We start from the raw sequence: 113,229 nt of genomic DNA, 5'->3' as shown, positions 1-113,229 counted from the left end.
CCACCGGGCGATCTTCGAAGGCGCCGGCATCAAGGTCCACGACTACCCGTACTTCGATGCGGCGACCGGCGGCGTCGCCTTCGCGGCGATGTGCGACACGCTGCGCGCGCTGCCGGCGCAGAGCATCGTCGTGCTGCATCCGTGCTGCCACAATCCGACCGGTGTCGATCTGGACAAGGACCAGTGGCAGACGGTGATCGCCATCGTCGCCGAGCGCGGGCTGATCGCCTTCCTCGACATTGCCTACCAGGGCTTCGGCGACGGCCTTGCCGACGATGCCCACGTGATCCGCAGCATGGCCGACGCCGGGCTCAACTTCTTCGTCGCCAACTCGTTCTCGAAGAACCTCGCGCTGTACGGCGAGCGTTGCGGCGGCCTGTCGGTCGTCTGCGAGAGCGACGATGCCGCGGCGCGGGTGCTGAGCCAGCTGAAGCTGACCGTGCGGCGCAATTACTCGAGCCCGCCGACCTACGGCGCGCGGATTGCCGCCCGCGTGCTCGGCGACGACGCACTGTTCGACCTCTGGGCCGGCGAGGTCGCGACGATGCGCGAGCGGATCAAGGCGATGCGGCAGGCACTGTTCGCGCGGCTGTCGGCACGCTTCCCCGATCGCGACTTCGGCTACCTCGTCACCCAGCGCGGCATGTTCAGCTACACCGGGCTCAGCCCGGCGCAGGTGGGGCGGCTGATCGACGAGTTCGGCGTCTACCTGGTCCAGTCGGGGCGGATGTGCGTGGCGGGACTCAACGACGGCAACGTCGACTACGTCGCCGACGCGATCGCCGCCGTACTGGCGGACTGACGCCTCAGATTCCGTTCAGCAGCGCGCGGATCGGGGCGATCAGCTCGCTCGCGCACAGGCCGAGGCCGTTCGGGTGGCGTTCGCGCCATTCGTCCGCGGCCCGGCCGTGAACATAGGCGCCGAGCCGCGCTGCGGCGATCGGCGCCAGCCCCTGCACCCAGAGCGCGGCGATCAGCCCGGCAAGCAGGTCGCCCTGGCCGGCGGCGCCGAGCGCGCCGTTGCCGCTCGCGTTGATGCTGGTGCTCTCGCCATCGGCGCAGACCGTTCCCGAACCCTTGAGCAGCACGGTGCAGCCTAGCTGCACGACCAGCCGGTGCGCGGCCTCCAGCCGGTCACGCTGGACCTCGGCCGTCGTCACGCCGAGCAGGCGCGCCGCTTCGGCCGGATGCGGGGTGATCAGGCTCGGTGCGCCGCGCCCGCGCAGCTTGCCTTGCAGCGGCCCGGATGCGGCGATCAGGTTCAGTGCATCGGCGTCGAGCACGAGCGGCAGGTCGGCATCGAGCAGCGCCGCGAGCAGCGCTGCGGCGTCGCGGCTCTGGCCCAGACCGGGGCCGACCGCGACGACGTCGACCGCCTGCGAGAGCAGTTCGCCGGCCGGTCTCAGCATCAGCTCGGGCTGGAGCGGGTCGACGCTCAGTGCCGGGTCGAGCAGGCCGACGAAGACCTTGCCGGCGCCGGCCCTGGCGGCCATCCGGCCGGCGAGCAGTGCAGCCCCGGCCATGCCGGCGGCGCCGCCGACGATGGCCAGCGTGCCGTGGCTGCCCTTGTGGCTGGCATGGCGGCGGCGCAGCGACGGTTGCGACGGCGGTGCATCAACCAGCACGGCGTCGGCGGCCGGGGCGATGCCGGGCAGCAGTTCGAGCAGGTGGACCTTGCCGCAATGGTCGCGGCCGTCGGCGGTGTAGTAGCCGGGCTTGCGGGCCAGCATCGCCAGCGTGTGGTCGGCGTGCAGCGCATACGGGCGCGCGACGCCGCGATCGGCATCGAGACCGCTCGGCGCGTCGATCGCGACGATGACCTTGCCGAGCGCGTCGATCGCGCGCAGCCCGGCAACGAGGTCGGGGGCGAGGTCGCGGCTCAGGCCGAGGCCGAACAGCCCGTCGACGATGACGTCGCAGTCGGCCAGCCCGGCCGGTGGCGCCGGGCCGGCATCGGGCCCGTATGGCATCCAGATGCAGACCGTCTGTCCGGCATCGCGCAGGTGGCCGGCACAGTGCAGGGCGTCGGCGCCGTTGTTGCCCGGGCCGGCCAGCAGGCCGAAACGCCGGCCGCGGTACTGCGCCAGCAGCCAGTCGGCGATCGCCCGGCCCGCCAGTTCGATCAGTGGCGGACGATGCTGCGCGTGGGTTTGTTCCAGCCGCCGCAGCGTGCCGGACAGGTAGAGCGGGGTCATCGGATCGCGGCGAGCAGCTCGGCGTCGGCGATCAATTGCTGCAGCTGTTCGACCCGGATCCGCTCTTCGCCGCGCGCCCGCTCGTCGTTCCTTGGCCGGACCGACAGGCGGACCACGACGTGATCGTGCTCGAACTGCAGCGTCGGGTAATCGTCGTGGCGCGGGCCGGCGTCGGCATGACGATAGTCGATGCCGCGGTTGAGCAGGAAAAGCTCGACGCCCTTGGGGTCGTCGACATAGCCGATCAGGTTGATGTCCGAGTGCGGCCCCGCGACGCCCGACAGCACCGAGCCGGTCAGGTAGGGCGAGAACGGCGCCAGGAGCCGCATCACCGTCACCGCGGTCTTGCGCAGCGCCTGCAGGTGGCCGGCGTGCTGCGGCTGGTAGATCGCGCGGTAGCTGGCCAGCGCGGCTTCGATTTCCTGGTTCGACGGCAGCAGCGAGTGGTCGTCGAGCCCCAGTTGCCGCGCCGCCTTCTTCTTGGCCAGCGCGAAATCGTCCAGGTGATCTTCGGCGATCAGCTTGGCCGCGCGGTGGGCGATCTGCGCCCGGTGCGCGGCGGCATGACGTTCGGACAAGACGTTCTTTGCCATGGCAAGCCTCCTGGAACGGTGTCGCTGGAACGGGATTGCTGGAACGCGTTTGTTAGAACAGCAGGTCCTTGATCTCGTCGATCGGCTGGGCTGCAGCGCCACCGTCTCCACCGCCCAACCCGAGTTCCGGATTGGTCTGCGTGTACTCGTTGTAGAAGTACTCGGTCTGCGGGCCGCGGCTGGTGTCGATCGTCTGGGTGACGATGCCCTCGGGTACCGGATAATCGTACACCGGCACGTCGCGCAGCGCCTTGCTCATGAAGTTGATCCAGATCGGCAGCGCCAGCCGGCCGCCGTACTCGCCGCGGCCGAGCGTCTTGGGCTGGTCGAAGCCGACCCAGGTGATCGCGACCAGGTTCGGCTGGTAGCCGGCGAACCACGCGTCGCGCATGTCGTTGGTCGTCCCGGTCTTGCCGTACAGGTCGGGCCGGCCGAGCGCCTTGTTGGCGCGTGCCGCGGTGCCGTAGCGGATCACGTCGTGCAGCATGCTGCTCATGACGAAGGCATTGCGCGCGTCGAGCGTGCGCTTGGCGTTCTGGCCGGCGACTTCGGGCTGGGTCTGTGCCAGCACGCGGCCGCGGCTGTCCTCGATCCGGTCGACGAAGTACGAATGCACGCGGTAGCCGGTGTTGGCGAACACCGAATAACCCTCGGCCATCTGCAGCGGCGTGACGCTGCCGGCGCCGAGCGCCATCGTCAGGTAGGCCGGGTGGTCCTTCGGATTGAGGCCGAAGCGCGGCAGGAACTGCTGCGCGTACTGGGCGCCGACCGATTGCAGGATGCGGATCGACACGAGGTTGCGCGACAGCGTCAGCGCATTGCGCACCGTCATCATTCCCATGTACTTGCCGTCGTCGTTCTGCGGCTCCCACTTCTGGCCGCCGACCTGTTCGGGGTTGATCACCAGCGGTGCATCGTTGATCAGCGTCGCCGGCGTCACGCCGCGCTCGAGCGCGGCCGAATAGATGAAGGGCTTGAAGCTCGAACCCGGCTGGCGCATCGCCTGGGTCACATGGTTGAAGTGGCTGCGATTGAAGTCGAAGCCGCCGACGAGCGAACGGATCGCGCCGTTCTGCGGGTCCATCGCGACGAAGGCGCCCTCGACCTGCGGCAACTGGCTGATCTGCCAGCCCTTCGGCCCTTGCTTGACGCGGACGATCGCACCGGGGCGGATCCGTGCCGCCGGGGTGTTCTTGCTCGAGATCGCCGAACGGACGAAGGCCAGCCCGTCGCCGCCGATCTGCAGCTTTTCGCCGCCCTTGAGGAAAACGGTGACCGACTGCGGCGTCGCCGCGAGCACCACGGCAGCGCGCAGTTCGTCGTAATCGGACGTGTCGGACAGCGCGTCGTCGAGCGCCTCCTCGTCGCCGCTGGCCAGCAGTGCCGCATCGACGAAACCTTCCGGGCCGCGATAGCCGTGGCGGGCGTCGTAGCCGAACAGGCCTTCGCGCAAGGCCTGATAGCCGTCGTTCTGCTGCCGGCTGTCGAGCGTCGTGTAGACCGAAAAGCCCTGGGTGTACGCATCGTCCTTGTAGCGCTCGACCATCATCTGCCGGGCCATCTCGGCAATGTACTCGGCGTGCACCGCGTACTGCAGGCTGCCGCGCCGGAGTTCGAGCGGCGCCTGCTGCGCCTCCTGGTACTGCTGGTCGGTGATGAAGCGCAGTTCGTGCATTCTGCGCAACACATACTGCTGGCGCAGCGCCGCGCGTTTCGGGTTGACGACCGGGTTGTACGCCGACGGCGCCTTGGGCAGTCCGGCGAGCATCGCGTACTGGGCGATGCTGAGCGATTTCAAATCCTTGCCGAAATAAGTCTGGGCCGCCGTGGTGAAGCCGTAAGCTCGCTGTCCGAGATAAATCTGATTGATGTAAAGCTCGAGAATCTGGTCTTTGGACAGATTGTGTTCGATCTTGAACGACAACAAGGCTTCGTTGAATTTGCGGGTGAAAGTTTTCTCGTTCGACAGATAGAAGTTGCGCGCGACCTGCATCGTGATCGTGCTGGCGCCTGACTGCGAGTGCCCGGACACGATGTTGCCGACCATGGCGCGTGCGACGCCGATGTAGTCGATGCCGCCATGCTGGTAAAAGCGCTCGTCCTCGGCCGCCAGCAAGGCCTGTTTCATCAGTTGCGGCACCTGGTCGATCGGCGTGAACGCGCGGCGCTCTTCGCCGAATTCGCCAATGAGCACGCGATCTGCGGTATAAACCCGCAGCGGGATTTTCGGGCGATAGTCGGTCAGCGCATTGAGCGCCGGCAGTCGCGGGTAGGTGATCACCACGGCAAAAAAGACAAGGCCGGCCGTCACCAGAACCAAACCGATTAGGGCGCCGAGGGCGATCAGCAGAATTCGTTTTGTCATTGTCGTTTAATCGAAGAATTGACCCGGATTAATCTACGCTAAGGCGGCATTGTTGCAAAAATAAAGCGTCGTCTCACGGTAACTTTACAGTCGTCAGAATCGGCTGATAGCATCAATCCGCTAAATTATAACAATTACGCTAATTTCCTATTTTAAAAGGAAAAACACGTGTTATCTCTCGACTTTCTCAAGCCAAAGGCGCCGCCGCTGATCGGGGTGGACATCAGCTCGTCGGCCGTGAAGATGGTCGAACTCGGGATGGTGGGGCGCAACTACAGCCTCGAGCGCTACGTGATCGAGCCCCTGCCCAAGGATGCGGTCAGCGACGGCAACATCGCCAACATGGATGTGGTCGGCGAGGCGGTACGCCGCGCATGGCGTCATCTGGATTCCCGTATCAAGAATGTCGCGATCGCCCTGCCGGCGGCGTCGGTGATCAGCAAAAAAATCCTCGTTCCTGCCGGTCTGTCCGAGCGCGAGCTCGAAACCCAGGTCGAAATGGAGGCGAATCAGTATATTCCGTTCTCGCTCGACGAGGTGAACCTCGACTTCCAGGTGCTCGGGCCGTCGGCCGCGGTGCCGGAAGAGGAAGAGGTGCTGATCGCCGCGGCGAAGAAGGAAAAGGTCGACGAGCGCGTCGCCGTGATCGAGGCTGCCGCGCTCAAGGCGAGCGTGGTCGATGTCGAGTCGTACGCGACCCAGGCCGCGTTCGAGCTGATGCGGCCGCAACTGCCCGGCCAGGGCGAGAACCAGATTGTCGCCGTCGTCGACATCGGCTCGACGGCGATGCACGTCAACATCTTCAAGGACGGCCAGTCGATCTACAGCCGCGACCAGGCCTACGCCGGCAATCAGCTGACGCAGGAAATCCAGCGCAAGTTCGGTCTGTCGGCCGAAGAGGCCGAGCAAGCGAAGAAGTCGGGCGGCCTGCCCGACAACTACGAGCCCGAAGTGCTGCAGCCCTTTATCGATACGCTGGCGCTGGAAATCTCGCGCTCGCTGCAGTTCTTCTATACGTCGAGCAATTACAACTCGGTCGACCACATCCTGCTCGCCGGCGGCTGCAGCGCGATCCACGGTCTCGATGAGGCGGTGTCGAACCGCGCCCAGGTGCCGAGCACGATGCGGGCGAATCCATTTTTCGGCATGGCGACCGGCAAGATCCGCGGCAAGCAGATCCAGCTCGACGCGCCGTCGCTGCTGATCGCCTGCGGACTGGCGATGCGGAGGTTTGACCCGTCATGATCCGGATTAACCTGCTTCCCCACCGCGAGCAAAAGCGGCTGGCACGGCAGCGCCGTTACCTCGGCATGCTGGGGGCGAGTTTTCTCGCCGCTGTCGGCGTCGTCATCGCCGGCTACCTGTTCTACAACGCCCGCATCGAAACGCAGGAAGAGCGTAACCGCTTCATCACCGAAGAGAATGCCAAGCTCGACCGCGAGATCGCCGAGATCGAGAAGCTCAAGAGCGAGCGCCAGGCGCTGCTCGATCGCAAGACGGTCGTCGAGCGGCTGCAGTCGAACCGCGCCGAAACCGTCCACGTGATGGACCAGCTGGCGCGGCAGACGCCCGAAGGGATCTACCTGAAGGACGTGAAGCAGAGCGGCGACACGCTGGTGCTGCTCGGTTATGCGCAATCGAACGCCCGGGTTTCGACGCTGATGCGCAACCTCAACGATTCGGAGACGTTCGAGCAGCCCTTGCTGATCGAAGTGAAGTCGGCGCAGGTCGGCAACCAGCGTCTGTCCGAGTTCACGCTCAACATCAAGATCACCCGCAGTGGCGGTGACGAGCCGGCCGCGTCGAAGCCGGCCGCCGCGCCGCGTGCGTAAGGGGGCCGCATGACGCTGGACGAAATCCGCAATCTGGACCCGAAGAATGTCGGCGACTGGCCGGTCGGCGCGCAGCTGGGGCTGCTGGCGATCGTCTTTGCCGTCGTCATCGGTGTCGGCTACCTCTACGTCTGGAGCGACCAGATGCAGGTGCTCGACGAGGGGCGCGCCAGGGAAGAGCAACTGAAGACCGAGTTCCTCGACAAGAAGAAGAAGGCGGTCAATCTCGAAGCCTATCGGCAGCAGCTGCTGGAAATCCAGCAGTCGTTCGGCGCGCTGCTCAAGCAGTTGCCGAACAAGTCGGAAATGGAAACGCTGCTGACCGAGGTCAACCAGGCCGGCGTCGGCCGCGGCCTGCAGTTCGAGCTGTTCAAGCCCGGCGCCGAAATCAAGACTGCCGAGTTCGCCGAACTGCCGATCGACATCCGCATCGTCGGCAGCTATCACGATCTGTCCGCCTTCGTCAGCGACGTCGCACAGCTGTCGCGCATCGTCACGCTGAGCAATATCCAGCTGAACAGCGGCAAGGATCCCGAACTGCTGGTGATGCAGGCGGTCGCGAAGACCTACCGTTCGCTCGACGATGCCGAGTTGCAGGCGATTCGCCAGGCCGAAGCCGATGCGAAGAAGAAGAAGCGTTAGGAGCACGTGATGAAAAGAACAATCGTGCTGATGCTGGCGGCGCTCGGGCTGACCGGCTGCTTCGGGGAAGAGAACGGCGACCTCAAGGCGTGGATGAAGGAGCAGTCCGACGGATTGCGCGGCCGGGTCGAGCCCTTGCCCGAGGTCAAGCCGTACCAGCCCTTCACCTACGACGCGTTTTCGCTGGTCGATCCGTTCCGCGCCGCCAAGATGGAAGTCGCCAAGCGCTCGAGCAATTCCGCGCTGGCGCCGAACATGAACCGGCCGCGCGAGGTGCTGGAAAACTACGATCTCGAAAAGCTGCGCATGGTCGGGACGCTGCAGCAGGGCAAGGTGATCCAGGCGCTGATCCGGGCACCGGACGGCAACCTGTACCGGGTCAAGCAGGGAAGCTATCTGGGACAGAACTTCGGGATGGTCACCGGGATTTCCGAGAGCGAGGTCAAGCTCAAGGAAATCGTCGAGGATAGCGGGGGAGATTGGGTCGAGCGGGAAACCGCGCTGGCCCTGGATGACGCGGAGCAGAAAAAATGAAGAAATACACGATGCTGCAGCGGGTATGGGCGCTGTGCTGCGCGCTCGCGGCAACGGTGGCATTCGCCGCCGACAACAACATCACCAATGTCGAGGTCAGCAACCTCTCGGCCGAAAAGCAGGTGATCAAGCTGACCTTCAGCGGCCCGGCGCCGACGCCGACCAGCTTCTCGGTCAACACGCCGCCGCGTATCGCGCTGGATTTCGCCAACACCGGCAACCAGTTCGACAAGAGCACGATCCAGGTCAACGGCAGCGCGCTGCGGCTGATCAATATCGCCGAGGGCAACGGCCGGACCCGGCTGGTGCTGAACCTGCAGAAGCAGGCGTCATATCAGACCGAAGCCAGCGGCAATACCCTGCTGGTGACCGTCGATGGCGCACAGGGTGGCGCGGTCGCCAAGCAGAAGGCGACGCAATTCGCACCGGCCAAGGCCAGCAGTGGCGGCGACAGCATCCAGAATGTCGACTTCCGCCGCGGCAGCACCGGCGAGGGCAAGGTCGTCGTCGACCTGTCGAGCCCGAACGTCGGCATCGACATCCGCCAGCAGGGCCAGACGCTGGTCGTCGAGTTCAACAAGGCCGCGCTGCCGAAGAACCTCGAGCGCAGCATGGACGTCGCCGACTTCGGTACGCCGGTGCAGAAGGTCGATGTCTACACCCAGGGCAACCAGACCAAGATGGTCATCCAGCCCAAGGGCGTGTGGGAGTATTCGGCCTACCAGACCGAGAACCGCTTTACCGTCGAGGTCCGCGACACGAGCAACAGCAACAAGCTCGCCAACCTCAAGCCCAACTACAAGGGCGAGAAGCTGTCGCTGAATTTCCAGAGCGTCGAAATCCGCACGGTGCTGCAGGTGATCGCCGAATTCACCGGCCTGAACATCATCACCAGCGACACGGTCAGCGGCAACCTGACGCTGCGGCTGAAGGACGTTCCGTGGGACCAGGCGCTCGACATCATCCTGCAGGCCAAGGGGCTCGACCAGCGCCGCAGCGGCAACGTGCTGTGGATTGCACCGCGCGACGAACTGGCGGCGAAGGAAAAGCAGGAGCTTGAATCGAAGAAGCAGATCGCCGAGCTCGAGCCGACCCGCACCGAATACTTCAGCCTCAAGTACCACAAGGCCGAGGCGTTCGAGAAGATCCTCAAGGACGACAAGCAGAAGATCCTGTCGCCGCGCGGCAGCGCCGTGATCGATCCGCGCACCAACACGCTGATCATCCAGGACATTCCGTCCAAGCTCGACCAGATCCGCGAGCTGATCGGCAAGATCGACATCGCGGTCCGGCAGGTGATGATCGAGGCGCGCATCGTCGAAGCGTCGGACGGCTTCAGCCGCAACCTCGGCGTGAAGTTCCACGGCATCGGCTGGAAGGGTGACGTGATCGGCGGCGGGGCACTGACGACCAAGGAAGTCAAGGATTCGGATGGCGCGGTGATTCCCGCCATTGCCGGCAACGTCCCGTCGGTCAACCTGCCGGCGGCGGCGATCAACGGCTTCAGCGCCGGTTCGATCGCGATGCTGATCGCCGGCAACGACGGCCTGCTCGGGCTCGAACTGTCGGCGCTCGAAGCCGACGGCAAGGGCAAGATCATCTCCAGCCCGCGTCTGGTGACGGCCGATCAGGTCGAGGCGGTGATCGAGGACGGTCAGGAGATCCCGTATACCGAAACGGCGCCGAACGGTGCGACCTCGGTGTCGTTCAAGAAGGCGACGCTGTCGCTGAAGGTCACGCCGCAGATCACCCCGGACGGTAACGTGATCATGGACGTCAAGGTCAACAAGGACAGCCGCGGTCAGGACACGATCGCCGGTCCGGCAATCGACACCAAGCAGGTGCAGACCAAGGTGCTGGTCGAGAACGGCGGTACTGTCGTCATCGGCGGGATCTATACGCAGGAAACCGGCAAGGACGTGACCAAGGTGCCGCTGCTTGGCGACATCCCGGGCCTGGGCTACCTGTTCCGCAATACCGCAACCAAGGACCTGAAGCGCGAACTGCTGATCTTCATCACGCCGAAGGTCATCGATTCGAACCTGTCGTTGCGCTGAGGCGCACTACCCGCCGCAGCCGTGGGCTTGCGGCGGGGGTTTCGGTACAATGCCTGGCATGAAACTGCCAGGCAATTTTTTTCTGGTCGGCCTGATGGGCGCCGGCAAAACGACGGTGGGGCGCACGCTGGCGCGGGCGACCGACAAGACGTTTTACGATTCCGACCACGAGATCACCGCGCGCAGCGGTGCGCGCATCCCGGTGATTTTCGAGCTCGAGGGCGAGGACGGTTTCCGCAAGCGCGAGGCGGCGGTGATCGCCGAACTGACCACCTTGCAGGGCATCGTGCTCGCGACCGGCGGCGGTGCGGTACTCAACCCGGACAACCGCGACTGCCTGCGCCGCAACGGTTTTGTCATCTATCTGCGCGCCAGCGTCGACGATCTGTTCGCGCGCACTTCGCACGACAAGAACCGGCCGCTGCTGCAGACCGAAAACCCCAAGCAGAAGCTGCAGGAGCTGTTCGAGATCCGCGATCCGATCTACCGCGAGCTCGCCGACCTCGTCATCGATACCAGCAACCAGACCGTCCAATCGCTGACGCAGCGCCTGCTGCGCGAACTGGAAAAAAAGCTCAATGCGTAACGTCAGAGTCGAACTCGCCCACGCGCCCTACGACATCCGCATCGGCCGCGAGCTGCTCGCCGACGTTGCCGCCATCGTCGAACAACTGCCGCAAAAACGCGTGGCCATCGTCAGCAACGAAACGGTTGCACCGCTGTATCTGCCGAAGCTGCAGGCGGCACTCGAGGCGGCCGGCGTTCAGGTCCATACGATCGTGCTGCCCGACGGCGAGCGCTTCAAGACCTGGGAAACGCTGAACCTGATTTTCGACGGCCTGCTGTCGGCGCGCTGCGAGCGCAAGACCACCCTGATCGCACTCGGTGGCGGCGTGATCGGCGACATGACCGGTTTTGCCGCCGCGGTCTACCAGCGCGGCGTGCCCTTCATCCAGATTCCGACGACCCTGCTGGCGCAGGTCGACTCGTCGGTCGGCGGCAAGACCGCGATCAACCATCCGCTCGGCAAGAACATGATCGGCGCGTTCTACCAGCCGCGGCTGGTGCTGGCCGATCTGGCGACGCTCGACACGCTGCCGCCGCGCGAGTTTTCGGCCGGCATGGCCGAGGTGATCAAGTACGGCCTGATCGACGATCTGGCGTTCTTCGAATGGCTCGAGGCCAATATCGATGCGGTGATGGCGCGCGATGTCGATGCGCTGGGTTATCTGGTCGAGCGCTGCTGCCAGAACAAGGCCCGCATCGTCGCTGCCGACGAACGCGAAAACGGCCAGCGTGCGCTGCTGAATCTCGGCCACACCTTCGGTCATGCGATCGAAGCGGGGCTTGGCTATGGTGTCTGGCTGCACGGCGAAGCGGTCGCCGCCGGCATGGTGCTGGCGGCGCTGGCGTCGCGCGAGCTTGGCCAGATCAATGACGGCGAACTGGCGCGGATCAAGACGCTGATCGAAAAGGCCGGCCTGCCGGTGGTGTCGCCGGCACTCGGTGCCGAGCGCTATCTCGAGCTGATGGCGCAGGACAAGAAGGTCGACGCCGGCAAGATCAAGTTCATCCTGCTCGAAAGGCTCGGCCAGTCCTACATCGGCGAGCTGTCGACCGGGACGATCAAGCAGGCGCTGGCGGCCGGCTGCGCCGCCTGAGGTGCCCGTTGCCCGATCGGACAGGCCCCGCTCGGCGGGGCTTGTTCATTTCTGCTCGTCCAGCGTGTCGATGTAATCGGCGAGCGTCGCCGTTAGCGGCTGGCGCATTGCGGCAACCGTCGGCACCAGCCCGGCTTCGACGTCGGCGCTCAGCGGCGTGACGACCTGTTCGTAGATCTCCAGCAGGGTGATCCGTTCGATCGCGACGGCGATCAGCCATTCGCCGTCGCGGCTCGCCTCGACCCAGTTGCGCAGCGACATGCGTTCGAGCAGCGCCTGCGTCGCATCGAGCCCCAGGCCGACACGCCGGCGCAGCACGTCGATGTGCAGCACCTCGCCGTTGCCGTGCGCCTGCGCCAGCGTCAGCAGGATGCGCACCGCCTGTTCGAAGCGCGTGCCGTGGTGCCGGCCCCAGCGCCAGCCGTCGCCGTGCCAGTACGACAGCGATGCCGACAGGACCGCACCGCCGAGCACGATCACCCAGCACAGGTAGAGCCAGAGCAGGAAGATCGGGAACGCCGCAAACGCGCCGTAGAGCAGCTTGTACGCGCCGAACTGCTGGATGTAGAGGCCGAACAGCTTTTTCATCAGCTCGAGCAGCACCGTTGTCACCGCGGCGGCAGTCAGCGCATGCGCATGCGGTACGTAGCAGTTCGGCACGGCCATGTAGAGCAGTGCCAGCGAGACGAAGGTCAGCGCGACCGGTGCAATCGCGAACAGCGAGGTCGTGCCGAGCCCATGCGAAATCCACGACGTCAGCGACAGGCTGACCCCGAGCACCAGCGGCCCCAGGGTCAGCGCCGCCCAGTAGATCAGCGTGCGCGACAGCAGCCGGCGCGGTTTCTGCACGCCCCAGATCTGGTTCAGCGTTTTTTCGATCGTGAACACCAGCAGCAGCGCGGTGATCGCCAGCGCGACCATCCCGAGCGCCGTGAGCTTTTCGGCATTGTCGGAAAACTGCCGCATATAGGTGCCGACGATGCGGCCGCCGGTATCGGGTACCAGATTCGAGAGGATGAAGGCCCGGAATCGCCCGCTGTAGGCGCTGAACATCGGGAAGGCCGAGAACAGCGTCAGCGCGATCGTGAACAGCGGCACGATCGCCAGCATCGTCGTATACGCGAGGCTGCCGGCGGTCTGCATGCAGCGGTCGGCGACGAGGCGCTGGGCAACGAAGCGGGCAAAACCCGACAAGCGTCGCCAGTCGGTCAGTTCATTCAGGCGCGGAAAAGGTCGACGCATCGATCGGAGTCAGGGTTTCAATCGCTTTATAATACCGCACCCCCCAATCCGGAGCCGCCATGCGCGACGTGCTTGTCCTTTATTACTCGACCCATGGTGCGACGCGCCAGTTGGCCCAACTGATCGCGCGCGGCATCGAATCGGTGCCCGGTGCACGGGCGCGCGTGCGCACGGTGCCGAAGGTGTCGACCGTATGCGAAGCGGTCGAGACGGCGATTCCGGACCACGGCGCACCCTACGTCGAGCTCAAGGACCTGCACGAATGCATCGGCGTGGCGCTCGGCAGCCCGACGCGTTTCGGCAACATGGCCGCGCCGCTCAAGTACTTTCTCGACGGCACGATCAACGACTGGCTGGCCGGCACGCTCGCCGGCAAGCCGGCAAGCGTGTTCACCAGTACCGGTTCGATGCACGGCGGCAACGAGACGACGCTGCTGTCGATGATGCTGCCGCTGCTGCATCACGGCATGGTCATCGTCGGCACGCCGTACACCGAGCCGGCGCTGACGACGACGAGCTCGGGCGGCACGCCGTACGGCCCGAGCCATATCGCCGGCCCCGAAAGCCGCGCGCCGGTTTCGGAGGCCGAGAAGCGGCTGGCGATCGCCCAGGGCAAGCGTCTGGCCGAGATCGCGCTGAAACTGGCGGTGCCGCAATGAGCCCGCAAGCACGTCGCGATCTCGCACGTATGGTTGCCGTCGGCAGCGTGATCGCGCTGATCGCGCTGTGTCTGGCCTGGGAGCTGGTGCTGGCGCCGCTGCGTTCCGGCGGCTCGACACTGGCGCTGAAGGCGCTGCCGCTGTTGCTGCCGCTGCGCGGGCTGATCCACGGCCGGCGCTATACCTACCAGTGGACGTCGATGTTCATCCTGCTGTGGTGGGCCGAGGGGCTGATGCGGGTGTGGAGCGATGCCGGGCTGTCGCGCTGGCTGGCGGGGGGAGAGGTGCTGCTGGCGACGGTGTGTTTCGTCGCTGTGTCGTGCTACGCCAAGTGGACGCGGCCGAGCCTGCTGGCTGCGGAAAACGGCTAAGCAAGTCCTGTTGGCCGCGCTCGCTGCCTACTTGCCTGTGCTGTTGCGACCGTAGGAAGCCCCTGCAGGACGCTTCGGACCCCAAGGGGGCCTTGCCGGCACGGTTTCGCTTTCTTGCCGTTTTGGGAGATAAGAAAAGAAGCGGCCGGGCGCCTCGTCAAACGGCAAGCTTGTGGCTTGCGCTTGCGGGCGGATCGGGCTTCGTGGTGGGAAGCCCGCCGGACTCGCCTCGTGGGCAAGCCGGTTTCCGGCGCAGTATTTGGCCTGTTTCTTATTGCATGTCCGAACCGGCTTCACAGCCGTCCCAGCGTGGCGCCGGTCCGGAATGAGGGTTACACCGGTTGCGGATGGGTCCGTTCGGTCTTGCTGGCCAGCTTGTTGGCCGCCGAGATGTATGCCTTGGCGCTGGCAACGAGGATGTCGGTATCGGCGCCCTGACCGTTGACGATGCGGCCGTCGCGGCTCAGGCGCACGGTCACCTCGCCCTGGCTGTCGGTGCCCTGGGTAATGGCGTTGACCGAGTACAGCTGCAGTTCGGCGCCGGTGCCCACCAGCGATTCGATCGCCTTGAACACCGCATCGACCGGACCGTCGCCTTCGGCGTCGGCGCGGCGTTCCTGACCGGCTTCGGTCATCACCAGATTCGCCACCGGCGTCTCGCCGGTTTCCGACACGACCTTCAGCGACGTCAGCCGGTAGGTCTCCTGCTCGATCGAAATCAGCTCGTCCGACACCAGTGCGTGCAGGTCTTCGTCGAAGATCTCGCGCTTCTTGTCGGCCAGCACCTTGAAGCGGGCGAAGGCGGCGTTCAGCGCTTCCTCGCTGTCGAGCACGATGCCGAGCTCGCCCAACTTGGTCTTGAAGGCGTTGCGGCCCGAGAGCTTGCCCAGCGTCAGCCGGTTGGTCGCCCAGCCGACCGATTCGGCGCTCATGATCTCGTAGGTTTCGCGGTGCTTGAGCACGCCGTCCTGATGGATGCCCGATTCGTGCGAGAACGCGTTGGCGCCGACGATGGCCTTGTTCGGCTGCACCGGGTAGCCGGTCACGGTCGAGACGAGCTTGCTGGTCGGGACGATCTGCGTGGCGTCGACGCGGGTTTCGACGCCGAAGATGTCGTGGCGCGTCTTCACCGCCATGACGATTTCTTCGAGGCTGGCGTTGCCGGCGCGCTCGCCGAGGCCGTTGATCGTGCACTCGACCTGGCGTGCGCCGCCCATCACCGCGGCGAGCGAGTTGGCGACGGCCATGCCGAGGTCGTCGTGGCAGTGCGCTGACCAGATCACGCTGTCGCCGCCCGGCGTCTTGGCGATCAGCTCGCGGAAGAAACGCTCGGTCAGCTGCGGCACGGCGTAGCCGACGGTGTCGGGGACGTTGATCGTTCTGGCGCCGGCCTTGATCACTTCGCCGAAAATGCGCGCGAGGAAGTCGATGTCCGAGCGCAGTGCGTCCTCGGCCGAGAATTCGATGTCGGCGGTGTATTCGCCGGCGATCTTCACCGCCTTGACCGCTGCGGCGACGACCTCGTCCGGGCTCATCCGCAGCTTCTTCTCCATATGGATCGGGCTGGTCGCGATGAAGGTATGGATGCGGCCCTTGGCGGCGGGGCGGATGGCTTCGCCGGCGGCGCGCACATCACGCTCGTTCGCGCGGGCCAGCGAACAGACGGTCGACTCCTTCACGGCCTCGGCAATCGCACGGATCGATTCGGCGTCGCCGGGGCTGGCGGCGGCGAAGCCGGCCTCGATGATGTCGACACCGAGTTTTTCCAGCTGGCGGGCGACGCGGATCTTTTCTTCCCGCGTCATCGACGCGCCGGGCGACTGCTCGCCGTCGCGCAAGGTCGTGTCGAAAATGTACAAGCGCTCGCCCATTGCCGGTTCTCCCCAAGTGATCGACGCCGGCTGCGTGCCGGCCAGATAAGACTGGATATTGAATTGGTGCCCGCGGCTGGCCGCGATTTGCGCGAGCTTGTTGAGCTGGGAGAGCGGCAGCGTGCCGCGTTCGCGCCACTTGTAGATCGCTGCGCGTGACACCGGGTCGTCCGGAAAGGCGGTATTGAGCGCCTCCGCCAGCGGACCGGGGCCGCCGAATTCGGCGATTAGACGTTCGATGTCCAATTGCACGCTGTTCTCCTCAGGTTCGAGTTGCCAAATTACGATTTATTTGACGTTGTGTCAAACAATTTCCGGGGTTGGGCAAAAGAAAAGCGCCCAGAAGGGCGCTCTCCAGAAGTGTGTTGGACATTGTGTCTATTGTGGCGCTTGCAGCTTGTTCCGCCGCAGCAACTGCCACAGCCAGTACAGGTAACCGGAGACGCCATAGCCGACAAAGAACAGGAACAGTGCCAGCGCAGGCTTGGCGGCGAGCACGATCAGCACCAGCACCATGATCAGCATCGCGTAGAACGGCACCGTCTTGCGGACGTTGAATTCCTTGAAGCTCCAGAACCGCACGTTCACGACCATCGACAGCCCTGCGAACAGGGTGAACGCCATGGCGACCAGCGGCAGCAGATGGGTCAAGGGCTCGATCTCGTCGGCGAACTCGTGCACGTTCCAGACCAGGCCGGCGACGATGCCGGCGGCGGCCGGGCTGGCGAGCCCCTGGAACCAGCGCTTGTCGACGACACCGATATTGACGTTGAAGCGCGCCAGCCGCAGCGCCGCGCACGCGCAGTAGACGAAGGCGATGATCCAGCCGGTCTTGCCGTAGTCCTTGAGCATCCATTCATAGGCGACCAGCGCCGGCGCAACGCCGAAACTGACCATGTCCGAGAGGCTGTCGAGCTGGGCGCCGAACTCCGATTGCGTGTGCGTCAGCCGGGCAACGCGGCCGTCGAGGCCGTCGAGGATCATCGCGACGAAAATCGCCACCGCGGCATGCTCGAAGCGGTTGTTCATGGCCTGGACGATGGCGTAGAAACCGGCGAACAGCGCACCCAGCGTGAACAGGTTGGGCAGCAGGTAAATGCTCTGGCGGCGCAGGTTCATCGGGCTCTTGGTGTTCAAGGTCATGGTGTTCTCGGTTCGTGGCGGGGGGCCGCCGGTGAAGGGTGCAACAGGCAGAGTTTAATACGGTCGCGCTCCTCGGGCGAGGGCGCAGGCGGTTCGGCACTTGCGTTACAATCGCCGGTTTGACGAGAACCGGAGCGCCGCGTGCCCGAACGCCTGAAAGTCCTGCTGCAGTATGCCGTGCCCAAGCTGGCGCTGACCGTATTTGCCGGCTGGGTGGCGCAGCCTGCACGTGGCAAGGTGACGACGTGGATCGTCCGCCGCTTCGTCGCCAAGTATGGTGTGAACATGGCCGAGGCGGCCAATCCGGACATCGCGAGCTACGCCAGTTTCAACGATTTCTTCACCCGCGCGCTCAAGCCCGGCGCCCGCCCGCTGGCGAGCTCGCCGCTGGTCTGCCCGGTTGACGGTGCGATCAGCCAGTGCGGTGCGATCGCGCACGATCAGATCTTCCAGGCCAAGGGCCACCGCTATTCGACGACGGCCCTGGTCGGTGGCGATGCCGAACTGGCCAGCCGTTACGACAACGGCAGTTTTGCGACGATTTACCTGAGCCCGAAGGATTACCACCGCATCCACATGCCGTGCGACGGCCGGCTGCTGCAGATGATCTACGTGCCGGGCGAACTGTTCTCGGTCAACCCGGCGACCGCACGCCATGTGCCGGGGCTGTTTGCCCGCAACGAGCGCGTGGTTTGCGAGTTCGAAGGCGAGCACGGCCCGTTCGTACTGGTGCTGGTCGGTGCGACCATCGTCGGCAGCATGGCGACCGTCTGGCATGGTGTCGTCAACCCGCCGCGCGAGAAGACCGTGCGCCACTGGGACTACCGCGACCAGCAGATCACGCTGAAGCAAGGCGAGGAAATGGGCCGCTTCCTGCTCGGCTCGACCGTCGTGCTGCTGTTCCCGCAACCGGCACCGCGGTTTGCGCCGGGCTGGACGCCGGCCGCGGCAGTTCGTCTCGGCGAGGCGATGGCCGGTTACGGCGACTGAATGTCGCGCGGCCGCGTGTCCGGCCGGAGATGAATGCCAGACAACCCCGCAATCGCGGGGTTTTTTGTTGCCTTAACTCAGTTCTGAGACGCATTTGGCCGGTCAGGCTCAGTGGTTCAGGGCGGCCGCCTTCTTGCGAACCGCGGCCAGCCTCGTTCTCGCCGGTTCCGGCGGTATCCGCAGACGCCGGATCGGCGCGTTTTGGTGGCTGCCCGCGGTTTATCGTCAAAACATGTCTCACTTCTGATTCGTTCGGCGATTTTCGCTGCGGGTTTGAAATTGTGTTTGTGATTTAAATCAATGGGTTGAATCTCATTGGCACGGCGCCTGCATTGGAGTCGGCAAGCAAAAAGTACCGGAGCCGAACATGTGGCAAGCCAACTTCAAGTCTGTGCAACTCACCGCCGCGCTGTATGCAGCGTTACTGGCCGGTGGCTCGCAGCTTGCTCATGCCGAATCCGATGGCAGCGAGATTGTCATCACACGCAATGTGGCACCCCGTACGGCGTTCCGCCCCGACAGCCCGAAGTCGCCGAAAACCGTTGAAGTGCAGGTATCGCCGGCGGACCGGGTGACATCGCAAGTGGCGCGGACCTCGGCGATCGGCAGTGCGGACGATGCGCTGATGGGCAATATGCGCGCCGATCAGGCTCTGGACCGCGGCATGGCGAATGCGCCGCTGGGCAGTGGTGTCGCCCTGGGGGGCGCAGCGGCTGGCGGTGCGTCGGTTGGCGGCACGGGACGCTCGGCCGGCGGCGGCGGCATGGGGGCTGCGCTGGGTGTTGGCGGCACGGTCATCAACGCCATGTCGCCACTGCTGCCGCGCTGAGGAGTCTCAAGAATGAAACGACTTTTGCTGCCGTCGCTGATTGGCTGCCTTTGGGCCGGAACGTCCTGGTCCTTGGATACCGCAATCATCAGCAATTCGGGTATGGCGAGCCAGGGCGTGCTGTCGGTCAACGTGAGCGCCGGCAACGAAAATGCCGCGGCCAATATGCGGGCGATTGCGGTCAGTCCGGACGGTTCGGTGGCCGCGATGGCACACGGCTCGGTGGTGCAACGCGGCAAGGTGGGCCCGGCCAACGGCGCGGCGGTGGCGAGCATCGAAGGGCCTTCATTTGCCGGATTCCGGGGCGTGCTGGGCGTCAATCAGCAGGCTGGCCACGGCAATGTCAGCGCCAATCAGCTGGCCATTGCGCAAGGCATCGGCGGTGTCGCACACACCGGCTTCTCGGCCCTGACGATTCGTGCCGCCGATGACAGCCTGCTGGCGGGCAGTACCGCAGGTGTCGTCGAGCAGCTGGTGGGCGAGATCATCCCGACCCAGCAGACGAATATCGATCCCGCGGCCTTTTCGGGCGGCCGGGGGGTGTTCCAGATCAACCAGGTGGCGGGTAACGGCAATATCACGACCAATGCGTTGGCGGTGCAGTTCTCGCGGCCACCCGGTTCTTAACGGCCTGTAGACAGGTCGCTCGTGTAGTCCCTAGGCAGTTGTTTTGTTTTGTCCATGCAGCACTTTCTTAAGCATTGAGGAGAAGCAAAATGAAAACCCTGAAACTCACCGCAGTCGCCGCCGTTTTCGCCAGCATGTCGGGCGTTGCCTTTGCCGAGGCGGATGACCTCGATCTCGAGGCAGCCCTCAAGCTGTCGGTGATCGTCGATACCGCCGTGATCAGTAACGAACTGAGCTACACCAAGACCATGGTGGACAACGCGTCCAGCAACGTCGATGTGAACGCGCTCGTGTTGGGCGGCGCGCTGGTGCTGGGCTCCACGGCGGCCGATGCGACGGTGTTCACCGCACAAAAGAGCATCGACAACAACAGCCTGATCGTCGGCACCTCGGCTGCCGGGATCAACCTGTCCGGTATCGGTGTCGTCGGCAACCTGGGCATGAACTCGGCTGCCGGCAACGGCAACCAGCAGGCCAACTCGCTGGCTCTGGCCAGCACGACTTCGGCGCCGGTCATCGGCGGCCTGTTCGGGATCCCGGGGCTCTTTGGGACGGTTGCAGTTGGCGTCTCGACTGCTGTGGCCAACTACGAGCAAAACAGCGAGCTGAACGATTCCTTCGTGTTCAGCATCGTGCCGATCCTGCCGAGCACTGCCGCAGGCGTTAACGGCAGCCTTCTTGGCGTGGCTGGCAACATCGGCGCGAACGTGGCTGCAGGTGTCGGCAACCAGCAAGCCAATATCGCCTCGATCGCTGCGGTCAACCACGGCGCGCTGGCGGTGGCAACCGCCGGTGGCCTGCAGATCAGCGACCACAACGATACCGTCCAGGGCTTCTTCCTCGACAACCTTGCCGGCATCAACGCTTCTGTGATTGGCGCCGTCGGCAACATCGGGGTGAACTCGGCAGCCGGTATCGGCAACCAGCAAGCCAACAGCCTCGCGATCGCCGCGGCGTTCTAACCAACGACGCAGGAGGTGTGGATGCGAAGGGGCAACCCTTCGCATCCTGCTCATCATGAAACCGATCCTGACTCTTCTGCTGCTGGCGCTGGCGATTCCCGCCGGTGCCGCCGATATGCCGGTACCGGGTTTCACTGGTGCGATCCGGCCGCAACTCAAGGTAAAAAGCCTGCGCGAGGCGCGCTTTGCCAATGTCATTGAACAAAAAACCGATTTCAGCTGCGGTGCCGCCACCCTGGCGACGATCCTGCGCTACGCCTACGGGCTCGATGCGCCTGAAGAGGTCGTACTCAAGGGCATGATGGGCGAAGCAGACCAGGAGACCGTCCGCAAGCTCGGCTTCTCGATGCTCGACATGAAGCGCTATGTCGAAGCGCTGGGTTTCCGCAGCAAAGGATACAAATTGCCGCTGGAAGCGTTGCCGGCGCTGAAGATCCCGGCAATCACGCTGCTCGATACCAATGGCTACAAGCATTTCGTCGTGGTCCGCAAGGCCACGGCAGATACCGTCTACGTTGCTGATCCGTCGGTCGGGAACCGGGCGATCAGCATGGAAGAGTTCGCGTCGCAGTGGAGCGGCGTGCTGCTGGCGGTCGTGGGCCAGGGCTACCGCGTGGACAACCCGCTGGTCCGTGTCGCACCGGCGCTGTCGGCCCGGTCCGGGATCAATGCGGCGCAACCCGTTCCAACCGCCGAACTGATCGAGTACGGCTTCCTGCACAGCGATTTTTTCTGATTGCGATCGGAGAGCGAGGGGAATATGAACAAGCAATACTGGTTGGGTGTTGCGGCGGCGACGGTCATCGCACCCGCATTGGCCGTGCAGCCGACGACGAGTCCGCTGATGCTTTCCACGCTGGACGACCAGGCCCTGTCCCAGTTGCGCGGCCGTTATCTCAGCGCCGGCGAAGTCCTGCATTTCGGCGTGCAGCTGGCCTCGGTCTGGACCCGGCCGGATGGCGCCAAGGTGGGCGGTGCCGTCACGCTGAATATCGGTGCGGACCGGAGTGCAACCATCAGCCGTTACCAGTTGAACGATGCGTCGGGCGGCGTGGTCAGCAGTCTCCCCGGCGGCCAGGCAATCGACGTAAAGGGCGTAGCCCAGCTGAACCAGGTTGCCGGCAGCGGCAATGTGGCCCATAACGTGGCGCAGATTCAACTGACCGAAGGTGATCTCAAGGCCACACCGTCGATGGCCGAGGGCTGGCGGCTGGTCCCCACGCTCGTTCCGGAAAATGGTGACGCGCTGGCACTGACGGTCAATGGCGGCCTTGCCGGGGTTGCATCGCAGTCGATCGGCGGTGGCAAGCTGTCGCAGATGGCGAAGGTCAACGGTGATGGCTTCAAGGTCAGCAATGCAATGCAGATCGTGATCGGACTCAAGCCCGGTGCGATCGGACGCGCTGCGGTGGAGAACTGGATTCCGTCGCTGACGCAGGGGCTGCGCTGACCGGCAGGTGCCTCACGACGAGGCATCGTCACCGCTGGAACCGGCATTCTCGGCCGCGGTGCCCAGCGCTTCGCCGCCCTCCAGCGTCACGCCCAGGTGGCGCTGCATCAGCCGGTAAAAGGTCGCGCGCGAAACCCCCAGCTCCTGCGCGGCCTTGACGTTGCTGCCGTTGTGCAGCGCCAGCGCCATCCTGACCGCATCGCGCTCGGCCTCCTTGCGGGCCTTTTCCAGCGTCCGGCTTTCGAACGGTGCCCCCGGATTGAGCCCCATGTCCTGCGGTTTGATATGCCGGCCGCTGGCCATGACCAGACCCTGGCAGATGCGGTTGGTCAGCTCGCGAACATTGCCGGGCCATGAATAACCCACCATGGCACGACCGGTCTCGGTCGACAGCCGCTTGCGCGGCACGCCGAGGCGCCCGGCGTGAAAATCGAGCAGGTAATGGGCAATCGGCAGGATGTCGCTATGCCGTTCGCGCAGTGGCGGCAGGTGCAGGCGGCAGACGTTGAGCCGGTAGAACAGGTCTTCACGGAAACGACTCAGGGCAATCGCCTTGGGCAGGTCGACGTGGGTGGCCGAAATGACGCGCGCGTTGACGCGAATCGAAGTGTTGCCGCCAACCCGGTCGATGATCCCTTCCTGCAAAAAGCGCAGCAGGTTGATCTGGGTATCGAAGGTCATGTCGCCGATTTCGTCGAGAAACAGCGTGCCCTTGTCGGCGGCCTCGATCCGTCCGATGCGTTTTTCCGACGCGCCGGTGAAGGCGCCACGTTCGTGGCCGAACAGTTCGGACTGCACCAGGTTGGCCGGCAGGCTGCCGCAGTTGACGGCGATGAACGGTGCGTCGGCGCGCGGCGATTGCTGATGCAGCGCGCGGGCGATCAGTTCCTTGCCGGTGCCCGATTCGCCGCTGATCAGCACGTTGACGTCGGTCGGCGCAATCTTGCGGATATCGCGGCGGATGCGCTGGATGCTCGGATGCTCGCCGATGATCTCGCTCTGGTATTCGTTGTCGCTGGTCTGTTGCGTGCGGTGCAGCGTCACCATGCCGTGCGCGCGGCCGAGCGTGACGATCAGTACACCGGGATTGACCGGCAGGCTGTGGTAGTCGTAACAGAATTCGTCGATGAACCGGGCCACCGCAGGGCTGCCGACCAGACGCTGTTCGACCAGCAGGATCCAGGCGAGATCGTGCTTGGCGAACTGCGACGCCAGCTTGCCCAGCTTGGGCAGCAATGCTTCATCGGCGTAAATCAGCCCGACCGTGGCGTTGCCGACATGGCGCACGCCGGTCAGCCGCTGTGCGTCGGGGATGTGCATCATCTGCCAGCCCGACGCGCTGAGAACGGAATGCCACGGCTCCTTGACGTTGCCGCCAACCTGAAAAAGAAACTTGTCCGCAATGCTCATGCTCTATCTCCGCCCTCGATCCGGCGTATCGGATCTCAGAAGTTGTAGGGCATCTTGAGAGAAATGGCGTAGTTCGCCGCTTCAGGGGTAAGGCCTATCGCAAGGTTGGGGATGATGGATAGGTTCTTGCTGACGGCGTAGGTCATGCCGACGTTGAAGGTGGCGACATTGGCGTCGCTGCCGGTGACGTCGGACCAGGGCCCGCCCTCGCCGCGAACCCGGCTCTTGCGGACGAGCTGCTGCGAATACGACAGGCCGAGGCTGAGCTTTTCGTTCAGCGCGAAAGCCGTACCCGCGCCGAACTGCAGGCTGCTGCCTTGCTGGACGTCGCCGGGCTGGATGGTGTCGGCATTGGAGCTGATGTCGTCGTAGCTGTTCTTGAAATAATAGGTGTAGCCGATATTGCCGAAGATCACCGCCGGGTCGACCGTTTTCACCAGCGCGAGGCCGGTCGTGACCCCCCAGGCGCCGTTGCCGGTCGGCAGCTCGGTCGGGATCATCAGGTTGCCCTGGCTGTCGTCGACTTCCCGGAGCTTGATGCCGTAGGGCTCCTTGCCGGTCGGTGTGCGCACGTTCACGCTGACCGTCGTGTCCGGTATGTCGGTGGTTTCCTGCAGCAGCTTGTAGGCGACGCCGACGGTGACGTCGCCGAGCTTGGGCGAACGCGATACCGTGCCTTCCGAGAGCGATGTGCTGGCGCCGCCGGCACCGCCCGAGAAGTAATTGGCATGTCTGGCAACGATCGGCGCGCTGATCTCGAACTGCCAGCGCGGTGTCGGCGAATAGCGGCCGGTCAGGTCCAGCGTGTAGGTGTCCTGCTTGGTGCGGTCGAGATTGATATTGCCGAGGAAGATCGAGTCGAGCGCCAGAAAGCCGTTGAGCTTGAGCTCGCGGGTATCGTAGTGCGAGTAGGTCAGCCCGGCTTCGAACGAGTAACGGCTGCTCGAGAAGCCGCTGGCTGCCTGATAGATGTCTTCGACGCTCTTGGGCGCGTCGCCGGAGGTCTTGGTTTCCGGCTCGGCAGCCGGTGGCAGCGGCGGCAGCAACGGGCGGGGCGGGGCGACTGCAGCCTGCGGGGCCTGGTTGCTGGCGACGACGGTGGGCGCTGCCGCATTGCGGGTGACCTGCGCCGCAGCCGGCGCGGCGACGAGTGCGAACTTGCTGTTGAGCTCGCTGACCGTCTTCTGCAGTGACTGGATCTGCGCCTCGAGCGCGGCCAGCTTGGCGGCCTGCTGCTGGTTGGCTTGCCTGAGCTGTTCGATCTGCGTCTTGGGCTTGGGCTTGGCGGGCGGTGTCGTGGCAAAAGCGAACTGGCACGAGAGTGCCATGACCGTGAGCGGGACGGTGCAGATGCGTGGGTCCATGTACGTTCCTGAGCGGGGTTTCGACTGACCGGGACACGTCTGCATCCGTTAGCACCGGGCTTGTTGCGCTCAGTGGCTGGATGATGCATTTGATTGCATGAAATTGGCTGGTCCCTTTCGTTTCTCTATAGCAGTACTTTCCCAATAGAAAAACCATTGATTCTTTCTGTGGATGTAAAAAAGCCGCTCGTGAGCGGCTTTTGAGGGGCAATGTGCGTTTAGCGAGGGTGCAGCAGCGAGCGCCGGCGGGCGTAGGCGAAGTACACGACAAAGCCGATGCTCAGCCAGACGCCGAACGCCATCCAGGTGATGGATTGCAGATGCAGCATCAGGAAGACGCAGAAGCCGACCGCCAGCAGCGGTACGACCGGCACGCCCGGGCAGCGGAACGCGCGGTGCAGGTCCGGCTTGGTCTTGCGCAGTACCAGCACGGCGATCGAGATCAGCGAGAATGCCGCGAGCGTGCCGATATTGATCAGCTCGGCGAGCACGTTCAGCGGTACCAGCGCGGCGAACAGCGAAAACACGATGCCGATGACCCAGGTGGTGACGAACGGCGTCGAAAAGCGCGGGTGGACCTTTGACAGTACCGGCGGCAGCAGGCCGTCGCGGCTCATGGCGAAGATCACCCGGCTCTGGCCGTAGGCCATCACCAGAATCACCGTGGTCATGCCGAGGATGGCGCCGAGGTCGATGAAGCCGGCAACCCAGTTCTGCCCGGCGTACTGCAGCGCCAGCGATACCGGGTGGTCGATGCCGGCGAACTTCGGGTAGGGCACGATGCCGGTCATGATTGCCGAAACGATCACGTACAGGACGGTGCAGACGGCCAGCGAACCGATGATGCCGATCGGCAGGTCGCGTTTCGGATTCTTCACCTCCTCGGCGGCCGAGGTGACCGCGTCGAAGCCGATGAAGGCGAAGAACACCAGCGCCGCGGCGCTGAACACGCCGGAGAAGCCGAACGGCATGAACGGCGCCCAGTTCGCCGGCTTGACGTAGCCGGCGCCGACGACGATGAACAGCAGCACGATGCCGACCTTGATCGCCACCATCAGGTTGTTCAGCTTGGCAAAGCCCTGCACGCCGACCGACAGCAGCGCGGTGATCGCCAGCATGATGGCGAAGGCAGGTAGGTTGAACAGCGTGGTTTCGCCCGGGACTGCGCCCGGCGCGGCGGTCAGCAGCGTCGGCAGATGCAGGCCGAAACCGCCGATCAGCGACTGGAAGTAGCCCGACCAGCCGACCGAGACCGCCGATGCGGCCAGGCCGTATTCGAGCATCAGGTCCCAGCCGATCATCCAGGCGACGATTTCGCCGAGCGTGGCGTACGAATAGGTGTAGACCGAGCCCGAGACCGGGATGGCCGAGGCGAATTCGGCGTAGCACAGTGCGGCAAAGCCGCAGGCCATCGCCGCGACGACGAAGGACAGGGTCAGCGCCGGGCCGGCGGTCAGTGCTCCGGTGCCGGTGAGCACGAAGATGCCGGTGCCGATGATGGCGCCGATACCCATCAGGACGAGGTCGAGCGGGCCGAGCACGCGCTTGAGGCCGCCGGTGCTGCCGGCGGTGGATGCGATCAGTGCATCGATGTTTTTTGTACGGAAAAGACTCATGACGGGGCGACTTCTGCAAGGGCGACGGCCGCGGGCCGTGGCCCGGTGGACGGGATCACTTGGCAGAAACCCGATAGGGTCAGCTGGACCGGGGGGCGATGCTCCGCCGGGTAGGCGGGCGCAGCGGGACGGTCCGGGGAGGGATCGGCGGACTCTATGCCCGTGCCAGCAGCCCCGACATTGGTGATTTCCCGAGGGTGTTATGCCCGTTTCATTGCCGAACTGTTATGGTCGGCTTGTCGTCAGTTTGGTGAAGCGTTTGCCATGTTGCTCGCTCGATCTGGTAATGGATGACCACTTCATGATGCCGACCGCAAACGACAGCATGGGATTCGCCGACGCGGTCCATGCCGAGTTTCCGCTGCACGCGGCCGGACGCCGGATTGCGCTCCAGATGGCGCCCGACGAGCTGGTTGATCGGCAGACTGGCGAAGGCGAAATCGCACAGGGCGAGTGCGGCCTCGGTCGCATAGCCCCGACCCCAGAACGGCAGACCCAGCCAGAAACCGAGCTCGGGGACGCTATCGAGGCTTTGCAAGCCGATGGCGCCGAGCAGCAGCCCGTCGTCGCGCCGGCGGATGGCCAGCGGCAGCGCAAGCCCGGCGCGCCAGAACGTCGGATGCTGGGCGATCCATGCTGCGGCGGCACCGTCCGGGTAGGGATGCGGGATCGAGGCGGTGGTATCGGCGACCTCGAACATGCCGGCGAGCGACTGTACCCGCGACGCATCCTCGGGATTGAACGCGCCGAGCGACAGGCGCGGGGTGTCGAGCTGCGGATACATGCGGGGGCTCCGGACATAAAAAACCGGCCAGCGAATGCTGGCCGTTTCGGGTGATGCGTCGAATCCGGATCAGTTCTTCGACTGGTCGACGATCTTGTTGGCCTGGATCCACGGCATCATCGCGCGCAGCTTGGCGCCGACGACTTCGATGCCGTGCGCCGCGTTGTTGCGACGGGCAGCGGTCATCGACGCGTAGTTGGTCTGGCCTTCCAGGATGAACTGCTTGGCGTACTCGCCGGTCTGGATGTTCTTCAGCGCCTGGCGCATGGCCTTGCGCGATTCTTCGTTGATCACCTTCGGGCCGGTCACGTACTCGCCATACTCGGCGTTGTTCGAGATCGAGTAGTTCATGTTGGCGATGCCGCCTTCGAACATCAGGTCGACGATCAGCTTCAGCTCGTGCAGGCACTCGAAGTAGGCCATTTCCGGCTCGTAGCCGGCTTCGACCAGGGTTTCGTAACCCATCTTCACCAGCTCGACGGCGCCACCGCACAGCACGGCCTGTTCGCCGAACAGGTCGGTTTCGGTCTCGTCCTTGAAGGTGGTTTCGATGATGCCGGTCCGGCCGCCGCCCACGCCCGAAGCGTACGACAGGGCGGTCTGCTTGGCCTTGCCCGATGCGTCCTGGAAGATCGCGACCAGGTCGGGTACGCCGCCGCCACGGACGAACTCGGAGCGCACGGTGTGGCCCGGGGCCTTCGGTGCAACCATGATCACGTCCAGATCCTTGCGCGGCACGACCTGGTTGTAGTGGATCGCGAAGCCGTGTGCGAACGCCAGCGTGGCGCCCTGCTTGATGTTCGGCTCGATCTCGTTCTTGTACAGCTGCGACTGGAATTCGTCCGGGGTCAGGATCATCACCACGTCGGCGCCGGCAACGGCGGTCTTCACGTCGGTGACCTTCAGGCCGTGGGCTTCGGCTTTCTTGACGGTGGCCGAACCAGCGCGCAGGCCGACGGTGACGTCGACGCCCGAATCCTTCAGGTTGCAGGCGTGGGCGTGGCCTTGCGAGCCGTAGCCGATGATCGCGACCTTCTTGCCGCGGATGATCGAGATGTCACAATCTTTGTCGTAGAAAACGTTCAGTGCCATGAGATTAACTCCTATTGAAATGGGGGCGGGCAAGGCACGCAGTCCGGACCGCGTGCGCTGGCCGGTGTTCAGACTTTCAGAATGCGTTCACCGCGACCGATGCCCGAGGCACCGGTACGCACGGTTTCGAGGATCACCGCCGGGTCGATCGCCTTGATGAAGGCGTCGAGCTTGTCGCCGGCACCGGTCAGTTCGATCGTGTAGCTCTTTTCGGTGACGTCGATGATGCGGCCGCGGAAGATTTCCGCCATCCGCTTCATCTCGTCGCGGTCCTTGCCGGTCGCGCGCACCTTGATCAGCATCAGCTCGCGCTCGATGTGCTCGGCCTCGTTCAGGTCGATCACCTTGACCACTTCGATCAGCTTGTTGAGCTGCTTGGTGATCTGCTCGATCACGTCATCGGAACCGTGGGTGACGATCGTCATGCGCGAGAGCGTCGCGTCTTCGGTGGTTTGCACCGTCAGCGAGTCGATGTTGTAGCCGCGCGCCGAAAACAGCCCGGTGACGCGCGACAGCGCGCCGGCTTCGTTCTCGATCAGGATGGAAAGAATGTGTCGCATGTTCGTTCCTCCTTAGGCGAGATTGCCGTAATCACGGTTGTTGTCGAACGGCACCTGCTGCATGCCGCGCATGTGCGGTGGCAGGTCCATCTGGTTCAGGCCCTTGCCGTTCTGGATCATCGGGAACACGTTCTCGGTCTGGTCGGTGCGGAAGTCGATGAACACCAGCCGTTCCTTCAGCGACGGGCCGAAGGCTTCCTTCAGCACCGGCTCGACGTCGGCCGGGTTCTCGACCTTGAAGCCGACGTGGCCGTAGGCCTCGGCAACCTTGACGAAATCGGGCAGCGCGTCCATGTACGACTCGGAGTAGCGCGTGCCGTAGAAGAACTCCTGCCACTGGCGGACCATGCCGAGGTAGCGGTTGTTCAGGCTCAGCACCTTCACCGGCGTGTGGTACTGCTTGCAGGTCGACAGCTCCTGGATGTTCATCTGGATCGAGCCTTCGCCGGTGACGCAGGCGACCTGCGCATCCGGGTTGGCGAGCTGCGCGCCCATCGCGGCCGGCAGGCCGAAGCCCATGGTGCCGAGGCCGCCAGAGTTGATCCACTGCTTGGGCCGGCGGAACTTGTAGTACTGCGCCGCCCACATCTGGTGCTGGCCGACGTCGGAGGTGACGATGGCTTCGCCATTGGTCACGTTCCACAGCGTTTCGATCACGTGCTGCGGCTTGATCACCTCGGTCGACGGCGTGTACAGCAGGCTGTTCGGCTTGCGCCATTCGTCGATTTGCTTCCACCAGCCGGCGAGGGCGTCGGCGCCCGGCTTGAGGCCGGTTTCCTTCAGCACCGTGATCAGGTCGGTCAGCACGTGCTTGACGTCGCCGACGATGGGCACGTCGACCTTGACGCGCTTGGCGATCGAGCTCGGGTCGACGTCGATGTGGACGATCTTCTTCGGGTTCGACAGGAACTGGCTCGGCACCGAGATCACGCGGTCGTCGAAGCGTGCGCCGATCGCGATCAGTACGTCGCAGTACTGCATTGCCAGGTTGGCTTCGTAGGTGCCGTGCATGCCGAGCATGCCGACGAAGTTCGGATCGGTACCGTCGAGCGCACCGAGGCCCATCAGCGTGTTGGTGCACGGCACGTTCAGGTGCTTGACCAGTTCGGTGACGAGGTCACCGGCACCGCCCTGAACGGCGCCGCCGCCGACGTAGATGAACGGGCGCTTGGCCTCGCTCAGCAACTGGGCGGCCTTCTTGATCTGGCCCGGATGGCCCTTGGTCGGCGGGTTGTAGCTGCGGATCGACACCGACTTCGGGTACTCGAACACGCACTTGGCCTGCGTCACGTCCTTGGGAATGTCGATGACGACCGGGCCCGGGCGACCGGTGGCGGCGATGTAGAACGCTTTCTTGAAGGTGGCGGCGAGATCGCGCACGTCCTTCACGAGGAAGTTGTGTTTCACGATCGGGCGCGAACAGCCGACCATGTCGACTTCCTGGAACGCGTCCGAACCGATCACCGGCGTGCCGACCTGGCCGGACAGCACGACCATCGGGATCGAGTCCATGTAGGCGGTGGCGATGCCGGTGATGGCATTGGTGGCACCGGGGCCGGAAGTGACGAGCGCCACGCCGACCTTGTCGCTCGAGCGCGAGTAGGCGTCGGCGGCGTGCACCGCGGCCTGCTCGTGCCGGACGAGCACGTGCTTGAATTGTTCTTGCTTGAATATTGCGTCGTAGATTTCCAGAACCGCGCCGCCCGGATAGCCGAAGACGAATTCAACGCCTTCTTCCTGCAGACAGCGGGTGACGATCTCAGCGCCTGAGATTTCCATGGGATCACCCTCACAACGAAGTGAAATGTTTTAGATAGCTCCTGCCATCCAGGGTTGAACTTGCTGACACGCTTAGTCTTCGGACCGGGTGAATCGCTTGCTGGCGTGCAAGCGGTTCTGGGACGGCGCAGGTATGCGTCGTACCGTGGTCCTCGACAATCGGCCATGCCGCAAATCCGAGTTCTTTTACCGGGCGGGCCGCCTTCGATCGGGCTTGTGGCCCGAGTTGGGGACGACTGCGGTGTGTTGCGCGGGCGGTGCCATTCGGTGCGTCGATTGCCGCTTCGGCGAACGACGCTGATCTGGATTGGGTGAACGTGTGACGTTAGCGGATCGATCTTGCCTTGGCAAGTTTTTCTGGCCTCGTCAACTGTGCTTTGCTAGCATCGCCGCTGATTTTCAACCCGGTATCGAGGAGAGGGCTCTGGCGACGCAGGCTGAACTCGCCACCTTCCTGGCCGAGGTCGAAAAACGCGCCTTCAGGCAGGCGATGTTCGCGACGCAGAACGAGGATGTCGCGCTCGATCTGGTGCAGGACGCGATGCTGCGGCTGACCGAGCGCTACGCCGGCAAGCCGCCGGCCGAACTGCCGCTGCTGTTCCAGCGCATCCTGCAGAACGCGATCCGCGACCATTACCGGCGGCAGAAGACCCGCAGCTGGTGGACGGTGCTGCTGTCGAGCTTCCAGTCCGACGACGCGGATGCCGACGCGAACGATCCGCTCGACTGGCTGCCGAATCAGCCGACCTCGCCAAGCCCTGAAACGATCCACGATCAGGCGCGGGTGATGGCGCTGATCGAGGAAGGGATCGCCAAGCTGCCGCCGCGTCAACGCGAAGCGTTTCTGCTGCGTTACTGGGAAGAGTTCGACGTGGCCGAGACCGCCGCCGTGATGGGCTGCTCGGACGGCAGCGTCAAGACCCACTGCTCGCGTGCGACGCACGCGCTCGCCGCCTGGCTGGGCCAGCACGGCGTGCAGTGGCAGGCCGATTGAATGGAGGGTGCCCTCATGTCTGTCAGTCCTTCCAACAAGCGTGGCGATGCATCGCTGCTCCGGCAGCTCGCCGATGCGCCGGTGTCGCCGAAAGCGGCGCAACGCCTGGCCGAAGCCCGCCGGAATGCGCTGGCACATGCCCGCCACGGTACGCTGCGCGGCCGGATCACGTCGGCGGGTGCCTGGCTGGCCGGACACGGCCATGCGCGGACGGTGATTGCTGCCGGCGCACTGGGCGCGGCGCTGCTGGCCGGTTCGGGCTGGTACTGGCATCAGCGCGAAGCCGAATATGCGTTCGACAAACAACTGATGACCGACGAGATTCCGCTGGACATGCTCGTCAACGGAAACTTCGATACATGGCACGCCAAATCGCGCTGAGTCTGCTGCTGATTCTGACGGCATTGCCAGCCTGGGCGGCACCGAGCTGGCAGAGCCTGCCGCCGCAGTCGCAATCGCTGCTGGTGCCGTATGCCCAGGAATGGGCGAGCATGCCGGCTCATCGGCGCGACCGGCTGGCCAAGCTGGCCGAGCAGTACCCGGCGCTGCCGCCCGAACAGCAGGCGCGCCTGCGGGCCCGCCTGGGCGAATGGGCCAGACTGACCCCCGAACAGCGCGCCAAGGCGCGTGACAACTATCGCAAATGGCAAAGCCTGCCGCCGGCCGAGCGTGAACGGCTGGTTCAGGCACGCCGTTCCGCCAGCGCCGTGGCCTCGGCGCCAGCCTCCCTTCGACGCGGACACTGATCTTGAGCCTTTCTTCCCTGCAGACCGATGCCTTGCCGCTGGCAGGCTGGTGGCGACGCTGCTTCGCCTGGTGGTACGAGCTGTTGCTGTTGATCCCGGTCGTCCTGCTGGTGCAGGTGCTGTATCAGCTCGGATTCCAGCTGCTGACCGGCGCGCCGGTGACGGCGGTTTCGGCCAGTGCCGGCTTGCGGGCGCTGAATTTTGCGGTGCTGGTGACTGCGGTGTTCGGCTATTTCACGCTGTGCTGGCGCCGCGGCGGCCAGACGCTGGCGATGAAAACCTGGCGCTTGCGGCTCGATGGCGCAGCGGGTGGGCGGGCGCCGTGGCCGGCACTGGTCATGCGTTTTGTCGCTGCGGCCATCTGCTACCTGCCGTGTGCGCCGCTGTGGGCGCTGGCCTGGCACGATCGCGCCTGGCTGCCCTGGGCGTGGATGAGCTGCGCCTGGCTGATGGCGCCGTTCGTCTGGGCGTGGTTCGATCGCGACGGCCTGCTGCTGCAGGACCGCGTTGCCGGGACCCGCATCGTCCGCATCCCGCCACGCGCCCGAACCGCTTAATCTGGTGCTTGCACAGGAATGTCGATGTCGCTCGGAGCCAGGGTGTATCAATCTTGAAACATCCTGGCCCGGTGCTGCCGAATCCGGCGCGGTGCAAGGCCGGGCCTGGGTTTCGAGCCTGGGGCGCGTGCGGCGCCGGCGATGCACTGTTTCACGGCTGAGACAGCGCCATTAGCGAAAATCCGGCCGTGGTGCCGGTGGGTTTTACGAAAAACCCTGTTGATACAATGCATTAGGCGACATTTTCTAAGCTGGCATGGCTGTTGCAATGTCAAGACTGCGTCCGCTGGATTGGGCGCGCTCTTCCCGTAAGGGATCACTTGTCTGAGGAGATAATGTGATGAAGAAGCTAGCAATCATCGCCGGTCTGACCATGGCGTTCGGTACGTCTGCGGCTTGGGCCGTTATCGACAACAACTCGAACAACACGGCACAGGTGCCGGTGTTCGACAGTGCGGCGGCGGATGACGGTAGCGTGGCGATCTCGAACGATTCGCACGATCGCACCAACACCAATTCGAACAACAAGACCTACACGAAGACCGATTCGCACGACAAGACGTCTACGTCTACCAAGACCTACACCAAGACCTACACCAAGACATCGACCGACATCGATATCGACACTAGGACCAAGACCAACAGCGACAACTCGGCCAACAGCTCGGCCAAGAACGGCAGCGTGTCGGCAACCACCGGCGGCACCGCTGCGTCGTGGAAGGACGTCGGCAATACGTCGAACAAGGCGTACAACTCGTTCAACACGACCACGACCACCACGACCACCAACATCAACAAGAACCGGATCGATGCCGACCAGGGCGGTCTGGCGCTGGCCTTCCCGTTGATGGGCTCGAGCAACAGGAGCGGTGGCGGTGATGCCAACAGCAACGCAAACGGCGGCAGCGGCGGCAACGGTGGTGCAGGCGTGGGTGTCGGTCTTGGTGCACTGTTCGGCGCAGGGGTTGGCCTCGGTACCGGTGGCGCCGGTGGCAACGGTGCCGGCGCCGGCAGCGGCGCCGATGGCGGTGCGGGCACCGGCGTGTCGTTCGTGTCGCTGACCTCGGGTGCGGCGTCGATTGCCGGTGTGACGGTCAACGGTGTCGGTGCCTTGCAGAACAACGCCGGTCTGGGTTCGCTGCAACAGCAACAAAACAATGTGCAGATCAACGCCAGCATCCTGCCGTAAACGGGGATTGCTGAGTTGAGACGGGCTGACCGGGATTCGCAGTCGGGATCCCGGTTGCCCCAACCTGACTGCGCATCGGCATGCGTCGATGCGGCGGGCAATGCGGACGGGAGGGGTCAATGCTCAGAATTGCATTCGGTCTTGCGCTGGTTTCGGCATGGGCATTTGCCGAACAGCCGGTGGCCATGATCGAAAACAACCGGATCGACATCGATACGAATGCGATCAATGTCAATCAGCTCGGTACCGTCAGTGCATCGACCGGACTCCTCGGGCCTAGCCCGGTTGTGCCGGTGATGTCGTCCGGCAATACCGAGATCAACAACGTCAATATCAACGGCTTTGGCGTGGTGTCGGCCAATACCGGCAATAACGCGCTGATCCAGCAATCGATCAGTGTCGGGGCCAATGTGCAATCGCTGCGCTAGCGGCGGGCCGGATGGCATACTCGCGGTCGGATTATTGTGCGGTAGTGCAGAAGGTGCTGCCAGTGCAGAGCGGGGGGTGTGATGAAAGCAACGAAGGCAATCATGGTGACGCTGGTGTGGGGTATCGCCGGTGTCGTGCACGCCGTCGACCTGCCGGAGATCGGCGATCGTCTGGTGCTGCCGGCGGCTTCGGCGGCGGTGGATGACTTGTCCGCGCAGCAGGGAACCGCGGGGGTCGCCAGCACCAAGATCAAGGAAACCATGACGACCGCGAATATCGCGGCGCAGACCGGCAGCGTGATCAGCGCACTCGAGCATGTCGCGTCCGGTGCGAACACGATCGGCGCCGGCGCACTGGCCGGGATGAACGGCATCGGCACCATCATCCAGAACACCGGCAATTCGGTGATGATCCAGAACTCGACGATTTTGAATGTCGCCGTGCAGTAGCGCCGTGTACGGGAGGATGCATGCGTAATCAGGGGATGAAAATTGCCGCCATCGTGCTGTCCATGGTTGGCAACGCGGCTTGGAGCGCGCCGATCTCAGTGGCCACCGGGCCGTTCAACAGCTATCAGATCAATGTGACGACCTTCAAGGAAAAGGCCTTCACCAATACCGTTCGGCAAAAATACGACTTCAGCTGCGGTTCGGCCGCATTGGCGACCTTGCTGAATTATCACTATACGCATTCGACCGACGAGGCTCAGGTCTTCAAGGGCATGTATGCACATGGCAATCAGGGGTTGATCCAGAAGTACGGGTTTTCAATGGCCGATATGAAAACCTACGTGGAAAGCCTGGGTTTCGAGGCCAACGGCTTCAAGATTTCGTTGAACGATCTGGCGGATATTGGCGTGCCGGCGATCGTGGTGCTGGACTTGGGCGGCTATCGCCATTTTGTCGTGGTGAAGGGTATTTCGGATCAGTGGGTTCTGGTCGGAGATCCGGCGGTCGGGATCAAGTCGTATACCCGCCCGGCCTTCGAAAAGATGTGGGGGCAGGTCGCTTTCCTGATTCTCACCCACAAGAGCACCGGGCAAAAAGGCTTCAACAGCTCGGCCGATTGGGGGGGGGTGACCAAGGCGCCGGTGGCGTCCGGCGTCTTTGCCCCGAATCTGGCCAATTTCAGTGTGAATCTACCGGGGCCCAACGACTTCCGCTTCTAGACCGCGGGGATCGGGGATCTGTTGATTGAGGGCACAGCGGGGTGACTTATGAAACGCGTAGCGACCCGGGTCCATCTGACGACACTCTGCATCCTGGCCCTGACGACGCATTGCGCATGGGCAGACGTGCCGCCGGAGGCCGTTGAGGCTGGGGAAGTGCCGATTGCGCAAGCGATGCCGGGGGTATTGAACGAAAGTGCCCTGCCGGCATCTGCTCCTGACGGAGACCGGATCATTCTTGCCGAGGCCGGGCGGATCGATCATGCCGGTTTGACCGAGATCCGTGCTGGCGCCGATCTGGGCGGTGCGCTGTCGGTATCGTTTGCCATCGAGCGCAAGGTGTCGATCGACGGGCAAATCCTTGCGGCAACGGCTTTCAAGTGGAGCAACCAGCCCGCCGCCAATGGGGTCTCGGCATCGGTCGCAAGTTCGCTGGGGGCCGCTGCGCAGGCCGGCGCACTGGTGTCCGGGGCGGTTGGAGGGGGCGGAACTCAGGTCACGCTGATCAGCATTCCCAATAATGTGCTGCCGGTCCAGGTTATCCAGAACAATGTCGATAATCGCGTCATTCAGGCAAGCACGGTATTGAATGTATCAAGCAGTTCGTTTTCGCAGGCGTTGAATAATCGGGTGCTGGACTCCCTGAGAAACAGTGTCGTGCAGGGGATTCGGTAGGCAGGTCGTTTGGACGACGCAATGAATGACAATCGGGGGCTTGGCCCCCGATTTCGTTGGGCTTAAAGCTCGGCGGTCAGAAGGTGACCGGCAGTCGAAGGGTCATTTGCACATCGGGGGAGTAGTCGGTCGTGCCGATGCCCAGACTCAGATTCGCCGTAGTACTGGCGTTGATCCTGTAGGACAGGCCGAGTTGCAGTATCCCGACCTGCACAAAGGTTGAACCCTCCGGAATCGAGCCATTGATCTTGGTCTTGGTGATGATGCTGTGGTCGTATGACAAGCTGAACGAGCTGCGCTCATTGATACCGAAACCCATGCCGATGGCAATCTGATAGACGTCGCCAGGATCGACTTCACCAACATGTTCTTCCTTGACCGTGAACTGGTTGGGGACAAGGGCCGTCGTATCCGGCACGCGATAAGCAATCGTTTTGTCGACATCTTTCTTGATATTCCACATATAACTCAGGCTGCCGAAAAACACGGCCGGGTCGGAAGGTACGATCGCGGAAAGCGTCCCTTGCAGCCCCCAAAATCCGGAGCCGGTCGGCAACTCGGTCGCCAAGCCGGTTTTGATGTCGTACGGAACGTCGAAGGAGCCGGTGCCGGTGTCCGATTTGGCACGAATTGCCGCGACATAATAGGGATTTCCGGCTGGCGGTTGATTGAGCTGGTAACGCAATGCGAGTTCTACGTCGCTAATCCCTTGGCCGGTGGTGTTGAATACGGTCGGATCGATCGAGCCGTTCAGGAACGGACGATCCTGCGCTTCGTCCCTTGAGTAGATGTAGGGTATGCGAAGTTCGACTTCCGTCCGCTCGGTAATGCCGTAGCGGGCGGCAATGGCCGCAGTCAGGGTGGAGCGGTTCTCCTGGCGGATATCGATCAGGCCGACCGTCACAGCCGGAATGACCGTGTAACCAACCAGCGCCACCCGGCTGCCATTGGTGTACGAGTACTGGAGCGACGGGTCCAGCACTAGGGTGCCCTTGGGCGTCAGGACACCAGGGGCGAGAATGTCGGCCGCTTCCTGCAAGGTCATCGTCGGTTGTGATGACTTGAGCGTAGGGGGCTCCTCGCTAGGGGGCGCGGCGGTAGGGTCCGCCTGTGCCTGTTGGGGGGACGCTGCAACGGCTTCCGGCGGCTCGGACGGCGTTTCGGCCTGTGCCTGCTGGGGGACCGCGGCTTCGGCGACCGTGGCGGCAGGGGCTGCGTCGACGACGGGGACGGCCTCGATGACCGGTGCGGCCGCAAGCGGCGTTGATGTTACCGTGGCTTCGGGTTCCGGCTCGGCGGCGTAAGTGGCGCCCGCCAGGCTGACGGCGAGTCCGGCCAGCGCAAAGGGGTTGAGTCGATGACGCATCGTATTCTCCTCTCCAAAGGATCGAAGCGGTCAGACCCGGCCCCCGCAAGTCGGGAGCATTGCTGGCCGGCTTACTGTTTGAGTTCTAACTTGTTGATCAAACGGTAAAGCGTCGAGCGCGACAGCCCCAGCTGTCGGGCGGTTTCGGTGATGTTCTGTTTGTTGATCAGCAGTGCGTGCTCGATCAGGTCGCGCTCGGCCTGGTCGCGCGCCTGCCCGAGCGAGGCGCCGTTTGCGGCATCGCAAGCCGGGGCGTCGAGCAGCAGGTCTTCGGCCGAGATCAGCCGGTGCTCGCTCATGACCATGGCGCGGCGCACCCGGTTGATCAGTTCGCGGACATTGCCGGGCCAGCCGTAGCGCGACATCGCCTGCTTGGCGCGCAGGCTGAAGCCCTGGACATGGGCGTTCTTTTCGCTCGAGAACACCTCGAAGCACCAGTCGGCGAGCAGGTCGACATCGTCGAGGCGTTCGCGCAGCGGCGGCACGGTGACGCGCAGCACGTTGAGCCGGTAGAACAGGTCTTCGCGGAAGCTGCGTGCCGCCACGGCAAGTTCGAGGTTGACGTGGGTCGCGGCGATCACGCGGACGTCGACGTCGATCGGCGTGTGCCCGCCGACCCGCTCGATGCAGTGCTCCTGCAGAAAACGCAGCAGCATTACCTGCGACTCGAACGGCAGGTCGCCGATTTCGTCGAGGAAGACGCTGCCGCCGTTGGCCGACTCGATCAGGCCGATCTTGCGCTGGTTGGCACCAGTGAACGCGCCTTTCTCGTAGCCGAACAGCTCGGACTGGATCAGGTTGACCGGGATCGCGCCGCAATTGACGGCGATATACGGCTGCTGCGCCCGCGCCGAATGGCGGTGGATCGCCCGGGCGACAAGCTCCTTGCCGGTGCCGCTTTCGCCCTGGATCAGTACCGGTGCATCGCTGTTGCTGATCTTTTCCAGATTGCCGTACAGCCGCTGCATCGACGCGGACCCGCCGACCATGCCGAACTGCCCCGGCCGGGCCGTACCGCGGCAGCGTTCGCGCATCTGCGCGCGGCCCCAGGCGTGGCCGAGCGTCACCGCCAGCCTGTCGAGGTCGGCCGGCAGGGTGTGGTAGTCGAAGCAGGTGCCGGCGATGAAGCGGCCGACGTCGGCAGCGTCGAGCACGTCCGGCGGTGCGGCGACGATCCATTCGATCTGCGGGTGACTGGCGGTGAGGGTTTCGAGCTGGTCGAACGCGACCGGCACTTCGGGCTCCAGATGGATCACGCCGACCTGGATGTTGTGAGTGTGGATCTGCTGGTGGGCGCTGGCGGGGCTTGTCGCAATGGTCCATTGCCAGCCGGGGATGAGGTCGGGCAGCGGTGCCGGATTCGAACGGTCCGGCTCGCTGCTGTAGAGCAGCAGGGCACGCGAATTCACCGTGATCTCCCTATCCTGCAACGCATACGCAGTATGTAAAGTACGGTGCTGCCGGCGCGGGGCAAGGCGTGCCGCAATGCCGGAAAGGCGGCATGGCGATGCGCCGTCATTCCCGGCCAGGACTGCGATGCGACTTCAGGTGCTTATTGCCAACTGGATGTTCCCAAGAATGGGTGAGCAGTCCTGCTAAATCAAGGAAATGGCAGGTGGCGGGCGGGCATTTCCACGATGGCGCGACGAGCGGCAAGCAGGCGGGAGGCAGCCTGCCGCACGTCAGCCGGTTTGTGAAATACCCCCGGCCAGAGCGCGGCGGGGTGGCTACAAAGTACGTCCGTTGAGTAAGTAAAATTCTTTCTTTAATTGAAAGAACTTTGTCGCCGCTCGCAACGAATGCCCGTCCACACCAGCGCCAGCAAGCTCAGTAGCCAGGTCAGCAGGATCGGTGTGTTGTGCCAGCGCCCGTAAGGCGTCAGCCCGGTCCGGTTGACAGCCTGTCCTTCCAGCACCGCACGCTGCCGTTGCGGCAAGCGCGCCTGTACCCGGCCCCGGTGGTCGACGATTGCGGTGGCACCGGTATTGGTCGAGCGCAGCATGTAGCGGCCGGTCTCGAGCGCCCGGGCCTGCGACATCTGCAGCTGCTGTTCGGCGGCCCACGATCCGTCGAACCAGGCGAGGTTGCTGAAGTTCACCAGCATCGTTGCTTCCGGCAAGGCCTGGAGGATGTCGGTAGCGAATACGTCCTCGTAGCAGATGTTCGCCGCCAGCCGGGTCGGGCCGATGACGAACGGCGGCTGCTTGAACGCGCCGCGCGAGAAACCCGAGAGCGGCATGTCGAGGAAGCGGTACATCCAGCCGAACAGCCACGGCACCGGCACGAATTCGCCGAACGGCACCAGATGCTGCTTCTTGTACACCGGCTGGCGCGGGTCGGTCAGTACCATCGCGCCGTTGTAGTACTCGTCGGCCCCCTTGCCCTGCAGCGGCACGCCAAGCACCAAGGCGCGTTCGCCGACTGCCGACCGCAGCGTGTCGAGATACCAGTCGGGCACGTCGGTGAGAAAGGCCGGAATCGCCGTTTCCGGCAGCACGACAAGCTCGCCCCTGGCCTGCCGGGCTTGCTGCAGGTTGACGCGCAGGTTGTCGAGGTAATGGGCGCTGTTCCACTTCATGTCTTGCGCGATATTGCTTTGCGCCAGACTCACGCTGACGGGCTTGCCGACCGGCGTCGTCCACTCGACCTGCAGCAGGCCCCAGCCGGCGAGCCAGAGCGCCGCGACGCCGGCCCAGCGGCGCGGGTCGCGCCAGCGCGCCAGCACGATGCCGACGCCGAGCAGCAGCAGCCAGCCGACGCCCATGCTGCCGACGATCGGCGCGTAGCCGGCCAGCGGCCACGACGGAATCTGCGAGGTACCGGTTTCGGCCCATGGAAAACCGGTGAACAGCGTGCCGCGCAGCCACTCGCTCGCGCAGAACAGCGTCGGCAGCAGCAGCGGCAGGCGCAGCGGTTCGGGGCAGGGCAGGCGCCGGCCGAGCCCGGCGGCCAGCGCCGGGAACAGCGCCAGATAGGCGCCGAACAGCAAGGTGCAGCCGGCGGCCATCCAGCCGGGCATGCCGCCGAAGGTATGCAGGCTGATGTAGACCCAGTAGACGTTGGCGACGAAGTAGCCGAGCCCCCAGGCGTAGCCGGCCAGCATCGCGGCACGGACCGACGGCGCGCGGCCGACGCCCCACAGCCAGCCGGCCAGCGACAGCGGCATCAGCACGCCGAGATAGAGCGGCGCGAACGAAAACACACTGGCCGCCCCGCAGGCGGCCAGTGCAAGCAGACCGGCGAGTCTGTTCTTGAACATCAGCTGGATTCTTCCTCGGTCAGCACCGCGCGCTTCTCGATCAGTACCGAGTGGACGCGGCGGCTGTCGGCGCGGACGATCTGGAAGCGGAAGCCGTCGAATTCGACCGCTTCGCCACGCTTGGGCACATGGCCGAAATGGTGGGTGACGAGGCCGGCGACGGTATCGAACTCGGCGTCGGAGAAGCGGCTGCCGATTTCCTCGTTGAGATCGGCGATCTCGGTCAGCCCCTTGACGCGCCAGTAGCCGCGGCGGTCGACGACGATGTTGTCCTCGGTTTCGTCGTAGTCGTACTCGTCCTCGATGTCGCCGACGATCTGCTCCATCACGTCCTCGATCGTCACGAGGCCGGCGACGCCGCCGTATTCGTCGACGACGATGGCCATGTGGTTGCGGTTGTTGCGGAAATCCTTGAGCAGCACGTTGAGCCGCTTGGCCTCGGGGATGAACACCGCCGGGCGCAGCATGTCGCGAACGTCGAAGTCCTTGTCGCCGGCGTAGTAGCGCAGCAGGTCCTTGGCCAGCAGGATGCCGAGCACGTGGTCCTTGTTGCCGTCGATGACCGGGAAGCGCGAGTGCGCGGTCTCGATGACGAAGGGAATGAAGGCGGACGGCGGCTGGCTGATGTCGATCACGTCCATCTGGCTGCGCGGCACCATCACGTCGCGCACCTGCATGTCGCCGACGTTGAGCACGCCCTCGATCATGCCGAGCGCATCGGCGTCGAGCAGGTGGCGCTCGAAGGCCGAATGGAGAATTTCTACGAGTTCGCCGCGGTTTTCAGGCTCCCGCAGCAGGAAATGCGTCAGTCGTTCCAGCCACGACGGTTTGGGACTGGGGGACGAGGGATCGTCCATGCTTGCTGCTACTCCGTGTCGGTGCGATACGGGTCATCATACCCGAGCGTTGTGACGATTTGCGTCTCGAGCGCCTCCATTTCGTCGGCTTCGGCATCGACGATATGGTCGTAGCCCTGCAGGTGCAGCGTGCCGTGGACGATCAGGTGGCAGTAGTGCGCATCCAGCGTCTTGCCTTGATCAAAGGCTTCGCGCTCGACCACCGGCGCGCACAGCACCAGATCGCCGAAGAGCGGCAGGCCTTCGATCGCCGGCATGTCGTCGTCGAAGGTGAAGGTCAGCACATTGGTCGCGTAGTCCTTGCCGCGGTAGTCGCGGTTCAGCTGCCGCCCTTCGTCGGCATCGACGATGCGCACGGTGAGTTCGGCGGCTTTCACGCCGGGCCGCAGTGCCGCTTCGATCCAGCCCTTCAGCTGCGCCTTGCCGGGCAGACCGGCGGCGTCGGTGGCAAGCTGCAGCGCGAGTTTCAGCCGGCGGCTCATTCCTTGGCCTCCGGCGTGCGGCGGCTGCGCTGACCGGGTTCCTCGGCGGCGGCGCGGGTCTTGGCGGCGCGCTCGTAGGCGTCGACGATCTTCTGTACCAGCGGATGGCGGACGACGTCGGCGCTGGTGAAGTGATGGATGCCGATGCCGCGCACGCCCTTGAGGACGTCCTGCGCGTCGACGAGGCCGGACTTCTGGTTCTTCGGCAGGTCGGTCTGCGTCGGGTCGCCGGTGATCACCGCCTTCGAACCGAAGCCGATCCGGGTCAGGAACATCTTCATCTGTTCGGGCGAGCTGTTCTGCGCTTCGTCGAGGATCACGAACGAATGGTTGAGCGTGCGGCCGCGCATGAACGCCAGCGGGGCGATCTCGATCACGCCCTTCTCGAACATCCGCGTGACCTTGTCGAAACCCATCAGGTCGTAGAGTGCGTCGTACAGCGGCCGCAGATACGGGTCGACCTTCTGCACCAGATCGCCTGGCAGGAAACCGAGCTTCTCGCCGGCCTCGACCGCCGGCCGCACCAGCACCAGCCGCTTGACCGCGTCGCGCTCGAGCGCGTCGACGGCGCTGGCGACGGCGAGATAGGTCTTGCCGGTGCCGGCCGGGCCGATGCCGAAGGTGATGTCGTGTTCCTGGATCGCCTTCAGGTAGGCGTTCTGCCCCGGCGTGCGGCCCTTGAGGTCGGTGCGGCGGGTCTTCAGCTGCGGCGCGTCCGGGTCGGCCGGCAGGTCGGACGGCGTGCGGCTCATTTCGATCAGCCCGAGCTGCACCGTGTCGATGTCGAGCGCTTCGGTGGCCTGGAAGTAGAAGTACTCGAGCGCGTCGAGCGCGGTACGCACCTGCGGCGCTTCGCCCGAGACGCGGAAGTGCGCGTCGCGGCGGACGATGTTGACGTCGAGTGCGGTCTCGATCTGCTTGAGGTTCTCGTCGAGCACGCCGCACAGGTTGGCGAGGCGTGCATTGTCGACGGGCTGGAAGGAAATCTTGTCGGTATGCAAAACGGGATCCTGTTGATTCAATGCCGGCGGCGGCTGACGCGCGGTGCGGCAGCCTCGGCCCGCGCCAGCCAGAACGCCCGCAGCACCGGAACGATGTCCGGCAGCGCCGCGGCCAGTTCGTGCTCGAATTCGGCGAGGTTGTCGCCATCGGCTTCCATCGCCTCGCGCGCCTCGTCGTCGGCGCAGTCGAAGATCGGTGCCAGCAGCTGGGCGATTTCGTCATCGTCCATCGCCGGCTGCCACGCCTTCGGCGCCATCGCCGTGCCGAGCATGAAGCCGTAGCACCACTGCTGGGCGATGTCGGTGCCGGCCTCCTCGTCGACATAGACGAGTGGCGTGAATGCGGCGGGTTCGCCGACGAGTTCATCGCCGAGCTGGTTGTAGAAGCGCAGGATCAGGTCTTCGATCCGCTGTTGCGCCGCCGGCGACGCGAAGCGCGGCGTCTGGCCGGCCTCGCCCCAGACCTGCGCCAGCCATGCGGCCGGCTCCGGTTCGGCCGGGCCGACGCGGATCGCGGTAAGAAAGCCGTGCAGCATCGACAGGTCCATGCACTCGTCGCCTGTGGCGTCGGATTCGAGGAAGGCGGCGAGCTCGTCGAGTTCGGCGTCGGACAGCGGCGGTTCGGGTTTGAATTTCATGCGGGGCGGGGCTCGCTAAGAGGGAGGGTCATTGCCGGCTTGTTCGACCGGCAAGGTCTCGCAAAGTTTGAAGGCAATGGTAAAGCAACGACGCCGGCACGGGCGGCAGGCCAGAACGGTTGATCGAGTGCGCGGTTGCCGGTCATCGCCACCTGGCCGGCAGCACCGTCACCGGCAAGATGAACAGGGGGCGCCTGACGAGCGCATCGTGCGCAGCCGGACAAGCTGGACGATACGCCATCCGGGATGCCGTCTGCAGCATAGCCCGTGCCGACGCTGACTTCGATCAGACCACCGCGTCCTCGTGCGTGACGATCTCGCCCTTGAGGCTGTGCGAGAACGACTTGGTCACGTAGACCTCGGCAAACTGGCCGATCAGCCGCGGCTGGCCGACGAAGTTGACGATGCGGTTGTTGTCGGTGCGGCCGGCCAGTTCGTTCGGATCCTTCTTCGAAATCCCTTCGACCAGCACGCGCTGCACGGTGCCGACCATCGCCTGGTTCACTTCCTGTGCCAGCTCCTCGATCCGCGCCTGCAGGCGCATCAGGCGGCGGGTCTTCACGTCCTGTGGCACGTCGTCGGGCAGGTCGGCGGCTGGCGTGCCCGGGCGCATGCTGTAGATGAAGCTGAAGCTGGCGTCGAAGCGCACGTCCTCGATCAGCTTCATCGTGCGTTCGAAATCGTCGTCGGTCTCGCCGGGGAAGCCGACGATGAAGTCGCTCGACAGGCAGATGCCCGGCCGTGCTTCGCGCAGTTTGCGCACCAGGCTCTTGTATTCGAGCGTGGTGTAGCCGCGCTTCATGTTCACCAGCGTGCGGTCCGAACCGGCCTGTACCGGCAGGTGCAGGTGCGATACCAGCTTGGGCAGCGTGCGGTAGCAGTCGACGATGCGCTGGGTCATCTCGCGCGGGTGGCTGGTCGTGTAGCGGATGCGCTCGATGCCCGGTACTTCGTGCACGTATTCAAGCAGGGTGGCGAAATCGGCGATCTCGTTCTCGGTGCCGTCGAGGCCACTGTCAAGAATGGCGCCGCGGTAGGCGTTGACGTTCTGGCCCAGCAGGGTCACTTCCTTGACGCCCTGCTGCGCCAGCCCGGCGACTTCGGCGAGCACGTCCTCGAACGGCCGGCTGACTTCCTGGCCGCGCGTGTACGGCACGATGCAGAACGAACAGAACTTCGAACAGCCTTCCATGATCGACACGAAGGCCGTGGCGCCGTCGACGCGCGCGGGCGGCAGGTGGTCGAACTTTTCGATCTCGGGGAAGCTGATGTCGACCTGGCTGGTGCCGGTCGCGCGCTTCTGCGCGATCAGCTCGGGCAACCGGTGCAGCGTCTGCGGGCCGAACACCACGTCGACGTACGGGGCGCGCTTGACGATTTCCTCGCCTTCCTGCGACGCGACACAGCCGCCGACGCCGATGACGAGGTTCGGGTTCCTGAGCTTGAGTTCCTTGACGCGGCCGAGGTCGGAGAACACCTTTTCCTGCGCCTTTTCGCGCACGCTACAGGTGTTGAACAGGATGACGTCGGCGTCTTCCGGGCTGTCGGTCTTGATCAGGCCGTCGGTGGCGTTCAGCAGGTCGACCATCTTGTCCGAGTCGTACTCGTTCATCTGGCAGCCGAAGGTCTTGATGAATACTTTCTTGCTCATTCTGGCGTTCTTAACTGGGGTTCGGATGCGGTAACGAAGCCGGGCTTCACGTAGCGCTGCTTGAGGTTGGCGTACTCCTCGTCGCCGAGGAACCAGATGCGCCAGGCGAAGCCGGTGCTGCGCTCGATCTGGTACCAGATCTTGGCATCCTTGGGCATCCGCACGATCTGCTGCGGCGTCAGCAAGGCCCCGGCGGCGTTGTAGATGCGCAGGCCCGGCGCGGCACGATAGACCTCGCCGTCGATCTTGACGCTCTGCATCGGCGAATAGGCTTCGAGCTCGCCGAGCTTGCCGCTGGGCGGCAGGATGCGCTGGGCGAAGGCCGAACCGGCAACGGCGACGAGCAGCAGGGCAGCGAGGCGCATGGGGCAACCGAACGGGATTAAACCGGTTATGGTATCAAGTAAGTGCTTGATCCGAAAGCAGGTCGGGGCGTGGCGGCGCCGCGGGCCGGGCAGGTCCGCCCGGCGGGAATGTCAGTCGTGCTCGACGACCCGGACCTTGCAGGTGAATACCGATTCGTCGTCGGTGTAGTGCTCGTCGACGAAGGCGAGCGTGTAGTCCAGATCGGTCAGCTCGTCCTCGAGCGACGCCGCGTCCTGCGACGACGTCAGCTCGAGTTCGACCGTGATCTGGACCTTGAGCCGGTGACGCGGCTCGTGCCCGGGGAAGGACAGCACGTCACTCATTGCTGGCTCCGGCTGCGGCTATCTGAAAATGCCGACCAGCTTGAGCACCCAGATCAGCACCACGGCGCCGAGAATGCCGAACGCCAGCCCGGCCAGCGAGAAACCGCCGGCCGACTGGGCCGAGCCGATGCCGAGCAGGTCGCCGAAGACCCAGCGCCCCAGCGCCGAGCCGACGATGCCGACGATGATGTTGGCGATCGCGCCCTGCTGCGAATCGGTGCCCATGACCTTGCTGGCCAGCCAGCCGATCAGCGCGCCGACGATGATTGCAATGATCCAACCCATAATGACCTTCCGGAAGTGATGGCGGTGCTTTCAGCGTAGACCGTTGTCGGCCTGCAACCAAACGGAAGCGCCGGGCCGTCCCGGATCAGAACGTCAGCGTAATGCCGCCGTACGCGCCGTTGGCCAGCTCGGCCGACGGCCGGCCGTCCTTCGAGTCGATGTTGACGTACTTGTAGCCGACGTCGGCGCCGAGGTTCTTGGTGATCTTGAAGCGCACGCCGGCCTTGGCTTCGGTATACGACTCGACGCCGCTGGACAGCGAGTCCGGCGAATAGTAGCCCTCGCCGTAGACGACGAAACGCTCGCCGAGCGGCATGGTGATGCCGCCGCCGAGGGCGCCGGCATAGCCGGTGGTCGCATCCTTCGGATCGAGATACATCACCTTGCCGCCGAGGGTCAGCAGCGCCCGGCCCAGCGGCACGCCGACGCCAAGGCCGATCCCGGCCGCATCGCCCTTGTCGTCGTTGTGGGTCCAGTCCGCCGTGAGGCCCAGTCCGCCCGTGGTGATGTCGGCCGACATGGCCACGTAGTTTTCGCTGGCGATTGCCGACAGGCCGGCCGCCGAGGCGCCGGCGCTGAGGAGAATGGCGCCGATGGCGGTGGCGAAAAATGCGTTCTTCATGCGTGGTGCTCCCGGCTGGCCGACAAATTGGGCGGTCAGTGTAGCGAGCAGGTCAGCGCGCGCCGGCGGCAGGATTTACGCTTGGCAAAAATGTACATAAGTTGATGAAGGCAACTTGTTTGCCGGCGGCGTCCGGCATGCCCGAACGGACGCCGTTCCTTGGCTGGGCGCCATGCCTGGCCGCTCGGGCGGCGACCGTGCGCCGAGAACGGCGGACGCGGGGCGCAATCTACTGCCCGCCGGCGCGCTGCAGCATCGGATACGTGAACAGGAAAAAGTGCGTCGCGTTCAGGCCAAAATGGGCGAGTACCGCCGCCTGCAGCCCGCCGAACCGGTAAGCCAGTCCGTATCCGACCCCCGCGATGCTCGCCAGTGCGACCCATTGCCAGCCGCCTGCAATATGCGCCAGACCGAACAGGGCCGCTGCCGCACCGATCGCAAGCACCTCTCCGCAAGGCTGCGACTTGAGTAGCCGGCTCATGCCGCCCTGCAGGTAGCCGCGAAACAGGGCTTCCTCGGCAAAGGTCACCAGCAGCAGGTTGTTCAGCAGCCAGAGCCAGCTGGCGGCCGGCCATTTGGGCGCCCACGCGACGATCCCGAGCGCTGTTGCCGCGGCAAGGCAGGTCGCGGTCGTCACCAGCCAGGCGCCGGTACCGGCGAGCAGTGATGTCCGCAACCCGTACCGGGGGCGAACCCAGGGCAAGACCAGCAACAGCCAGAAGCCGATCAGCGGCTTGTCGAGGTTGAGGTGCATCGTGAACGGCACGGCGCCCGGGCCGAACTGCGCGGGACCGATGACCCGCGGATTATGAAAGCCGGGAAGCCAGTGCAGGCTCAGCCCGACGGCGAGCGCAATGAACAGCAGGTGCCCGATGCGCCGGACATGCGGCTTGCGGTCCGGCTGGACGGCATGGGCGGCCAGTACGAGCAGCGCGAGGGGAATCGCGGCCGGAAGGCCAAGCTGCCCGTTTGCCAGCGCTGCGGCGTAACCCAGGGCGAGCAGCCCCAGGCTCAGCCGGCGGACGGCAGGGAAGTACGTTGTCGGCGCGGCAAGAAAAATGGCCACCCACGGTAGTGCAATCATGGCGGTTGAACCGGTGTCGGGCGAGCAGAACGCAAAAAAGCCGCTGATTCCGAACTTTCATTCAAAATCAACGGCTTCTTTGCAGCGCTTTCGCGCATGTCTGGTGGCTATGGCGGGACTCGAACCTGCGACCCCAGCATTATGAGTGCTGTGCTCTAACCGACTGAGCTACATAGCCAAGAGGACGGCATATTGTCGGGATTTGGCCTGGCTGTCAAGCGCTATAGCTTGTGCGAGTCGTCCCGACCGCCGAAGCCCGGCAGCAGGGCGGGCAGTTCGATGGCCTTGCTGAAGGCGATGGCCTTGAACAGGTCGCCCATTTCGGCCGGGCTGGTGAGTTTTTGCACCGCAGCGACCTGGGCCAGATAGCCGGGATGGCCGGTGCCGAGTGCGGCGAGCTTGTCCAGCAGGCCGGCATCGAGCAGGTACTGCGCCTGCGGCGCGTAGCCTTCGAGCGCCAGGCCGGCGGCATCGGCCTCGCGGTAGACCGCCGAGAAATCGACGTGGCAGGTCAGGTCGGTCAGGCCGGGCCGGAAGAACGGGTCGTGCACGGTGTGGTGGCGGTAGTGGCCGATCAGCGTGCCCATATGCCGTTCCGGATGGTAGTACTCGGCGTGGGCGAAGCCGTAGTCGAGCCACAGCGCCGCGCCGCGCGTCAGCATGCCGGCAACGCTGGCGACATAGGCATGCATGTCGGGCTGGACTTCGGTGGTGTAGCCCTTGGGCAGCGCCAGCGCGGCGGCGAGGTCGTACAGCGGGCCCGCGGCCAGCGGCCGGTCCTGCCAGCCAAAGGCGCCATCGCGCCAGACGACGCCGCGCTCGTGCAAGCGGCCATCGTCATCGCGGTGGACGAGGGCGCACGGCATCGCGTCGAGCACCTCGTTGCCGACGACGAAGCCGCTGAACGTCTCGGGCAGCGCGTCGAGCCAGTCGACGCGGCCGAGCAGGTGCGGCGCGGCGGCGGCGATCGTTGCGCGCTGGCGTTCGCGCAGTTCGCCCGACAGGTCGACGATGCAGTAGCGTGCCGGCAGCCGGCCGAGGCGTTCGAGGCCGAGCAGCAGTTGCGCGGCGAGCCTGCCGGTGCCGGCGCCGAATTCCATGACCTCGCCATCGGGGCCGAGTGCGGCGAGCACCGCAGCGGCGGTGTCGGCGATGCAGGCGCCGAACAGCGGCGACAGCTCGGGGGCCGTGGTGAAATCGCCCTCGGCGCCGAACTTGGCTGCGCCGCCCGAGTAGTAGCCAAGGCCGGGGCTGTACAGTGCCAGCCGCATGTAGTCGGCGAACGGCAGCCATCCGCCGGCCTCCAGAATGGACTGGCGGATGCGTTCGACCAGCGCGGCGCTGGCGCTAACGGCATCCGCGCTCGGCGCGGGCAGTTGCGGTGTATTCATGACGACAGCAGAATTCCGGCAGGACAAACGATGATTGTAATGGCTGTGGCGGCGTCTCGTCGCCGTGCCCGGGGAGAGGCAATGAGTCAGGACAGGGTGGCGCTGGTCACCGGTGCGGCGAAGCGGGTCGGTGCCGGGCTGGTGCGCTATCTGCATGCACGCGGCTGGCGCGTGGTGATCCACTACCGTAGCAACGGCGATGCGGCACGGGCGCTGGCGGCCGGGCTGAATGCCGTCAGGCCGGGTTCGGCGGTGGTCGCCGGTCTGGACCTGCTCGATACGGGCCGGCTGCCCGAACTCGTCGACGCGGCGCTGAACGCCTTCGGCCGGCTCGATGCGCTGGTCAACAATGCGTCGGCGTTCTACCCGACGCCGGTCGGCGAATTCACCGAGGCGGCGTGGGACGAGCTCGTCGGCTCCAACCTGAAGGCGCCGCTGTTCCTCGCCCAGGCCGCCGCAAAGGCGCTTGCCGCAAGCGGGGGCAGCATCGTCAGCATTGCCGACATCCATGCCGACCGGCCCTACCCGGGGCTGATGCTGTACACGGTCGCCAAGGCCGGGCTGGTCGCAATGACCAGGGGGCTGGCGCGCGAGCTGGCGCCTGCGGTGCGCGTCAACGCGGTCGCGCCGGGCGCCAACCTCTGGCCCGACGACGGCGGGGTGTTCGACGCGGCCGAGCGCGAGCGCATCCTCGCGACGATTCCGCTTGGCCGTACCGGCACGCCCGACGATCTGGCGCAGGCGATCGCCTTCCTGCTCGATGCGCCCTACCTGACCGGCGTGGTGCTGCCGGTCGACGGCGGACGCAGCGTGGTGCTGTAAGACCGGCGTCGAATGCGCTAAAATCACCGCCAATTCAATCATCTACGACGGGGCGCGGCGCGCCCCGTCGGCATTCGGATCATGACCCAGCACACCAGCACCGAGGCCACCGCGGTGGCCGACGCCGACAAGAAGGCCCAGCTCAACGTCAACAAGCTGACCAAGTGGCTGCGCCACGCCGTCGGCGACGCGATCAACGACTTCAACATGATCGAGCCCGGCGACAGGATCATGGTGTGCCTGTCCGGCGGCAAGGACAGCTACACGATGCTCGACATCCTGCTCGGGCTGCAGAAATCGGCTCCGATCGACTTCTCGATCGTTGCGGTCAACCTCGACCAGAAGCAGCCGGGCTTTCCCGAGCACGTGCTGCCCGACTACCTGAAAAGCATCGGCGTCGATTACCGGATCATCGAGGAAGACACGTACAGCATCGTCAAGAAGCTGGTGCCCGAGGGCAAGACGACGTGCAGCCTGTGCTCGCGGCTGCGTCGCGGCATCCTCTACCGCGTGGCCGACGAACTCGGCGCGACCAAGATCGCGCTCGGCCACCATCGCGAGGACATTCTCGAAACGCTGTTCCTGAACATGTTCTACGGCGGCAAGCTCAAGGCGATGCCGCCCAAGCTCGTGTCCGACGACGGCAAGCACGTGGTGATCCGGCCGCTGGCGTACTGCCGCGAGAAGGACATCGTCCGCTATTCGGAAGCCAAGGGCTTCCCGATCATTCCGTGCAACCTCTGCGGCAGCCAGCCGAACCTGCAGCGGGCGGTCGTCGGCGAGATGATCGCCGACTGGGACAAGCGCTTCCCGGGCCGGATCGAGTCGATGTTCCGCGCCTTGCAGAACGTCGTGCCGAGCCATCTGGCCGACAACAAGCTCTACGACTTCGCCGGCGCCCGCGCCGACGGCGTCGCCCGTGCCGACGGCGACAAGGCCTTCGACCGCGAAACCTTCAGCGAACCGAACACGATCAACATCCTCGCCAGCAAGCCGGCGGACGCCGGCGGCTGCGGGGACGACTGATGCTGTTCCGCTCGAAGCGTTTTTCCAGCCGGCCCGACGACGACCTGGTGATCGACATTTCCGAAGAGTTCGGCATCCGCAAGCTGCACTTCGGCCATGACGACACCCAGAGCGCGATGCGCATCAACGATCCGCTCGAGCTCGTGCTGGCGTATTCGCGCTGCGTGTTCGGCGTGCTGCTGTTCGTGCCGCCGCCCAGGACGGTGCTACTGATCGGGCTGGGGGGCGGTTCGATTGCCAAGTGGGTGCATGCGAAGCTGCCGGGGACCCGGCTCACCTGTGTCGAACTGCATCGGCAGGTGATCAATGTCGCGCGCTCGATGTTCGCGCTGCCCGACGACGACGAACGCCTCGAGGTGATCGCCGGCGACGGTGCCGCGCATCTGGTGGCGACGGCCGAAGCGAGTTGCGACTTCATCGTCATGGACGCGTATTCGGCGACCGGCATCGCGCCGCCGCTGGCGACGACCGAGTTCTTCGAAGCCTGCCGCGACCGGCTGACCGACAACGGCGTGCTGGCGGTCAACCTGTGGGGCTCAGACAAGCGCTTTACCCAATACTGCGAACGGCTGTCGCAGGTCTTCGACGGCCGCCTCGTGCTGCTGCCGGCCAGGCAGAAGGGCAACGTGATCGCCTTCGGCTTCCGGAAGGCGCAGGGCGAGCCGCGCTGGGACCTGCTGGCCAGGCGCGCGGCCGAACTGACCGCGCAGTACGGGCTCGAATTCGACGAGTTCGTCGCCGATCTGGCGCGGATGAATCCGCACAACGACCGCAAGCTTTTCGTCTGAAACCGTCGCGACGGACTTGCGGCGGCGAGCAGGCGCAGACTTTGCTTGTCATACGCGCCTCCGGCCGCACGATGGGCGTTCCCAAGCTGCGCCGGATGTGGAAAAATCGGTGGTAACTGAAGTTTAAAAGGTAAGACTATGCTCGACCGTGACGGCTACCGCCCGAACGTCGGCATCATCATCGTCAACCGTCAAAACCAGGTGTTCTGGGGCAAGCGCGTGCGCGAACATTCCTGGCAGTTCCCGCAGGGCGGGATCAAGCAGGGCGAATCGCCCGAAGACGCCATGTTCCGCGAACTGATGGAGGAAACGGGCCTTGCGCCCGAGCATGTGCAGATCCTCGGCCGCACCCGCGACTGGTTGAAATACGATGTGCCGACCCACTGGGTTCGACGCGAATGGCGTGGAACCTACAAGGGCCAGAAGCAGATCTGGTTCCTGCTGCGGCTGGTGGGCCGCGATTCCGACGTGTGCCTGCGCAAGACCACGCATCCGGAGTTCGATGCCTGGCGCTGGAGCGACTACTGGTCGCCGCTGGAGGCCGTGATCGATTTCAAGCGCGGTGTCTACGAGGCCGCGCTGTCCGAACTGGTCCGCTTCATCGGCAGCGAAGCGGCCCGGCGGGCGTCGCACTGACGATGGCTTGCCGATCCTGCCGGCCGACGCCGCGGACCGCATGAGCGGCCGCGGCGTTTTTCCGTCCGAGGCGCACTGGCGCTCGCTGTCGCTGTTCAACGCCTTCCGGCTGATGGCTGCCCTCGGCCTGTTCGCCAGCATCGGCTGGCGCGCAAGGCTGGCGCAGGCCGACAGCAACAGCTACGACGCCTTCGTCATCCTGGCGCTGGCCGATGCGGCGCTGTCGGTGCTGTTCGCCATCGGCATCCACCGGCGCAGGCCGGCGTTCCAGACCCAGCTGTCGATCCAGGCGGTCACCGACATCGTCTTCCTTGTGACGCTGATGCACCTGATGGGCGGGATCAAGAGCGGCCTCGGCATTCTGCTGCTGCCGTATCTGGCCGCGGCCGGGCTGATCTCGCGCGGCCGGATGACGCTGTTCCACGCCGCCGTCGCCAGCCTGGCGCTGCTCGGCGAGCAGCTGTGGCAGGTGGTCGCCGGCCAGGCCGGTGCCGACGAGTTCCTCGTGCCGGCGATGCTGTGCACGGCGTGCTTCGCCTTCGCGTGGCTGGCGCACCGTCTGGCCGGATTCGCCCGCGAAAGCGAGGCGCTGGCCGAGCAGCGCGGCATCGACCTGGAAAACCTCGGCCAGCTCAACGCCCGCATCCTGCAGGACGTGTCCGACGGCGTGATCGTCGTCGACGGGCACGACCAGCTGCGCCAGTTCAACGCCCAGGCGCAGCGGCTGCTCGACGTGCCGCTGCTGGCGGGCCAGTCGCTGAGCGCGCTGCCGGTGCTGGCGCAGTCGCTGGCGACGTGGCGGCGCGATGTGTCGCAGCCGGCGGGCCTGCTGCAGCTCGACGGCGCATACAAGACATTGCGGCCGCGTTTCGTGCCGCTGGGGCCCGATCCGGACGGCAACGTGCTCGTCTACCTCGAGGACATGGACCGGTTGCGGCGCGAGGCCCAGCAGCTCAAGCTCGCCGCGCTCGGCCGGCTGACGGCGAACCTGGCGCACGAGATCCGCAATCCGCTCGGTGCGATCAGCCACGCCGGCCAGTTGCTGAAGGAGGAGGCCGGCGACAACCTGCTGATGCAGAAGCTGACGCGGATCATCGGCGACAATGCCCGGCGGCTCGAGCGGATGGTCAAGGAGGTGCTCGAACTGAACCGGCGCGACCGCGTCGACATGCGGCCGGTTGCGCTCGGACCGTGGCTGGCGGCCTTTGTCGACGAGTTCCGCCAGACCGAACGGATCGGCGGTGCCATCGTCGTCGTCTGCCCCGACGACGCGGGCATCCGCTTCGATCCGGGCCACCTGCACCAGGTCGTGTGGAACCTGTTGCGCAACGGCTGGCGCTACTGCCGCAAGACGCCGGACAGCCTGATCGTGACCGTGGTCAACGACGACGGCCGCTGGCAGCTCAACGTCGACAACGACGGCCCGCCGGTCGCGCGCGATGCGCTGACGCAACTGTTCGAGCCGTTTTTCACCACCGAATCCAAGGGCACCGGTCTCGGGCTGTATATTGCCCGCGAGATCTGCGCCGCCAACGCCGCACGGCTCGAGTATGTGCCGCTGCCGCCGGACTCCGGCGTGCGCTTTCGTATTGTGTTCGGAATGAATGATGGCCAGGAAACCGCGTAACCAACGCAGGGTGCTCGTCGTCGACGACGAAGTCGACCTCGCCGACCTGCTCGAACTGACCCTCGTCAAGCTGGGGCTCGACGTCGACAAGGCCAACAACGTCGCCGAGGCGCGGGCGCTGCTCGACACGCGCAACTACGATCTGCTGCTGACCGACATGCGCATGCCCGACGGCGAAGGGATCGAGCTGATCCGCCACGTCCAGTCGGCACGGCTCGACGTGCCGGCGGCGGTGATCACCGCCTACGGCAGCACCGACAACGCCGTCGCCGCGCTCAAGGCCGGTGCGTTCGACTATCTGGCCAAGCCGGTGTCGCTCGAGCAGCTGCGCACGCTGGTCAAGTCGGCGCTGCAGCTCGACGACGAGGCCGCACCGGTCCCTGCCGGCGAATCGCCGCTGCTTGGCGACTCGCCGGCGATCCGCCAGGTCCACGAGCTCGTCGCCAAGCTCGCCAGAAGCCAGGCGCCGGTCTACGTGACCGGCGAGTCGGGCAGCGGCAAGGAGCGCGCGGCGCGGCTGATCCATGCCCGCTCAAGCCGCGCCGACAAGCCTTTCGTCGCGGTCAACTGCGGCGCGATTCCGGAAAACCTCGTCGAAAGCGAGTTCTTTGGCTACCGCAAGGGCGCGTTCACCGGCGCCGACAGCGACCGCGACGGCTTCTTCCAGGCCGCCAGCGGCGGCACGCTGTTCCTCGACGAGGTCGCCGACCTGCCGCTGGCGATGCAGGTCAAGCTGCTGCGGGTGATCCAGGAGCGCAAGGTCCGCAAGGTCGGCAGCACGACCGAGGAGCCGGTCGACGTGCGGCTGATCTCGGCGACCCACCAGAATCTCGCCGATTGTGTCGATGCCGGCCGCTTCCGGCTCGACCTGTATTACCGGCTCAACGTGATCGAGCTGAAGATGCCGCCGCTGCGCGAGATGGGCGACGACATCGTCCTGCTGGCCCGGCACATCGTCGCCCGGCTTGCCGACTGCAACGGCATCGACGTGCCGGTGTTCGCGCCGGAGGCGCTGGCCGCGCTGGCGCGCTACCATTTTCCGGGCAATGTGCGCGAGCTCGAGAACATGCTCGAGCGCGCGCTGGCGCTGTCCGACGGCGAAACCGTAACGCCGTGCGACCTGCAGCTCGACCGCGAGGATCTCGAGCCCGGACATGCCGACGGCGGCGGCCTGCAGGACTACCTCGACCGGGTCGAGAAGCAGGCGATCCTCGAGGCGATCGACAAGACCGGCGGCAACCGGACCCAGGCCGCCAAGACGCTCGGCGTGACCTTCCGCAGCCTGCGCTACCGGATGGACCGGCTCGGCATTGCCGGCCGGGGCGACACATGAAATGGCAGGTCGACGACGCCGGCTGGTGCGACGCGGCGACCGTCGTGGCTAGCCCGAACTGCGACGCGCGGCCCGATGGCGCGGAGATCAGCCTGCTCGTCGTCCACAACATCAGCCTGCCGGCCGGCCGCTTCGGCGGGGACGACGTGTTGCGGCTGTTCACCAACCGGGTCGACCCGCAGGCCGCGCCCGGATACGACGTGCTGGCGCGGCTACGGGTGTCGGCGCATTTCTTCATCCGCCGCGACGGTACGGTGATGCAGTTCGTGCCGACGACGGCGCGTGCCTGGCATGCCGGCGCGTCGAGCTGGCGCGGCCGGCCCGGCTGCAACGACGTGTCGATCGGCATCGAACTCGAAGGCAGCGACCTCGTGCCGTACGAGGACATCCAGTACGATGCGCTGATCCGGCTGGCCGAGGCGCTGGCGGTGCGCCATCCTGTCAGGGAGCTCGTCGGCCATTGCGATATCGCGCCGCTGCGCAAGACCGACCCGGGGCCACATTTTCACTGGCAGCGAATCCATGCGGCCTTGCCACAGCTCAAGGCTGATCCGCTTGCCGCTTAAGCCGGCGGCGCTATAATCGGCGACCAATTTGCAGGGGTGTTCCATGGGTAGTGCATCGCAGGGCAACGAGCAGTCGAAAACGAGCGGGCTGATGCTGGCCGCGCTCGGCGTGGTGTACGGCGACATCGGTACCAGCCCGCTCTACACCTTGCGCGAGGGGCTGAACGGCCATATCCCGCTGGCGATCAACCCGGAAAACGTCCTCGGCATGCTGTCGATGATCTTCTGGGGGCTGATGCTGGTCGTCTCGCTCAAGTACGTGATCATCATCCTGCGCGCCGACAACCGCGGCGAAGGCGGCATTCTCGCGCTGCTGGCGCTGGCGCTGCGCCAGTTGAAAACGGGCAGCCGCAAGGCCAAGGTGCTGACGGCACTGGGGATTTTCGGTGCGGCGCTGTTCTACGGCGACAGCATGATTACCCCGGCGATTTCGGTGCTTTCGGCCCTCGAAGGCATCGGCGTCGTTTCGCATACCTTCGATCCCTACATCATTCCGATCACCATCGGCGTGCTGGTCGGCCTGTTCGCGATGCAGCGCCACGGTACCGCCTCGGTCGGCAAGCTGTTCGGCCCGGTGATGCTGTTGTGGTTCACGGTCCTCGGCGTCCTCGGCGCCTGGCACGTGTTCCTGAACCCGACGGTATTGCATGCGCTGAACCCGTATTACGCGTTCCAGTTCATTGTGGATAACCCCACGCAGGCATTCTTCCTGCTCGGCGCAGTCGTGCTGGCGCTGACCGGGGCCGAAGCGCTTTACGCCGACATGGGCCATTTCGGCCGCCCCATCATCAGCCGCGCATGGTTCTCCTTCGTGCTGCCGGCGCTGACGCTCAACTATTTCGGCCAGGGCGCCTTGCTGCTCTCCGACCCGGCGACGATCAAGAACCCCTTCTTCCTGCTGGCGCCGAGCTGGGGGCTGGTGCCGCTGGTGGTGCTGGCGACCTTTGCCACGGTGATCGCCTCGCAGGCGGTGATTTCGGGCGCGTACTCGATGACCAACCAGGCGGTGCACCTCGGCTTCTGCCCGCGCATGGACATCCTGCACACGTCTGAAACCGAGAAAGGGCAGATCTACATGCCCGGGATCAACTGGTTCCTGCTGATCGCGGTGATCCTGCTGGTGCTGGGCTTCCGCTCCTCCGGCAGCCTGGCCTCGGCCTACGGCTTTGCGGTGACCTGCACGATGCTGATCACCACGATCCTGGCCTTTGCCGTCGTGGGCCACATCTTCGGCGGCTGGCGCAAGTGGGTGGCCATCGGCTCGCTGATGGTGCTGCTGGTCGTCGATACGCTGCTGTTCTCGGCCAATGCGCTGAAGGTCTTCGAGGGCGGCTGGTTCCCGCTGATGGTCGGTCTTGCCGCGTTCACGCTGATGATGACCTGGAAGCGCGGGCGCAAGCTGCTGTACGAGCGCCTGCTTGCCGGCGAGCTGCCCCTTGAGGGCTTCGTCGAAAGCCTCGAGGCATCGCCGCCGACCCGGGTTGAAGGAGTTGCGGTCTTCATGACCGCCAGCGCCGATTCGGTGCCGCATGCACTGCTGCACAACCTCAAGCACAACAAGGTGTTGCACGACCAGGTGGTGTTCCTGACCATCAAGACCGCCGACATCCCCTTTGTGACCAAGCGCGAACGCGTGATCGTGCGCAGGCTCGGCGAGAGCTTCTTCCAGATCATCGCCACCTACGGTTTCAAGGAGGAGCAGAGCGTGCCCGAGGTGCTGGCTCAGGTCGAATCGCTGCAGGCCGAACTGCGTTTCGATCCGATGCAGACCTCGTTCTTCCTGTCGCGCGAAACCATCGTCGAAGCGAAGTACCCGGCGATGAGCTTCTGGCGCCGCAAGATCTTCTCGCTGATGAACCGCAACGCCACCCGGGCGACGCAGTTCTTCAAGATTCCGCCGAACCGCGTGGTCGAAATGGGGACGCAGGTCGAGCTTTGATCTGCTCGTTCGACATGCAACGGCGACCTTCGGGTCGCCGTTGTCGTTTCAGCGCCGGTGCGACCAGCGCCCGGCCAGTGCGGCGAGGTGCGGGACCTGCCAGTCGGCCCAGACGCTGCGGCGCGTGCCCTTGCGGATCAGCACCGTCGCGATGCCGAGCCGGCGTGCCGGCTTCAGGTTGGCGGCGGTGTCTTCGACCAGCACGCAGCGTCGCGGGTCCAGCTGCCATTGCCGCAACAGCGTCCGGTAGGCGCGTGCTTGCGGTTTGGGCGCATAGCGGGCCGATTCGATCGAGAACACGCCGGCAAAATGATGCGAAATCCCCAGCGCCGCCAGCATCGCCTCGGCGTAGTCGTGCGGGCCGTTGGTGAACAGGTATTTGCGGCCGGGCAGGCGCGCCAGCGTGCGTGCCAGCCCCGGCATCGGATGGACGCTGCGGGTCAGCACGTCGAGCGGGTGGCTGTGGGCAAGGAAGTGCCGCGGGTCGACATGCGGGTGGTGGCGGATCAGTCCGAGCAGGGTCGCGCCGTAACGGTGCCAGTACGCGACGCGCAGCGTCGATGCGTCGGCGTCGGGCAACTGCAGCGCGTCGGCGATAAAGCCGGTCATCGCCGCGTCGATGGTCGGGAAGGCATGACGGCTGGCGTCGTGCAGCGTGTTGTCGAGGTCGAACAGCCAGATCGGTTGACGGGGTAGCGGCATCGGTGGGGCGCCCGGCTGCCGCCGGCCGCGATCAGCGGTGGATGTAATGGACCAGCTGGTCGATCGTGAACTGCTGGTCGGCGATGGTTTCGCGCACCAGGTCGCCGATCGACAGCACGCCGAGCACCTTGTCGTCCTCGATCACCGGCAGGTGGCGGATGCGTTTTTCGGTGACCAGCGCCATGCATTCGTCGACGGTCGCCTTCGGCGTGACGCAGATCAGCTTGCGCGTCATGATCTCGGACACCGGCGTACCGGCCGAGGTCTTGCCCATCAGTACGACCTTGCGCGCGTAGTCGCGCTCGGAAAACATGCCGACGAGGCTGTCGCCGTCCATGACCAGCAGTGCGCCGATGTTCATTTCGGCGAGCAACTGCAGTGCCTGGTAGACGGTAGCGTCCGGTGCAATCGACAGCGTGCCGGAAATCTTTTTCTCGGCGAGTAGGTGGCGGGCGTTTTTCATCGTGGCTCCTGGATTCGAGTCGACCGCTGTGCCGCGGTCAATTCCAATCTAGTCAGCCCCGGCCCACTTGCAAGCCGCGACCCCGGCGTACCGGGGCCGCACGATGCGCTCAGCTGGCACGGATCATCGTGCCGACGCCCTGGCTCGTCAGCACTTCGAGCAGCAGCGCGTGCTTCACGCGGCCGTCGATGATGTGCACCGAGTTGACGCCGTTCTTGGCGGCGTCGAGTGCCGACGAGATCTTCGGCAGCATGCCGCCCGAAATCGTGCCGTCGGCGAACAGCGCGTCGATCCTGGTTGCGGTCAGCCCGGTCAGCAACTGGCCCTGCTTGTCGAGCACGCCCGGGGTGTTGGTCATCAGGATCAGCTTTTCGGCCTTCAGCGTTTCGGCGAGCTTGCCGGCGACGAGGTCGGCGTTGATGTTGTAGCTCTCGCCGTTGCTGTCGACGCCGATCGGCGCGATCACCGGGATGAAGTCGGCCGCGTCGAGGTGCGAGACGATGGTTGCGTCGATGCTCTCGATTTCGCCGACCTGGCCGATGTCGATGGTTTCTTCGCCGGCGTCGTTCTTCAGGTAGAGCTTGTGCGCCTTGATGAAATGGCCGTCCTGGCCGGTCAGGCCGACGGCCTTGCCGCCGTGCTTGTTGATCAGCGAGACGATTTCCTTGTTCACGTGGCCGCCGAGCACCATTTCGACGACGTCCATCGTCTCGGCGTCGGTGACGCGCATGCCCTGGATGAATTCGCCCTTCTTGCCGATCCGGTCGAGCAGCTCGTTGATCTGCGGGCCGCCGCCGTGGACGACGACCGGGTTCATGCCGACGAGCTTGAGCAGCACGACGTCGGATGCGAAGCCTTCCTTCAGCTCCTCGTCGATCATGGCGTTGCCGCCGTACTTGATGACGATGGTCTTGTCGAAAAAGGCCTGGATGTAGGGGAGGGCTTCCGAGAGGATCTCGGCCTTTTCCAGCGGGGAAATCGTGGGCATGACGGCTCCTGGCAAGGGCGTGCGATAACGCCGCCGATTCTAGCAAAGATGCGGGGTTCGCCGGCGCCCTGTCTGCGCAACAACATGTACCGGCCGAGCATTGACCGTTACCCGGATGGCATTCGATAATTAAATGAATATTCATTTATTACAGGGTGAAGCCCGGGCCATGAACCTCTGCCCCAAGCGCTGGTCGCGCCGCAAGGAAGCCAGGCCGCACGAGATCCTCGAGGCCGCGCTCGAGCTCTTTGCCGAGAAGGGTTACGCGGCGACGCGGATCGACGAGATCGCCAAGCGCGCCGGCGTGACGCGCGGCACGCCCTATCTGTATTTCTCCGGCAAGGAAGACATCTTCAAGGCGCTGATCCGCGACCTGCTGCTGCCGGCGCTCGACGAGGCCGAGGCGATGCTCGACGGCTTCGAGGGCAGCGCGGCCGAGCGGCTGCGCCGCATCGTCCATGTCTGGTGGCAGAGCATGGGCGAGACACGGCTGTCGGCGCTGCCCAAGCTGATGGTTGCCGAGGCCGGCAATTTCCCCGAGGTCGCACAGCTCTACAACGACCAGTTCGTCGCGCGCGGTGAAGCGATATTCCGCCAGGTGATCGAGGCCGGCATCGCCGGCGGCGAGTTCCGCGCCATCGACGTCGAATACGCGCTGCACGTGCTGTGCGCGCCGGTGGTGATGGCGATGCTCTGGCGCTACATGCCCTGCGGCCACACCCAGCTCGATCCGGTCCGCTATCTCGACACCCTGCTCGACCTGATGCTGCGCGGTCTGCAGCGCCAGCCCGATTTCCCTTCCGAGGTCCGCAACGATGATTGAACGACTGACTGCCGCGCCCTGGGCACGGATGACCGTACTGACGCTCGCGCTGGCGCTGGCCGCATGCAAGGACGAGGCCAGGCCGCAGGAGGAAGTCCGGCCGGTGCGCGTCGTCACCGCCGGCGCCGACGCGGCGCTGCCCGGTGCCGAGCTGACCGGCACCGTGCGCGCCCACGTCGAGACGCCGCTGGGGTTCCGGATCGGCGGCAAGCTGGTCGAGCGTCGCGTCGACATCGGCGCGGTGGTGAAGAAGGGCGACGTGATCGCGCGGATCGATCCGCAGGACGCGGCGCTCAGTGCCGCTGCGGCCGATGCGCAGGCGGCGTCGGCGCGGGCACAGCTTGCCAAGGTGAAGATGGACTACGAGCGCAGCCTGGCGCTGTTCGCGCAGAAGTTCGTCAGCCAGGCCGAGGTCGATACGCGCAAGACCGCGCTCGACGCGGCGACCGAGACGCTGCGGCAGGCCGACGCGCAGAAGCAGCTGGCGCACAACCAGGCCGGTTACGCGACGCTGCTCGCCGACGCCGATGGCGCGGTGACCCGCGTCAGCGCCGAGCCGGGGCAGGTGGTGTCGGCCGGCACGCCGGTCGTGACGCTGGCGCGGGACGGCGTGCGCGAGGTCGGCCTCGACGTGCCGGAGAACCTGCACGGCAAGGTCAGGCTGGGCGACAAGGTGAAAATCAGGCTCTGGGCGCTGCCGGGCAAGGAATTCAACGGTCGCGTCAGCGAGATTTCGGCCGCCGCCGATCCCGCGTCGCGGACCTACGCCGCGCGCGTGGTGTTCGACGAGCACGTACCGCAACTGGGCCTCGGCATGACCGCGAGCGTGCGGCTGGCCGCGCCCGATACGGCGGTGCCCGGCGGCCAGGTCAGGCTGCCGCTGACCGCACTGTTCGGCGAAACCGGCAAGCAGCAGGTCTGGCGGCTCGATGCCAAGGCCGGTCGCGTCCATGCGCTGCCGGTCAGGGTGCTGACGGTCACCGATACCGCCGTGCTGGTGTCGGGCGTCAAGCCCGGCGAGGTCATCGTCACCGCCGGCGTGCACCTGCTGCGCGAAGGCCAGCCGGTGAAGCCGCTGGCGACCAGGCCCGCGATGCAGGGGGCCGGCACATGAACGAGCAGGATTTCGACCCGGCGACGCACGCCGGCCGCTTCAACCTGTCGGCGTGGGCGCTCACCCATCGGTCGCTGGTGCTCTACCTGATGATCGTGCTGTCGCTGGCCGGCGTGCTTGCGTACACCAAGCTCGGCCAGAAGGAAGACCCCGAGTTCACCTTTAAGGCGATGGTCGTCCGCGGCTTCTGGCCCGGCGCATCGGCCGGCGAGGTCGAGAAGCAGCTGACCGATCCGCTCGAGAAGGCGCTGCAGGGCATCGGCGCCGTCGATTACACCAAGAGCTATTCGCGCGCCGGCGAGACGCTGATCATCGTCAGCCTGCAGGAGGCGATACGCGGCAAGGCCGTCGACGACGCGTGGTACCAGGTCAGGAAGCGCATCGGCGACATCCAGCCGACGCTGCCGCAGGGCTCAATCGGGCCGTTCTTCAACGACGAGTTCGGCGAGACCTACGGCAATCTGTACGCGTTCACCAGCGACGGCTTTTCGATGCCGGAGCTGAAGGACTATGTCGAGGACGTGCGCACCGAGCTCTTGCGGGTCAAGGATGTCAACAAGGTCACGCTGATCGGCACGCAGGACCAGAAGATCTACGTCGAGTACTCGGCGGCCAAGCTTGCCGCGCTCGGCGTCTCGCCGTTCGCGGTCAACCAGGTGCTGGCGGCGACCAATGCGCTGACCCCGGCCGGCGTCGTCGAGGGCCGCGAGGAGCGCGTGTTCGTGCGCGTCACCGGCAACTACGACGCCGTCGCGCGGGTGCGCGACACGGTCGTCGACGTCCAGGGCAAGCGCTTCCGGCTCGGCGACATCGCCAGCGTCTACCGCGCGACGATCGACCCGCCGACGCTGAAGATGCGCTATCAGGGCCAGCCGGCGATCGGCCTCGGCGTGTCGATGCGGCACGGCGGCGACGTGCTGCGCATGGGCGAACAGATCGACGCGACGCTGGCGAAAGCCAAGGCCAGCCTGCCGGTCGGCATCGAGTTCCACGCGGTCTCGGACCAGCCGGCGGTGGTCAAGGGCGCGGTGAAGATCTTCATGAGCTCGCTCGGTGAGGCGGTGCTGATCGTGCTGGCGGTGAGCTTTCTGAGCCTGGGCTGGCGCACCGGCATCGTCGTCGCGCTGTCGATCCCGCTGGTGTTGGCGCTGACTTTTCTGGGCATGCTGATGGCCGGCATCGACCTGCAGCGGATCTCGCTCGGCGCGCTGGTGATCGCGCTCGGTCTGCTGGTCGACGACGCGATCATCGCGGTCGAGATGATGGCGCTCAAGCTCGAGCAGGGCTGGGACCGCTTCCGCGCGGCGACCTTCGCGTACACGAGCACGGCAATGCCGATGTTGACCGGCACGCTGATCACCGCCGCCGGTTTCCTGCCGGTTGGCCTCGCCAAGTCCAACGCCGGCGAATACACGTTCTCGATCTTTGCCGTCGTCGGCATCGCGCTGGTCCTGTCGTGGATCGTCGCCGTCGTGTTCACGCCGTATCTCGGCTACAAGCTGCTGCCCGAGACACCGAAGCACGAGGACCACGACGTCTATCAGGGCCGCTTCTACCGGACGTTCCGCGCGCTGGTCACTTGGTGCATTACCTGGCGCAAGACGACGATCGCTGCGACCGCCGCTGCCTTCGTCGCCGCGATCGTCGTGTTCGCCACGCTGATCCCGAAGCAGTTCTTCCCGGCGTCGAGCCGGCCCGAACTGATGGTCGACCTGTGGCTGCCGTACGCGGCGTCGTACCAGGCGACCGAAGCCGAGGCCAAGAAGCTCGAGGCGATCCTGATGAAGGATCCGGACGTCGAAAGCGTCACCACCTACGTCGGCGTCGGCTCGCCGCGCTACTACCTGCCGCTCGACGAACAGATGCCCAACCTGAACTTCGCCCAGCTGACGGTGATGACCAAGGGCGAGAAGGTGCGCGAGAACGTGTTCAAGCGCATCAACACGCTGTTCGCCGACGACTTCGCCCAGGTCCGCGGCCGGGTGACCCGGCTCGAGAACGGCCCGCCGGTCGGCTATCCGCTGCAGTTCCGCGTGTCCGGCGAGGATGTCGGCGAGCTGCGCCGGATCGGCGAGCAGGTGGCCAGGGCCATGCGCGCCAATCCGCATGCCCGCGAAGTGCACTTCGACTGGGGCGAGCAGGTCAAGGTGCTGCGCATCCACGCCGACCAGGACAAGCTGCGCGAAGTCGGGCTGACGACGCAGCAACTGGCGCAGTACCTGCAGCTGGCGGTATCCGGCGTCACCGCGACGCAGTACCGCGAAAACAACGAGCTGATCGACGTCGTCGCCCGGCTGGTGCCGAACGAGCGCACCTCGCTGACGGCGATCCGCGACCTGCCGGTCAAGCTTGCCTCGGGGCGCAGCGTGCCGCTGTCTCAGCTCGGCGACGTGGTGCTCGAGGCCGAGGAAAGCCTGATCTGGCGCCGCAACCGGGTGCCGACGCTGTCGGTGCGGGCCGACGTCAATGGCGCGCAGGCGCCGGACATCGCCAAGGCGGTGCAACCGAAGATCGATGCGATCGCGCTGCCGCCGGGCTACCACATCGAGGTCGGCGGCACGCTCGAGGCATCGAAGATCGGCGAGGATTCGATTGGCGCGGTGATGCCGCTGATGCTGATCGTGGTGATGACCTTGCTGATGATCCAGCTGCAGAGCATCCAGCGGATGATCATGGTGCTCTTGACTGCGCCGCTCGGGCTGATCGGCGTGGCGATCGCGCTGCTGCTGTTCCGCGCGCCGTATGGCTTTGTCGCGACCTTGGGCGTGATCGCGCTGTCTGGCATGATCATGCGCAATTCGGTGATCCTGATGGACCAGATCGAACAGGACATCCGCCACGGCCACCCGCCATGGACCGCGATCATCGAGTCGGCGGTCCGGCGTTTCCGCCCGATCATGCTGACCGCGGCGGCGGCGATCCTGGCGATGATCCCGCTGACGCGTGACACCTTCTGGGGGCCGATGGCGATCGCGATCATGGGCGGACTGTTCGTCGCGACGGTGCTGACGCTGCTGTTCCTGCCGGCACTGTACGCGGCATGGTTCCGGATCAAGCCCGTCCCGGGGGCGGCACAACAATGAGAACAACGATGAAACGAGCATGGATGGCTGCGGCGCTGATCGGCGCCGCGCCCATGGCCGGCGCAACCGACCTGATGGATGCCTGGCGCGCCGCGCGCGGCTACGACGCGGCGTTTGCCGCATCGCGGTCGGCGCTGACCGCCGGGCGGGAAAAAACCAACCAGGGCAATGCGCTGCTGCTGCCGCAGGTGACGCTGAGCGGCAATGCCGGCGCCGCGACTAGCGAATACCGCCCCGGCAATGCAACGCTGCTCAACCCGAGCTACGACAGCAGCGGTGGCCAGTACGGCCTCAAGGTCACCGCCGCGCAACCGATCTACCGCGCCGACGCCTTCGTCGGCAGCGACCAGCTGAAGAAGCAGGCCGATCAGGCCGAGGTTCAGTACCGCGCCGCCGAGCAGGAGCTGATCCTGCGCGTCGCCAAGGCCTACTTCGAGGTGATCGCCGCCGAAGAGGCGGTACGCTTCTCGGCCGCGCAGAAGGCCGCCGTCGGCCAGCAACTGGCGCAGGCAAAGAAATCGTTCGAGGTCGGCACCGCGACGATCACCGATACGCACGAGGCGCAGGCGCGCTACGACTCGATCGTCGCGACCGAGATCAACGCGCAGAACGACCTCGAGGTGAAGCGCAACGCCTTCACCCAGCTGACCAATCAGGATCCGACGGTGCTGGCGAAGATTTCGACCAAGCTGGAGCCGACGCCGCCGCAGCCGAACGTGATGGCCGAGTGGCTGACGCGTGCCGATAGCGGCAGCCTGGCGATCGCCGGGCAGAAGCTCGGCCTCGACATCGCCACGCGCCAGATCGACCGCTACCGGACGTCGACGGCGCCGACGCTCGATCTGGTCGCCAGCTATGGGTCGGACTGGAACGGCGACGGGCTGTCGCGGGGCGGCGGCACCGACCGGACGACCGGCGGACTGGTCGGCCTGCAACTGTCGATCCCGCTGTTCACCGGCGGCAACCGCAGCTCGCAGTACCGCGAAGCGATCGCGCTCGAGGACCAGCAGCGCCAGACACTCGAGGCGACGCGCCGCGATGCGGCGCAATCGACCAAGCAGGCCTTCCTCGGCGTGCAGAACGGCGCCGCACAGGTCAGGGCGCTCGAACAGGCCGAAGTGTCGGCGCGCTCGTCGCTCGAATCGACCAAGCTCGGCCGCGATGTCGGCGTCCGTACAACGGTCGACGTGCTCAATGCCGAACAGAATTATTACCAGACGCGTTTCAATCTGGTCGTCACGCGTTATCAGTATCTCTACGCGCGGCTGCAGCTCGCGGCGGCCGTCGGCGCGCTGGACGAGGCGCAATTGCAGGAAATCAACCGCTGGCTCGATTTGCAGGGTACCCGGCCGGGCGGATTGGTTCCCGGTCAATAAGCCTTTTCTTATTGACTGCGGTAATTGGAATTGCAATTGCAATTCGCTTGTATTGTGCGAAATGGCTGTGCATAATTCCTCGGGAAATATGACGTATCGTCATGACATCCCCTCAACTAGGAGCGACGAATGGAACTCTCCGGCTTCAGCCTGCCGCAACTGTACGAACTGCAAAAGAAGATCGCGGCCGAAATCGAAAACCGCAAGGTGACCGACAAGCACGATCTGCTGATCGAAATCCAGAACCTGGCTGCCGCCAAGGGTTTCTCGCTGAACGAAGTGCTCGGCGTCGAAGCCGCCAAGAAGCTCGGCAAGAAAGTCGCCGTGGCCGGCAAGCCGCAGTTTGCCAATCCGAACGATCCGAGCCAGACTTGGTCGGGCCGCGGCCGCAAGCCGCAATGGGCGATCGACTGGCTTGCCGCCGGCAAATCGCTCGACGACCTGCGCGTTTGATCGCGTCGGCGATGCACCGGAAAAAAGGCAGCCCTAGGCTGCCTTTTTTCATGCTTGTGGCATTCGAGCGTTGCCGGCAGAACCGGTACAATCGCCGTTTTGCACCGGTTGTTTCCTTAGGGCCTGTTCAATGTCTTTTCACGTCAGCGCCAGGCCGGAAAAAGGTCAGGCACAAGGCGTGTGACGCGGGCAGTAACCCGTTATTGGCAAGGAGTACAACGCAGTGCATGGCTTTTTTCCGGCCCGGCCCTTCGGGTTCGGGGCATTGCCGGCTGCGTGCGGCGTTGCGAGCCACTTGCGGTACCTGTACCGCGGCGTGGCTCGTGTCTTGCCCGCTGCCGGCACACTACCCCGAACGCTGACGCGAAAAGATATTGAATAGGCTCTTATGGCGCATCCTCTGACCGAATCCCTCAATCCCGAACAGGCCGCCGCGGTCGAGCTGCCGATGGCGCACGCGCTGATCCTCGCCGGCGCCGGCAGCGGCAAGACCCGGGTATTGACGACGCGCATCGCCTGGCTGCTGTCGACCGGCCAGCTCAGTCCGGCCGGCGTGCTGGCGGTGACGTTCACCAACAAGGCCGCCAAGGAAATGCTCGCGCGGCTGACGGCCATGCTGCCGCTGAACCCGCGCGGCCTGTGGATCGGCACCTTCCACGGCCTGTGCAACCGGATGCTGCGGCTGCATCACCGCGACGCCGGCCTGCCGGCGACGTTCGCGATCCTCGACTCGACCGACCAGCTCGCCGCGATCAAGCGCGTGCTCAAGGCGCTCAACGTCGACGACGAGCGCTATCCGCCCAAGACGGTGCAGAACTACATCAACGGCCAGAAGGAAAACGGCCTGCGCGCAGCGGCGGCGGAGGCGTGGGACGACTACGCGCGCACCTTGCGCGCGATCTATGCCGAGTACGAAGCGCAATGCCGGCGCGAGGGCGTGGTCGACTTCGCCGAATTGCTGCTGGCATGCTACGAGCTGCTCGATCGCAATGCCTCGTTGCGCGAGCATTACCGCTCGCGTTTCCGGCAGATACTGGTCGACGAATTCCAGGATACCAACCGGCTGCAATACGCGTGGCTCAAGCTCCTGGCCGGGCCCGATAACGCCATTTTCGCCGTCGGCGACGACGACCAGTCGATCTACGCGTTCCGCGGTGCCAATGTCGGCAATATGTTCGACTTTCAGAAGGATTACGCGGTCAGGCACGTGATCCGGCTCGAGCAGAATTACCGCTCGCACGGCAATATCCTCGATGCGGCCAATGCCGTGATCGCCAACAATCGCGAGCGCCTGGGCAAGACCTTATGGACCTCGGAAGCCGGCGGTGAGCCGATCCGGGTATTCGAGGCCGCGTCCGATTTCGAGGAAGCCGATTTCCTCGTCGACGAAATCGGCCAGTTGACGCGCGATGGCGTCGATGCCGACGAAATCGCCGTGCTGTATCGCTCGAATGCGCAATCGCGCGCGATCGAGCACGCGCTGGTTCAGGCCGGGATTCCGTATCGCGTCTATGGCGGGCTGCGTTTTTACGAGCGCCAGGAAATCAAGCATGCATTGGCCTATCTCAGGCTGATCGCCAATCCCGACGACGACAATGCACTGCTGCGCATCATCAATTTCCCGACCCGCGGCATCGGCAACCGGACGATCGAAACGCTGCAGGAAACCGCGCGCGTCACCGGGACCAGCCTGTGGCTGGCGGCGTGCTCGGGCGGCGCCGGCCGCAGCGCGGCGGCGGTCGGCCGCTTCGTCCAGCTCGTCGACGCGATGCGGCGCGACGGCGATGCGCTGGCGCTGCCCGAGCAGGTGTCGCTGGTGGTCGAGCAGTCCGGCCTCGGCGAGCACTACCGCAACGACAAGGACGGCGAGGAGCGGCTCGCCAACCTCGGCGAACTCGTCAGTGCCGCGGCGGCCTTCGTCACCGAGGACGAGAACGACCTGGCGGCCTTCCTCGCCAATGCCAGCCTCGAAGGCGGAGAGCGCGAGGCCGGCGCCGGCGAGGCAGCGGTCCAGCTGATGACGGTGCACTCGTCCAAGGGGCTTGAGTTCCACTCGGTGTTCCTGACCGGGATCGAGGAAGGGCTGTTTCCGCACGACAACTCGGCCAATGATCCCAAGGGGCTCGAGGAAGAGCGGCGGCTGATGTACGTCGCGATCACCCGGGCGCGTCGCCGGCTCTATCTGACGCTGGCACAGAGCCGCATGCTGCATGGCCAGACGCGCTACGCGGTCGCCAGCCGCTTTCTCAACGAGATCCCGCAGGACCTGCTGCGCTTCCTCAACCGCGGCTATGCGCCGCAGGCGGCGGTGGCCGCGCCGGTGCGCAAGAGCACGCCGGATCACGGGCTGGCGATCGGCATGAACGTCAGGCATCCGAAGTTCGGCATCGGTGTCGTGACCGACCACGAAGGCGGTGCGACCGGCAATGTCCAGGTCAGTTTCCGCGAGCACGGCGTCAAGTGGCTGGCCGTCGCGTATGCCAAACTGGAAGCCCTGACCGAGTGAGCCGCAGCCGATGAGCAGCCGAGCCCTGGTGATCGAGCCCGCGTCCGAAGTGCGGGCGATGCTGGCGCGCGGCCTGCAGGAGGCCGGTGCGGCCGAGATCGACTACGCAAGCCGGACCGGCGATGCGTTCGCCAAACTCAAGCAGGGCGCGTACGACGTCGTGCTGTGCGAGTACGACCTCGGCGACGGCTTCGACGGCCTGCACTTTTTCGAGGCCTGCCAGGCGCACCAGTTGCTGAAGCCGTCGTCGGTGTTCGTCATCGTCACCGGCGAGCGCAGGCTGGCGCAGGTGATGAGCGCGGCCGAGCTGGCGCCGGATGCCTATCTGCTCAAGCCGTTCTCGGGCAGCGACCTGCTCGAGCGGCTGAGCAGGGCGATCGCGCGCAAGCGCCAGCTGCGGGCGATCGACGATGCCAGCCGTGCCGGCGACTATCTGGCCGCGATCGCCGCGTGCAATGCCGAGCTGGCAACGGCGGCGCCGGCCGAACGCCCGGACCTGCTGCGCCACAAGGGCCGCCTGCTCGGCCTGCTCGGCGAGCACGTGCTGGCGCGCGATTTCTACCGCGAGCAGCTCGCCGACGGCGACTGGCCTTGGGCCCAGCTCGGGCTGGCGCGCTCGCTGTTCGCACTCAAGCAGTACGACGAGGCGCGGCTGTTGTTCGAGCGCGTCAAGATCGAGCACGAACTGGTGATCGAAGCCTACGACGGCCTTGCCCGTACGCTGGCGGCGCAGGGCGAGACCGAGGCGGCGCAGGCGGTGCTCGAGGATGCCGTTGCCCGTTCGCCGCTGGTCGCGCGCCGGCAGCGTGCGCGCGGGCGGCTGGCACAGCGCAACGGCGTGCTCGACGTCGCGCAGGCCGCGCTGAGCCAGGCGGTCCAGCTCAACCGCGGCTCGTTCTGGCGCGACCCGGCCTTGTACGGCGAACTGGCGCGCGTGCAGCTGGCGCAGGGCGATATCGGCGCGGCGCGGCGGACCGCGGCGCAGCTGATGCACGACTTCCGTGGCGACGATGTCGCGCAGGCGGTGGCCGAACTGATCGAGGGCGCGAGCTTTGTCAGCGCCGGCGACAAGGACAGGGCGCGCAAGCTGATCGCCGGCGCGGCGACGCGGCTCGCCGCGCGCGACGATGCACCGGCCGGCGCGCTGCTCGAGGCGGCGCAGGCGTGCATGGTGCTCGGCGACGGTGGCGACGCCGAGAAGCTGGTCCGGCGCGCCCTGAGCAACCGCCACGACGATGCAGAGATCATCGCCGGGGTCGAGGCGCTGTACACCGATCGGCCAGAGGCCGGCGCCAGGCTGATCCACGAAGCGGCGAGCGACATCGTCGAGCTGAACAACGAAGCGGTGCGCGCGGCGCAGGAGGGCGACTTCCGCGGCGCGGCCGAGCGTTTCATCGCCGCGCTCGACCGGCTGCCGGGCAATGTCGGCGTGCTGCTGAACGCGGCCAATTCGCTGCTGACCTGCGTCAACCGGGTCGGCTGGGACGCTGGCTACATGCAGATTGCCCAGACCTGCGTGCAGCGCGCGCTGCGGATCGAACCCGGCAACGGCCGGGCGCGACAGCTGCAGGACGTGTGGCTTCGCACGCAGCGCCGCTTCGGCATCGACGCCGCGCAGGGAAGCGAGCGCTAGGTGTGAAGAGTCAAGACGTTGTTTTTCGTTGCTGAGAGACGGGACATGGGCACGTGGCAGCCGATGCCGTGATGCGGACGGTGCCAGTTGTAATAATGATTCCAATACCTCAGGACTGCGCCGCGCTCATCCGAGTGTTGATAGGTTTGGCCGTAGGCCCATTCGCGCAGCGCGGACTGGATGAAGCGCTCGGCCTTGCCGTTGGTTTGCGGTCGGTAGGCGCGGGTGAACCTCTGCTTAATGCCCAGTTCAACGCAAACGCGGCCGAAGTCATGGGAGCGGAAGGCGGGCCCGTTATCGGTGATCAGGCGCTGGAGCGGTACGCCCAGCGTTTTGAAGTAGTCGTTGGCCGCACGCAGGAAGTCGATGGCGCTGGCGCGGCGCTCGTCGGGGTAGAGTCGGGTGAAGGCGATGCGACTATGGTCGTCGATCGCCACGAACAGATATTCCCAGCCGCTGTTTCGGCTGTTCTGGCGACGATCGCCGGTGATGCGATGGCCGACCTGCTCGAAGCGGGCGAGCTTCTTGATGTCGACGTGCAGCAGTTCGCCGGGCGTTTCGCGCTCGTAGCGCTGCACAGGCTCTGCGGGCTGCAGGTCGCTTAACCGCGATAGCCCTGCGTGTCGCAGCACGCGACTGACGGTTGCTTTGGACACGCCGATATAGCTTGCGATGCGAGCCTGCAGGAACAGCTTGCGACGCAATTCGATGATCGTCAGGGCAACGCTGGGCGCAATGGCACGTGGCGAGCGCTCGGGACGCGAGGATTTGTCGAGCAAGGCAGCCGCGCCGCCGACCAGATAGCGGCCCAGCCACTTGCGGGTGGTGACCGCGCTTACGCCATGGCGTGCCGCCGCCGCCGCGGTCGACAAACCATGCTCGGTGATGTCCTGAACCATTTCCAGGCGACGCAGATACGTCAGTCGGGCATTCTTATGTGTGTTCATCCGGTGTCTTGTTCTGTGACTGGGGGTTTGGCGATTTCCAGTCTCGCAGAACTTCTCCGGGTGAACACCCGAAACAACCTATTGAACCTTCACAGCTAGGTGCTTACAGCGATACGCTGCCGCTGCCGACGACCCAGAAACGGCCGCCGACGCTGATCGCGCGGTCGGTGCCGAGCTGCAGGTGCAGCACCGACAGCCGGGTATACGGCCGGTGTATTGTGTGGCCTTGTTCGACCTTGATCCGGTCGGGCAGTGCGCAGCCGCTGGCGAGCAGCCAGGCGCCGATGTTGGCGACGGCGCCGCCGGCGCCGAAATCCTCGTAGATGCTGAACGAATCGCTGCCGAAAAAACGCAGCATCGCGATCTCGCCGTCGCGGTGCCACAGTGCCAGCTGCGCAATCTGCTGGCCATTGCCGGCCAGTTGCGCGAGCAGCGCCGGGTGCGGCGCCGCCTGCAGCACCGCCTGGCGTGTCCGCACCGGCACGACGAGCTGCTCGAGCCCGGTATCGACAAAGAGCGGTGCGCCGGCGACGTCGCGCGCATCGATGCCGAGTGCGGTCGCCAGCTCCATCGTCCCGGCCCGCGCCGGCCGGGTCCGGTTGGCCCAGGCGCGGAACCAGCAGGCCTCGCCGTCATGCGAAAGCTGGATCGGCCCGTAGCGGCCCGGCAGCGTCGCCGGAAACGGCTCGCCGGCCTGTTGCAGTGCGGTTGCGGCAGCGAGCAGCGACAGCCCCGAAAAGGGCAGGGCGAACTGTGGCGAAACCGTGTGCATCGCATCGGCCGCACGGGTGACGAAACAGCTCTCCGGCGCGTTGAGCTGGTAGGCAAGCTGCTGCATCGTGGCGTCGTCGGGCAGTGCGTCGACGACGAACACCGCCAGCGGCGCGCCGGACGCGCGGCGCTCGGCAAAACCGTTGATCAGGAAAAACTCGTATTGCAAGGGCGGCGCTCCGATGGGCAAAGCGGTGGCGAAGGGCTTCAGTTGCGACGACTTGTTGCTACAATGGGGAACATTTTGCCTATAAATAGCCGCTGCCGAGCCGCCCATGTCCGTACTAGAACCGATTGCCGAAAAAGACCTGCCGCTTGCGCGTGATCTGGACCTTCTGTCCCGCGTGCTGGCCGATACCATCCGTGAACAAACCGGTGCCGCCGCCGCCGAGCAGATCAAAGCGATCCGCGAGCTGGCACTCAAATACGTACAGGGGCATGACCCGGCAGCCAGCCAGGCGCTGGCGCGAGCCCTGTCGGCGCTGGATCTGGCAGGCGCAATGACCTTGGTGCGAGGGTTCAGTTCTTTCTCGCACCTTTCGAATATAGCAGAGGATCTGCACCACAACCGGCGCCGTCGCGCGCACAAGATCCTCGGCTCCGCACCGCAGCGCGGCAGCATCGCCGCGGCGATCGAGCGCCTTGGCGCGCGTGGCGTCGAGCCGGCGGAAATCCTCTCGCTGCTGAACGAAACGCTGATCGTGCCGGTACTGACCGCGCACCCGACCGAGATCAAGCGCAAGACCATCCTCGACGGCCACCGCGCCGTCGGCGAACTGCTGGCCGAGCGCGACCGCAACCAGCTGACGCCGGAAGAGCTGCAGGCGAACCAGGAAGCGCTCGAGCGCGTGCTGATCACGCTGTGGCAGACGCGCGAGATCCGTACGGTCAAGCTGCGCGTGCAGGACGAGATCGAGAACGGCACGACCTACTTCCGCAATTCCTTCCTGCACGAAGTGCCGCGGCTGATGCTCGACCTCGAGGACAAGCTCGCGGCCTTGACCGGCAAGAAGGTCGAGCTGCCGAACTTTCTGCAGGTCGGCAGCTGGATCGGCGGTGACCGCGACGGCAACCCGTTCGTGACCGCCGAGGTGATGCGCTACGCGGTGTCGCGCCAGTCCGGTGTGGCGCTCGACTATTACTACCAGCAATGCCAGAAGCTCGAAGGCGAGCTGTCGATGTCGACCCGGCTGGTCCAGGTCGACCAGACCTTGCAACAGCTGGCCGAAAAGGCGACGCCGGAAGAGCGCGCACACAAGGGCGAAGAGCCGTACCGGCTGGCCGTCGCGCACATCGGCGCACGGATTTTCTCCACTGCAGTCAGGATCGGCACCTTCCACCAGACCCTGCACGACGTCGCACGCGCCGAGCCGTACAAGAGCGCGCAGGAACTCGCGGCCGATCTGGCCGTGGTCGCCAGCTCGCTCCGGGCGCACGGTGCCACCAAGCTCAGCCAGGGCCGCCTGCGCCGGCTGCAGCGCGCGGTCAGCGTGTTCGGCTTCCACCTCGCGCCGGTCGACATGCGCCAGAACTCGGGCATCCACGACAAGGTGATCGCCGAGCTGTTCGAAAAGGCAGGTCTCGAGGATTACCTGAAACTCGACGAGGCGAGCCGCCGCGTCGTGTTGCTGCGCGAACTGGCCAGCCCGCGCCCGCTGATCTGCCCCTACGTCGACTACAGCGCCGAAACGCAGAAAGAGATCGACATCTACCGTGCGGCCGAGGAAATCCAGTCGCGCTACGGCGAGGCGGTGCTGCCGAACTACATCATCTCGAACTGCGAGTCGGTGTCGGACATCCTCGAAGTCGCGGTGCTGCTGAACGAAGTCGGTCTGGTACAACTGGCGCCGACGACGGTCGCCAAGATCAACATCATCCCGCTGTTCGAAACCATCCCCGACCTGCGCGTCTGCGGCGAGATCATGACCGAGCTGTTCGCGATTCCGCAGTGGCGCCAGATGCTCGGCTGCCGCAACGGCGTGCAGGAAGTGATGCTTGGCTATTCGGATTCGAACAAGGACGGCGGCTACCTGACGTCGAACTGGGAGCTGTACAAGGCCGAACAGACCCTGGTCAAGGTGTTCGACGCGGCCGGCTTCAAGATGCGGCTGTTCCACGGCCGCGGCGGTACCGTCGGCCGTGGCGGCGGCCCGGCGCACGACGCGATCCTGGCGCAGCCGGCCGGTTCGGTCGCGGGCCAGATCCGCATCACCGAGCAGGGCGAAGTGATCGCCGCCAAGTATGCCGACCGTGAAGTCGGTCGCCGCAATCTCGAGATCCTCGTGTCGGCGACGCTCGAGGCGAGCCTGCCCAAGCACAACGGCGAGCCGACCGACGATCCGGCCTCGCTGGCGCTGATGGACGACCTGTCGGCGCGCGCCTACCGCGCCTACCGAGACCTGGTGTTCGCAACGCCCGATTTCGTTACCTACTTCCGCGAAGCGACGCCGATCGGCGAAATCCCGAGCCTGAACATCGGCTCGCGTCCGGCCGCGCGCAAGGCGACCAATTCGATCGGCGACCTGCGGGCGATTCCGTGGGTATTCTCGTGGTCGCAGTGCCGGCTGATGCTGCCGGGCTGGTACGGCTTCGGCACCGCGGTGACCGAGTACCTCGACGGCGCCGGCGACGAAGGGCTGGAAACGTTGCGCCGGCTGTACCGCGACTGGCCGTTCTTCACGTCGACGATCTCGAACATGGAGATGGTGCTGGCGAAGTCGGACATCGCGATTGCTGCGCGTTACTCGGAGCTCGTCAACGACCAGGATCTGGCACGGCGCATCTTCGGCCGGATCAAGGCCGAATGGCAGCGTGCGGTCGACGTCGTCAAGGCGATCACCGGGCATGAAGCGCTGCTGGCCGACAACCCGATGCTGTCGCGCAGCCTCGACAACCGGCTGCCTTACCTCGACCCGCTCAACCACCTGCAGGTCGAGCTGCTCAAGCGCCTGCGTGCGGGCGACGAAAGCGAAGAGGTCCAGCACGCGGTCCATCTGACGATCAACGGCATCGCCGCCGGCCTGCGCAACAGCGGCTGACCCCGGATCGGCCCGACGAACCGCCATGCCACGGCTTGCGCTCCCGACCGCATTGCTGTGCCTGGCGGTTTTTTCATGCCCGCCAGCCTTTGCCGCCAAGGGCGCGGCGCTGCCGTCGCATTTCGGCGACCGGCTCGAAGCGGCGCTGTCGTGCCGCGGCGAGTGGTCGACCGAATACTGGCAGGGCTATTTCCGCCGCCACCTCGGCAAGCCCTTGCGCAGCTGGGGCGGGGCCGACTGGTTCGATGCACAGAATGCCGACCTGGCCGGTGTGTTTGCCAGGGAAGTGTTCACCAATCCGCCGCAAAGCGGTGCGCTGATCGTCGGCGCCTTGATCGCCCAGCCGGTCGACGCGGTCCGCACCAGGCTCGAAGAGCGGCTTGGCATGCGCTTTACGCCGTTGCCGGGGCCGTATCCGCGCTACCTCTCGGCAACCGGCAGCGTGCTGGTCGGTCTCGCCAATCGCCAGACCAAGTGGTACTGCGCACGCTGGGATCTGGGCAACCGCTTCTAGCACGCCGGCGGTTCAAGTCCTGGTCGATGCCAGTGTTTATGCAAATGCAATACCAGTCTCGGCGTTTTTGCCGTCAGAAAATTCCTGCTCGTTTCGCATGCACCGGTAACCACCGGTTCGGATTATTACGCCTTCCGTTTTTATTTGTACGGTTATGGAAAGCTAAAAATCCTTGCCCTGCTTCCGGGCCGTTGCCGTGATGCCGGTACGTGGCGAAAACCATGCGACAGGGTATGTAGTTTGCTGGCATCAAACTACTTTCTGTATTCGCTCCGCTACTACATCAGGGCTTGATGATGTTGCTTCGCAATATCAAGCGATGACGTCCCGTTCGGCGTTTTTTGCGCCGATTCTCCCTATTTTTCCGCATTGCAACATTGTCGATTGCCGTTCTCCGGGTAGTGGCCGCCCGCATCGCGGGAATGACGTTTATCCGCCCGATAAACGGCCCCCGGCTCCCGTATTGACTTTAATTCGGCGCTATCCGCTAATGAACCTCGTCGCAAGCGACTACACCTGAAGGTGAGCACTTGCAGCTTGGGGATGTGGTCTTGTCTGTCAATAAACTGACGCGATGTTGCCGGACTGCATGACCAGTGGAAGCGCGTGAATAACGCCAAATAAAGAGGATGGAGACGCTACGTATGTCGCAATTCAATCGTTTTGCCCTTGCTGCCATTCCGGCCGCGATGATTGCCGCCCACGCCTATGCCGCATATCCGGCCTGGCAGGAAGGCAATACCTACAACGCTGGCACCTATGTGTCGTACGCTGGCAATGACTACCAGGCGCTGGTCACCCATACCGCCTATGTCGGCACCAACTGGAACCCGGCCGCGAGCCCGACGCTGTGGAAGCTGATCGGCGCCAGCAGCGGTACGCCGACGCCTGCCCCGACCCCCGCACCTACGCCGGCACCGACCCCCGCACCGACCCCCGCACCGACCCCGGCGCCCACGCCAGCGCCGACGCCTGCTCCGACCCCGTCGGGTAGCTGCACCGCAGCCGCCTGGAACGCGTCGACCGCATACAGCGGCGGTGCGACCGTGAGCTACAACGGCCGCAACTATCAGGCCAAGTGGTGGACGCAAGGCAACGTGCCGTCGAGCAGCACCGGTGAAGGCCAGCCGTGGACCGACCTCGGTGCCTGCAGCGGTACGCCGACCCCGGCACCGACGCCTGCTCCGACCCCGGCACCGACGCCTGCTCCGACCCCGGCACCGACGCCTGCTCCGACGCCGGCACCGACGCCGGCACCGACGCCCGCTCCGACCCCGGCACCGACGCCTGCTCCGACCCCGGCACCGACGCCCGCTCCGACGCCTGCTCCGACCCCGACACCGACGCCTGCTCCGACCCCGGCTCCGACCCCGGCTCCGACGCCGAGCGGCAGCAAGCAAGTGGGTTCGTACTTCGCCGAGTGGTCGATCTACGGTCGTGCTTTCTTCGTGAAGAACGTTCAGACCAGTGGCCAGGCCGCCAAGCTGACCTTCCTGAACTACTCGTTCGCCAACGTCTTCAAGCAGGCCGACGGCACTTACAAGTGCGATGCCAGCATCACCCGCTCGGAAGCCGGCAACGGCGACGGCGGCGATTCGTGGGCTGCGTACAACAAGGGCTTCTCGGCTGCTGAATCGGTCGACGGCGTTGCCGATGCCTGGGGTACCGACGGTACGGGCAGCCTGAAGGGCAACTTCAACCAGTTGAAGAAGCTGAAGGCCAAGAACCCGCAGCTGAAGACGCTGATTTCGCTCGGCGGCTGGACCTGGTCGAAGTGGTTCTCGGCTGCTGCGGCAACCGACGCTGGCCGCAAGGCACTGGTGTCGTCGTGCATCGACCAGTACATCAAGGGCAACCTGAAGTACGACGCGGGCTCGAACTCGGGTGGCGCGGGCACCGGTGCAGGCGTGTTCGACGGCATCGACATCGACTGGGAATTCCCGGGTGTCCAGGGCTACGGCTACAACACCGTATCCGATGCCGACAAGCAGAACTTCAACTTGCTGCTGAAGGAGTTCCGCGAACAGCTCGACGCCTACGGCACGACGACCGGCAAGCGCTATCTGCTGACCGTGGCCATCGGCGCGGGTAGCGACAAGATCGCGATGACCGAACCGGCCGAGTACAGCAAGTACCTCGATTGGATCAACATCATGTCGTACGACTACAACGGCGCATGGGCGGCACAGGGTCCGACCGACTTCCAGGCCCACCTGTACGCTGATCCGAACAGCCCGAACTACCTCGATCCGAAGACCGGCAAGCCGGGCCTGGGTTCGACGTACAACACCGACAGCGCCGTCAACGCGATGCTGGCTGCGGGCGCACCGGCTGCCAAGCTCCACCTCGGCATCCCGTTCTACGGTCGCGGCTGGACCGGCGTGAAGGCGGGTCCAAACGGTGACGGTCTGTACCAGACGGCAACCGGCGCTGCGAAGGGTACGTACGAAAACGGCATCGAGGACTACAAGGTACTGAAGAACGCCGCGGGTACGCTGCGCTACCACCCGGTGACCAAGCAGTCGTACAAGTACGACGGCACCAACTGGTGGAGCTACGATACCCCGACCGACATCCAGAACAAGATCGACTATGCCAAGGCCAAGGGTCTGGGCGGTGTCTTCGCCTGGGAATCGGACGGCGATACCGCGGACGGCGAACTGACCGCCGCCATGGCCAAGATGAACCAGTAAGTCCGAGCGCCCACTCGCATGAGTAGGTGATCCCTGGGCCCTCCCGTTTGCGCGGGGGGGCCTTTTCACAGGCACCGATACAGGGTGCCGATCAAGAAAAAGTGAGGAGTTGTCGATGTTCAATCGCTTTGCACTCGCGGCCATTCCGGCTGCGCTCTTCGCCGTCCATGCGTACGCGGCTTATCCGGCCTGGCAGGAAGGCCAGACCTATTCCGCCGGTACCTATGTGTCGTACAGCGGCAATGACTATCAGGCGCTGGTGACGCATACCGCCTACGTCGGCGCCAACTGGAACCCGGCCGCCAGCCCGACGCTGTGGAAGCTGATCGGCGCGAGCACCGGTACGCCGAGCCCAGCACCCACTCCGGCGCCGACACCGGCTCCGACCCCCGCGCCGACGCCTGCTCCCACGCCGGTTCCGACTCCGGCCCCGACTCCGGCCCCGACGCCGTCGGGCTGCACCGCGGCCGCGTGGTCGTCGACGACCGCGTACAACGGCGGGGCAACCGTCAGCTACAACGGCCGCACCTACTCGGCCAAGTGGTGGACGCAGGGCGACGTGCCGTCGAACAACGTCGGTGACGGCAAGCCGTGGAACGACCTTGGTGCTTGCGGCCCGGTAACTCCGACGCCGACTCCGACTCCGACTCCGACCCCGACTCCGACTCCGACTCCGACTCCGACGCCGACGCCGACCCCGACGCCGACGCCGACGCCGACCCCGACTCCGACCCCGACCCCGACCCCGACCCCGACTCCGACCCCGACCCCGACCCCGACTCCGACGCCGACGCCGACGCCGACCCCGACCCCGACCCCGACCCCGACCCCGACCCCGGACGGCCTGCCCAAGCACGCGCTGATCGGCTACTGGCACAACTTCACCAATGGCGCAGGCCCGGCCATCCGCATCAAGGATGTGTCGGACGACTGGGACGTGATCATGCTGTCGTTCGGCGAGGATGCGGGCAACGGCGCGGTGACGTTCACGCTTGATGCAAACGCCGGCACCGAGGCGGAGTTCATCGCCGACATCGCCGCCAAGCGCGCCAAGGGCAAGAAGGTCGTGCTGTCGCTCGGTGGCCAGGAAGGCCGGATGACGCTGAACACGCGCGAGAACGTGACCAACTTCGTCAACAGCCTGTACGCGCTGATCAACAAGTACGGCCTCGACGGTATCGACCTCGACCTCGAAAGCGGTGCCGGCGTCGTGCTCGGTACACCGATCATCGACAACCTGATCACGGCGATGAAGGAACTGAAGGCCAAGGTCGGCCCGACCTTCTACCTGTCGATGGCGCCGGAGCACCCGTATGTCCAGGGCGGCTACGTTGCCTACTCGGGCATCTGGGGCGCTTACCTGCCGATCATCGACGGTCTGCGCAACGACCTGAACATGATCCACGTCCAGTACTACAACAACGGTGGCCTGTGGACGCCGTACGGCCAGCTCAACGAAGGCACGGTCGACGGTCTCGTCGGTGGCTCGCTGATGCTGATCGAAGGCTTCAAGACCGTCGGTGGCGCCGGCTGGGAGTTCAAGGGGCTGCGTCCTGACCAGGTCGCCTTCGGCGTGCCGAGCGGCCGCAGCTCGGCCAATACCGGCTTCATCACGACCGATGTCATCAACAAGTCGATGAACTGCCTGACCAAGCTGGTCGATTGCGGCACCGTCAAGCCCAAGCAGGCATATCCGACCGCGCGCGGCGTGATGACCTGGTCGATCAACTGGGACAAGCACGACGGCTACAACTTCTCGGCGCCGGTGAAGGCGCACCTGAAGACGCTGCCGTAAGCACCGCTGATCCCGCCAAGGCAAACCGGCACGGGCAACCGTGCCGGTTTTTTATTGACCTGGATCGCCCAAGGCAAACGGCGATGGCCGATAATTGCCGCTTTGCCGCAGCGTTATCCCGCCATGATTGCAAGCAATGTCGACCTGAGCCGCCGCAACACGCTCGGGCTTGCCGCCCAAGCCAGCCGCTACGTCGCGGTGCGCGATCCCGCCGAACTCGCCGCGCTGTGCGCCGACGCCGGACTGGCCGCCTTGCCGTGGCACGTGCTCGGCGGCGGCAGCAATCTCGTGCTGCCCGACGTCGTCGACGGGCTGGTACTGCAGGTCGCGATCACCGGGCGGCGCGTGCTGCGCGAGGACGACGAGTCGGTGTGGATCGCCGCCGGCGGCGGCGAGGTCTGGCACGACTTCGTCATGTGGACGCTGGATCAGGGCTGGGGCGGGCTCGAGAACCTCGCGCTGATCCCGGGCACCGTCGGCGCTGCGCCGGTGCAGAACATCGGCGCCTATGGCGTCGAGGTCAAGGACACGCTGGCCGAGCTGACCGCGTACCGGCTCGACGACGGCAGCGCGCGGGTTTTCGACAATGCAGCCTGCCGTTTCGCCTATCGCGACAGCGTGTTCAAGCAGGAGGAGGCGGGCCGCTGGCTGATCGCCGAAGTCGTGTTCCGGCTGTCGAAATGTCCGCGGCTGCAGACCGGCTACGGCGATATCGAGGCCGAACTCGCCGCTGCCGGCCTGCCACGCACGCCGGCCGGCGTCGCGCAGGCGGTGATCAACGTCCGCCGGCGCAAGCTGCCCGACCCGGCGGTGATCGGCAACGCCGGCAGTTTCTTCAAGAATCCGATCGTGCCGGCTGCGCAGCGCGAGGCGCTGCTCGCCGCACATCCGAAGCTGGTGTCGTACCCGATGCCGGGTGGCGCGTACAAGCTCGCGGCCGGCTGGCTGATCGAGCAGGCCGGCTGGAAAGGCCGGCGGCTCGGTCCGGCCGGCATGTTCGAGCGGCAGGCGCTGGTGCTGGTCAACCATGGCGGCGCACGGCGCGCCGACATTGCCGCGCTGACCGCAGCGGTCCAGGCCGATGTGAAAGCGATGTTCGGCGTCGCGATCGAGCCCGAACCGGTCTGGTGGTGAGCGCGGCCAATACCCCAAGGGTACTTGCCTGCGGGGTGCACTGCTGGCGTGCCCGCTTGCCGAACCGATCGTGCCGTCTGCGTTTCGCACGCCTTGCCAGTGCCGTTTCGCCGGATTTTGATGGCCGCTCGGGCGATCAGCGCTCGGGCGTGACCGAACGCAGCGCGCCGCTGTCGTACCAGTAGTCGGCCGAGCGGATCCGCCCCGAGCGGCGGTCGAGCATGCACTGATAACGCAGATCGCGTTCGTCGTTGCGGTTGCGCGCCTCGCCGCTGCCGAACACGCGCAGCTCGTTGCCGTTGCGGTCGACCTGGGGCTGGCCGCGGAAGCGCAGCCTGCCGTCGCCGTAGTTGCGGCGGGCGAATTCGTCCTGGATGGCGCTCTGGCAGCGGCGGACCGCGTTGCGTTGATCGCCGTCGTCGTCATCGGACCAGCGATCGTCGCGCCAGCGGATGTCGACGACGTAGAGCGCGTTGCTCGAACGCGGGTCGAACAGCTCGATCTGCGCCGGCCGGCGGCCGCTGGGCGGATCGGCGCGGGTCAGATGGCCGCGGCCGCTGCGCAGTTCGACGCGGAAGTCCTTCGGATTGGCGGGCAGCGGGCCCGAGCAGCGGACCTGGCCGAGCGGGAAGTGCTCGCCGCCGAGTGTGCGGACACGGACATCGTTGCCGCGCAGCTCGAGCACGACGCGGTCGTCGACGCGCTGGCGGATCTCGCAGTGGCCGTCGCCACGACCGCCGCTGCTCCAGTAGCGGGAGCCGCTGTCGTCATCGGCGGCGGCGAACGGGCTGGCGATCAGTCCCAGCAGGGCCACCGGGGCGAGCCATCGTTTCATGGGTGTTTCTCCACATCATCACATCGGCCGAGCTTAAGCGGCCCGGCCCGGCGACGACAAGAGAAGCCCTTCACACCGCGGCCAGCGCCGCGAGCAGCTTGCCGTGGATGCCGCCGAAGCCGCCGTTGCTCATCACCAGCACCTGATCGCCGGGCCGGGCCAGCTTTACGACCGCGGCAACGAGTGCGTCGAGGTCGGTGAAGGTCTGCGCCTTGTTGCCGAGTGGCGTCAGCGCCTCGGCCGGATCCCAGCCGAGGCTGGCGTTGTAGCAGAACACCGCGTCGGCGCCGGCGAGCGAGCCGGGCAGGGCGGCCTTCATCGTGCCGAGCTTCATCGTGTTCGAGCGCGGTTCGAGCACGGCGAGAATCCGGGCGTTGCCGACCTTGTGGCGCAGCCCGGCAACCGTGGTGGCGATCGCGGTCGGGTGGTGGGCGAAATCGTCGTAGACGGTGACGCCGCCGGCCTCGCCCTTGATCTCCATCCGGCGCTTGACGTTGGCAAAGCGGCCGAGCGCGGCGATCGCCGCCTCGGGCGTGACGCCGACGTGACGCGCCGCGGCGATCGCCGCCAGCGCGTTCAGCGCGTTGTGCTCGCCGAGCAGCGACCAGACCAGCCGGCCTTGCGGCTTGCCGTCCAGCAGCACGTCGAAACCGTCGGCGTGGACGGTGCCGATCGCCCAGCCGGCCTCGGTGCCGAAGCGCTCGGCCGGCGTCCAGCAGCCACGCTCGACGACACGCTCAAGGCTGGCTTCGCGGCCATTGACGACGAGCCGGCCGCTGGCCGGAATGGTACGCACCAGATGGTGGAATTGCGTCTCGATCGCCGCCAGATCGGCGAAGATGTCGGCATGATCGAATTCGAGGTTGTTGAGGATCGCCGTACGCGGCCGGTAGTGGACGAACTTGCTGCGCTTGTCGAAAAACGCCGTGTCATATTCGTCTGCTTCAATGACGAAGAACGGCGAGGTGCTCGCCGGATCCTGCGCCGGCGTGCCCGGCAGCCGGGCCGAGATGCCGAAGTTCTCCGGCACGCCGCCGACGAGGAAGCCCGGCGCCAGGCCGGCGTCCTCGAGTATCCACGTCAGCATGCCGCTGGTCGTCGTCTTGCCGTGGGTACCGGCGACAGCGAGCACCCACTTGCCGGCCAGGATGTGGTCGCGCAGCCATTCCGGGCCGCTGGTGTACGGCAGGCCGGCGTCGAGGATCGCTTCCATCAGCGGATTGCCGCGCTTGACGACGTTGCCGACGACGTAGAGGTCGGCGCCCAGTTGCAGCTGGGCGGCATCCCAGCCCTCGATCAGTTCGATGCCGAGTGCGGAAAGCTGGTCCGACATCGGCGGGTAGACGCCGGCGTCGCAGCCGGTGACGGTGTGGCCGGCGGCACGGGCGAGCGCCGCGACGCCGCCCATGAAGGTGCCGCAGATACCCAGAATGTGAATATGCATGAAAGACCTTTCGGGTATTGACTGATGGTGTGCGTTACGTTAATTGCGTACAATCCTGTCGCCTACTTGACCAAAAAAAGCCAAATAGAACATGAGCATAACCTCGCCGGACAGCCCGGTCGAAGTCGCCCGGATTGCACTGAAACGCTTGGCCGAGCGCGGACTGCCGCCGACGCCGGACAACTATGCGCAATTCTACAACGCGATCGTCACGATCAAGTCACCGCAGGCCAAGCCGCAGGAAGAATTGCAGCAGGCGTGGCAGGTGCTGTGCCAGGTGGACGAAGCGGTCGGCGAGGCCAGCGAGGCGATGCAGCAGCTGATCGAGACGCTCGACAGCGAGCGCGGTGCGATGCTCGCCAGCCTCGGCCGGCTCCGGTACGCGCGCGATGCGCATGCCGAGCAGCGCGCCAGCGTCGAGGAAACGCACAGCACGCTTGCCGACCTGCTCGACAGCGTGATTTCGTCGACAAACTCGATCCACTCGACCGTCTCGGCGTCGCACAGCGATCTGCAACAGATCCGCGATTCGGTGCGGCACATCGAGGAGGATCTCGCGTTCAACCGCAAGATGCTCGAACAGGACGCGCTGACCGGCACGTTCAACCGCCAGGGGCTCGACCATCATCTGGCGCGCGAGGTCAGGCGCGCACAGCGGCAGGGCGGCAAGCTGACCGCGGTGATCTTCGATCTCGACGACTTCAAGCGGATCAACGATGCCTACGGCCACCTGATCGGCGATCAGGTGCTGGTGCACGTCGCCAATCTGACCCGTGTGGTATTGCGTGAAAGCGACCTGCTGGTCCGCTACGGTGGCGAGGAGTTCCTGCTGCTGCTGGTCGATACCGACGTCAACGGCGCGAGCTACGTGATCGACCGCCTGCGCGCGGTTGCCGCGCGGACGCCGTTCGTCCACAAGGGGCAGCGCGTCGAAGTGAGCTTTTCGACCGGCATCGCCCAGCTTGCCGCGGACGAGAACGGTCGCGCCCTGCTGCTGCGCGCCGACGAGGCGCTGTACCGCGCCAAGAATGCCGGCAAGAGCCGGACCGAGTTTGCGCCGGCCTGACGGCAGGCGTTCAGAGCAGGGTACGTGCGCCGTTGCCGAACACCAGCACGGCGAAGTAGAGGTATAGCGCCGCCGACACGAGGTGGCAGCCCTGGATGAAGCGCGGCCCGAGCGTGCGGCCGCCGTGGTGCGCCATGGCGACGATGAAGCTGCTCCACGCCAGTCCGCCGGCGAAGAAGCCGGCGAGGAAGCGTGCCGCCGAGCCTGCGCTGCCGTCGGTCGCATTGGCGATCAGCGCGCCGCCGACGGCGGCAAACCACAGAATCGACGACGGCGACGCCAGCGCCAGGACCAGGCCGCGGTTGAACAGCTGGCGCGACGGCGGCCGTGCGGCCCTGGCGGTATCGTGCGAGGGCAGCCTGGACGAGCGCCACGCCTCGCGCGCCATCCTGACGGCCAGCCACAGCATCAGTGTGCCGCCGACCAGCCAGGTGATCCATTGCACCGCCTCGAACTGCAGCAGGATGCTCATGCCGACGAGCGAGAGCGCCGCGTAGGCGAGGTCGCCGAAGCACGATCCCAGCCCGATCAGCAGGCCCGGGCGCATCCCGTGCTTGAGGCTGGTGTCGATCATGGCGACGTTGACGATGCCGATGTCGAGGCACAACGACAGCGAAAGCAGAAAACCGGTAATGAAGACGTCCATGGGGCCGAGTATATCGGCCCCGCCCGACGGACGGCTAGCCGCGCCAGAACGCCGGCGTGAACAGCACCAGTACCGAGAACACCTCGAGCCGGCCGAGCAGCATCGCCAGCGAGCACAGCCACAGCTGGATGTCGGTCAGCCCGCCGTAGTTCGACGCCGGGCCGACGACGCCGAGGCCGGGGCCGGCGTTGTTGAGGCAGGCGAGCGCCGCCGAGAGGCTGGAGACGAAATCGAGCCCGGTTGCCAGCAGCGCGAACGTCAGCACGACCAGGCTCATGAAGTACAGGAAGATGAAGCCGAGCACGGCGAAGATCACCGGGTCCGGCACGGCCATCCGGTTGACCCGCAGCGGCCGCACCGCGTTCGGGTGCAGCAGCGTGGTGAACTGGCGGCTCGCGCCGCGGACGAGGATCAGCGTGCGGATCATCTTGATCCCGCCGCCGGTCGATCCGGAGCACGCGGCGATGCCGGACAGGAACAGCATCCACAGCGGCACGAAGATCGGCCACTGGCCGTAGTCGGTGCTGGCGTAGCCGCTGCCGGTCGAGATCGACACCAGGTTGAACAGCACCATGCGCAGGCTGGTGAAATAGTCGCTGTAGGTCTGCTGCCAGACGAGGTAGCCGGCAAGGCCGAGCGTGCTGAAGCCGAGCAGCAGTACCATCGCCTTGAATTCCGAGTCGCGCCAGTAGCTCTTCAGGCTGCGGTTGGTCAGCGCCAGATAGTGGGTGGCGAAATTGGTCGCGGCGATCAGCATGAAGCCGATCAGGATCGCCTCGACCGCGACCGAGTTGAACTGGCCGACACTGCTGTCGTAGGTCGAGAAGCCGCCGAGGCTCATCGCCGACAAGGCGTGGCAGACCGCGTCGAACCAGCGCATTCCGCCGACATAGCGGAGCATCAGCGCACAGGCGAGCGTGAGCGCCGCGTAGATCAGCCACAGGTTGCGCGCGGTCTCGTGGATGCGCGGCGTCAGCTTGGCGTCCTTGATCGGCCCCGGCGTTTCGGCCTTGATCAGCTGCATGCCGCCGACGCCGAGCATCGGCAGGATCGCGACCGCGAGCACGATGATCCCGAGCCCGCCGAGCCAGTTGAGCTGGTGACGCCAGAAGTTGATCGATTCGGGCAGGTGCTCGAGCCCCGAGAGCGCCGTCGCGCCGGTCGTCGTCAGTGCCGAGATCGCCTCGAAGTAGGCAACCGAGAAGCGCAGGTCCGGCATGTGGAACATCAGCGGCACCATCGCGACCAGCGGCAGCAGCGTCCACAGCCCGACGACGAGGACGAAGCCGTCGCGGATCTTGAGCTCGCGGCGGAAACGCCGGGTCAGCACGATCGTGATCAGGCTCAGCGTCGCCAGGCCGGCGAGCGCGTCGATGAAGTGCCACAGCGCCGAGTCGCCGAAATACAGCGAGATGCAGATCGGCACGACCATCGTCAGCGAAAAGATCAGCGCGACGCGGGCGAGCACGTTGGCCACCGGCAGGATGCGCAGCGCGACCGAGACGCCGGCCGGCAGCGCCATCAGCGCCGGACCGCGGGCGCGCTTCACAGGAACCCCAGCTTGACGGCGAACAGCTGCTCGACCTCGCGGATGCCGCGCTTCTTGTCGACGAAGACGATCACGTGGTCCTCGTCCTCGATCACCGTGTCGTGGTGGGCCATCAGCACCTCGTCGCCGCGGATCAGCGCGGCGATGAACAGCCCCGCCGGCAGGTTCAATTCTTCGATGCGCCGGCCGACGACGCGCGAGGTCGAACGCTTGCCGTGGGCGATCATTTCCAGCGCCTCGGCCGCGCCGCGGCGCAGGCTGTGCACGGCGACGATGTCGCCGCGGCGCACGCGCGCCAGCAGCGAGCCGATCGTCGCCTGCGCCGGCGATAGCGCGACGTCGATGCGGCTGCCCTGCAGCAGGCCGACATAGCGCGAACGGTTGATGATGGCGATGACCTTGCGCGCACCCATCTGCTTGGCCAGCAGGCCCGACATGATGTTGTCCTCGTCGTCGCTGGTCAGCGCCAGATAGAGGTCGGTGCGCTCGATCTGCTCGGCGTCGAACAGCGTTTCGTCGGTCGCGTCGCCGGCGAGCACCAGCGTTTTCGGCAGCGCTTCGGCCAGCCAGGCGGCACGCTCGCGGTTCGATTCGATCAGCTTGACCTGGTAGTCGTCCTGCAGCGCCTGCGCCAGCCTGAAGCCGACGTTGCCGCCGCCGGCGATGATGATCCGGCGGATCTTGCGCTCCTCGCCGTGCAGTTCGCGGATCACCGCCCGCATGTGCTTGCTCGCCGCGAGCACGAAGACCTCGTCGCCGACCTCGAGCACGCTGTCGCCGTCGGGGCGGATGTAGCGGTTGCGGCGGTAGATGCCGACAACGCGGCTGTCGACGTTCGGCAGCAGCCGGCACAGGCTGGCCAGCGTCTTGCCGGTCATGTGCGCGTCGGCCTCGACGCGGACGACGACCATCTGCGCGCGGCCGTCGGCGAAGTCGAGCACCTGCAGCGCCTCGGGCGTTTCGACCAGACTGACCAGATAGTCGGTGACGATCTGTGCCGGCGTGATCACGTGGTCGATGGCGAAGTTGCCTTCGTTGAACAGTTCGGGCCGGGCGAGGATGTCCGGATTGCGCACGCGACCGATGCGCTTGGGCACGTTGAAGAGCTCGTGGGCGATCTTGCACGCGACCATGTTCACTTCGTCGCTCGGCGTCACCGCCAGCAGCAGGTCGCAATCGCGCGCGCCGGCGGCTTCGAGCACCGCCGGGCTGGCCGCGTTGCCGACCATCGCGCGCAGGTCGAGCCGGTCCTGCAGCCCCTTGAGGTTGGCGGGGTTATCGTCGACGAGGGTGACGTGGTAGTGCTCCTGCACCAGTTGCTCGGCAACCGAGGCGCCGACGCGGCCGGCGCCGAGGATAAGGATGTTCGACACGGTAAGTTCCTGGTGACCCGAAATGCCGAACGCAGCCGTGAGCGGGCTGCGTTCGTCTGGTGCGCGTACTGCGGTGGCCGCCTAGCTGTCGCTGGCGGGCCGGTTTTTCTTCGGCATCTGGATGCCGAGCGACTTGAGCTTGCGGTACAGGTGGGTCCGCTCTAGGCCGATCTTCTCGGCAACGCGGCTCATATTGCCGCCCGACAGCTCGATATGGCGCTCGAGATAGTACTTCTCGAACTGGTCGCGCGCCTCGCGCAGCGGCAGCGCGAGGTCGAGCATCGGCAGCGGCGGCGGTGCGGCCTGCGGCAGCGCGACGATGCTCTCGCCGCCCGGCGCGAACTGCGACAGGATGCGCGATACCGGCGTGAGGTCGATCTCGCCGTCGCGGCAGGTCAGCGCCAGGCTCTTGACGACGTTGGCGAGCTCGTCGAGATTGCCCGGCCAGTCCTGCTGCGCCAGCAGCTGCAGCGCGGCCTGGCTGAAGCGGCGCGGGCCGAGCTTGTTGGCGGCGACGGTTTCGGCGAGCAGCGTCTCGGCCAGCCGGGCGATGTCCTCGCGGTGGTCCTTGAGGCGCGGCACCGGTACGATCAGCTGCGACAGCGCGTTCAGCAGTTCCGGATCGAGCTGGCCGGCGAGCTGGTCGAGCGGCTTGCTCGACGCCGACACCAGCCGGACCTTCTGTTTGTCGATCTTGCCGAGCAGCGTGCGCAGGCCGGCCTGGGCGCGGCGGTCGAGATAGGCGATGTCGCGCAGGAACAGCGTGCCGCCGGCGGCCTTGTTGGCGAGTTCGAGCGGTGCGACCGCGATGTCCTCGTTCGACAGCGGCGCGACGAAGGGCTGGTTCGGTACGGCGAGGTAGCGGGCGCAGATTTCGAAGCCGACGCCGGGGGCGCCGACCAGCAGGACCGGCGAGCCCTGGCCGCGCGCGGTGTCGAGTACGCGGTTGAGTTCGCGCACGACCTCGGCGTCACCGAGGCGCGCCAGCGTCGGCAGCGGCTTGGCGGCCTCGACCGGCTGCGACAGCGCGCGCTTGACCGTTGCCAGCAGCTTTTGCAGGCCGATCGGTTTTTCGAGGAAGTCGAGCGCGCCGATCCGGGTTGCTTCGACGGCGGTGTCGATCGTCGCATGGCCCGACATCATCACGACCGGCATCGTCAGCTGGCCGTTGCGCGCCCACTCCTTCAAGAGCGTCACGCCGTCGGTGTCCGGCATCCAGATATCGAGCAGCACCAGCCGCGGCTGCGCCTGGTTGCGGAGCTTGCGTGCGGCTTCGGCGTTTTCCGCCACGGCGACGCTATAGCCTTCGTCCTGCAGAATCTCGGAGAGGAGTTCGCGAATGCCGACTTCGTCGTCGACGACCAAAATATCCTGACTACCCACTTGTTTCCTCCGTGAGCGGCAGTTCGATCTTGACGAACGCGCCGCCGCTGTCGCGGTTTCCGGCCGTGATCCGGCCGTGATGCTCTTCGATGAGCTTCTTGACGATGGCCAATCCGAGCCCCGTGCCCTTTTGCTTGGTGGTCACGTAGGGCTCGAAAATCCGCGGCAGCAAATCGCCGGGGAAGCCTGAACCGCTGTCTTCTACTGTTAACCGTACAAATTTATCGGCTTTTTCGGTTTTGACGCAAATCCGCCGGGTTTCGCTGGTCTCGATCGCATCCTGCGCGTTTTGCAGCAGGTTGTGGATGACCTGGCGCAACTGCGTCGCATCGCCCATGACGACCATCGGCTCGTGGGCATTGTCGATGCGGGTGACCGGCGCTGCCTCGTACAGTACCAGCACTTCGGCCAAGAGCTGCTGCAAGTCCAGATTTTTTTTCTTGCCGGTCGGCTTGCGCGCGTAGTCGCGGAACGCGTCGACCATCTGCTTCAGTGCGGCGACCTGCTTGACGATGGTCTGCGTATTCTTCGACAGCAGCTCGGCGCCGGCGGTGTCGAGCTTGTCGGCAAGCTTGAACTCCATCCGCTCGGCGGCGAGCTGGATCGGCGTCAGCGGGTTCTTGATCTCGTGCGCAAGCCTGCGCGCGACTTCGCCCCAGGCGGCGTCGCGCTGCGCCGACAGCAGGTCGGTGACGTCGTCGAACACGACCAGATAGCCGCTGTCCTCGTCGCCGAGCATCAGATGCGTGCCGCGGACGTTGAGCACGCGCTTCTGCTCGGCGATCTCGACCTGGCGCTGCCAGTGTTCCTCGTCGCTGGCGAAGCCGTGGGCGACCTCGTTGCAGAACCCCGCCAGTGCCGGATAGCAGTCGGGCCAGTCGGACAGCGGCGTCTGGCCGACGCGCGCCGGGTCGACGCCGAGGATGCGCAGCGCGCTCTGGTTGTTCGACGCCAGCTGCCAGTCGCGGTCGAACGAGAGCACGCCGGCCGACAGCGAGCCGAGTATCCCTTCGAGGTAGACCTTGCCGGCCGCCTGCGCCGCCTCCTGCTTCTCGAGCGTGTTGCGCGCCTCGGCGAGCTGCCGGGTCATCCGGTTGAACGACTGGGTGAGAATACCGAGCTCGTCGCGGCTGATCACCGGCTGGCGCCGGCTCAGGTCGCCCGAGGCAACCGCGCGCGTCGCCTCGGCCAGCACCGACAGCGGCGCCGAAAGCTTGTCGGACAGGTACATCGCCAGCGCCAGCGCGCCGAGCAGCGCCATCAGCAACGCCAGCGTCAGCGTCAGGCTGAAGATCAGCTTGAGCCCCTGCCTTGCCTGCGACAACTGCTTGTAGTCGGCACGCACCGTTTCGACCAGCTCGGCATCGTCGGCGAGCTGCTTGGGTACCGGCTGCATCAGCTGCAGGACGCGCGTCCGTTCGCCGAAACCGGCGCCGTGCATCGCGACCAGCGTGCGCATCATCAAACCCTGGTCGGCGGTCGATTCGATCTGCCGGACCGGCTCGCGCAGTGCGCGTTTGAGCAGCGAACGTTCGGGCAGATTGGGGAACAGCCCGGCGTTCTCGTTGCCGATGTGCGCGATCGTGTTGCCCTGTTCGTCGAACAGCGAGATTTCCTGCACGCCGATCTGCTCGCGCAGCCGGGTCAGTCTGGAAAACAGTTCCGAGCCGGTTTCGTCGTGGACGTCGAGCGAGATCACCCGCGCCTTGCGGACGAGGTCGGTCAGTTGGTAGTCGATCGCGTTGTGGCCGAGGTTGAGGCCGCGGTCGAGCGCGTTGTCGACGCGGACGTTGAACCAGTTCTCGATCGAGCGGTTGAGGAACTGCACCGACAGCGTGTAGACCAGCGTGCCCGGCAGCACCGCAACCAGCGAAAACGACAGCACCAGCCGCAAGGTCAGCCGGGAACCGAAGACCTTGGCGCGGACGCGCTTGATCAGTTGCCACAGCCGCGCGCCGACGACGGCGATCAGCCCGAACAGCAGGATGCCGTTCAGCGTCAGCAGTTCGGTGTAGTACTGCGAAAACGCCGAAGTGTTGCCGGACGCGGTCGCGAGCAGGAAGACCAGGATCGTCGCGACCGACGCGAGGATCAGCAGCAGCCGCCTCATTCGCGCGCCTCGTCGCGGCCGGGGGCGATGTCGACCCACGGTGATTCGAGCTTCCAGTCGCCCTGGCCGAGCGTCGAGAGCTGGAAGGGCTTGGGCATCTGCGACAGGTCGAGCCGCAGCCGCACCCTGCCGGCAAAATCGCTCTTGTCGTCGGCGATGGCCGAGCCGGCCAGCACGCCCCAGTCGCGAACGACGCCCAGCGCCGACAGTGCGTCGTCGAGGGAGGCAAAGCTGCGGTAGAAGCTGCCGAGATGCAGCCGGTACTGGCGGGAAATCGCGTGGTACGACAGCCGGTAGCCGAGTTCGGCGGTCGGCGAGAACCAGTCGGCGACCTGGCGGTACAGTGCGTAGCCGCGCGGCCGGGTCAGCTGGAATTCATAGACGAAGGGCAGCGAGACGCCGTTGGCCAGCGCGTTCTCGAGCGTCGGATTGAGCGAAACCGCGAAGCGCGCCGACAGCTCGATCCGGCTGTTGCCGTAGCTCGCACCGGCCGACTGCGCGCGGATGCCGCTGCCCTCGCCGAGCACGGTACCGGCGGCGAGCCAGAGCAGCAGCGCGACAACAGCGTTAAGGACGTTTGCGGAAAAGCGCGTAGTAGAAGCCATCGTGCTCGGAGGTCGGCAACAGCTGGCCGTCGGCGGGAAGGCCTTCGCTCAGCGGCAATCGCTCGGCGTCCGGATGGCGAGCGGCAAAGGCCTCGGCCTGTATGCTGTTCTCGGCCGGGAAAATCGAGCAAGTAGCATAGAGCAGTTTGCCGCCGGGGGCCAAGAGCGGCCACAGCGCATCGAGCATCTGCCGCTGTTGTTGCGAAAAAGTGACGAAGTCGTTGTAACGGCGCAACCACTTGATGTCGGGGTGGCGGCGGGCGACGCCGGTCGCCGAGCACGGTACGTCGGCGAGGATGCGGTCGAACGGTTTTCCGTCCCACCAGATCTTCGGTACCGCGGCGTCGCCGGCCTTGAGCGTGGCCTTCAGGCCGAGCCGCTCGAGGTTGTCGGCGACGCGTGCGAGCCGCTGGTTGTCGACGTCGATCGCCGTCAGCTCGAGCTCGGCGAGCTCGAGCAGATGGCCGGTCTTGCCGCCCGGCGCCGCGCACGCATCGAGCACGCGCATGCCGTCGCCGACGTCGAGCAGGCGGGCCGCATGCTGCGCGCCCCAGTCCTGCACCGAGACCTTGCCGTCGAAGAAACCCGGCAGCCTGTCGACGCCGACCGGATGGCGGACGAGGATGGCGCTGTCGTCGAGCGCACGGGCCTCGATGCCGGCGGCGGCCAGCTCGGCCAGATAGGCGTCGACGCTGCCCTGGCGGCGATTGACCCGCAAGGTCATCGGCGGATGCTGGTTGGACTGTTCCAGAACGCTGCGCCACGCGCCCGGGTAGGCCTTGCGCATCGCGGCAATCCACCAGTCGGGGTGAGACCAGTGGCCGGCATCGGTACGCCGGGCGTCCTTGATCAGCTCGTCGCGGCGCCGCAGGAAGTTGCGCAGGATCGCGTTGACGAGACCCTTGCCCTGGCCGGTACCGGTGTGCGCGGCGACTTTCACCGCGTGGTCGACGACGGTATACGGCGCGGCGCGGGTGAAGTGTAGCTGGTAGATGCCGACGAGCAGCAGGGCGCGCAGTTCGGCCTCGTGGACCGGCTTGGACAGCAGCGTGTCGAGCATCGTGTTGAGCAGGCCAAGCTGGCGCAAGGAGCCATAGCAGACGTCCTGGATTGCGCCGCGCTGTTGCGGCTTGAGCTCGGGCTCGGTACGCCAGACGTCGGCGAGCGCGTCGGTCAGCGTCTTGCCGCCGAGTACGGCGGCGAGGGTATGGGTCGCGTGTTTCTGGGTGGCGTACATGGTGCGCTCAGTAGGGCAGTTGCCCGCGCGCCATCGCCGTCAGGCGGGCGACGCGGTCGGCGGTATGCGGGTGGGTGCGGAACAGCTTGTCGATGCCGCCGCCGGAGAGCGGGTTCATGATCATCATCTGGGCGGTTTCCGGGTGCGCCTCGGCGGTGTGCATCGGAATGCCGCGCGCGTACGCCTCGATTTTCTGCAGCGCATCGGCGAGCGCCTGCGGGTCGCCGCTGATGCGCGCGCCGCCGGCGTCGGCGGCAAATTCGCGCGAGCGTGAGATCGCCATCTGGATCAGGCTGGCGGCGATCGGGGCAAGGATGGCGAGCAGGATGCCGACGATCGGGTTCATCGGCCGGCCGTCTTCGTCGCGGCCGCCGAAGAACATCACGAAGTTCGCCAGCGCCGAGATCGCGCCGGCCATCGTCGCCGAAATCGTCGAGATCAGGATGTCGCGGTGCTGGACGTGCGCCAGTTCGTGCGCCATCACGCCGCGCAGCTCGCGGTACGTCAGCACGCGCATGATGCCGGTGGTCGCGGCGACCGCGGCGTTCTCGGGGTTGCGGCCGGTCGCGAAGGCGTTCGGCTGGTCCTCGTCGATCACGTAGACCTTGGGCATCGGCAGGCCGGCGCGCTGCGCCAGTTCCTGCACCATGCCGTAGAGTTCGGGCGCGGTCCGGGCGTCGACCTGATGGGCGTTGTACATCCTCAGCACCATCTTGTCGGAGTTCCAGTACGCGAACACGTTCATCGCGCCACCGAACAGCAGCGCCAGCAGCATGCCGGTCTGCCCGCCGATGAGGCCGCCGATGAAAACGAACAGCGCCATGATGGCGGCCATCAGAATGGTCGTCTTGAGCCAGTTATTCATATGGGTCTCGCAAGGTGTTGGGCGTGAAAAGAGCGGCCACGGTTCGTCGATGACCGGCCAGCGAACCCTTGAACCCGTTTCGCACGGCTGTTGCTTCTTGCGGTCAATCGGGAGCGAATCGCGCCGCCCTAGGGGTATAGATTCGCGCCGCAGCGAAAAATTCAACCGCCCAGACGAACGCCCGCGTTCAGCGCCGTGCCGGCGAGGAAGGCGCCGGCGTCGAGCCGCTTGCCGCCGGCCTTCTGCAGCTCGGTGATCGTCAGTGCGCCGTCGCCGCAGGCGACGACGATGCCGTCGCGGCTGCTGGCGAGCACGTCGCCCGGCGCGCCCCGGCCGTCGACCGGGTGCGCGCGCCAGAGCTTGATCGCCGCGCCATCCAGCGTCGTCTGGGCCGACGGGAAGGGGTTGAACGCACGGATCATCCGGTCGAGCTCGGCCGCCGGGCGCGTCCAGTCGAGGCGCGACTCGTCCTTGCTGAGCTTTTCGGCATAGGTCACGCCATCCGGCGGCTGAACCCGGCGCCCGGCCTGCAGTGCAGGCAGGTCGGCCAGCGCGGCGACGATCGCATCGGCGCCCTGCGTGGCGAGCTTGTCGTGCAGGGTCTGGGCGTTGTCGTCGGCGGCGATCGGCGTCACGTGGATGCTGAGCATGTCGCCGGTATCGAGCCCGGCGTCCATCTGCATGATCGTGATGCCGGTCTCGGCGTCACCGGCGAGAATCGCACGCTGGATCGGCGCTGCGCCGCGCCAGCGCGGCAGCAGCGAGGCATGGATGTTGAGACAGCCCAGCCGCGGCAGGTCGAGCACCGCCTGCGGCAGGATGATCCCGTAGGCGGCGACGACCATCACGTCGACGTCGAGACCGTGCAGCGGCGCCTGCTGCTCGGGCGTGCGCAGTCTTTCCGGCTGGTAGACGGGCAGCCCGTGTTCGAGCGCGGCCTGTTTGACCGGCGACGGCGTCAGCTTCATGCCGCGCCCGGACGGCCGGTCGGGCTGGGTCAGCACCATCGCCACGTCGTGGCCGGCGGCAATCAGTGTGCGCAGGGCGCTGGCGGCAAACTCGGGCGTGCCGGCGAAAGCGATTTTCATTCGGACCGTTTTCTACAGCGTCTTGCGCTGGTTCTTTTTCAGTTTCTGGAGGATGCGGCCGAGCTTCAGCCGCGACAGTCTTTCGACGAAGACCTTGCCGTTCAGGTGGTCGAGCTCGTGCTGGACGCAGATCGCCAGCAGGCCGTCGGCGTCGAACTCGAACGCCTTGCCGTGGGCATCCTGCGCGCGCACCTTGATGCGCTCGGCGCGCTCGACTTCCTCGTAGATGCCGGGCACCGACAGGCAGCCTTCCTCGTAGGTGGTCTTGCCGTCCATCTCGACGATCTCGGGATTGATCAGCACCCGCAGCTCGTCCCTGGTTTCGGACAGGTCGATCACGACGACGCGCTGGTGCACGTCGACCTGGGTCGCGGCGAGGCCGATGCCGGGCGCCTCGTACATCGTCTGGGCCATGTCGGCGACAAACTGTTGCAAATGTTCGTCAAAAACCGTCACCGGCTTGGCGACCGTATGCAGGCGTTCATCCGGGTAGTGCAGAATATTCAGAATGGCCATGATTGCTTGCTGCTGGATAAGTAATACGCGGCGGGCCTGGCCTCTTGCTGATACATAAGCATCCCGCTCGGGATGCAAACCAACACAGAGATGAGCGCCACCATGCGTAAAACGATTATATCGCTTCTTCTGGCCTTGGGCGTCGGCGCCGCACAGGCCGATACCCTGGCGCTGCAGGGCAACGCGCCGGAGCGCTATGTCGTGGTCAAGGGCGATACGCTGTGGGGCATTTCCGGGCACTTCCTCAAACAGCCGTGGCGCTGGCCGGAAATCTGGCAGTTGAACAGGGACGAGATCAAGAACCCGCACTGGATCTACCCGGGAGACGTCGTCGTCCTCGACCGTTCCGGCGACACGCCGCGCCTGAAGCTGCTGAAGAGCGACAAGGTCGCCAACCGCGGCGTCGCCAGGCTGTCGCCGCGCGTCCGCTCGACGCCGATCGACGAGAACGGCGCTGCACCGAGCATTCCGTATGCGGCGATCGAGCCTTTCCTCAATAAGCCGCTGGTGATCGATCCGGCCAGCTTCAAGGCTGCGCCGCGTGTCGCCGCCGGCCCGGACTCGCGCGTGTTCTTCGCCGCCGGTGATCGCATCTACGCGGTCGACCTCGAGGGCGAAGCCGGCGATACCTGGCAGGCGTTCCGCCCCGGCCAGAAGCTGGTCGACCCGGATGATCCGGACGGCAAGCGCGTGATCGGCTATCAGGTCGACTACCTCGGCGACGTCCGTATGGAGAAGAGCGGTGACGTTGCGACCTTGCGCGTCGTCAGCGCCCGGGAGGAAATCGGCGTCGGCAGCCGGCTGATCCGCGCGACCGATGCGCCGTTCATCAACTATGCGCCGCACGCGCCGGCACAGCAGGTCAACGGCCGGGTGATCTCGGCCTATGGCGGCGTTGCCGAAGCGGGCCAGTACACGACGATCGTGATCAATCGCGGCAGCGAGGCCGGTGTCGATATCGGTACCGTGCTCAACAGCTACAAGCGCGAGCGGGCGATCAAGAAGGAAAGCGGCAAAGAGCCCACGCGTTATACGCCGGCGGAGAAGAGCAGCAACGTCTTCGTCTATCGCGTGTTCCCCAAGTTCAGCTACGGCCTGCTGCTCGACAGCACGCTGCCGGTCAACGTCGGCGACGACGTCAAGTCGCCGAGCTGAATGCCGCAATGAATCGACGGCCGCGCATTGCGCGGCCGTTTGCTTTCGGGTGAGTCAGGGAGTCCGCATGGCCGATGCCGATCTTGTCGACTGGCTGCGTTTTACCGCCGTACCCGGCGTCGGTACGCGGCGGCAGCTTGCGCTGCTGCGTGCGTTCGGCGATCCGGCCGGCGCGCTGGCCGCGCCCGACGAGCGCTTGCGCGAGCACCTGCCGGCCGGATTGCTGCCGGGCTGGCGCGCGGCGCTGGCCGCACCGTGCCCGGCGGTCGAGGCGACGCTGGCGTGGCTGGATACGCCGGGGACGGCGGTGGTGACGCTCGGCGACCCGGCCTACCCGACAAGGCTGCTCGATCTGCCCGATCCGCCACCGCTGCTCTATCTGCAGGGCCGAACCGGGCTGCTCGAATCGACGATGCTCGGTGTCGTCGGCAGCCGCGGCGCCACGCCGCAGGGGCTGGAGAACGCCCGGGTGTTTTCCGCGGCGCTGTCCGGCAGCGGCCTGACCATCGTCAGCGGTCTCGCCGCCGGGATCGACGCCGCTGCGCACCTCGGCGGTCTGGAAGGGCTGGGCAGCACGATCGCCGTCGTCGGCACCGGGCTCGATCGGGTCTATCCGGCGAGCAACCGGGCGCTGGCGCACCGGGTCGCCATCGACGGCCTGCTGGTGTCGGAGTTTGCGCTCGGCACACCGCCGAAGGCCGAACATTTTCCACGCCGCAACCGGCTGATCGCGGCGCTGTCGCACGGCGTGCTCGTCGTCGAGGCGGCGCTCGGCAGCGGCTCGCTGATCACCGCCGGGCAGGCGGTCGAACTCGGCCGCGAGGTGTTCGCGATCCCGGGGTCGATCCACTCGCCGCAGGCGCGCGGCTGTCACCGGCTGATCAAGGACGGCGCCAGGCTGGTCGAGTCGGCCGACGACGTGCTGGGCGAAATCGACTGGCAGGTCCGGCTGGCGCCGCCGCAACGTCCGCCCGTGCAGGCGGAGCCGGCATCGGCCGACGACGAGACGGTGCTCGGAGCGCTCGGTCACGATCCGGCCGACGTCGATACGCTGGTGGTACGAAGCGGCTTGACGGTCGAGCGGCTGTGCGCGATTCTGCTCGGCTTGGAATTGACCGGCCGTGTCGCGACCTTGCCGGGCGGCCGCTACCAGCGGCTGGCTTGAATCGCGCGGCAACGGCCCCAGATGGATTGCATGCTCGACGTTCTCGCCTACCTCTTTCAGCAGTACTACGACGCCGACGGCGAACCGGACATGTCGCAGCTGGCGCGCCGGCTGTCCGGCGCCGGCTTCGACGACGACGAAATCCGCGAAGCGCTCGCCTGGCTGTCCGAGCTGTCGCAGCTCGACGCCGGCGCCTATGCCGCACTGTCGATCGACGGGCCGCGGATGCTGCATCCGAGCGAAGCCGGCAAGCTCAGCGACGACGCCATCGTCTACTGGCACACGCTCGAGGCATCGAAGGTGTTGTCGCCGGAGGAGCGCGAGCTGGTGCTCGACCGCGTGCTGCGCGACGACGCTGGCGAAGTCGAGGCCGACCGGCTCAAGCTGATCGTGCTGATGGTCGTCTGGCGCAAACGCGACGAACTGTCTAACCTCCTGATCGAGGAGATCCTCTTCGGTCGCGACGGCGCGACGCTGCACTAAGCCTCGCTTGCCACCCCGGCACACCGGGTCTAATATCCGCCACTTTTTTGAGCATCGGCCGCCATGCCCGCCAATCTGTTGATCGTCGAGTCGCCTTCGAAGGCGAAGACGCTGCAAAAGTATCTCGGCAAGGATTTCCAGATCCTCGCTTCCTACGGTCACGTCCGCGGCCTGGTGCGCAAGGACGGCTCGGTCGACACCGAACACGACTTCAAGATGAAGTATCAGGTGATCGACAAGAACAAGAAGCACGTCGACGCGATCTGTGCGGCGGTGAAGGAGGCGGACAACGTCTACCTTGCATCCGACCCGGACCGCGAAGGCGAGGCGATCTCCTGGCACATCATGGAGATCCTCAAGGGCAAGAAGCTCCTGGACCCGGCCAAGACGTTCAAGCGCGTCGTGTTCCACGAAATCACCGAGTCGGCGGTCAAGGCCGCGATCGAGCAGCCGCGCGACATCGACAGCAACCTCGTCAACGCGCAGCAGGCACGCAGCGCGCTCGACTACCTGGTCGGCTTCAACCTGTCGCCGCTGTTGTGGCGCAAGGTCCGCTCGGGCCTGTCGGCCGGCCGCGTCCAGAGTCCGGCGCTGCGGCTGATCTGCGAGCGCGAGATCGAGATCCGCGCGTTCACCGCGCAGGAATACTGGACGATCCACCTTGACAGCCACAAGGGCCGGCAGAAGTTCGGCGCGCGGTTGTCGCAGTGGCAGGGCAAGAAGCTCGAACAGTTCGACATTCCCGACGAAGCGACGCAGGCCGACATCCTCAAGGCGCTGAGCGGTGCCGAGGCGCGTGTCGCCAAGGTCGAGAAGAAGAAGAAGTCGCGCAGCCCGGCTGCGCCGTTCACGACCTCGACGCTGCAGCAGGAAGGCGTGCGCAAGCTCGGCATGACGACCGACCGCGTCATGCGGACCGCGCAGCAGCTCTATGAAGGGATCAATCTCGGCGGCGAGACCGTCGGTCTGATCACCTATATGCGTACCGACGCAGTGGCGCTGTCGAACGAGGCACTGGCGGACATCCGCGGCTATATCGGCGACAACTTCGACAAGGACTACCTGCCGAAGGACGCCGTCGTCTACAAGAATAAGTCCAAGAACGCGCAGGAAGCGCACGAGGCGGTGCGGCCGACGTCGATCGCGCGCACGCCCGACTCGGTCAAGGCCTTCCTCAGCGCCGACCAGTTCAAGCTCTACCAGATGATCTGGAAGCGCACGCTAGCGTGCCAGATGACCCCGGCCAAGTTCGACACAGTCGGTGTCGACATCGAAGTCGGCACGCAGGCGGTGTTCCGCGCATCGGGCCAGACGTTGGTGTTCCCGGGCTTCATCGCCGTGTATCAGGAAGACCAGGACGACGTCGAGGACGACGAGGACGAAGCCCGCCTGCCGGTGCTCGAAGAGGGCGAGGCACTGCCGGTCGACAAGCTCGCCGGCGAGCAGCACTTCACCCAGCCGCCGCCGCGCTACTCCGAAGCGTCGCTGGTGAAAGCACTCGAGGAATTCGGCATCGGCCGGCCGTCGACGTACGCGTCGATCATCAAGACGCTGAAGGACCGCGAATACGTCGACCTCGACAGGAAGCGCTTCATCCCGACCGACACCGGCGAGGTGGTCAACAAGTTCCTGACCGACCACTTCACCCAGTACGTCGACTACAACTTCACCGCCAAGCTCGAAGACCAGCTCGACGAGATCTCCAACGGTTCGCGCGAATGGGTGCCGGTGCTCGACGATTTCTGGAAGCGTTTCCACGATACGGTGGTCGAGAAGCAGGGGCTGAGCCGCAAGGAAGTCACGCAGGAAGAACTCGACGAGGACTGCCCGAAGTGCGGCAACAAGCTGGCGATCCGCCTCGGCAAGCGCGGCCGTTTCATCGGCTGCACCACGTATCCGGAGTGCGACTACACCCGCAATCTGGGTGACGACGCCGATGCGGCGCCGGTCGAGCCCGAGGTCGTTCCCGACCGGACCTGCCCGAAATGCGACAGCCCGCTGCACATCAAGATGGGCCGCTACGGCAAGTTCATCGGCTGCTCGGCGTACCCCAAGTGCAAGCACATCGAACCGCTCGAGCCGCCGAAGGACACCGGCGTCGAGTGCCCGCAGTGCCACAAGGGCACGCTGAAGGAAAAGAAGAGCCGTTACGGCAAGCTGTTCTACTCGTGCAGCACCTATCCGGACTGCAACTACGCGACGTGGGATCCGCCGATCGCCGAAGCCTGCCCGCAATGCCAGTGGCCGGTGCTGACGATCAAGACGACCAAGCGGCGCGGCGTCGAGAAGAAGTGCCCGCAGAAGGAGTGCGGCTGGTCCGAAGTGATCGAGCCGCCGGCACCGAAGGAATGATGACCGAACCAGCACCCGGCCCAGGCCGGGTGTTTTTTGGCTGCGGAATCCACCATGCCCCATTCTGACCGGCCCGCCGACCTCGCGGCCGACCCTTTCGTCCGCCAGCACGCCTATTTCGACGCGTTCGACCGTGTCGTCGCGCAGTTCGCCGGTTACGAGCCGCCGGACGGCGGGGCGCTGGCCGAGGCGCTGGCCGACGCCAGCCGCGCCGATCTCGTCTGCCTGTACCGCTGCGACGAGTTCAACGCCTGGCTCGATGCGGCCTGGATGGCGCCGCAGGCGAATCTTTTCGTCGAGCCGCTGCGCCGGCTGTCGCTCGGTGACTATCCGCTGTTCGCCGATACGCTCGCCGTCGGCATGTTGCTGCAACGCTCCTTGTCGGCGCTGCCCCTGCCCGAGCAGCTGCTGCTCGGCGGCATCGGCGCCCGTCATGTCGTCACCTTGCCCTTGCTCGATCGCGGCCTGCCGTTCGGCATGCTGGCGTTTTTCGACACTCGCGACGACAGGGCGCGCTGCGCCGATGAACTGCGGCTGCTGACGATGCTCGGCCGGCAACTGGCGCAAGGACTGGTCCGCTGCGAGGTCGACGCCGAACTGCGCGCCGAACGCGACCGGCTGCAGGCGCTGGTCGGTGCGACCGACGACATGGTGTTCGAGCTGTCTGCCCAGGGACTGATCGTTCAGGCCTGGTCGAGCCATGCGGTGCTGCCGCATCCGGCGGCGCTCGAAGGGCGCCCGTATGCGCACGTGCTGCCGCCGGCGCTGGCCGGGGCACTGGCGGCGCGGCTGCCGGCCGCGCTCGCCGGTGAGGCTGCGACAATCGAATGCCGGCTCGACGACAGCGATTCGCCGATCTGGCTCGAGGGGCGCTTGCGTCCGCTCGGTGACGGCGACGTCGTCGTCCTGTTGCGCGATGTCAGCGCCGACAGGCAAAGCGCGCTGCGCCAGCAGGCGCTGGGGCAGACGCTTCAGCTGCTCGACGAAGCCGTCGTCGACCTGTCGGCCGACGGGCGGCTGCTCCGTTTCAGCGCGGCGTGGGTCCGCCTGCGCGGACTCGATCCGCGGGTGCAGGGTGACGATCTCGGCGTACCTTTCCTGCACTGGGTCCACGAGGGCGACCTCGGCGCGGTCCGAACCGGCATGGCGCGTCTGGCCAGCGAACCGCGGACCCTGCGTTTCCGGCTCTATCGCGAGAGCGGCGAGCTGGTCTGGGTCGAGGCCTGCCTGATGCCGCTGGTCGCCGAGCACGGTGCGACGATGCGCGCGGTGCTGCGCGACGTCACCGAGGTCAAGCTGAACGAGCAGCACATCAGCCAGATGGCGCTGTACGACGGGCTGACACGCTTGCCGAACCGGCTGATGCTCGACGATGCGCTGGCGCGGGCCGTCACGCGGGCGCGCGAGGCGCACGGCAAGGTCGGCCTCGGTTTTGTCGACCTTGATCACTTCAAGCAGATCAACGATGCCTTCGGCCACCGGATCGGCGACGAACTGCTCGCCAAGCTGGCGGCACGGTTCTCGGCCGTACTGCGCGACGGTGACCTGCTGGCACGCTGGGGCGGCGACGAGTTCGTCGTACTGATGCCCGACGTCGGTGCGCCGTCGCAGCTCCGGGCGATGGCCGAGCGTTTGCGCGAGGCGGCACGCGAGGTCGTCGTGCTCGACGGGCAGGAAGCGCATCCATCGATCAGCATCGGCTTCGCGGTGTTTCCCGATAACGCCGAATCGGGTGAGGAGCTGCTGTCGGCGGCCGACCACGCGATGCACCATGCCAAGCAGGCGGGGCGCAACAACGTCTGCCTGTACGGCGACGTGCTGCGGCCAAAATCACTCGGGCGCGAGCACGTGGCGATCCAGTCCCGGCTGTCGGCGGCGATCCGCGGCGAGCGGCTCGGCGTGTTCTATCAGCCGGTGGTGTCGGCCCGCAACGGCGATGTGATCGCGATCGAGGCGCTGGCGCGCTGGCAGGACGACAAGAACGGCTGGATCAGCCCCGAGCTGTTCATTCCGATGGCCGAGAAGGCCGGGCTGATCCAGGAGCTGTCCGAACGGGTGATGCAGCTTGCGTTTCCGCAGCTGCGGGCCTGGCGCGACGCCGGGCTGACGCAGAAGCTGATGCTGAACATTTCGCGCAGCCAGCTGTTCTCGCCGACCTTCGTGTCGCTGCTGGTCGACCGGCTGGTGGCGAACCGCTTGCGGCCCAGCGACGTCATCATCGAGATTACCGAATCGGTGGCGCTCAACGACCACGCGAAGCAGCTCAAGCACCTGCGCCAGCTCGCGCATGCGGGCTTCCAGATCGCCATCGACGACTTCGGCACCGGCTACTCGTCGCTGGCGCAGTTGCACGAGATGCAGGCGCAGTGGCTCAAGGTCGACCTCTCGTTCACGCGGCGCCTGCATACCGAGGCGGGGCGGCGGGTGATGCAGGCGATCGTCCAGCTCGGCCGCGGCCTGGGTTTCGACCTGGTCGTCGAGGGGGTCGAGAGCCTGGAAACCGCACGCTATCTGCAAGGGCTCGGCGTCGACTATCTGCAGGGTTTCCATTTCAGCGAGCCGGTGGCGGCCGGTGTCGCCGAGTTGTGGATGCGCCTGGGCCTGGGCAACAAGGTCTGAAAAAAAAACCGGGCATCGCCCGGTTTTTTTTCATCGCTGGATCAGCCTGCCATCGAGCCAGGGCCTGCGAGCTTGTGCAGCATCTCGTTCTGCGCCCGGCCGTTCGTCATCGTGTGTTGCACCGACTGGCCGTCGTGCTGGCAGTAGGCCGGGTGAAGCTCGATGTTCTGCCGCGGCGGGATGGCCTCGGCGCTGGCGAACGATGCTGCAGCGAGCAGGGTAGCAACGAGGGCGAGCTTGGACGATGTACGCATGATGAGAACTCCTTTGTGCCGCCGACAGCCGGCGAATCAGTGCATTCATCATATGACCGATAAATTGTGCGTTAAAGCAACTATTAACAATTTGATTATTTGGTGAGGAAAAAGGCCGCATCCTGCGGCCTTGGTGCGAGGCGGACTGCGCTCAGTGCTGCAGGATCTTCGACAGGAAGGTCTGCGCGCGTTCGCTGCGCGGGCTGCCGAAGAACTCGTCCTTGTTCGCGTCCTCGACGATCGCGCCCTGGTCCATGAAGATCACCCGGTTGGCAACTTTGCGCGCAAAGCCCATTTCATGGGTCACGCACATCATCGTCATGCCTTCGTGGGCCAGCTGCACCATCACGTCGAGCACTTCGTTGATCATTTCCGGGTCGAGCGCCGACGTCGGTTCGTCGAACAGCATCGCGATCGGGTCCATCGCCAGTGCGCGGGCGATGGCGACGCGCTGCTGCTGGCCGCCCGAGAGCTGGCCCGGGAACTTGGCGGCATGCGCCGACAGGCCGACGCGGTCGAGCAGGGCCAGGCCCTTCTTCTTCGCCTCGTCCTCCTTGCGGCCGAGTACCTTGATCTGCGCCAGTGCGAGGTTGTCGGTGATCGACAGGTGGGGGAACAGTTCGAAGTGCTGGAACACCATGCCGACGCGCGAGCGCAGCTTGGGCAGGTCGGTCTTGGGCGAGCCGACCGAGATGCCGTCGACGATGATGTCGCCGGACTGAAACGGTTCGAGGCCATTGACGCACTTGATCAGCGTCGACTTGCCCGAGCCCGACGGGCCGCAGACGACGACCACTTCGCCTTTCTGTACTTCGGTCGTGCAGTCGGTCAGGACCTGGAAGTCACCGTACCACTTGCTGACGTTCTTGAGCGAAATCATACGGTCAACCTCTTTTGCAGGCGCTTCACCAGGGTGGAGGCGCCAAAACTGATGATGAAATAAACCAGGCCGGCAAAGATCAGGAACTGGTGCAGCTCGCCGACGATGTCACCGGCCGAACGGGCGCTGTTCAGGAAGTCCATCAGGCCGACCGCGTAGACGAGCGAGGTGTCCTGGAACAGGATGATCGACTGCTGCAGCAGCAGCGGCGTCATCTTGCGGAAGGCCTGCGGCAGGATCACCAGTCGCATCGTCTGGCCGTAGGTCATCCCCAGTGCATACGCGGCGTTGACCTGGCCCTTGGAGGTCGACTGGATGCCGGCGCGGACGATTTCGCAATAATAAGCGGCTTCGAACATCATGAACGCAACCAGACACGAGTAGAACGCGCCGATCGGTTCGTTGGTGCCGGTGAGCCAGCCGATGATGAAGGGCACCACGAAGTAGAACCAGGTGATGACCAGCAGCAGCGGAATCGAGCGGAAGTAGTTGACGTAGAAGCCGGCGAGGCTCGACAGCAGCTTGTTGTGCGACAGCCGTGCCAGCGCCAGCAGGGTACCGAGCGCGATGCCGCCGATGATGGCGAGCACCAGCAGCTTCAGCGTCAGCATCATCCCCGACACCAGGCCGGGCATGGCCGTGAGCAGCGAAGTGAAATCCATCTTACTTGCCTCCCAGCGCGATCAGTCCCGGCACGCGCACGCGCTTTTCAACCCAGCGCATGAACAGCATCAGGCCCATATTGAGCACGAAGTAGATGATCGTCGCCAGCGTGAACGCCTCGAACAGGTTGGCGGTGAATTCGGCGGTCTGCTTGGTCTGCGCCAGCAGTTCCATCAGGCCGATCAGCGAAGCGACCGACGAGTTCTTGAAAATGTTCAGGAATTCGCTGGTCAGCGGCGGAATGATGATCCGGAACGCTTGCGGCAGCAGCACTTCCTTGTAGATCTGCGGTACGCGCAGGCCCAGTGCGTAGGCGGCGTTGGTCTGCCCCTTCGGCAGCGCCTGGATGCCGGTACGCACCTGTTCACAGACGCGCGCGGCGGTAAACAGGCCAAGACAGAGCACCACGCTGATGAAGGCGCTGGTTGCCGGGTGCAGGTCCTGCTTGAACCAGGTCTGCAGTCCTTCGGGCAGCAGGTCGGGCACGATGAAGTACCAGACGAACAGCTGCACCAGCAGCGGGATGTTACGGAAAATCTCGACGTAGACCGCCGCGATCTTGGGCAGGACCTTGCCCGGCAGCGTGCGCATCACGCCAAGTACGGTTCCCAGCAGCAGTGCGATCACCCAGCCGGCCAGCGACAGTGCGATCGTCCATCCGAGGCCCTTGATGAACCAGTCCAGATAGATTTCGCTGCCAATGCCGGTGGAGTGGAAAAATACGCCCCAGTCCCAGTTGTAATGCATCTTGGGGTTCCCCCTATCAAACAAGAAGCCGGCCGCAACGGACGGCCTGCTCGATTCAATCGGACAGGCCGCGTGTTGCCACGGCCGGCTTCGTTCCGGTACGACTCGCCTTACATCTGCTCGGCGGACTTGTCGGTCGGCTTGGCGATCAGTTCCTTGAGCTCGTCGCTCATCGGGAAGTTCAGGTTCAGGCCCTTGGGCGGGACCGGGCTCTGGAACCAGCGCTTGTAGATGGTGTTGATTTCGCCGGACTTGTACGTGTTGCTCAGCGCGGTGTCGACCAGCTTCTTGAACTGGGCGTCGTCCTTGCGCAGCATGCAGCCGTAGACTTCGTACGATTGCGGCTTGCCGACGATGGTCCAGTCGTTCGGTGCCTTGGCCTTGGCCATTTCACCGGCCAGCAGCGCGTCGTCCATCATGAAGGCGACGGCGCGGCCCGATTCGAGCATCAGGAACGATTCGCCATGGTCCTTGGCGCTGATGATGTTCATGCCGAGCTTCTTCTCGTCGTTCATCTTCTTGATGAGCCGCTCGGACGTGGTGCCGGCGGTGGTGACGACGTTCTTGCCGGAGAGGTCGGCGAAGTCCTTGATGCCCGAGGTCTTCTTCACCAGGAGGCGGGTACCGATTTCGAAGATGCCGACCGAGAAGGCGACCTGCTTCTGGCGTTCGAGGTTGTTGGTCGTCGAGCCGCACTCGACGTCAACCGTGCCGTTCTGGACCAGCGGAATCCGCGTCTGCGAGGTGACGAGGTTGTAGCGCACCACCAGGCTCGGCATGTTCAGTTCTTTCTTGACCGCAGCGACGATCTTCGCCGACAGGTCCATCGAGTAACCGACCGGCTTCTGGCTCGCGTCGAGATAGGAGAACGGGATCGACGAGTCGCGGTGGCCGACGGTGATGGTGCCGGTTTCCTTGATCTTTTTCAGCGTACCGGTCAGCTCTTCGGCCTGCGCGGTGGCAGCGAAGAGGGCGGACACGGCCAAACACAACGGCAGCAGTTTCTTCATGTGGGAACTCTCCATAACGTGTTTTTTCACACAAACCGAGTATAGGTGCCGCGCGGTATTGCTGCGCTTGGTGAAAACCCTAGCTTACAAGCACGGGCCGGCGCTCATGGCGTGGCATGAAAAAAGCCGCCTGAAGGCGGCTTTTTGCGGAAGTTAGCCATGCATCGGCGACAATATCTGTCGCAGAAACTGCCTGGCCCGATCGGTGCTCGGTGCGCTGAAGAACGCTTCCGGTGTCGTGTCCTCGAGGATTTCGCCCTCGGCGAGGAAGAGCACCCGGTCGGCGACCTCGCGCGCGAAGCCCATTTCGTGGGTGACGACCATCATCGTCATGCCCGATTCGGCAAGCTGCTGCATCACCGCCAGCACCTCGCCGATCATTTCCGGGTCGAGTGCCGACGTCGGTTCGTCGAACAGCATCACCTTGGGCTGCATCGCCAGCCCGCGGGCAATCGCGACGCGCTGCTGCTGTCCGCCCGACAGGTTGGCCGGGTAGGCGTCCTTCTTGTTGTCGAGGCCGACGCGAACCAGCAGCTCCATCGCCAGCTTTTCGGCCGCGTCGCGGCTCATCTTCTTGACCTGGATCGGCGCGAGCGTGATGTTGTCGATCACCGACAGATGCGGGTACAGGTTGAAGTGCTGGAACACGAAGCCGACTTCGGCGCGCAGCGTGTTGATGTCGGTCTTCGGATTGTTGACGATGATACCGCCGACAGTGATCTCGCCGTCGTTGATCGGTTCGAGCTGGTTGATCGTGCGGATCAGCGTCGACTTGCCCGAGCCGGACGGGCCGCAAACGACGACGACCTCACCCTGTTTGACCTCGAGGTTGATGTTCTTGAGCACATGGTGGTCGCGGCCGTACCACTTGTTGACGCTGGAAAATCGGATCATGGGAAGGCTGTCTGTCATGGGTTCAGTCGTTCGATTGTGAGTCCGGGCCTGCGGGCCGGGCAAGGGTATTGCGCGGGCCTGCCGATCAGTGGGCGGCGAGCAGGTTGGCGAGCGCGACGTACTGGCCGACGGTGACGTTCTCGGGGCGATCGCCCGGTGCAATGCCGGCGGCGGCGAGCTGGGCGTCGTCGGCGATGCCCTTGAGGTTGTTGCGTATCGTCTTGCGGCGCTGGGCGAATGACGTGGTGACGAGTTTTTCCAGCGCACCGAGGTCGCCAACCGGCCATGGGTTGACGTCCCACGGCATCATCCGGACCACGCTGGAATCGACCTTGGGCGGCGGGTAGAACGCGGTCGGCGGGACGTCGAGCACCTTGTCCATATTGAAACGGACCTGCAGCATCACCGAGAGCCGGCCGTAATCGGCGGTACCCGGTTCGGCGACCATCCGGTCGACGACTTCCTTCTGCAGCATGAAGTGCATGTCGGAAATCGCTGCGCCGAAGCTGGCGAGGTGAAACAGCAGCGGCGTCGAGATGTTGTACGGCAGGTTGCCGGCGAGGCGGATCGTGCCACCGGGGTTGATCTCGGCGGCGAGCGCGGCGAAATCGAACTTCAGTGCGTCGGCGTTGTGGATCACCAACTGCTCGGCCGAGAACCGGCCGGAGAGGTGGCTGACGATATCGCGGTCGATCTCGACGACGTGCAGCTTGCCGGCGCGCTGCATCAGCGGTTCGGTCAGCGCGGCGAGGCCGGGGCCGATCTCGACGACCACGTCGCCGGGACGCGGGTCGATCGCGGCGATGATGCCGTGGATGACGCCCTGGTCCTGCAGGAAATTCTGGCCGAAGCGTTTGCGTGGAATATGTGACATGGGGAAAGCCTGAAAAAGCCGCGGATCAGTCGCGGTGGCGCGCCAGCTCGGCGGCGAGGTCGATCGCCGCCTTGAGGCTGCCCGGGTCGGCGCGGCCGGTACCGGCGAGGTCGAGCGCGGTGCCGTGGTCGACCGAGGTGCGGATGACGGGCAGGCCTAGCGTGATATTGATGCCTTCGCCAAAGCTTGCGTACTTGAGAACCGGCAATCCCTGGTCGTGGTACATCGCCAGCACGGCGTCGCCCTGTTCGAGCTGCTTGCGGTTGAAGAGGGTGTCGGCCGGCAGCGGGCCGATCAGCGCCATGCCCTCGGCGCGCAGTGCGTCGAGGGTCGGGATGATCACGTCGAGCTCCTCGCGGCCGAGGTGACCCGATTCGCCGGCGTGCGGATTGAGCCCGGCGACGAGGATGCGCGGGGTCGTGATTCCGAACTTGCTCCGGAGATCGGCGTGCAGGATGCGCAGCGTTCGGCTCAGCGTGTCAACGGTGATCGCCGCAGGCACATCCTTGAGCGGCAGGTGCGTCGTCGCCAGGGCGACGCGCAGGCCGCCGCCGGTCAGCATCATCACGACCCGGCCGGTGCCGGTGCGCTCGGCCAGGTATTCGGTATGGCCGTAGAAGAACTTGCCACTGATGCCTTCGTTGATCACGCCCTTGTGCAGCGGCGCGGTGACGATGGCGTCGAACTCGCCGGCTTGCGCGCCGTCGATCGCCCGGTCGAGCAGGTCGAGCACGTAGCGGGCATTGGCCGGATCGAGCACCCCGGCGGTGCACGGCGCGGCCAGCGGCAGGTGCAGCAGCGATACCGGCGCATCGCCACCGGGGACATAGTCGGGCCAGTCGGTGCCGGCACCGACCGCTGCGGCACGCCCGGTCAGCAACTGCCGGTCGCCGAGCAGCACCAGCCGTACGCCGTCGCTGCGGCCGGCGATCGCCGCGGCGAGCTCGGGGCCGATGCCGGCGGGTTCGCCGGTCGTCAGCGCCAGCACCGGGGTGCGGTGCATCACTCGTCCTTCAGCCGGATGTCGACGTAGGCGCGGTCGCGTTGCTGGCGCAGCCAGTCCTCGTACTGTTCTTCGGCCTTGCGCTGCTTGAGTTCCTGACGCACGCGGAAGCGTTCGCGCTCCTGGGTCACGTCCTGCTGGCGGCGCTCGAGCACCTGGATCAGGTGGTAGCCGAACGGGCTGTGGACCGGCTGGCTAATCTGGTTCGGTTGCAGCGCGTTCATCGCCTGCTCGAAATCCGGCACCGTTTCACCGGGGTTGACCCAGCCGAGATCGCCGCCCTTGCTGGCGCTGGTGTCGTCGGAATAGGCGCGGGCCATGTCCTCGAACTTGGCGCCACCGTTGACGATGCGGTCGCGCAGCTGCACCAGCCTCTGCCGGGCATCGGTGTCGGAAACGAGTTCGTTGGTCTTGATCAGGATGTGGCGTGCGCGCGTCTGCGTGACGATTTCCTTCGGGTTCTGCTCGCGCTTGTCGACGAGCTTCATGATGTGGAAGCCGGCCGGACTGCGGATGATGTCGGTGCTGTCGCCCGGCTGCAGCTTGTCGAGCAGGTCGGTGAACGCCTGCGGCAGGCTGCCGGCCGGCCGCCAGCCGAGCTGGCCGCCGCTGGTTGCGTCGGGGGCGGTCGAGAATTTGGCGGCGACGGCCGAGAAGTCGGCGCCCGACGAGACTTCCTGCTTGGCGGCCTGCGCGCGCAGGCGGCGCTGCTGGATCTGGTCCGGCGACGCGTTTTCCGGTACCGAAATCAGGATGTGCTGCAGCTTGTACTCGACCTTGGTCTTGCCGGCGTTGAGCTTGAGGTAGTCATCGACCTCGCTGTCGGTGACGATGATCTTCGAGTCGATCTCGCGCTCCTTGAGCCGGCTGATCATCATTTCGCGGCGGATGTCCTCGCGGAAATTCTTCCAGCTCATTCCCTGCTTTTCCAGCGTGGCGCGAAACTGCGGCAGGCTCATCTTGTTCTGCTCGGCAATCCGGCCGATCGCCCGGTCCAGCGCCGCGTCATCGGCCTTCATCCCCATCGCGCCGGCGTACTGGACCTGGATCAGGTCGGTGATCATCCGCTCGAGCACCTGCTGCTTGAGCACGTCCTCGGGCGGCGGCTGGATCTTCTGGTTGGCGAGGTTCTGTCTGACCGAGGTGATCCGGTCGTTCAGTTCGTCCTGGGTGATCACGCCGCGGTTCACCACTGCGATCACGCGGTCGACGGTTTCGATCGCCGCGTTCGCCAGCGGCGCAAGCAGCGTCGACAGCATCACGGCAAGGCAGGTCAGGAAACGGAGCTTCATCATGGCATTCACTTCAAGGTATCGAATGTACTGGAGTAACCGGGGATCGAATCGCGCAGCGTGCTGACCGGATTGCTGCCGAGGCCAAGGCCGCCGAGTTCGAGCACGGCAAAGTAGGTGTTGTTGTAGTCGCCGTCGCTGGTGATGTAACGCTGTGCGGCAAAGCGCACGGCCCAGCAGCCGGCGTTGTACTCGAGGCCGGCGAGCGCCTCGAAGGTCTGGTCGTCGTGCAGCGAGTAGGTATAGCGGCCGACGCCGTACCAGCCGCGGCCAAGCGGCCACTGGCCGGACACGTCGACCTGTTCGATGATGCCGTCGGTCGTGTAGTCGCCGTTGATGTCGGTCGAGATCGGCGCATTGGTATTGCGCGTATAGCGCAGGTTGATCACCCGCGCGGCGTCCGGCGCCCATTGCAGCGAGACGTCGGCACGGTTGGTCTTGCCGTTGACGCCGTCGTACTGCAGCGTGTAGTCGTACTTGAGCTTTTTCCACAGCTGGCCGCCGACCGACAGCAGCAGGTCGGTCTTGGTCGCGTCGGACGGCACCGAATTGTCGAGCGTGACCCGCGGTGTCGTGAAGTAGTAGCGCTGGCCGATCGTCGCGCGGAACAGCTCCGAGCCGTCCTCGGCGTCGAGGATGC

Annotated in this window: 105 protein-coding genes and 1 tRNA gene (2 of these 106 running past the window's edge); 51 read left to right on the top strand and 55 right to left on the bottom strand. The window is 65.5% G+C overall.

The genetic code is table 11. The features are described 5' to 3' along the window. Window positions 1-802, top strand: partial view of an amino acid aminotransferase gene (locus BJP62_RS09325; protein ID WP_070529256.1) — the 3' portion only. Its footprint begins 392 nt before the window's first position; the window shows 802 of its 1,194 coding nt (coding positions 393-1,194); its start codon lies beyond the left edge, outside the window; its stop codon occupies window positions 800-802. A 4-nt stretch (window positions 803-806) separates the two neighbouring features. On the opposite strand, the gene BJP62_RS09320 is transcribed toward BJP62_RS09325, so the two are convergent. Genes BJP62_RS09320 through BJP62_RS09310 form a run of 3 tightly spaced genes read right to left on the bottom strand, consistent with a single transcriptional unit; the run spans window position 807 to window position 5,153 of the window. Further along, window positions 807-2,195, bottom strand: a complete 1,389-nt coding sequence (locus tag BJP62_RS09320; RefSeq protein WP_070529254.1) for an NAD(P)H-hydrate dehydratase — start codon at window positions 2,193-2,195, stop codon at window positions 807-809. Then, the gene (locus BJP62_RS09315) at window positions 2,192-2,788 is read right to left on the bottom strand and encodes a hypothetical protein (RefSeq protein WP_070529253.1); all 597 of its coding nucleotides are present in this window, start codon (window positions 2,786-2,788) and stop codon (window positions 2,192-2,194) included. Before BJP62_RS09315 ends, BJP62_RS09320 begins: the two co-directional genes overlap by 4 nt. Window positions 2,789-2,840: 52 nt before the next feature. Next, window positions 2,841-5,153, bottom strand: a complete 2,313-nt coding sequence (locus tag BJP62_RS09310) for a penicillin-binding protein 1A (RefSeq protein WP_070529251.1) — start codon at window positions 5,151-5,153, stop codon at window positions 2,841-2,843. A gap of 168 nt (window positions 5,154-5,321) precedes the next feature. Here BJP62_RS09310 and BJP62_RS09305 point away from each other — a divergent pair, with 168 nt between their 5' ends. From BJP62_RS09305 to aroB, 7 genes are read left to right on the top strand one after another with little or no spacing between them, the layout of a single operon-like run. Next, window positions 5,322-6,398 (top strand): pilus assembly protein PilM, encoded by a 1,077-nt coding sequence (locus BJP62_RS09305; protein ID WP_070529250.1) that lies wholly within the window; start codon window positions 5,322-5,324, stop codon window positions 6,396-6,398. After that, complete coding sequence (locus BJP62_RS09300; protein WP_070529248.1) at window positions 6,395-6,985, top strand: PilN domain-containing protein; 591 nt, start codon at window positions 6,395-6,397, stop codon at window positions 6,983-6,985. Before BJP62_RS09305 ends, BJP62_RS09300 begins: the two co-directional genes overlap by 4 nt. A gap of 9 nt (window positions 6,986-6,994) precedes the next feature. Next, entirely contained in the window at window positions 6,995-7,627 is a 633-nt protein-coding gene (locus BJP62_RS09295; protein WP_070529246.1) for a type 4a pilus biogenesis protein PilO, read from the top strand. A gap of 9 nt (window positions 7,628-7,636) precedes the next feature. Then, the gene (locus tag BJP62_RS09290) at window positions 7,637-8,161 is read left to right on the top strand and encodes a pilus assembly protein PilP (RefSeq protein WP_070529244.1); all 525 of its coding nucleotides are present in this window, start codon (window positions 7,637-7,639) and stop codon (window positions 8,159-8,161) included. Next, the gene (pilQ, locus tag BJP62_RS09285; protein ID WP_083300816.1) at window positions 8,158-10,218 is read left to right on the top strand and encodes a type IV pilus secretin PilQ; all 2,061 of its coding nucleotides are present in this window, start codon (window positions 8,158-8,160) and stop codon (window positions 10,216-10,218) included. The genes BJP62_RS09290 and pilQ overlap by 4 nt, the downstream gene beginning before the upstream one ends. A 49-nt stretch (window positions 10,219-10,267) precedes the next feature. Continuing rightward, on the top strand, window positions 10,268-10,804 hold the full coding sequence (aroK, locus tag BJP62_RS09280; RefSeq protein ID WP_070529243.1) for a shikimate kinase AroK: 537 nt from the start codon (window positions 10,268-10,270) through the stop codon (window positions 10,802-10,804). After that, window positions 10,797-11,879, top strand: a complete 1,083-nt coding sequence (aroB, locus tag BJP62_RS09275) for a 3-dehydroquinate synthase (RefSeq protein ID WP_070529240.1) — start codon at window positions 10,797-10,799, stop codon at window positions 11,877-11,879. Before aroK ends, aroB begins: the two co-directional genes overlap by 8 nt. Window positions 11,880-11,924: 45 nt before the next feature. On the opposite strand, the gene BJP62_RS09270 is transcribed toward aroB, so the two are convergent. Next, the gene (locus BJP62_RS09270; protein ID WP_070529236.1) at window positions 11,925-13,121 is read right to left on the bottom strand and encodes a YihY family inner membrane protein; all 1,197 of its coding nucleotides are present in this window, start codon (window positions 13,119-13,121) and stop codon (window positions 11,925-11,927) included. A gap of 59 nt (window positions 13,122-13,180) precedes the next feature. Between BJP62_RS09270 and wrbA the strand changes: the two genes are divergently transcribed. Both wrbA and BJP62_RS09260 read left to right on the top strand, forming a co-directional pair. Continuing rightward, a complete protein-coding gene (gene wrbA / locus BJP62_RS09265) occupies window positions 13,181-13,780 on the top strand; it encodes an NAD(P)H:quinone oxidoreductase (protein ID WP_070529234.1) in 600 nt (199 codons plus the stop codon). Further along, window positions 13,777-14,151 (top strand): DUF2069 domain-containing protein, encoded by a 375-nt coding sequence (locus tag BJP62_RS09260; protein ID WP_070529232.1) that lies wholly within the window; start codon window positions 13,777-13,779, stop codon window positions 14,149-14,151. The genes wrbA and BJP62_RS09260 overlap by 4 nt, the downstream gene beginning before the upstream one ends. A 332-nt stretch (window positions 14,152-14,483) precedes the next feature. On the opposite strand, the gene BJP62_RS09255 is transcribed toward BJP62_RS09260, so the two are convergent. Together BJP62_RS09255 and pssA are read right to left on the bottom strand one after the other, a co-directional pair. Further along, window positions 14,484-16,274 (bottom strand): 2-isopropylmalate synthase, encoded by a 1,791-nt coding sequence (locus BJP62_RS09255; protein WP_070529230.1) that lies wholly within the window; start codon window positions 16,272-16,274, stop codon window positions 14,484-14,486. Between the two features lie 126 nt (window positions 16,275-16,400). Next, a complete protein-coding gene (pssA, locus tag BJP62_RS09250; RefSeq protein ID WP_070529229.1) occupies window positions 16,401-17,165 on the bottom strand; it encodes a CDP-diacylglycerol--serine O-phosphatidyltransferase in 765 nt (254 codons plus the stop codon). 141 nt (window positions 17,166-17,306) lie between these two features. Here pssA and asd point away from each other — a divergent pair, with 141 nt between their 5' ends. The 6 genes from asd (at window position 17,307) to BJP62_RS09220 (ending at window position 22,023) form a co-directional block, all read left to right on the top strand. Next, window positions 17,307-18,155, top strand: a complete 849-nt coding sequence (gene asd, locus BJP62_RS09245; RefSeq protein ID WP_070529227.1) for an archaetidylserine decarboxylase — start codon at window positions 17,307-17,309, stop codon at window positions 18,153-18,155. Window positions 18,156-18,522: 367 nt separating this feature from the next. Then, complete coding sequence (locus BJP62_RS09240) at window positions 18,523-18,984, top strand: hypothetical protein (protein WP_070529225.1); 462 nt, start codon at window positions 18,523-18,525, stop codon at window positions 18,982-18,984. 12 nt (window positions 18,985-18,996) lie between these two features. After that, on the top strand, window positions 18,997-19,611 hold the full coding sequence (locus tag BJP62_RS09235; RefSeq protein WP_145927160.1) for a hypothetical protein: 615 nt from the start codon (window positions 18,997-18,999) through the stop codon (window positions 19,609-19,611). 89 nt (window positions 19,612-19,700) lie between these two features. Next, complete coding sequence (locus BJP62_RS09230) at window positions 19,701-20,573, top strand: hypothetical protein (protein WP_070529221.1); 873 nt, start codon at window positions 19,701-19,703, stop codon at window positions 20,571-20,573. A gap of 55 nt (window positions 20,574-20,628) precedes the next feature. After that, on the top strand, window positions 20,629-21,309 hold the full coding sequence (locus BJP62_RS09225) for a C39 family peptidase (protein WP_070529219.1): 681 nt from the start codon (window positions 20,629-20,631) through the stop codon (window positions 21,307-21,309). Between the two features lie 24 nt (window positions 21,310-21,333). Then, window positions 21,334-22,023: a hypothetical protein gene (locus BJP62_RS09220; RefSeq protein ID WP_070529217.1), complete on the top strand. Its 690-nt coding sequence runs from the start codon at window positions 21,334-21,336 to the stop codon at window positions 22,021-22,023. Between the two features lie 12 nt (window positions 22,024-22,035). On the opposite strand, the gene BJP62_RS09215 is transcribed toward BJP62_RS09220, so the two are convergent. The 7 genes from BJP62_RS09215 to ilvB form a co-directional block, all read right to left on the bottom strand. After that, window positions 22,036-23,433, bottom strand: a complete 1,398-nt coding sequence (locus tag BJP62_RS09215) for a sigma-54 dependent transcriptional regulator (RefSeq protein WP_070529215.1) — start codon at window positions 23,431-23,433, stop codon at window positions 22,036-22,038. Between the two features lie 35 nt (window positions 23,434-23,468). Next, window positions 23,469-24,797, bottom strand: coding sequence for a transporter (locus BJP62_RS09210; protein WP_070529213.1), 1,329 nt, complete (start codon window positions 24,795-24,797; stop codon window positions 23,469-23,471). 218 nt (window positions 24,798-25,015) lie between these two features. Further along, the gene (locus tag BJP62_RS09205; protein WP_070529211.1) at window positions 25,016-26,413 is read right to left on the bottom strand and encodes an amino acid permease; all 1,398 of its coding nucleotides are present in this window, start codon (window positions 26,411-26,413) and stop codon (window positions 25,016-25,018) included. A 211-nt stretch (window positions 26,414-26,624) separates the two neighbouring features. Continuing rightward, the gene (locus tag BJP62_RS09200; RefSeq protein WP_070529209.1) at window positions 26,625-27,197 is read right to left on the bottom strand and encodes a GNAT family N-acetyltransferase; all 573 of its coding nucleotides are present in this window, start codon (window positions 27,195-27,197) and stop codon (window positions 26,625-26,627) included. Between the two features lie 69 nt (window positions 27,198-27,266). After that, entirely contained in the window at window positions 27,267-28,283 is a 1,017-nt protein-coding gene (gene ilvC / locus BJP62_RS09195; RefSeq protein ID WP_070532545.1) for a ketol-acid reductoisomerase, read from the bottom strand. A gap of 74 nt (window positions 28,284-28,357) precedes the next feature. Then, window positions 28,358-28,849: an acetolactate synthase small subunit gene (gene ilvN, locus BJP62_RS09190; protein WP_070529208.1), complete on the bottom strand. Its 492-nt coding sequence runs from the start codon at window positions 28,847-28,849 to the stop codon at window positions 28,358-28,360. 12 nt (window positions 28,850-28,861) lie between these two features. After that, a complete protein-coding gene (gene ilvB, locus BJP62_RS09185; protein ID WP_070529205.1) occupies window positions 28,862-30,628 on the bottom strand; it encodes a biosynthetic-type acetolactate synthase large subunit in 1,767 nt (588 codons plus the stop codon). A 370-nt stretch (window positions 30,629-30,998) separates the two neighbouring features. Between ilvB and BJP62_RS09180 the strand changes: the two genes are divergently transcribed. From BJP62_RS09180 to BJP62_RS09140, 9 genes are all read left to right on the top strand, one after another. Beyond that, window positions 30,999-31,622, top strand: a complete 624-nt coding sequence (locus tag BJP62_RS09180) for an RNA polymerase sigma factor (protein WP_308417872.1) — start codon at window positions 30,999-31,001, stop codon at window positions 31,620-31,622. A gap of 15 nt (window positions 31,623-31,637) precedes the next feature. After that, window positions 31,638-32,003 (top strand): DUF3619 family protein, encoded by a 366-nt coding sequence (locus BJP62_RS09175; protein ID WP_070529202.1) that lies wholly within the window; start codon window positions 31,638-31,640, stop codon window positions 32,001-32,003. Then, window positions 31,982-32,368: a DUF3106 domain-containing protein gene (locus BJP62_RS09170; RefSeq protein WP_070529200.1), complete on the top strand. Its 387-nt coding sequence runs from the start codon at window positions 31,982-31,984 to the stop codon at window positions 32,366-32,368. Before BJP62_RS09175 ends, BJP62_RS09170 begins: the two co-directional genes overlap by 22 nt. 2 nt (window positions 32,369-32,370) lie before the next feature. Then, a complete protein-coding gene (locus BJP62_RS09165; RefSeq protein WP_070529198.1) occupies window positions 32,371-32,925 on the top strand; it encodes an RDD family protein in 555 nt (184 codons plus the stop codon). A gap of 340 nt (window positions 32,926-33,265) precedes the next feature. Next, the gene (locus tag BJP62_RS18665; RefSeq protein ID WP_070529195.1) at window positions 33,266-34,114 is read left to right on the top strand and encodes a hypothetical protein; all 849 of its coding nucleotides are present in this window, start codon (window positions 33,266-33,268) and stop codon (window positions 34,112-34,114) included. Between the two features lie 119 nt (window positions 34,115-34,233). Next, complete coding sequence (locus BJP62_RS09155) at window positions 34,234-34,542, top strand: hypothetical protein (RefSeq protein ID WP_070529193.1); 309 nt, start codon at window positions 34,234-34,236, stop codon at window positions 34,540-34,542. Window positions 34,543-34,644: 102 nt separating this feature from the next. Beyond that, on the top strand, window positions 34,645-34,992 hold the full coding sequence (locus BJP62_RS09150) for a hypothetical protein (RefSeq protein WP_145927157.1): 348 nt from the start codon (window positions 34,645-34,647) through the stop codon (window positions 34,990-34,992). A gap of 20 nt (window positions 34,993-35,012) precedes the next feature. Then, window positions 35,013-35,711: a C39 family peptidase gene (locus tag BJP62_RS09145; protein ID WP_083300811.1), complete on the top strand. Its 699-nt coding sequence runs from the start codon at window positions 35,013-35,015 to the stop codon at window positions 35,709-35,711. 48 nt (window positions 35,712-35,759) lie between these two features. Next, the gene (locus BJP62_RS09140) at window positions 35,760-36,386 is read left to right on the top strand and encodes a hypothetical protein (protein ID WP_070529186.1); all 627 of its coding nucleotides are present in this window, start codon (window positions 35,760-35,762) and stop codon (window positions 36,384-36,386) included. A gap of 76 nt (window positions 36,387-36,462) precedes the next feature. Here BJP62_RS09140 and BJP62_RS09135 read toward each other — a convergent pair whose 3' ends face one another. The 15 genes from BJP62_RS09135 to BJP62_RS09070 form a co-directional block, all read right to left on the bottom strand. Beyond that, a complete protein-coding gene (locus BJP62_RS09135; RefSeq protein WP_070529185.1) occupies window positions 36,463-37,752 on the bottom strand; it encodes a hypothetical protein in 1,290 nt (429 codons plus the stop codon). A 71-nt stretch (window positions 37,753-37,823) separates the two neighbouring features. Next, window positions 37,824-39,161, bottom strand: coding sequence for a sigma-54 dependent transcriptional regulator (locus BJP62_RS09130; protein WP_145927156.1), 1,338 nt, complete (start codon window positions 39,159-39,161; stop codon window positions 37,824-37,826). A gap of 356 nt (window positions 39,162-39,517) precedes the next feature. Beyond that, window positions 39,518-41,011, bottom strand: a complete 1,494-nt coding sequence (gene lnt, locus BJP62_RS09125; protein WP_070529184.1) for an apolipoprotein N-acyltransferase — start codon at window positions 41,009-41,011, stop codon at window positions 39,518-39,520. After that, window positions 41,011-41,868 (bottom strand): HlyC/CorC family transporter, encoded by an 858-nt coding sequence (locus BJP62_RS09120; protein WP_070529183.1) that lies wholly within the window; start codon window positions 41,866-41,868, stop codon window positions 41,011-41,013. The genes lnt and BJP62_RS09120 overlap by 1 nt, the downstream gene beginning before the upstream one ends. Before the next feature lie 8 nt (window positions 41,869-41,876). Further along, window positions 41,877-42,350 (bottom strand): rRNA maturation RNase YbeY, encoded by a 474-nt coding sequence (gene ybeY, locus BJP62_RS09115; RefSeq protein ID WP_070529181.1) that lies wholly within the window; start codon window positions 42,348-42,350, stop codon window positions 41,877-41,879. Beyond that, on the bottom strand, window positions 42,347-43,351 hold the full coding sequence (locus tag BJP62_RS09110) for a PhoH family protein (RefSeq protein WP_070529178.1): 1,005 nt from the start codon (window positions 43,349-43,351) through the stop codon (window positions 42,347-42,349). The genes ybeY and BJP62_RS09110 overlap by 4 nt, the downstream gene beginning before the upstream one ends. Before the next feature lie 17 nt (window positions 43,352-43,368). Continuing rightward, window positions 43,369-43,989 carry a UPF0149 family protein gene (locus BJP62_RS09105; RefSeq protein ID WP_070529176.1) on the bottom strand — a complete coding sequence of 207 codons (621 nt, stop codon included), beginning with the start codon at window positions 43,987-43,989 and terminating at the stop codon, window positions 43,369-43,371. 286 nt (window positions 43,990-44,275) lie between these two features. After that, window positions 44,276-45,640 carry a tRNA (N6-isopentenyl adenosine(37)-C2)-methylthiotransferase MiaB gene (gene miaB, locus BJP62_RS09100; protein WP_083300810.1) on the bottom strand — a complete coding sequence of 455 codons (1,365 nt, stop codon included), beginning with the start codon at window positions 45,638-45,640 and terminating at the stop codon, window positions 44,276-44,278. Beyond that, window positions 45,637-46,005: a hypothetical protein gene (locus tag BJP62_RS17990; RefSeq protein WP_083300809.1), complete on the bottom strand. Its 369-nt coding sequence runs from the start codon at window positions 46,003-46,005 to the stop codon at window positions 45,637-45,639. The genes miaB and BJP62_RS17990 overlap by 4 nt, the downstream gene beginning before the upstream one ends. Window positions 46,006-46,116: 111 nt before the next feature. Beyond that, on the bottom strand, window positions 46,117-46,329 hold the full coding sequence (locus tag BJP62_RS09095; RefSeq protein ID WP_070529173.1) for a hypothetical protein: 213 nt from the start codon (window positions 46,327-46,329) through the stop codon (window positions 46,117-46,119). Between the two features lie 18 nt (window positions 46,330-46,347). Further along, window positions 46,348-46,614, bottom strand: coding sequence for a GlsB/YeaQ/YmgE family stress response membrane protein (locus BJP62_RS09090; protein WP_070529171.1), 267 nt, complete (start codon window positions 46,612-46,614; stop codon window positions 46,348-46,350). Between the two features lie 85 nt (window positions 46,615-46,699). Continuing rightward, window positions 46,700-47,236: a YfaZ family outer membrane protein gene (locus BJP62_RS09085; protein WP_070529170.1), complete on the bottom strand. Its 537-nt coding sequence runs from the start codon at window positions 47,234-47,236 to the stop codon at window positions 46,700-46,702. Window positions 47,237-47,465: 229 nt separating this feature from the next. Next, complete coding sequence (locus tag BJP62_RS09080; protein ID WP_070529161.1) at window positions 47,466-48,320, bottom strand: CPBP family intramembrane glutamic endopeptidase; 855 nt, start codon at window positions 48,318-48,320, stop codon at window positions 47,466-47,468. 101 nt (window positions 48,321-48,421) lie between these two features. Continuing rightward, window positions 48,422-48,498 (bottom strand) — tRNA-Met (locus tag BJP62_RS09075). A 43-nt stretch (window positions 48,499-48,541) separates the two neighbouring features. Further along, complete coding sequence (locus BJP62_RS09070; protein ID WP_070529159.1) at window positions 48,542-49,711, bottom strand: class I SAM-dependent methyltransferase; 1,170 nt, start codon at window positions 49,709-49,711, stop codon at window positions 48,542-48,544. 81 nt (window positions 49,712-49,792) lie between these two features. Between BJP62_RS09070 and BJP62_RS09065 the strand changes: the two genes are divergently transcribed. The 8 genes from BJP62_RS09065 (at window position 49,793) to BJP62_RS09030 (ending at window position 58,448) form a co-directional block, all read left to right on the top strand. Next, window positions 49,793-50,533 (top strand): pteridine reductase, encoded by a 741-nt coding sequence (locus BJP62_RS09065; RefSeq protein ID WP_070529158.1) that lies wholly within the window; start codon window positions 49,793-49,795, stop codon window positions 50,531-50,533. 81 nt (window positions 50,534-50,614) lie between these two features. Next, entirely contained in the window at window positions 50,615-51,559 is a 945-nt protein-coding gene (gene ttcA / locus BJP62_RS09060; protein WP_070529155.1) for a tRNA 2-thiocytidine(32) synthetase TtcA, read from the top strand. After that, complete coding sequence (locus BJP62_RS09055) at window positions 51,559-52,347, top strand: fused MFS/spermidine synthase (RefSeq protein ID WP_070529152.1); 789 nt, start codon at window positions 51,559-51,561, stop codon at window positions 52,345-52,347. The genes ttcA and BJP62_RS09055 overlap by 1 nt, the downstream gene beginning before the upstream one ends. Before the next feature lie 138 nt (window positions 52,348-52,485). Next, on the top strand, window positions 52,486-52,983 hold the full coding sequence (locus BJP62_RS09050) for an RNA pyrophosphohydrolase (RefSeq protein WP_070529149.1): 498 nt from the start codon (window positions 52,486-52,488) through the stop codon (window positions 52,981-52,983). 7 nt (window positions 52,984-52,990) lie between these two features. Then, the gene (locus BJP62_RS09045) at window positions 52,991-54,610 is read left to right on the top strand and encodes a PAS domain-containing sensor histidine kinase (RefSeq protein WP_083300808.1); all 1,620 of its coding nucleotides are present in this window, start codon (window positions 52,991-52,993) and stop codon (window positions 54,608-54,610) included. Beyond that, complete coding sequence (locus tag BJP62_RS09040) at window positions 54,591-55,943, top strand: sigma-54 dependent transcriptional regulator (RefSeq protein WP_083300807.1); 1,353 nt, start codon at window positions 54,591-54,593, stop codon at window positions 55,941-55,943. Before BJP62_RS09045 ends, BJP62_RS09040 begins: the two co-directional genes overlap by 20 nt. Then, window positions 55,940-56,509, top strand: a complete 570-nt coding sequence (ampD, locus tag BJP62_RS09035; RefSeq protein ID WP_070529146.1) for a 1,6-anhydro-N-acetylmuramyl-L-alanine amidase AmpD — start codon at window positions 55,940-55,942, stop codon at window positions 56,507-56,509. The genes BJP62_RS09040 and ampD overlap by 4 nt, the downstream gene beginning before the upstream one ends. Window positions 56,510-56,552: 43 nt before the next feature. Continuing rightward, complete coding sequence (locus BJP62_RS09030; RefSeq protein WP_070529143.1) at window positions 56,553-58,448, top strand: potassium transporter Kup; 1,896 nt, start codon at window positions 56,553-56,555, stop codon at window positions 58,446-58,448. Between the two features lie 48 nt (window positions 58,449-58,496). On the opposite strand, the gene BJP62_RS09025 is transcribed toward BJP62_RS09030, so the two are convergent. The 3 genes from BJP62_RS09025 to argB form a co-directional block, all read right to left on the bottom strand. Continuing rightward, window positions 58,497-59,150 carry a pyrimidine 5'-nucleotidase gene (locus BJP62_RS09025; RefSeq protein ID WP_070529141.1) on the bottom strand — a complete coding sequence of 218 codons (654 nt, stop codon included), beginning with the start codon at window positions 59,148-59,150 and terminating at the stop codon, window positions 58,497-58,499. Between the two features lie 31 nt (window positions 59,151-59,181). Beyond that, a complete protein-coding gene (locus BJP62_RS09020) occupies window positions 59,182-59,613 on the bottom strand; it encodes a CBS domain-containing protein (protein ID WP_070529138.1) in 432 nt (143 codons plus the stop codon). A 109-nt stretch (window positions 59,614-59,722) separates the two neighbouring features. Further along, window positions 59,723-60,601, bottom strand: coding sequence for an acetylglutamate kinase (gene argB / locus BJP62_RS09015; RefSeq protein ID WP_070529136.1), 879 nt, complete (start codon window positions 60,599-60,601; stop codon window positions 59,723-59,725). Between the two features lie 169 nt (window positions 60,602-60,770). On the opposite strand from argB, the gene BJP62_RS09010 reads away from it, so the two are divergent. From BJP62_RS09010 to BJP62_RS08980, 7 genes are all read left to right on the top strand, one after another. Continuing rightward, window positions 60,771-61,424: a TetR/AcrR family transcriptional regulator gene (locus tag BJP62_RS09010; protein WP_070529134.1), complete on the top strand. Its 654-nt coding sequence runs from the start codon at window positions 60,771-60,773 to the stop codon at window positions 61,422-61,424. Further along, complete coding sequence (locus BJP62_RS09005; RefSeq protein ID WP_070529133.1) at window positions 61,417-62,538, top strand: efflux RND transporter periplasmic adaptor subunit; 1,122 nt, start codon at window positions 61,417-61,419, stop codon at window positions 62,536-62,538. The genes BJP62_RS09010 and BJP62_RS09005 overlap by 8 nt, the downstream gene beginning before the upstream one ends. Further along, window positions 62,535-65,621, top strand: coding sequence for an efflux RND transporter permease subunit (locus BJP62_RS09000; RefSeq protein WP_070529131.1), 3,087 nt, complete (start codon window positions 62,535-62,537; stop codon window positions 65,619-65,621). The genes BJP62_RS09005 and BJP62_RS09000 overlap by 4 nt, the downstream gene beginning before the upstream one ends. A gap of 8 nt (window positions 65,622-65,629) precedes the next feature. Further along, window positions 65,630-66,997, top strand: a complete 1,368-nt coding sequence (locus BJP62_RS08995) for a TolC family outer membrane protein (RefSeq protein ID WP_070529129.1) — start codon at window positions 65,630-65,632, stop codon at window positions 66,995-66,997. 129 nt (window positions 66,998-67,126) lie between these two features. Further along, a complete protein-coding gene (locus BJP62_RS08990) occupies window positions 67,127-67,450 on the top strand; it encodes an H-NS family nucleoid-associated regulatory protein (RefSeq protein WP_070529127.1) in 324 nt (107 codons plus the stop codon). 388 nt (window positions 67,451-67,838) lie between these two features. After that, window positions 67,839-69,956 (top strand): UvrD-helicase domain-containing protein, encoded by a 2,118-nt coding sequence (locus BJP62_RS08985; protein WP_070529125.1) that lies wholly within the window; start codon window positions 67,839-67,841, stop codon window positions 69,954-69,956. A 10-nt stretch (window positions 69,957-69,966) separates the two neighbouring features. Continuing rightward, window positions 69,967-71,589, top strand: coding sequence for a response regulator (locus tag BJP62_RS08980; RefSeq protein WP_070529122.1), 1,623 nt, complete (start codon window positions 69,967-69,969; stop codon window positions 71,587-71,589). Here BJP62_RS08980 and BJP62_RS08975 read toward each other — a convergent pair. After that, complete coding sequence (locus BJP62_RS08975; RefSeq protein WP_070525743.1) at window positions 71,586-72,536, bottom strand: IS481 family transposase; 951 nt, start codon at window positions 72,534-72,536, stop codon at window positions 71,586-71,588. The genes BJP62_RS08980 and BJP62_RS08975 overlap by 4 nt on opposite strands. A gap of 103 nt (window positions 72,537-72,639) precedes the next feature. Continuing rightward, complete coding sequence (locus tag BJP62_RS08970; RefSeq protein ID WP_070529120.1) at window positions 72,640-73,476, bottom strand: PhzF family phenazine biosynthesis protein; 837 nt, start codon at window positions 73,474-73,476, stop codon at window positions 72,640-72,642. A 106-nt stretch (window positions 73,477-73,582) separates the two neighbouring features. Here BJP62_RS08970 and ppc point away from each other — a divergent pair, with 106 nt between their 5' ends. From ppc to murB, 5 genes are all read left to right on the top strand, one after another. Next, on the top strand, window positions 73,583-76,345 hold the full coding sequence (gene ppc / locus BJP62_RS08965) for a phosphoenolpyruvate carboxylase (RefSeq protein ID WP_070529114.1): 2,763 nt from the start codon (window positions 73,583-73,585) through the stop codon (window positions 76,343-76,345). 25 nt (window positions 76,346-76,370) lie between these two features. Continuing rightward, window positions 76,371-76,859, top strand: a complete 489-nt coding sequence (locus BJP62_RS08960; RefSeq protein ID WP_070529111.1) for a hypothetical protein — start codon at window positions 76,371-76,373, stop codon at window positions 76,857-76,859. Window positions 76,860-77,503: 644 nt separating this feature from the next. Continuing rightward, window positions 77,504-79,552 carry a glycosyl hydrolase family 18 protein gene (locus BJP62_RS08955; RefSeq protein WP_236943684.1) on the top strand — a complete coding sequence of 683 codons (2,049 nt, stop codon included), beginning with the start codon at window positions 77,504-77,506 and terminating at the stop codon, window positions 79,550-79,552. Window positions 79,553-79,667: 115 nt separating this feature from the next. Then, window positions 79,668-81,347 carry a chitinase gene (locus BJP62_RS17985; protein ID WP_083300805.1) on the top strand — a complete coding sequence of 560 codons (1,680 nt, stop codon included), beginning with the start codon at window positions 79,668-79,670 and terminating at the stop codon, window positions 81,345-81,347. Window positions 81,348-81,470: 123 nt separating this feature from the next. Then, on the top strand, window positions 81,471-82,481 hold the full coding sequence (gene murB, locus BJP62_RS08945; protein ID WP_070532527.1) for a UDP-N-acetylmuramate dehydrogenase: 1,011 nt from the start codon (window positions 81,471-81,473) through the stop codon (window positions 82,479-82,481). A 136-nt stretch (window positions 82,482-82,617) separates the two neighbouring features. Here the strand turns inward: murB and BJP62_RS08940 are convergent, their stop codons facing one another. Together BJP62_RS08940 and mpl are read right to left on the bottom strand one after the other, a co-directional pair. Next, window positions 82,618-83,316: a hypothetical protein gene (locus tag BJP62_RS08940; RefSeq protein ID WP_070529109.1), complete on the bottom strand. Its 699-nt coding sequence runs from the start codon at window positions 83,314-83,316 to the stop codon at window positions 82,618-82,620. Between the two features lie 70 nt (window positions 83,317-83,386). After that, window positions 83,387-84,760, bottom strand: coding sequence for a UDP-N-acetylmuramate:L-alanyl-gamma-D-glutamyl-meso-diaminopimelate ligase (gene mpl / locus BJP62_RS08935; protein WP_070529102.1), 1,374 nt, complete (start codon window positions 84,758-84,760; stop codon window positions 83,387-83,389). A 91-nt stretch (window positions 84,761-84,851) separates the two neighbouring features. Between mpl and BJP62_RS08930 the strand changes: the two genes are divergently transcribed. Then, on the top strand, window positions 84,852-85,826 hold the full coding sequence (locus BJP62_RS08930; RefSeq protein WP_070529100.1) for a GGDEF domain-containing protein: 975 nt from the start codon (window positions 84,852-84,854) through the stop codon (window positions 85,824-85,826). A gap of 10 nt (window positions 85,827-85,836) precedes the next feature. On the opposite strand, the gene BJP62_RS08925 is transcribed toward BJP62_RS08930, so the two are convergent. The 10 genes from BJP62_RS08925 to def all read right to left on the bottom strand — a co-directional run bounded on the left by BJP62_RS08925 (window position 85,837) and on the right by def (window position 97,198). Continuing rightward, entirely contained in the window at window positions 85,837-86,472 is a 636-nt protein-coding gene (locus tag BJP62_RS08925; RefSeq protein ID WP_070529097.1) for a LysE family translocator, read from the bottom strand. A 34-nt stretch (window positions 86,473-86,506) separates the two neighbouring features. Then, window positions 86,507-88,021 carry a potassium transporter TrkG gene (locus BJP62_RS08920; protein ID WP_308417870.1) on the bottom strand — a complete coding sequence of 505 codons (1,515 nt, stop codon included), beginning with the start codon at window positions 88,019-88,021 and terminating at the stop codon, window positions 86,507-86,509. Continuing rightward, complete coding sequence (trkA, locus tag BJP62_RS08915; protein ID WP_308417871.1) at window positions 88,018-89,385, bottom strand: Trk system potassium transporter TrkA; 1,368 nt, start codon at window positions 89,383-89,385, stop codon at window positions 88,018-88,020. Before trkA ends, BJP62_RS08920 begins: the two co-directional genes overlap by 4 nt. A 90-nt stretch (window positions 89,386-89,475) precedes the next feature. Further along, window positions 89,476-90,777: a sigma-54 dependent transcriptional regulator gene (locus BJP62_RS08910; RefSeq protein WP_070529091.1), complete on the bottom strand. Its 1,302-nt coding sequence runs from the start codon at window positions 90,775-90,777 to the stop codon at window positions 89,476-89,478. After that, on the bottom strand, window positions 90,770-92,887 hold the full coding sequence (locus BJP62_RS08905; protein ID WP_070529089.1) for an ATP-binding protein: 2,118 nt from the start codon (window positions 92,885-92,887) through the stop codon (window positions 90,770-90,772). Before BJP62_RS08905 ends, BJP62_RS08910 begins: the two co-directional genes overlap by 8 nt. Beyond that, a complete protein-coding gene (locus BJP62_RS08900; protein ID WP_070529087.1) occupies window positions 92,884-93,492 on the bottom strand; it encodes a DUF4390 domain-containing protein in 609 nt (202 codons plus the stop codon). Before BJP62_RS08900 ends, BJP62_RS08905 begins: the two co-directional genes overlap by 4 nt. Next, window positions 93,455-94,729, bottom strand: coding sequence for a 16S rRNA (cytosine(967)-C(5))-methyltransferase RsmB (rsmB, locus tag BJP62_RS08895; RefSeq protein ID WP_070529084.1), 1,275 nt, complete (start codon window positions 94,727-94,729; stop codon window positions 93,455-93,457). The genes BJP62_RS08900 and rsmB overlap by 38 nt, the downstream gene beginning before the upstream one ends. A 7-nt stretch (window positions 94,730-94,736) precedes the next feature. Then, a complete protein-coding gene (gene htpX / locus BJP62_RS08890; protein WP_070529082.1) occupies window positions 94,737-95,594 on the bottom strand; it encodes a zinc metalloprotease HtpX in 858 nt (285 codons plus the stop codon). A 161-nt stretch (window positions 95,595-95,755) separates the two neighbouring features. Next, window positions 95,756-96,682: a methionyl-tRNA formyltransferase gene (gene fmt, locus BJP62_RS08885; protein ID WP_070529080.1), complete on the bottom strand. Its 927-nt coding sequence runs from the start codon at window positions 96,680-96,682 to the stop codon at window positions 95,756-95,758. Between the two features lie 12 nt (window positions 96,683-96,694). Further along, window positions 96,695-97,198, bottom strand: a complete 504-nt coding sequence (def, locus tag BJP62_RS08880; protein ID WP_070529077.1) for a peptide deformylase — start codon at window positions 97,196-97,198, stop codon at window positions 96,695-96,697. Window positions 97,199-97,300: 102 nt separating this feature from the next. On the opposite strand from def, the gene BJP62_RS08875 reads away from it, so the two are divergent. From BJP62_RS08875 to BJP62_RS08855, 5 genes are all read left to right on the top strand, one after another. Beyond that, complete coding sequence (locus tag BJP62_RS08875; RefSeq protein WP_070532521.1) at window positions 97,301-98,353, top strand: LysM peptidoglycan-binding domain-containing protein; 1,053 nt, start codon at window positions 97,301-97,303, stop codon at window positions 98,351-98,353. A 67-nt stretch (window positions 98,354-98,420) separates the two neighbouring features. Further along, a complete protein-coding gene (dprA, locus tag BJP62_RS08870; RefSeq protein WP_070529076.1) occupies window positions 98,421-99,518 on the top strand; it encodes a DNA-processing protein DprA in 1,098 nt (365 codons plus the stop codon). A gap of 30 nt (window positions 99,519-99,548) precedes the next feature. Next, window positions 99,549-100,001 carry a DUF494 family protein gene (locus BJP62_RS08865; protein ID WP_070529074.1) on the top strand — a complete coding sequence of 151 codons (453 nt, stop codon included), beginning with the start codon at window positions 99,549-99,551 and terminating at the stop codon, window positions 99,999-100,001. A 63-nt stretch (window positions 100,002-100,064) separates the two neighbouring features. Then, a complete protein-coding gene (gene topA / locus BJP62_RS08860) occupies window positions 100,065-102,353 on the top strand; it encodes a type I DNA topoisomerase (RefSeq protein WP_070529072.1) in 2,289 nt (762 codons plus the stop codon). Between the two features lie 54 nt (window positions 102,354-102,407). Then, window positions 102,408-104,972, top strand: a complete 2,565-nt coding sequence (locus BJP62_RS08855) for a bifunctional diguanylate cyclase/phosphodiesterase (protein ID WP_070529068.1) — start codon at window positions 102,408-102,410, stop codon at window positions 104,970-104,972. 41 nt (window positions 104,973-105,013) lie between these two features. Here the strand turns inward: BJP62_RS08855 and BJP62_RS08850 are convergent, their stop codons facing one another. The 10 genes from BJP62_RS08850 to BJP62_RS08805 form a co-directional block, all read right to left on the bottom strand. Further along, window positions 105,014-105,226 (bottom strand): hypothetical protein, encoded by a 213-nt coding sequence (locus tag BJP62_RS08850; RefSeq protein WP_070529066.1) that lies wholly within the window; start codon window positions 105,224-105,226, stop codon window positions 105,014-105,016. 151 nt (window positions 105,227-105,377) lie between these two features. Then, window positions 105,378-106,106, bottom strand: coding sequence for an amino acid ABC transporter ATP-binding protein (locus BJP62_RS08845; RefSeq protein WP_070529064.1), 729 nt, complete (start codon window positions 106,104-106,106; stop codon window positions 105,378-105,380). Continuing rightward, window positions 106,103-106,768, bottom strand: coding sequence for an amino acid ABC transporter permease (locus tag BJP62_RS08840; RefSeq protein WP_070529061.1), 666 nt, complete (start codon window positions 106,766-106,768; stop codon window positions 106,103-106,105). Before BJP62_RS08840 ends, BJP62_RS08845 begins: the two co-directional genes overlap by 4 nt. Before the next feature lies 1 nt (window position 106,769). Continuing rightward, window positions 106,770-107,516: an amino acid ABC transporter permease gene (locus tag BJP62_RS08835; protein WP_070529059.1), complete on the bottom strand. Its 747-nt coding sequence runs from the start codon at window positions 107,514-107,516 to the stop codon at window positions 106,770-106,772. Between the two features lie 110 nt (window positions 107,517-107,626). Beyond that, a complete protein-coding gene (locus BJP62_RS08830; protein WP_070529056.1) occupies window positions 107,627-108,526 on the bottom strand; it encodes a glutamate/aspartate ABC transporter substrate-binding protein in 900 nt (299 codons plus the stop codon). Between the two features lie 153 nt (window positions 108,527-108,679). Continuing rightward, window positions 108,680-109,420 carry an amino acid ABC transporter ATP-binding protein gene (locus BJP62_RS08825; protein ID WP_070529054.1) on the bottom strand — a complete coding sequence of 247 codons (741 nt, stop codon included), beginning with the start codon at window positions 109,418-109,420 and terminating at the stop codon, window positions 108,680-108,682. Window positions 109,421-109,505: 85 nt separating this feature from the next. Next, the gene (gene rsmA, locus BJP62_RS08820; protein WP_070529052.1) at window positions 109,506-110,294 is read right to left on the bottom strand and encodes a 16S rRNA (adenine(1518)-N(6)/adenine(1519)-N(6))-dimethyltransferase RsmA; all 789 of its coding nucleotides are present in this window, start codon (window positions 110,292-110,294) and stop codon (window positions 109,506-109,508) included. A 25-nt stretch (window positions 110,295-110,319) separates the two neighbouring features. Continuing rightward, window positions 110,320-111,297: a 4-hydroxythreonine-4-phosphate dehydrogenase PdxA gene (pdxA, locus tag BJP62_RS08815; RefSeq protein ID WP_070529049.1), complete on the bottom strand. Its 978-nt coding sequence runs from the start codon at window positions 111,295-111,297 to the stop codon at window positions 110,320-110,322. Continuing rightward, the gene (locus BJP62_RS08810; protein WP_205700992.1) at window positions 111,297-112,589 is read right to left on the bottom strand and encodes a peptidylprolyl isomerase; all 1,293 of its coding nucleotides are present in this window, start codon (window positions 112,587-112,589) and stop codon (window positions 111,297-111,299) included. Before BJP62_RS08810 ends, pdxA begins: the two co-directional genes overlap by 1 nt. An 8-nt stretch (window positions 112,590-112,597) precedes the next feature. Beyond that, window positions 112,598-113,229, bottom strand: the final stretch of a protein-coding gene (locus tag BJP62_RS08805) for an LPS-assembly protein LptD (protein WP_070529045.1). Its footprint extends 1,576 nt past the window's final position; the window shows 632 of its 2,208 coding nt (coding positions 1,577-2,208); the start codon falls outside the window, past its right edge; it ends in the stop codon at window positions 112,598-112,600.

The sequence above is a fragment of the Jeongeupia sp. USM3 genome, assembly GCF_001808185.1.
Classification (GTDB): Bacteria; Pseudomonadota; Gammaproteobacteria; order Burkholderiales; family Chitinibacteraceae; genus Jeongeupia.
The sequence above is the reverse complement of the archived record's forward strand: the minus strand, read 5'-3'. Positions and strand labels throughout refer to the sequence as shown.

Excerpts from the sequence above, each read along its gene's own strand:
- BJP62_RS09320 (WP_070529254.1), bottom strand. The coding sequence starts at position 2,195 with ATGACCCCGCTCTACCTGTCCGGCACGCTGCGGCGGCTGGAACAAACC.
- BJP62_RS09315 (WP_070529253.1), bottom strand. The coding sequence starts at position 2,788 with ATGGCAAAGAACGTCTTGTCCGAACGTCATGCCGCCGCGCACCGGGCG.
- BJP62_RS09310 (WP_070529251.1), bottom strand. The coding sequence starts at position 5,153 with ATGACAAAACGAATTCTGCTGATCGCCCTCGGCGCCCTAATCGGTTTG.
- BJP62_RS09300 (WP_070529248.1), top strand. The coding sequence starts at position 6,395 with ATGATCCGGATTAACCTGCTTCCCCACCGCGAGCAAAAGCGGCTGGCA.
- BJP62_RS09295 (WP_070529246.1), top strand. The coding sequence starts at position 6,995 with ATGACGCTGGACGAAATCCGCAATCTGGACCCGAAGAATGTCGGCGAC.
- BJP62_RS09290 (WP_070529244.1), top strand. The coding sequence starts at position 7,637 with ATGAAAAGAACAATCGTGCTGATGCTGGCGGCGCTCGGGCTGACCGGC.
- pilQ (WP_083300816.1), top strand. The coding sequence starts at position 8,158 with ATGAAGAAATACACGATGCTGCAGCGGGTATGGGCGCTGTGCTGCGCG.
- aroK (WP_070529243.1), top strand. The coding sequence starts at position 10,268 with ATGCCTGGCATGAAACTGCCAGGCAATTTTTTTCTGGTCGGCCTGATG.
- aroB (WP_070529240.1), top strand. The coding sequence starts at position 10,797 with ATGCGTAACGTCAGAGTCGAACTCGCCCACGCGCCCTACGACATCCGC.
- BJP62_RS09270 (WP_070529236.1), bottom strand. The coding sequence starts at position 13,121 with ATGCGTCGACCTTTTCCGCGCCTGAATGAACTGACCGACTGGCGACGC.
- wrbA (WP_070529234.1), top strand. The coding sequence starts at position 13,181 with ATGCGCGACGTGCTTGTCCTTTATTACTCGACCCATGGTGCGACGCGC.
- BJP62_RS09260 (WP_070529232.1), top strand. The coding sequence starts at position 13,777 with ATGAGCCCGCAAGCACGTCGCGATCTCGCACGTATGGTTGCCGTCGGC.
- pssA (WP_070529229.1), bottom strand. The coding sequence starts at position 17,165 with ATGACCTTGAACACCAAGAGCCCGATGAACCTGCGCCGCCAGAGCATT.
- BJP62_RS09240 (WP_070529225.1), top strand. The coding sequence starts at position 18,523 with ATGTGGCAAGCCAACTTCAAGTCTGTGCAACTCACCGCCGCGCTGTAT.
- BJP62_RS09235 (WP_145927160.1), top strand. The coding sequence starts at position 18,997 with ATGAAACGACTTTTGCTGCCGTCGCTGATTGGCTGCCTTTGGGCCGGA.
- BJP62_RS09230 (WP_070529221.1), top strand. The coding sequence starts at position 19,701 with ATGAAAACCCTGAAACTCACCGCAGTCGCCGCCGTTTTCGCCAGCATG.
- BJP62_RS09225 (WP_070529219.1), top strand. The coding sequence starts at position 20,629 with ATGAAACCGATCCTGACTCTTCTGCTGCTGGCGCTGGCGATTCCCGCC.
- BJP62_RS09220 (WP_070529217.1), top strand. The coding sequence starts at position 21,334 with ATGAACAAGCAATACTGGTTGGGTGTTGCGGCGGCGACGGTCATCGCA.
- BJP62_RS09215 (WP_070529215.1), bottom strand. The coding sequence starts at position 23,433 with ATGAGCATTGCGGACAAGTTTCTTTTTCAGGTTGGCGGCAACGTCAAG.
- BJP62_RS09210 (WP_070529213.1), bottom strand. The coding sequence starts at position 24,797 with ATGGACCCACGCATCTGCACCGTCCCGCTCACGGTCATGGCACTCTCG.
- BJP62_RS09205 (WP_070529211.1), bottom strand. The coding sequence starts at position 26,413 with ATGAGTCTTTTCCGTACAAAAAACATCGATGCACTGATCGCATCCACC.
- BJP62_RS09200 (WP_070529209.1), bottom strand. The coding sequence starts at position 27,197 with ATGTATCCGCAGCTCGACACCCCGCGCCTGTCGCTCGGCGCGTTCAAT.
- ilvN (WP_070529208.1), bottom strand. The coding sequence starts at position 28,849 with ATGCGACACATTCTTTCCATCCTGATCGAGAACGAAGCCGGCGCGCTG.
- ilvB (WP_070529205.1), bottom strand. The coding sequence starts at position 30,628 with ATGGAAATCTCAGGCGCTGAGATCGTCACCCGCTGTCTGCAGGAAGAA.
- BJP62_RS09175 (WP_070529202.1), top strand. The coding sequence starts at position 31,638 with ATGTCTGTCAGTCCTTCCAACAAGCGTGGCGATGCATCGCTGCTCCGG.
- BJP62_RS09170 (WP_070529200.1), top strand. The coding sequence starts at position 31,982 with ATGGCACGCCAAATCGCGCTGAGTCTGCTGCTGATTCTGACGGCATTG.
- BJP62_RS18665 (WP_070529195.1), top strand. The coding sequence starts at position 33,266 with ATGAAGAAGCTAGCAATCATCGCCGGTCTGACCATGGCGTTCGGTACG.
- BJP62_RS09155 (WP_070529193.1), top strand. The coding sequence starts at position 34,234 with ATGCTCAGAATTGCATTCGGTCTTGCGCTGGTTTCGGCATGGGCATTT.
- BJP62_RS09150 (WP_145927157.1), top strand. The coding sequence starts at position 34,645 with ATGGTGACGCTGGTGTGGGGTATCGCCGGTGTCGTGCACGCCGTCGAC.
- BJP62_RS09145 (WP_083300811.1), top strand. The coding sequence starts at position 35,013 with ATGCGTAATCAGGGGATGAAAATTGCCGCCATCGTGCTGTCCATGGTT.
- BJP62_RS09140 (WP_070529186.1), top strand. The coding sequence starts at position 35,760 with ATGAAACGCGTAGCGACCCGGGTCCATCTGACGACACTCTGCATCCTG.
- BJP62_RS09135 (WP_070529185.1), bottom strand. The coding sequence starts at position 37,752 with ATGCGTCATCGACTCAACCCCTTTGCGCTGGCCGGACTCGCCGTCAGC.
- lnt (WP_070529184.1), bottom strand. The coding sequence starts at position 41,011 with ATGTTCAAGAACAGACTCGCCGGTCTGCTTGCACTGGCCGCCTGCGGG.
- BJP62_RS09120 (WP_070529183.1), bottom strand. The coding sequence starts at position 41,868 with ATGGACGATCCCTCGTCCCCCAGTCCCAAACCGTCGTGGCTGGAACGA.
- ybeY (WP_070529181.1), bottom strand. The coding sequence starts at position 42,350 with ATGAGCCGCCGGCTGAAACTCGCGCTGCAGCTTGCCACCGACGCCGCC.
- BJP62_RS09105 (WP_070529176.1), bottom strand. The coding sequence starts at position 43,989 with ATGAAATTCAAACCCGAACCGCCGCTGTCCGACGCCGAACTCGACGAG.
- miaB (WP_083300810.1), bottom strand. The coding sequence starts at position 45,640 with ATGAGCAAGAAAGTATTCATCAAGACCTTCGGCTGCCAGATGAACGAG.
- BJP62_RS17990 (WP_083300809.1), bottom strand. The coding sequence starts at position 46,005 with ATGCGCCTCGCTGCCCTGCTGCTCGTCGCCGTTGCCGGTTCGGCCTTC.
- BJP62_RS09095 (WP_070529173.1), bottom strand. The coding sequence starts at position 46,329 with ATGAGTGACGTGCTGTCCTTCCCCGGGCACGAGCCGCGTCACCGGCTC.
- BJP62_RS09090 (WP_070529171.1), bottom strand. The coding sequence starts at position 46,614 with ATGGGTTGGATCATTGCAATCATCGTCGGCGCGCTGATCGGCTGGCTG.
- BJP62_RS09085 (WP_070529170.1), bottom strand. The coding sequence starts at position 47,236 with ATGAAGAACGCATTTTTCGCCACCGCCATCGGCGCCATTCTCCTCAGC.
- BJP62_RS09080 (WP_070529161.1), bottom strand. The coding sequence starts at position 48,320 with ATGATTGCACTACCGTGGGTGGCCATTTTTCTTGCCGCGCCGACAACG.
- BJP62_RS09070 (WP_070529159.1), bottom strand. The coding sequence starts at position 49,711 with ATGAATACACCGCAACTGCCCGCGCCGAGCGCGGATGCCGTTAGCGCC.
- BJP62_RS09065 (WP_070529158.1), top strand. The coding sequence starts at position 49,793 with ATGAGTCAGGACAGGGTGGCGCTGGTCACCGGTGCGGCGAAGCGGGTC.
- ttcA (WP_070529155.1), top strand. The coding sequence starts at position 50,615 with ATGACCCAGCACACCAGCACCGAGGCCACCGCGGTGGCCGACGCCGAC.
- BJP62_RS09055 (WP_070529152.1), top strand. The coding sequence starts at position 51,559 with ATGCTGTTCCGCTCGAAGCGTTTTTCCAGCCGGCCCGACGACGACCTG.
- BJP62_RS09050 (WP_070529149.1), top strand. The coding sequence starts at position 52,486 with ATGCTCGACCGTGACGGCTACCGCCCGAACGTCGGCATCATCATCGTC.
- BJP62_RS09040 (WP_083300807.1), top strand. The coding sequence starts at position 54,591 with ATGGCCAGGAAACCGCGTAACCAACGCAGGGTGCTCGTCGTCGACGAC.
- ampD (WP_070529146.1), top strand. The coding sequence starts at position 55,940 with ATGAAATGGCAGGTCGACGACGCCGGCTGGTGCGACGCGGCGACCGTC.
- BJP62_RS09030 (WP_070529143.1), top strand. The coding sequence starts at position 56,553 with ATGGGTAGTGCATCGCAGGGCAACGAGCAGTCGAAAACGAGCGGGCTG.
- BJP62_RS09025 (WP_070529141.1), bottom strand. The coding sequence starts at position 59,150 with ATGCCGCTACCCCGTCAACCGATCTGGCTGTTCGACCTCGACAACACG.
- BJP62_RS09020 (WP_070529138.1), bottom strand. The coding sequence starts at position 59,613 with ATGAAAAACGCCCGCCACCTACTCGCCGAGAAAAAGATTTCCGGCACG.
- argB (WP_070529136.1), bottom strand. The coding sequence starts at position 60,601 with ATGCCCACGATTTCCCCGCTGGAAAAGGCCGAGATCCTCTCGGAAGCC.
- BJP62_RS09010 (WP_070529134.1), top strand. The coding sequence starts at position 60,771 with ATGAACCTCTGCCCCAAGCGCTGGTCGCGCCGCAAGGAAGCCAGGCCG.
- BJP62_RS09005 (WP_070529133.1), top strand. The coding sequence starts at position 61,417 with ATGATTGAACGACTGACTGCCGCGCCCTGGGCACGGATGACCGTACTG.
- BJP62_RS09000 (WP_070529131.1), top strand. The coding sequence starts at position 62,535 with ATGAACGAGCAGGATTTCGACCCGGCGACGCACGCCGGCCGCTTCAAC.
- BJP62_RS08995 (WP_070529129.1), top strand. The coding sequence starts at position 65,630 with ATGAAACGAGCATGGATGGCTGCGGCGCTGATCGGCGCCGCGCCCATG.
- BJP62_RS08990 (WP_070529127.1), top strand. The coding sequence starts at position 67,127 with ATGGAACTCTCCGGCTTCAGCCTGCCGCAACTGTACGAACTGCAAAAG.
- BJP62_RS08985 (WP_070529125.1), top strand. The coding sequence starts at position 67,839 with ATGGCGCATCCTCTGACCGAATCCCTCAATCCCGAACAGGCCGCCGCG.
- BJP62_RS08980 (WP_070529122.1), top strand. The coding sequence starts at position 69,967 with ATGAGCAGCCGAGCCCTGGTGATCGAGCCCGCGTCCGAAGTGCGGGCG.
- BJP62_RS08975 (WP_070525743.1), bottom strand. The coding sequence starts at position 72,536 with ATGAACACACATAAGAATGCCCGACTGACGTATCTGCGTCGCCTGGAA.
- ppc (WP_070529114.1), top strand. The coding sequence starts at position 73,583 with ATGTCCGTACTAGAACCGATTGCCGAAAAAGACCTGCCGCTTGCGCGT.
- BJP62_RS08960 (WP_070529111.1), top strand. The coding sequence starts at position 76,371 with ATGCCACGGCTTGCGCTCCCGACCGCATTGCTGTGCCTGGCGGTTTTT.
- BJP62_RS08955 (WP_236943684.1), top strand. The coding sequence starts at position 77,504 with ATGTCGCAATTCAATCGTTTTGCCCTTGCTGCCATTCCGGCCGCGATG.
- BJP62_RS17985 (WP_083300805.1), top strand. The coding sequence starts at position 79,668 with ATGTTCAATCGCTTTGCACTCGCGGCCATTCCGGCTGCGCTCTTCGCC.
- murB (WP_070532527.1), top strand. The coding sequence starts at position 81,471 with ATGATTGCAAGCAATGTCGACCTGAGCCGCCGCAACACGCTCGGGCTT.
- BJP62_RS08940 (WP_070529109.1), bottom strand. The coding sequence starts at position 83,316 with ATGAAACGATGGCTCGCCCCGGTGGCCCTGCTGGGACTGATCGCCAGC.
- mpl (WP_070529102.1), bottom strand. The coding sequence starts at position 84,760 with ATGCATATTCACATTCTGGGTATCTGCGGCACCTTCATGGGCGGCGTC.
- BJP62_RS08930 (WP_070529100.1), top strand. The coding sequence starts at position 84,852 with ATGAGCATAACCTCGCCGGACAGCCCGGTCGAAGTCGCCCGGATTGCA.
- BJP62_RS08925 (WP_070529097.1), bottom strand. The coding sequence starts at position 86,472 with ATGGACGTCTTCATTACCGGTTTTCTGCTTTCGCTGTCGTTGTGCCTC.
- BJP62_RS08905 (WP_070529089.1), bottom strand. The coding sequence starts at position 92,887 with ATGAGGCGGCTGCTGCTGATCCTCGCGTCGGTCGCGACGATCCTGGTC.
- BJP62_RS08900 (WP_070529087.1), bottom strand. The coding sequence starts at position 93,492 with ATGGCTTCTACTACGCGCTTTTCCGCAAACGTCCTTAACGCTGTTGTC.
- rsmB (WP_070529084.1), bottom strand. The coding sequence starts at position 94,729 with ATGTACGCCACCCAGAAACACGCGACCCATACCCTCGCCGCCGTACTC.
- htpX (WP_070529082.1), bottom strand. The coding sequence starts at position 95,594 with ATGAATAACTGGCTCAAGACGACCATTCTGATGGCCGCCATCATGGCG.
- fmt (WP_070529080.1), bottom strand. The coding sequence starts at position 96,682 with ATGAAAATCGCTTTCGCCGGCACGCCCGAGTTTGCCGCCAGCGCCCTG.
- def (WP_070529077.1), bottom strand. The coding sequence starts at position 97,198 with ATGGCCATTCTGAATATTCTGCACTACCCGGATGAACGCCTGCATACG.
- BJP62_RS08875 (WP_070532521.1), top strand. The coding sequence starts at position 97,301 with ATGCGTAAAACGATTATATCGCTTCTTCTGGCCTTGGGCGTCGGCGCC.
- dprA (WP_070529076.1), top strand. The coding sequence starts at position 98,421 with ATGGCCGATGCCGATCTTGTCGACTGGCTGCGTTTTACCGCCGTACCC.
- BJP62_RS08865 (WP_070529074.1), top strand. The coding sequence starts at position 99,549 with ATGCTCGACGTTCTCGCCTACCTCTTTCAGCAGTACTACGACGCCGAC.
- topA (WP_070529072.1), top strand. The coding sequence starts at position 100,065 with ATGCCCGCCAATCTGTTGATCGTCGAGTCGCCTTCGAAGGCGAAGACG.
- BJP62_RS08855 (WP_070529068.1), top strand. The coding sequence starts at position 102,408 with ATGCCCCATTCTGACCGGCCCGCCGACCTCGCGGCCGACCCTTTCGTC.
- BJP62_RS08850 (WP_070529066.1), bottom strand. The coding sequence starts at position 105,226 with ATGCGTACATCGTCCAAGCTCGCCCTCGTTGCTACCCTGCTCGCTGCA.
- BJP62_RS08845 (WP_070529064.1), bottom strand. The coding sequence starts at position 106,106 with ATGATTTCGCTCAAGAACGTCAGCAAGTGGTACGGTGACTTCCAGGTC.
- BJP62_RS08840 (WP_070529061.1), bottom strand. The coding sequence starts at position 106,768 with ATGGATTTCACTTCGCTGCTCACGGCCATGCCCGGCCTGGTGTCGGGG.
- BJP62_RS08835 (WP_070529059.1), bottom strand. The coding sequence starts at position 107,516 with ATGCATTACAACTGGGACTGGGGCGTATTTTTCCACTCCACCGGCATT.
- BJP62_RS08830 (WP_070529056.1), bottom strand. The coding sequence starts at position 108,526 with ATGAAGAAACTGCTGCCGTTGTGTTTGGCCGTGTCCGCCCTCTTCGCT.
- BJP62_RS08825 (WP_070529054.1), bottom strand. The coding sequence starts at position 109,420 with ATGATCCGATTTTCCAGCGTCAACAAGTGGTACGGCCGCGACCACCAT.
- rsmA (WP_070529052.1), bottom strand. The coding sequence starts at position 110,294 with ATGTCACATATTCCACGCAAACGCTTCGGCCAGAATTTCCTGCAGGAC.
- pdxA (WP_070529049.1), bottom strand. The coding sequence starts at position 111,297 with ATGCACCGCACCCCGGTGCTGGCGCTGACGACCGGCGAACCCGCCGGC.
- BJP62_RS08810 (WP_205700992.1), bottom strand. The coding sequence starts at position 112,589 with ATGAAGCTCCGTTTCCTGACCTGCCTTGCCGTGATGCTGTCGACGCTG.